Raw genomic sequence first — 115,343 nt, forward strand, 5'->3', positions numbered from 1 at the left:
CGAACTCAGAAGTGAAACGTCTTAGCGCCGATGGTAGTGTGGGAGGTCCCATGTGAGAGTAGGTCATCGCCAAGCTTATATTCCTAAAACCCGCTCAGCTATCGCTAGCGGGTTTTTTTATGTCTGCGGTTTCTAAACTTATGCATCAATGTAGCTTGCTAGAAAAGCAGTTTGTGTCTCTATTACCTGATTTTAGGGTAATTTGTTTGGATGAAGCTGATTCAACCAACCGTGTATTAATGCGAGAATTTCGTGAGGCTCCTGCTCCTGCATTCTGTATCGCAAACACACAGACAGATGGTTATGGTCAGCGCGGCCGCGAATGGATTTCTAATTCTGATTCTCTTACGTTTAGCCTTCTGCTTCATTGTCCCTTGCCCCTTCATAGAATAGATGGTTTGACACAAATTATTGCTCTTTGTCTGATCAATTCATTAAAGGTATTTAGCGATCAATGTTTCACAGTTAAGTGGCCAAATGATGTTTATTTTGATGGAAGCAAAGTTGCTGGAATTCTAGTTGAATCGCTTCAATACTCCGATGAGGATGCATGGCTCATTATTGGAGTGGGATTGAATGTCATGAGTGCTGATCAGGACAAAAAAACTTTTTTATCCGACGATTTCGAGGCAGAATTTGTCCAGTTTACCGATTTTACAATGATTAATGAGTTTTTGGTTTTATTTGCCTCGCATGTAAACAACTTATTAAGACAATTTACTGATAATACGTTTGCAAATTATTTATCCGAGTACGCCTCAATGGACTATTTCTCCTTAGGCGAAAAGGTAATTGTGTATGATAACGGCCAGCCGTTACACGCAATCTACCAAGGTGTGAACAAAGTCGGTGAGCTAATGGTGGATATTGATGGCTCACTCAAATATTACCGAAATGGCTCTGTTTCAATCAGACCTTTAGTATGAAATTATGACTGAATTATTTATTGATGTAGGCAATACCCGCGTTAAATTTGCCATTGTTGAGCAAGGCGAATATGAATATATGGGTGGTTTTACGCTCGCCTTTAAACCGTCAACCGAGAATTTCTTAGAGATATTTTCCCGTATCGAGTGTGACAAGGTAAATCAAGTATACGTCTCTTCAGTTGCATCATTTGAAAGAGAACATATGCTTGTTGAGGCTGTAAATGAATGTTGGGCCGTGTTTCCCATTTTCTTAAAAAGCCAGGCATCGTGCTGTAATCTAACGAACGGTTATGAAAACCCGTTCCAATTGGGCGTTGATCGTTGGATGGCGATGATTGCACTTCATGCAAAAACAACCAAACCCTTTATTGTTGTAGATGCTGGCAGTGCGATTACTCTCGATGTCGTTCACAACTCAAGTCACTTAGGTGGATTCATTGCACCAGGATTGACTATGATGCGGAATTCTCTTGCCCAAAAGTCTGATAAATTAAACATAGAGTGTCAGAAAATGGGAGAATCACTTCTGGCCGACTCGCCTGATAATGAAGAACCTTTATTGGCTAGAAATACAACAGAAGGCGTTTGTGGCGGTACTTTGTATATGGCCGCATCATTCGTTAATTATATGATTTCAGACTTAGAAAATTCGCTGCATTGTCATTTTAAGGTCTATGTAACCGGTGGTGATGGATTGACATTATCACCGCTGTTAAATTCACCAAATGAATACATTGAAGACCTTGTTTTACAGGGTATGGTGAATGTTAAAGAAAATGTAAAAAATAGTTGACATACTTACTGTAGCCCCTATAATACGCCTCATTCGCCGACATAGCACAATTGGTAGTGCAACTGATTTGTAATCAGTAGGTTGGGGGTTCAAGTCCCTCTGTCGGCACCATTATTTGAAAGCTCGTATTTGCCAAAATACGGGCTTTTTTTGTATCCAAAATCACTCAAATTGCTATGAGTTGTAGCCAACTGTTATAATGGCAAGAGTTTTTTCTATTACAATCGGAAACCCGAATGGAACAACAATCTAGTTATACGAAAGAAGAACTGCTGGCCTGTGGGCGTGGCGAATTGTTTGGCCCTGGTAATGCTCAGTTACCACTACCTCCAATGCTGATGTTTGACCGCATTACTCATATTTCAGAAGAGGGCGGTGCTTACGGTAAAGGCCAAATTAAAGCAGAGTTGGATATAACAAAAGATTTGTGGTTCTTTGAATGCCATTTTAATGAAGATCCGGTTATGCCCGGTTGTTTAGGTTTGGATGCCATGTGGCAGTTGATCGGATTCTTTTTGGGCTGGACTGGCGGCCCAGGTCGCGGACGTGCGTTGGGTGCCGGTGAAGTGAAATTCTACGGCCAGGTATTGCCCACTGCAAAGAAAGTCGAATATGTGATTGACATGAAACGCGTCATTAAGCGTAAACTGTACATGGGGCTTGGCGATGCTAAGTTGTATGTTGATGGGCGTGAAATCTACAGTGCTGCCGATCTCAAAGTCGGTCTATTCACCAATACGGATAGTTTTTAAGTTATGAGAAGAGTCGTCATTACCGGGGTGGGAATCGTTTCCAGCTTGGGCAACAACAAAGAAGAAGTTACTAACTCATTGCGTAACGGTCAGTCAGGCATTGTATTTGCGCCTGAGTATGCAGAGAACGGTTTGCGTTCACAAGTTCATGGTGCAGTGAAAAACTTGGATTTTTCTGATCATATTGATCGCAAACAACTGCGTTTTATGGGTGATGCTGCAGCCTACAGCTATATTGCCATGCAGCAAGCCGTGGAAGATTCCGGCTTGACGCCAGAGCAGGTGTCTAATCCAAGAACCGGGTTGATTGCTGGTTCTGGTGGCGGCTCAAATTCCAACTCTACTCAGGCGGTCGAAATCGCGCGTGAGAAGGGCGTGCGTCGTGTAGGCCCTTACATGGTGACTCGTACGATGGGATCGACGGTATCAGCCTGTTTGGCGACACCGTTCAAAATCAAAGGGTTGAACTATTCCATCAGTTCGGCGTGTTCAACATCGGCTCACTGTATTGGTAATGCGGTTGAGCAGATTCAGCTGGGCAAGCAGGATGTGGTGTTTGCCGGTGGTGGTGAAGAGCTACACTGGACCATGTCGGTACTGTTTGATGCAATGGGCGCTTTGTCGACCAAGTACAATGACACGCCAGAAAAAGCGTCGCGCGCTTATGATGCTGACCGCGACGGTTTCGTTATCGCCGGTGGTGGCGGGATGGTTGTGGTTGAAGAGTTAGAGCACGCCCTTGCACGTGGTGCCAAAATTTATGCTGAAATCACCGGCTACGGTGCTAACTCGGATGGTTACGATATGGTGGCTCCGTCTGGAGAAGGGGCGGTGCGCTGTATGCAGATGGCGCTTTCAACTGTGAACGGTGATGTGGATTATATTAACCCGCACGGAACTTCTACACCGGTTGGTGACACCAAAGAAGCGGCGGCGATTCGAGAGGTGTTTGGTGAGAAGGTGCCAAAAATCAGTTCCACCAAATCCATGTCAGGTCACTCTCTGGGTGCGGCAGGGGTTCACGAATTTATTTACAGTCTGTGCATGTTGGAAAACGATTTCATTGCCCCTTCAATCAATATTGACACTCTGGATCCAGAGTGCGAAGGGATGCCGATTGTCACTGATTTGATCGAAAATGCCGGCGTGAATCGCATGATGAGTAACAGTTTTGGTTTTGGTGGTACTAACGCTTCTCTCGTTTTTGAACGTTATAAAGGTTGAGTGAGAGTGTCAGGTGATTGAGTTTTAAACTCAGCAGGCCTGGCCAAAATTGAAACCATAAAAAAACCGCTTAAAAGCGGTTTTTTTATGTCTTATGATTCGTTTTTAGGTGCAGCTTTCAAGCTGACTGCGATAACGTTTGGCTTGATTGGTCACTTTCATTGCCACTTTTTTCAGCCAGGCTTTGTTCTCATAGGTGCGTCGAGCATAGCCACCGCGACCTTCATGATAGGCCAAATACAGGTTGTAAGGGTCATTACGCGGAATGCCTAAACGTTTGTGTGAAACGTAATTGTACCAACCGATGAAATCCAGAGAATCATCAACATTTGAACGTCGCGCTCCCCAACGTCCGGTCGCTTTCTGATAGTCATACCAAGCCGGATCCTGCGCTTGTGCGTAGCCATAAGCGGAGGAACTTCTCGGAAGAGGGATAAAGCCAAGCAGGTAAGGACGCTCGGGTTGTGCGTCATGTTTAAAACGCGACTCCTGGTGAACAAACGCCATCAATATATAAGAGGGGATTCCCCAGCGCTTCTCCGATGATCTAGCGGCATCGTACCAGTCATCGTCATAGTCGTAGATCGAGCAGATGTTGTTATAGGTGTTCTTTGGAGGATTAGAGCTGCAGCCCACTAACAAAATAGCCATTAGGGCTGTTAAAGCAGGTGTGATCAAAGACGGCTTGAACATCTTTATTTTCCGTTTCCGTAGCTAAATTGAGTGCGATAAATTACCTGTTTTTGCCCATCGAGCACCTCAAGGGTCCATCGACCCTGCCAGGCACTGGTTAAGCGTTTACTGGACCAGGTACGATAAAGATTACTGCGAATAGTCAATGGAATCAATGCCATTTGGCGATTATCATAAATCCAGCGGTGATAGATCGTCTGTTTGTCAGCGCCTTCTATTTGGGTAAAGAAGTAGAGTTTGCGGACGTTTTTCGGCACGGTTTGTTCAAAGGACGCCTGTGGCGATTTATCGACGATTGCGGCACTAATGGCAGACTCAATAATGGCGATATCACTCGCAACCACCGGGGTTGACAGCGATACAGGCGGCGTCTTTTCCACTTGCTGTTGCTTGAGCTGCTGCAGATCTTCGCGCTGCTGCGCTGTCAGCAGCGCGAACTTGTCTGTCGTTTCGTTTGATGAAGCGGACATTTTCTCAGATTTAGCTGGCGTTGCCTCTATATGCTTCTCGGCAGGGACTGCTTGGTCGTCTGCCTGAGCAGGTGGCGTGTGGCTAACCGTGTTTGCGTTTGGATGATCACTGCGGTTAGGCGTACTCCCTTTTTCAGGAGGCTGGATTTCAAATTTTTGAGAAACTGTCGATGAAGCCGTCTCTTGGCGGTTGGTGAAAGGCTCCTTCTCTTGATCGGCCTTGTCAATCAGTACCAATCCGGTGCTGATGCCGCCAATGGCCATCATCACAACCCAGGCTATGCGACTGCGCCAAGGTTTGCTTTGTGTGGCTTCGAGGGTTTCCGCCATTTTGGTTTGCGCCTGCTCCCAGCCTTGCTGACAAAAGTCACGTAATTCCCGGTCGTAGCGGATTTTGCTCGGTGCGCTGTTGATGGTCTTGCCTTCCAGTGCCAGTCGGTAACCTTTTTTAAAGGCATGGAGGTGGCTTGCATTATGGGTATCAGGTAACTGCACGGTTAAGAACTTTCTTTTGAGACACGGTCTTAGGAAGCGTTTCGATCAAACAACGCTTCGGTAAACTCTTTGGCATCAAACGGGCGCAGATCGTCAATGGATTCACCCACTCCAATAAAGCGCACCGGAATACCCAGTTGTTCCGCCAAGGCAAAGACAATCCCCCCTTTGGCGGTACCGTCGAGCTTGGTCACGGTAATGCCTGACACCTGCACCGCATCATAGAACTGCTTCGCCTGGTTCAGGGCGTTTTGTCCGGTTCCGGCGTCAATGACCAGCATCACTTCGTGCGGTGCCGTGTCATCGACCTTTGCCATGACGCGTTTGACTTTTTTCAGCTCTTCCATCAAGTTGGATTGGGTATGCAGACGTCCAGCGGTATCGGCAATCAACACATCGATGTTTTTCGCTTTGGCCGATTGAATGGCGTCAAAAATCACTGCGGCTGAATCGGCGCCGGTCTTTTGCGCGATGACAGGAACCTGGTTGCGTTCTCCCCATGTCTGCAGCTGTTCCACGGCCGCAGCACGAAAGGTATCGCCCGCGGCCAGCATGACCGATTTGCCTTCGTTTTGAAGTTTTTTCGCCAGCTTGCCGATGGTCGTGGTTTTTCCTACCCCATTAATGCCGACCATCAGAATCACATATGGACCGTTCTGTTGCTGCAGATGGTTCTCAATCTCCAAAGGTTGGCTGATCGGATCAATGATCTGTTGTAGCTGCTCTTTAAGTGCGGCAAACAGTGCTTCGGCATCATTGAGCTCCTTGCGCGAAACTTGATCGGTCAGGTTTTGAATAATGCGGTCAGTAGCTTCCACCCCCACATCCGCGGTGAGCAAAATCATTTCCAGCTCGTCGAGCAGATCTTCATCAATCTCTTTTCGGCCCAGTAACAGATTGGCGACACTGTCGGTAAAGCTGCGGCGGGTTTTACTTAATCCGCTCTTTAGACGGGCAAAGAGGCCGGCTTTTTTAACTGGAACCGCTTCTGCCAAAGGCGTGTCAATAGCCTCAATAGCCGGTGTTGCAAGGTCTGTTTCCGCTTCAGTCGCTGCGGATTCACTTGCCTTGGCTGCGGTGGCTTCGGCGTCGAGATTTTTGACAGGCCTGGTCTGTGAAGCATCCGCATCCGCCTTGACGGTTGCTTGCTCAGTCGCAGAAGCTTGCAGCTCGCGTTCTTGCTGAACCTGTTCTTCGCTGTTCTGTGGGGTCGATTCCTCGATCGGAGTGTCGCTCTGTTTTTTTCGGCGTAAAAAGCTAAACATGGTGTTTTCCTGAATCCTTATGATCGCCATTTCGCCGGCAGATGGCCTGAAAAATGTCGGGTTTTTATCTGGAGGCCGGCTCGCTAAAATAGCTCAAACTTGCTGCGTCGGAGGGCAATGGCTTCCGGAACGCATTTAAGTGTTCATTTAAGTGTTTGTTAATACTTGGCTTAAAATATTGCGCTATTATAAATCAATCCGTTGCCTAAGGGGCACTACAAAGCCTTAAGTAACGTCTTAAGTTAAAGTGATATACCGCGATTAAAGCGTGATAAAAGAGGTGAAGAGAACAATGAAAAGGATCGCAAAAATCGGCCTGATCGGTTGCATCACTTTGGGCACACTGCTCTCGTTACCGGCCTGGGCGGGTAAGGTGTCGGAATTTCAGCTCGATAACGGCATGAAGGTGTTGGTGAAAGAGGATCACCGAGCGCCGGTGGTGGTGCAGCAGGTCTGGTATCGGGTTGGCTCCACTTATGAACCGGTCGGTCATACCGGTCTGTCACATATGCTGGAACATATGATGTTTAAAGGCACCAAAACTCTGCCGCCAGGGCGCTTTTCTAAAATCGTCTCTCAGCTGGGCGGACAGGAGAATGCGTTTACTTCAGCCAATTACACCGCCTATTACCAGGTGGTGGGTAAACAAAATCTGGAAACGGTGATGAAGCTAGAGGCGGATCGTATGCGTAATCTGGTGATTGACGAGGCTGAATTCAAAAAAGAACGCGAGGTGGTCACCGAAGAGCGTCGCTGGCGCCTGGAAGACAAGCCGCGCTCGAAACTCAACGAGCAATTTAACGCCACCGCGTTTCTGAACAGCCCCGCGCGCAATCCGGTCATCGGTTGGATGACCGACATTCGCAGTTACGAAGTCGAAGATCTGCGTGAATGGTACCGCAAATGGTACGCGCCGAATAACGCCACTTTGGTGGTGGTCGGCGATGTGCAACCGCAGCAGGTTCTAGCTCTGGCGAAAAAATATTACGGCCATTATCAGCCGGAAGCCATTCCCGAACTGAAACCGCAGCGTGAAATCGAACAGGAAGGGCTGCGCCGTATTGAACTCAAGGGCAATACTCAAGTGCCTTCCGTACAGATGGGCTTTCATGTGCCGAGCCTGGTGACCGCTGAAAATCCGCGCGAGGTGTACGCATTAGCGGTGTTAAGCAGCATTTTGGATGGCGGAGAGAGCAGCCGCCTGCCGCAGTCTCTGGTGCGCGATCAGCAGATCGCTGCCGGCGTCAGCTCCGGCTATAACGCGACAGATCGCTTGAATACGCTGTTTGAACTCAGCGGCACGCCGGCCAATGGACAAACCGTCGACGCCTTAGAGAAGGCGTTATTGGCGGAGATTGAGAAGCTCAAAACCACGCCGGTGTCACAAGCTGAACTGGAGCGCGTGTGGGCGATGGACGAAGCCGATCACGTCTATTACCGTGATTCGATTCAGTCGCAGGCCATGATTCTGGGCTCTCTGGTCAGTGTGGGGCTTCCGGCCGACACGCTCGACCACTGGATCGAGAATATCCGTTCGGTCACCCCGGAAGAGATTATGGCGGTGGCGAAAAAATATCTGCATCGCGATAACCTGACCATTGCCACGCTCTATCCGGACGGCAAAGGACCGCGCAAAATCAAACCTTATACCGGGAGACTGTAAATGCGAGTGATCATGCAAACGGTGTGGATGTTATTTTCAGCAGGCCTGTTGAGTGTATGGAGCCTGCAAGCCTGTGCCTCGGTCGAGATTCAAAGCTGGCAGACCTCCCAAGGATCTAAGGTGATGTTTGTCGCCGCGCCGGAACTGCCGATGCTCGACATCGAAGTAGTGTTTGATGCTGGCAGTGCGCGCGACGGCGACCAGTGGGGATTGGCGTCAATGACCGCCTCCTTGTTGGGCACCAAAACGCCAGAACTGAATGAAGAGCAGATATCCCAGCAGATTAACGCCTTGGGTGCCAAAATGGGCGGCGGCGTCGATCGGGATATGGCCAGTTATTCGATGCGTACCCTAACGCGCGAGTCGATTCTCAAACCGGCCCTGAAGCTGTTTAGCGCGACCTTGACCGAGGCGCAATTTGATTCGCAGATTTTTGAACGCGAACGTCAGCGTTTGCTGGTGGGCTTGCGCCAGCAACAGAAGGATCCGGGCGCCTTGGCGCGTAACACCTTCTGGGAAGCGCTTTATGGCGACCATCCTTATGCCCATCCGATTTCCGGTACCCCGCAAAGTGTTGCGGCGTTGAAGCTTGACGACTTGCGCGCCTTTTACCAGCGTTATTTTGTCAGTGCCAATGCGACGATTTCGATTGTCGGTAATGTGGAGCGTAAGCAGGCTGAAGTCATCGCCGAACAGCTGTTGAAAGGGCTGCCTAAAGGAGAGAAGCCGCCGGCGCTGCCGCAACCAAAAGCGTTGCAGAAAGCGGAAAAGCGCGTGATCGAATTCGACTCTTCGCAAACCTATTATCGTCACGGCCAGATCGCTGTCGAGCGGGGCCATCCGGACTATTACGCGCTGTTCTTGGGTAACCATCTTCTGGGCGGAAGCGGTTTCGGTTCGTTGCTGATGGAAGAGGTCCGCGAGAAGCGCGGCCTGGTCTACAGTGTCGGCAGCGGTATGGCGCCTTTGAAAGTGCCGGGACCGTGGTTGGCGTATCTGTCGACCAAAAACGACAGTGCCAATGAAGCGGCACAAGTGGTCAATGAGACGCTTGAAGCCTTTATGAAGCGGATTGACGATACTCATTTTCAGGCGATCAAGGATAACTTAATCGGCGGTTTCCCGTTGCGTATCGACAGTAACGGCAAAATCATCGGCTATCTTTCCATGATCGGTTTTTACGGCCTGCCGCTGGATTATCTGAAGCAATTTCCAAAAATCATTGCGTCGCTGAGCAAGGAACAGGTGCTGCAGGCGTGGAAAAAGCACATTCATCCTGACAAGATGGTGACGGTGATGGTCGGTCAGCCGAAATAAAGGTGACAACGGCACAACCTCCTCTTTTTAAAGCCGGTTTTAAACTGAACAGGCCTGGTCAGAATGTTTTTACCGGGCCTGTTTCTTTTTGCAGCGGATCAATGCGAGGAATCCGGCAACTGTTTTTTCGTTAGCAGAACTTGCAGGTCGACGTTTTTGCCTCCGGCGGAAGCGATCAGCAGACCGGACAAGATGCCGAAGGTAATCGGATAAATATCCGGCAGCCATTTAAAGTAGGAAAAGGTGACAAAGGTGAACAGGCCGGTGAGCACGGTGAGAATGGCGTGATATTGGGTCAAACGCTGTTTGAGACCCAGCCACAAAATCAGCGGACCAAAGGCGGAACCGAGCATGCCCCAGGCATCCAGCACCAGACTGAACACGGTTTGATTATTGGCCAGTGCAATCGCCACCGCCAAACTGAGGACGCCAAAAGTGGCTACTTTGGTGAGCCACAGCGACTGTTGGGGTTCTTTACTCAGGTCGCGTGTCAGGGAGGCGGAGCAGGAGAGAATCAGCGAATCGACGGTGGACATGGTGGCTGCAAACAGGGCGGCGAGCATGAGACCGGTAAACAGGTCGGGCATCAGTTGCGAGGCCAGCGTCGGCAACGCCAGTTCGGCATCAAACTGATCGGTGGCTGGAATCAGCAGACGGCTTAACAGCCCGACGCTGATGGTCAGAGCGTAAAACAGAATGAACCAGCCGTAGTAGTAGAATTGCATCTCTTTGGGTTTGTGCTCTGGATTCAGGGTCATAAAACGGATGACAATATGCGGTTGGCCGATGACGCCCATGCCGCCAAACAGCCAGCCGGCCACAAAGAGCACCGCGGACCAACCGCTCACATCTTGCGGAAACCAGTGCATATAGTGGTCAGACACGCTGGCAAGCGCTTGGTAAAGCGCGCTTAGATCCTGCACACCAGGCAGCGCACTGAAGCCAAATACCAGCATCATCAGCATGCCGCTGAGCATCACCAGCGATTGCGCCACATCGGTCCAGATGGAAGCTCGCAGGCCGCCCACCAGACTGTAAACAAAGATGATGGCCGCAGCGAGCAATATGCCAGTTTCCATCTCCCAGCCGAGCAATACTTCAGTGGCTTTGGTGCCCGCTTTCAGCTGCGCGGCGGCATAGACGGTAAGCAGCACAATGGTGAGACCGCCGATCAGTTGGCGCAGGCGGTGCGGGTCGGGTTCGTCAATCCACTCGGAAATCAGGCCGCCAAACGAGTGCACCAGCGGCGACTGTGCCGATGTCTGAATCGACTTGACCGCCCGGCGCTGGGCGATCCAGTCGCCAAGAATCCAGCCGGTCATCAGCCAGATGGCCGACAGTCCCATGCTGTAAGTGGCACCGATCATGCCGATAAACATAAAGCCGCTGTTATTGGTGGCCACCGCAGAGAGTCCGACCAGGGCAGGGGAGACACGTTTGCCGGCCACCAGATAATCGGAGGTGGTTTTGCGCGAAAAGAAGTAGCTGGCGACGCCGATGAGAAAAAAGAGAAACAGAAATCCCAGAAATGTGGATAAGACCATAAGTGCAAGCACCGTTTGTGAGTGTGAGTTAAGCTAAGTTGTTTGCTGTTATCTTTACCAGGCAGGAAAAACGCCGTTTTTGCCTGTTTTGCCTGTTGAGTGTTTTCGCGTCCGTAGGACGCAAGGCTAACCGGATCCACCAGATCAACGGATAGTGGATGAACATTGAGCAGCGTGGCTGCCGAGACAAAGCGTACATTGAATGCGCTTTGCATCACTTTGCAAAAAACAGAACCCATCTTAAAGGTTCTGCGGCGTGATTGCCAATCGGGTTGCCGAAAACCGGTGTATCGTCGTCGTTCTACGGCTTGGATTTACCTAGAAAATAAGCAGGCCTGTTCACTGTCTATTGACTGTCTATTGAGTAGCCAAAATTCGCTTGTTTAGGAGATCAGCGATTTGTTTGGCGGCAGCGGTTTCGTTTCGATCTCAAGTGTTTCAGGGAAAGGCGACAGGGCGGCAACAAAGGTCTCTGCGCAGGCTTGCCAGCTAAATTGCAGTGCATAGTCGCGGCACGCTGAATGGTCTAGAGTCAGGGCCTGGTGAATGGCTTCTTGCAGATCGTCAGCCATGACACCCGTTTGTGGGGTGAGGATGTCAATCGGCCCGGTGGTGGGATAGGCGGCGATCGGCGTACCCGCTGCCAGCGCTTCAAGCATGACTAATCCATAGGTATCGGTTTTGGAGGGAAAGACAAATACGTCGGCGCTGGCGAACTGCTGCGCAAGCGGGATGCCGCTGAGTTTGCCGACAAAATGTGCATTTGGAAACTGTTTTTCCAGCAGCGCTTTATCAGGACCGTCGCCGACCACCACCTTGCTGCCTGGCAGATCCAGTTTTAGGAATTCCGGCAGGTTTTTTTCCACCGCGACGCGCCCGACGTAGAGGTGGATGGGGTGCGGCCACGGTTGCTCTATTTTATGTTGCGGTGTGAATAACGCAGTATCGACTCCCCGGTTCCATTTGAACAGGTGCTCAAAGCCGCGCTGGCTTAGATCGTCGATTAAAGATTGGGTGCTGACCAGAGTATGCTTTGCCGGAGCATGAAACCAGCGCAGCAACGCATATCCCAGGCCGACGGGGATAAAGGGCAGGCGTTTATTGAGGTACTCGGCAAATTTGGTGTGAAACGACGTGGTAAACGGTCGGTTACGGCGCAGGCACCACGCCCGGGCCCGCAACCCCAAAGGACCTTCGGTCACAATATGAATGGCGTCGGGTTGAAATGCACGGATATGTTTGTCAAAGCCGTTGGCTCGCCAAGTTAATGGGATTTCTTTATAACCGGGCATAGGAATGGTTTGATAAAGACCGGGGTGCAATACCTTGACCGTGTGGCCGAGTTTTTCAAGCTGGCTAATCACTTGAGTCATAGTGGTGACGACGCCGTTGGTTTGTGGAACCCAGGCATCACTGACAATTAAGATCTTCATCGCTCATCCTTCTTTATTGCACTTATTATGCCCTTCAAAAGGCCGAGTTTTTTTTCATAAAGATGAAGGTTTTACGACATTTTTTCATAAAGGCGTTGTGCGTACGCAGGGTTGTCATGAATCTTTAAATAAATAAGTGTTTCCTTGTTTAGGCTGGGTATAATCTTTTATAATCAATGCATAAAAAATGCCCGGGATTTCAATGTCACCCCCTTCCTATCAACCGAACTTTAAACAGCTCGAAGAGCGGCTTGGCGAGAAAAGCTTTTTCTATTCGCATGACCCTCGCGGCGTCTTTACTTACGTGAGTCCCTCCATTGTCAGGGTGCTCGGCTACAGTCGTGAAGACTTTTTGCATCACTATGAAACCTACATGAGCGATCACCCTGAGAATAAAAGGGTGGTGAAATATACTGAAATGTCGCTTTCAGGGCAGCAGCCCCCTTCTTACCCGGTTCAAATATTGCACAAAAACGGTGAGCTTAAATGGCTTCAGGTTGAAGAATTTCCGGTCTTTGACGATAAAGGAAAGGTGGTTTCTGTTGAAGGTATGGCCACAGATATCACCAAATATAAGACGGCGCTTGAAGAACTGGAAAAGCAGACGCAACGATTAGAGCGTGCCCAGCGCATGGCGCATATTGGCAGCTGGGAATCGGATTTTTCAACCGGTAAGCTGTATTGGTCTGCAGAAGCGTTTCGTATTTTTGAATACGACCCGGAAAAACACATTCCTTCCAATGAACTGTTTTTGGCTCGCATCCACCCCGATGATAGAGCGGCCGCCGATAAGGCGTACCAAAACTCACTCGAAGATCAGCGGCCGTACCGGATGGAACACCGCCTGTTAATGGATGACGGGCGCATCAAGTACGTTCTGGAAGAGTGTGAAACGATTTTTGACCCAGATGGTCGTCCTTTGATCTCCAATGGGACGGTTCAGGATATTACCGCTTATCGAATTGCCAAGCAGCAGGTACAGCGTGAGCAGGCGCTGTTGGCTGAAACTGAGAGTATCGCTCATATCGGTTCGTGGGAACTGGATTTGAATACCCAAGATGTATGGTACTCGGCCGGCTGTTTACAGGTTCATGGTTTTGAATCGCATACAGAGGTCAAGCGCGAAGATTTCTTAGCTCAGGTTCCAGAAGGGGAGCGGGAGGCCATCGAATCGGCGATGGAAAGAGCGATTCTCACCGGAAAGGAAACGACAGTCATTCACTCGATCACCTTGGACGATGGCACGCAGCGCTACCTTCGTCACAAGTCATTGGCGCGTTATGACGACCACGGCAGACCGGTTCGTTTAGTGGGCACCTCCCAGGACATCACCGAGCAATACTTGGCTGAAGAGCGTGTCCGTGAACAAAAAATGCTGTTGAAGTCGGTGATGAATGCCTCGCCGGATTTGATCTTTTACAAGGACCCGCATGGAGTTTATAGAGGGTGTAACCAGGCGTTTGAGGCGTTTACCGGCAAAAGGGAAGAAGAAATTCTCGGTAAAACCGATTTTGACCTGTTTGATAAGTCGATCGCGGCCTTTTTCAGGGAGCAAGACTTGGCTATGTTCAAATCAGGCCGTCCCCGTCAGAATGAGGAGTGGGTGACCTACCCGGATGGCAGTCGGGTGCTGCTGGATACCGTTAAAACTCCTTTTTACAGTGAAGAGGGGACCTTATACGGTTTGATGGGGATTAGCCGAGACATTACTTCACGAAAAGAAGCGGAAGCGAAACTCTATCACTTGGCTCACCACGATCAGCTGACAGGGTTAGCGAATCGTCAACTATTCAGTAACTTGTTACTGCAGGCGATTGCGCAAAGTGCACGCGAGTTACAGAAGTTGGCGGTGCTGTTTATCGATCTGGATCACTTTAAACAGATTAATGACTCTTTAGGGCATTTGACCGGAGATAAGATTTTAGAGCAGGTCGGAAACCGCTTGCAGGGTGTTGTGCGTCAATCGGACAGTATGGCCCGTTTGGGGGGCGACGAATTTGCGCTATTGGTGCGTAATCTGAAAGAACCGGAAGATGCGGTTTCAATCGCCGGCAAAGTGTTGGAGGTGTTAGGCCAGCCTTTTGATGAAGGTGGGAATAAACTCTACATTGGAGCGAGTATTGGAATTAGCGTTTATCCCCAGGATGGCGATACTCCGGAAATCCTGTTGCGTAATGCGGATGCCGCTATGTACCATGCCAAAGCCAGCAATCGCAATACCTATGCCTTTTATACGGACCGATTGACGCAGGTTGCCTTTGAACATATTCAGCTCGAATCGGAATTGCGTCGCGCCATTGAGGGTGAAGAGTTTGAAGTCTATTATCAGCCCAAACTGGAATGTCAGAGTGGCCGTATTGTCGGCGCCGAAGCCCTGATTCGTTGGAATCATCCGGAAAAAGGTCTGCTCTTGCCGGGTTCGTTTATCCAAGAGGCGGAAAGAAGTGACCTGATTATTCAGATGGGAGAGTGGGTGCTGGAGCAGGCCTGTGCACAAAACACCCGTTGGCAGCAGTTGGGTCTGAATCCCGGCAAAGTGTCAGTCAATCTGTCTGGAAAACAGATTGCGCAAAGTGATCTGGCGAAAAAAGTCATTCAGGTTCTTGATAAGACGGAGTGTCAGCCAGAGTGGCTCGAGCTGGAAATCATTGAGCGTTTTGTCATGTCGTCACCAGAGCAGACGCTCAAAGTGCTGGAGGAACTCCATAAGCTCGGCGTGCATTTTGCGCTGGATGATTTTGGGATTGAGTACTCGTCGTTGACCTACCTGAAGCAGCTGCCGTTAAACACGCTTAAGATCGATTATTCGTTTGTGCGGGATATTCCAGAAGATGCAAATGATATGGCCATTGTTGAGGCCATTCTTTCTCTGGCACAAACCTTTGGGTTTCATACGGTGGCCGAAGGGGTGGAAAGAGCCGAGCAGCTTGAGGTATTGCATAAAGCCGGTGCGCAATATGTGCAGGGCTTTTTGTTCAGTAGACCCTTGCCGGCAGCTGAATATGAAGTGTTGTTGAGCAAGCAGCAAGCCGGAGAGCTTTTGCAATATAAAACCGTCGAATAGGCCTGTTGAGTTTAGTTTTGAGAGCATTGGCGGACAGAAATCTATCATAAAAAAGCCCGGTCAGAACCGGGCTTTTTATTTGTGTGAGTTTCTATTTAAAACTCTTCCCACTCATCGGGATTGTTGGCCACAGGCTTTGGCGGCGGAGGCGTTTGCTCTACGGGCTTTTTCTCTGGCGGTGACGGTGTCGTAGCCTTTGTCTCGGCCGTTTTGCTGGTCACCGCGGCCTGAACCGGTTTTGCCGGTGCTGGAATGTGTCTTGTGGGTTCTGCGGTCAGACCGCCGGGGATTTTAAACTGACTGACAATTTCCATCAGTGACGAGGCTTGCTCCTCCAGGCTGGTTGAGGCCGCCGCGGTTTCTTCAACCAAGGCGGCATTCTGCTGGGTGGCGGAGTCGATATTGCCGATGGCCTGGTTCACTTGGGAGATGCCTTGAGACTGTTCATCCGCGGCTACCGAGATTTCGGAGACAATATCGGAAACCTGCAGAATGGCTTGATTGATCTCTTTCAGTGACTCCCCGGATTGGGCAACCAGTTCCGATCCCCCCTTAATCTGTTCCGAGGTGTTTTCAATTAAGTTTTTAATGTCTTTGGCCGATTCGGCCGACTTTTGTGCCAAGGTACGAACCTCACCGGCCACCACGGCAAAACCGCGACCGTGCTCACCGGCACGCGCCGCTTCTACCGCCGCGTTCAAGGCCAGAAGGTTGGTCTGGAAGGCAATGCCATCGATGATGGTGACGATGTCAGAAATCTTGGCAGATGCTTCGCTGATATTTTCCATCGAGGTAATGGTTTGATCCATGACTTTAGAGCCTTGTTCCGCCGCCGTTCGCGCATTGGTCGAAAGCTGGTTGGCATGTTGAGCATTGTCGGTGGTTTGGCGAATTGCGGAGGCCATCTCTTCCATCGATGCCGCCGTCTCCTCCAGGGAAGCCGCCTGGTTTTGGGTACGCTCCGACAAATCGTTGGTACCTTGTTCGATCTGTTGCGAGCCTTCTTGAACGCTGCGCGCCGCTTCCATAACACGCGCAACCGCTTGGGCGGTTTTTTCCATACCGCTGTTCAGAGAGTCGGCCAGCTGTTTCAGTTGCCCTTGGTATTGACCATTCACACGTCCGGTCAGGTCACCTTCACCTTGAGCCGCCATAATGGCGGATACTTCATTGATCGCCGCTTCAAGCTTGTCTAGGGATTGGTTAACGTTGTTTTTCAGCTCGTTCAGATCGCCCGGCATTTGCGCATTGACACGGTGATTGAACTCACCGCTAGACATACCGTCCATGACGCTTTGAATCTCTTGAATCGCAGCGTTTAAGCTGTGCATGGTGCTGGCAGACTGTTCTAGTAGGCGGCGATAGGTTCCTTGTACATCGTCATTAATCTGTACCTGATGGCTGAAATCGGCTTCGCTCAGCGAGGTCAGCGCGGCCTGCAACGCATTCATGGCTTCATTAACTTGGCTTTGCGACTGGTTGATGCCATCTTTCAGCCTCAGCAGGTCACCATTGTACTCGCCTTGCATCGGCTGGCTGCAATCGCCCTGCGCCATGCGCGCCATGGTGGCGTTGGCCTCTTGAATCGCCTGTTGCAGACTTTCCAGTAACCCATTTAGGGCCTGTCCGGCCATTGCGACTTCACTGCGGCCTTCGGCATCCACGCGCTGGCCAAAGTCCCCGCTCTGTTCTACTTTCGCCATGATTTGCGCCATCTGGTTGACCGGGCGGGCTATGACGCGCGTAATCACCAAGGCAATGATCACACCGAAAATGACGGCAATGGTTGAAATGGCGATAATCACATTGATTGCCGATTCATTATTCGCCTGAATTTGTGGCCCCAGTGTATCCTGGTCTTTCTTCACCGAAAGCTTGATCTCTTCCGACAGGTTAGCCACCTTTTCACCCAGCGGAATAAAGCCTTCTTTGAATTTGACATTACGCGTTTCAATGGTTTGCACCATTTGATCAAAGGCATTGATATAGCCTTGAAGCAAAGCGCTGGCTTGGGTTGTCAACCGAGACGCTTCATCGCCCAAAGCGCTGGATTGCATCAGTTCAAGCTGCTGAGAGGTAATGTTGAATTCCTGTTTGGCGCGCTTGGCGTCATCGGCACTGTTGGTGTCCATAAATTTTAGAGCGTAAATGCGCCCAAGCAGGAGGTGTTCTTGAGTGTTTGCCGCCAAAGTGCTGAGATTTAGATTGGCTGAATTTTCTGCAATCTCAATCAGGCGACTGACCTGACTGCGCATTTTCGGCCCGTTAACGTTCATGGTATTGTGCAGCAGATCGTCGCGTTTCGCCATCAACTCAAAGCTGTCGGACGCCAGGGTTTTGTATTCCGCGAGACTGGCCAGGATTTGATCGGACATCGCCTTTCTTTCTGGGTTTTGCAGGTTTTGGTTCTGTTCTAGCGCAATCTCTTCAATTGTGGCCAGACGTTTTTCATATTCATCACGGTATTTTTTATCGCGGGTCTGCACGTATTTATTGGCCGCATCGTTAGCGATGAGGATATTGGCTTGAACTCGACCGGCATTAAGGCTGTCAAGGGCGAAGCCACGGTAGTGGGAAAAATCATCTGCGGCTTTTTGGAAGGTCATAAAACTGTTAATGGCGAACAGTACCAGAAGTAATACGACCAGTCCGAAGCCCAGTCCGAGCTGCTGGCCAATTTTCAGATTTTTAAGCATTTGACTACCTCTTTGTAAGTAAAAATACCGCTTTTTTAATGACTTAGCGTGCTTTTAGTATATATGCCCAATACGTTACCATAATTGGGCAATATATCCATTTTTGTGTGGTTATTTTGGATTATTTATATTTATGTTTTGCATAAACAAAGAGGAATCTTGAAGTAAAAAACTCAGCAGGCCTGTGGTTTTGATGTCAGCATTTTGCTGTTAGCATGAGGGCAAAGAGTTCTAGAGAGAGTAATGGGCTTTGCAAAATGATTTTATGAGTTTTGAAGATTCTCTTCCTGTGTATCATCAATTGGAACAAACGTTGCAAGCGGAGGCTTACCAACAATTGCCGTCCGATTGGATCGTCGTCATTGCCGATGTCAGAAACTCCACTAACGCGATTGAACAGGGGCGCTATCGAGAGGTGAATGCGCTGGGAGGCAGTACGATTGCCGCGGTGTTGAATGCGGTAAAGCCCATGGCGGTTCCGTATGTCTTTGGCGGAGATGGCGCCGCATTTTGCATTCCACCTCTGATCTTACCCCAAGTTCAAAAAGCGCTGCGTGGATGTCGGCAATTTGCTAAAGAAACGCTTGCTTTGGATCTCAGGATCGGATTGATTCCTTGCACGGAATTACAGCGACCGGTTGCGGTGTGTAAATTTCAAACCGCGGAGACGCTGGTTCAGTATTTCTTTGCCGGTGGCGGTATGCAGGAAGCGGACGACAAGCTTAAACAGAACGCTCGCTATTATTTGGATGGCAATGGGGAAAGCGAAGCAGATTTCAGTGGCTTTGAATGCCGGTGGAATGAAATCCCAAGCCCTAGACAGGTGACATGCAGTTTGTTGGTCATGGCAAGGTCAGAAGTTGAAACGGAGCGCTTTGAGCTTTACCGCGACCTTATTGAACAGATGGCAAAACGTTTCGGGGATAATCGCCGGGCGCATCCGTTGCATCTCTCCGGACTTTCACTGTCGCTGTCTCCCACCAAGTTGAAAGTGGAACGCATGAGTAAGGTGTGGCGACGAGGGATCTGGCGTCGAGGGAAAGCCTTTTTGTCACTTTGGCTGGAGAATGTGCTCGGTAATTACTTTATGCGCCATGGCATAACGGTCAAAGACGTGCCGTGGGGGCGTTATCGGGAAGATTTAATCGCTAATTCCGATCGCTTAAAGTTGGATGATGCCTATCGAACAGTATTGGCGGCAGATCGGATTCCGTTGCAGGAACTATTGCAATGGCTGGATCAGCAGTATCGTCTGGGGCGGCTCTATTACGGTTGTCATCAAACGCATTCGGCCATTGTCACCTGTTTGATTAATCAAAGAGGGCTTGAGCATATTCACTTCGTGGACAGTGCGGAGGGCGGATATGCCATGGCCGCTAAGCAGCTTAAACAGCAGATGCGCGAGGCGCGCACCGATAGCAGTCAGGAGCGGGGTTAACCGTGGTTTAATGCAGAAAAGTCTACTTTGGGCAAGGATTCAAATCCTGGTTTGGCAAAAAAGTACCCCTGCAATAGTTCCACTCCCAAGTGCTGAAAATAGGCAACCTCTTCCATGCGCTCCAAACCTTCTGCCAATACTTGAATATTCAATTCCTGGCAGGTTTTAACCAGGTTGCGAACGATCACCTGTTTGATACGATCGCGATCAATATTCTGTACCAGTTCCATATCGATTTTAAGAATGTCGGGAATAAAGCTGGCAAGCATGTTGAGTCCGGCATGTCCGGCGCCAAAATCGTCCAATGCAGTCATAAACCCTTGGCTTCGATAATAAGAAAAAATCTCCGTGAGATGCTTTCGATCGACGACATGTTCCGATTCGGTAATTTCAAAAAGGATTTTGCTGATCGGGAAATTGTATTCACGTGCCGCTTTTAAGGTGCTTTGAATACAGTGTTCAGGCTCGTACACGGCATTGGGTAAAAAATTAATACTCAGTTTTTGCTGTAAGTTAAGCCGGCTGGCGAGTCGGATCGCTTTGACCCGGCAGGCCTGGTCAAATGCATAGCGGTTGCGATCGTTGACCTGGCTCAAAACGCTGGCGGCGCTTTCGCCATTGGGGCCGCGCACTAAGGCTTCATATCCCCAAATCGATCGGTTGCTGATATTGATAATGGGTTGAAAAGCAAATGTGAATTCAAAATCCAGAGGTGCTTCACAGTGTTTGCAGCCGATAGGAATGGTTGGATAGTCCAATGTCTCGTCTCCGTATTATTGAGTCTGCTGAATGGCTTGCGTTGACTTCGGCGGGTATTGCGCCAGCATCTTCTGAACCACGGCATTAACCCATTCCGTGGTTTTGGCAGGTGATTCCAGTTCCCTCAGATAGGATGGGCTTTTGCCTCGCCAAATTAGCCGGCCTTCTTGATTGAGAATGTCGATGACAAAAGTGCCTTCTTCCACTTCGTAATATTCAGGAGGTGTGTGAAACATCAGGCCACTGTGACGGCCCCAAAACCCCAACCCATAATAAGGGCCTGGTTCCGCACGCATGACTTTTTTCACCACCATATGATAGCTAATAAAACCGTCCGCTTTGTCTGCAACTAAGCGCAGACCTCTCGCTGGCAGGGCCGATTCAATGGCCTGTTCAATGCGTTGGGCCATCAAAGGGTTGCGACTGGCGTAAACCGATGCCTTAGGTTCAGCTTGGCGTTCCGCAGGGAGCCATTGCAAGGTATGCAGGGTGTCAAAACGGGCGTGAACATCGTAATCTTGGTTGACCGTAATCGAACTGCACCCTCCAAGCGCGAAAAAGGTCAGAAAAATCAATAGAGATGAGGCGAAGCGTAGGTGTTGTGTTTGCATAATTATCCTCCCTTGAGGTCAGCTCGGTGATGAAGGGCGGATCCGCTTGGTGAAAACAGATGTTGGCGCCATAGTCATCTTGCCCACATAAGTTCTATTCTAAAATTTTCAACAGGCCTGTTCAAATTTAGCTTCAAGAGCGTCACGGCATCAAGGGGGATTGGATTCTGGTGGAGCGATAAGATCGGAAGGGTTGCCGTGTGTATTGGACGGCGATAAAAGAACAGTGAGAAAAGTGAGACTGAAATAAATAAAAAAAGGTGCTGAATTGGTGCGGATGGTGAGACTCGAACTCACACAGGTGTTACCCCACAGAGACCTGAACCCTGCGCGTCTACCAATTCCGCCACATCCGCCAAATCAGGAGGTCGAATTATAACTTAACCTTATGCAAAGTCAATTTTTATGGGTTTTGGCAGGGGATAAATCAAATGATAAAAAGAATTCGTGAACCCATAAAAATAACCATTTCATTTACATGGGTTTGGGGGTGGAGGGTTGGCTAGTGGTTTTCTATACTGTTGGTGAATAAGTACGTATATTCATCATGACGGGTGCCGTGCGTTTAAGGACAGGTCCCCCTACGCTTCAAAGGAGAAGTATTGTGAGAAAAATCACCATTTTGATGATCGGTTTAGGCCGTATTGGCGGCAAGTTTTACCAACAGTTCAAAGAGATGAACCCTGAGCAGGTACAGGTCATTGCGATCAGCGAACCTAACATGGATAACCCTTTAGTCGCCGATGCAGAGCAGCGCGGCATTACCAACTTTCCAGCCTTTGAGGATGCGATTGATCAGTTTGGTGAGCAGATCGATATCATTATGGATACCTCAAATCGTCCCGAAATCAAGCAAGCCATTCGTGAAAAACTTCAGCAAACCAACAATCAGCACAGTGTGGTGGTGCCGATGGTCGTGGATTATTTGATGTGGTATCTGTTGCCGGGCTCGGAAGCCATTCCGCAATCGCATCATACCGATATCGGCTATTGATTGGTTTGTTTAATTTGATGCTCCTTGAAACGCCCTGCTTAGGGCGTTTTTTTTATTACCTTAATTCGGTTCCGTTTGTTCGTTAGCTTTTCATCTGGCGGTTCGGCGTCTAAAATACTCCCATCTTGAGGTAAGGCGATTCTATAAAGGTTAGAAACAAGCGATGGCCCGACAGACAAACAAGCGTGGCGGTTCCGGCCGTGGCCGCAGTTTAGCAAAACGCGCCGGCCAGGCACAAATGGGGGAGGTTCGCATTATCGGCGGCGATTGGCGCGGGCGCAAACTGCCTGTTTTGAATGCCGAAGGCTTGCGCCCCACTTCTGACCGTGTGCGTGAAACGGTATTTAACTGGCTGCAGTTTGAAATCCCCGGTGGTGTCTTTCTGGATGCGTTTGCCGGTTCCGGCGCTTTAGGCATGGAAGCCTTGTCCAGAGGCGCTGCCGGGGTGACGTTCCTGGAGCTGGCAGCAGAGAATCAGCGGCAGTTACAAGCGAATTTAACCCAGTTGCAGACGCAGAAAGCCGACGTCATTCACGCCGATACCCTAAACTGGCTGGATCAACCGGCAACGCGCACGTTTGATGGCGTGTTTTTGGATCCGCCGTTTCACCAAGATCTGATGCAGAAAACCGTGGATCTGCTGTTGGCGAACGGTTGGTTGAAAAATGAACAGGCCTGGTTATATATCGAGCAGGAAAAAACGTTGGATTGGCCAGTGCTTCCGCAAGGATGGCAGTGCACTCGCGACAAAACAACCGCTCAGGTGCGTTACGGCTTGTTTCGTTTTGAAGGGGAGTAGTCGCCCCGGTTCGTTGGAATCGAGTCTGATAAGGAAATTTATCCGTGGCGTAGCATGGCGTCCAAATGATCCACCACTTCGGCCCAGTCGGCATCGTCCATAATGGCTTGGGCTAGAAAGTCGGCTTGAGCATCCGTCCAGAAATCGGCTTGGGTTAACGGGATGTCGATGGCCAAGGGTTTGTGGCGGGCGATAAAGTGTTCAATCTCTTGGTTGGAACTGGGCAGACCGAGCTGGTCAAATAAGGCGTTTAGGCTATGATCCGGTGCTTCCATAACAATTCTCCTGGTTAAGATCAAAGGCACGTCTTGAGCATGACGCGTTAACAGCCTATTTGCTTTTCATCTTACGCCTTTTTTTCAACATCGCAATCCCCGTTTATTCCGGTTATGATAGTGGCGTGCGCGTCAGCGTGCCCCTTTTTAAACCGTTAAATTAGAGCCGATATGAGTATTACTGCCGTTTATCCCGGTACCTTTGATCCGATTACCGCCGGACATTTTGATTTGATTGAAAGAGCTGCCCGTTTTTATGATCGTTTGATTATTGCGGTGGCGGACAATCGTAATAAACAGTCACTGTTTTCTTTGGATGAGCGGGTGGCCTTGGCGAAAGCGGTAACCGCCGATTTGCCGAATGTGGAGGTCATGGGGTTCCGCGGTCTGCTGGTGGATTTTGTACAGCAGATAGGCGGCAACGTATTGCTGCGTGGTTTGCGCGCTGTCTCCGACTTTGAATATGAATTTCAATTGGCCTCGATGAACCGTAAATTGGCGCCGGAAGTCGAGACGATGTTTATGACCCCCGCCGAGCAGTTCGCATTTATCTCTTCCTCGCTGGTACGTGAAATTTCCGCGTTGGGTGGGGATGTCAGTGAATTTGTGCATCCTCAGGTGGCCCAAGCGTTGGCAGACAAGCGCAACCGCGGTTAACGGTTAATGGTTTCCAGGTAATAAGGAATTTGTATTTGCGTGCCATCCGGCTGGTGAATCATTAAGGTAATCTGCCACTGCATTTTCTGAGAAGTGCAGAAGGCGAGCATGGAGGTGCCGACATAATAATTGGGTTTGGTCGACATCAAGGTCACGCGATTATAGCCCATATACATATTCAATCCGCTGATATCGAGTTCGACCTTTTGCGCGTTCAGATTGTTTAAAGCGACTTCAATTCCAAGCGGCTTGGCGATAGGGATTGGATGAGGACTGATCTTGAGCGTAGCCGACGCGTCCCCCTGTTGTGCTGTACAGGCTTGTTGATGCAGACTGCACTCTTTGACCAACGGCCATTGGGTGGTGTTTTCCGAAGCCGTTTTATCGCATCCTGTCAGCGTTGCCACACTCAACAGGCCTGCCCAAATTGTCAAAAAAGTACGTCTATTCATACTGCAATCATACTGTCTTTTATGAAGCTTTGCACGGGCTTGAAAGTCGGCATCCCGATTTGTGCCCGGCGCTTGCAATAGTCAGTCCTTGTCCGAGTGCTTTCTCACCCAGGTTCCTTGCTTTAAAACCATCTCATAACGGGCCCATTCGGCAAACTCGCTGCGCGTTACGCAATCGCTCTTTTTGGGCGCACGTCCGGCAATTTGCTTGAAAATTACATAATCTTTGTCGGGGTTGGGGTCATGGCACTCGTCGATGATCTGGCGCATGCTCCAGTTTGGGCCGATTTCGCCATTGCTATAGACCTTGCCCAGCTGAATCTGCTCGGGCTGCAAATGGCTGGGGGTTCTGTGGAGGTTGGCCAATTCAAAGATACGCCGAAGATCGTGTTCATGAATGTCCACAAATGAATCAATTTCTTTGAGTGCGCTGAGAAAATCGGCGTGGGAAAAAGGTGCATCTACTTTGGCGGTCGCTCTTGCAGGAGCGCGCATAAAGGCTGGATAGCGGCGCCATTCAAACAGTGCGTTGAAGAGAATGGCCACGCCCAGAATGACGATGATATTCAGCAGTACCGGGGTTAACAGAAACTGATACCCAAGACCATGCACCTGCTCGCCACCGATGACTGCAGTCAGGGCGGTGGCGCCGCCGGGAGGGTGCAGGCAATGGAAGTAATACATGATTCCGATGCTTAAGCCGACGGCGCTGCTGGCCGCTAGCAGTGGATCATCGATGAGCATGACGCAGCTGATACCGATGAAGGCCGAAAATAGGTGTCCGCCGATGAGTGGCCAGGGTTGAGACAGCGGGCCATGCGGTACAGCGAACAACAGCACCGCCGAAGCTCCCATGGAGGCGACAATTTCCCAGTGCCCGGGGATAAACAGATGGCTGAGGATGATCACAATTAGAATGGCGATGAAGCCGCCGAGTGCCGAGACCAGTTTTTCGGTGTGGCTGACCGGTGAAGGTATGAGCAGCTTGCCGAGCAGGTTTTTGTAAAGGTTGGATGTCCGCTTCATCATGTTAGACCTTCTATCTGGCGTTTGTTCAACGACGTTGTTGAGGTTGCGAACTTATCATTTCTGTCTCCAAGGTGCAATTTTTCGGTTGGTGCCCTGGGGCGCGCGGCTCGACATCTGCAGGGCAAAGGCGGGAGTGGATGTGAATTGACATAAGGCAAAATACGACTATAATCCTTTCGCTATGTACTTTTGGTAATATTGGTGGAAAATCCTTTGACACACTCTCAGCCGGAACAGTTGGTGCAATCGTTTTTAATGGGCAGCAAACAGACGCGCTCCGGACAGCGCCGATTGCTGTTGCTCAGCAAAATCGGTTCACTGGGGTCGCTTTCGGCGGCCGCCAAGGCGTGCGGTATGAGTTATAAGGGGGCCTGGCAGGCGGTTGAAGCGATGAATCTGGCCGCGGGGGAGGAGTTGGTGCATGCCCAAAAAGGAGGTTCTGGCGGCGGCGGTATGGCGTTGACGCCGGCAGGAGAGTCTTTGGTCAGCGCTTACCGTTTGTTTCATGAACAGATGCAGCATTGGATGCGCGAGCTGGAAGCGGCGTCACCGGGCATGCTCGATCAATTGGACGTAATGAGGAAGATTGCAATGCGAACCAGTGCACGAAATTTGTTTCATGGCAGTGTCACCAAGATCACGCCGGGAGTCGTCAATAGCGAAGTGGTGCTGTCGATTGGCGCTGACCATGAAGTCGTCGCGCAAATCACTCCGGAAAGTGTCGAGCGTTTGGGCCTGGAAGTGGGGTCCGATGCTTATGCGTTGGTGAAGGCGAGTTGGGTGATTTTGACCGAGGACATTAACGGCGCTTTCAAGACCAGTGCGCGCAACCAGTTTTGCGGCGAGATCTGTGCCATCGAACACGGTGCGGTGAACAGTGACGTCACCATCGAGGTCGGTAACGGCCAGAAGATTTCGGCGATTGTCACCAATCAAAGTCTACAGGGATTGGAGCTTGAAGAGGGAGGCCGTTGTTGCGCCCTGTTTAAAGCCAGTCATGTGTTATTAGCGGTGGCGGACTGAATGTAAAAAAATTGGGGTAAAAAAAAATTTGCCACCCGATATGTAGTAAAGGTTATATGCATTTTTTAAATTTGTGTTATTCCATTTTGGAGGAGAAAGAGATGAAAAAGACCCTGGGTTTTGCGGTGCTGGTCGGCGCCCTTTTAAGTTCGTCATGGGCCTGTGCGGAAACCGCAAAAATTGCGGTGGCGGCCAACTTTACCAAAACCATTGAAGCCGTTGGCCAGGCCTTTGAAAAAGAGACCGGGCATCAGGTGAAGTTCTCGTTTGGCCCGACCGGTAAACTGTACGCGCAAATCAAGAACGGTGCGCCGTTCGATGCGTTTTTCGGTGCCGACGAACGCCGCCCTAAAAAAACGATTGAAGACGGGATCGGTGTGGCGGACAGCTATTTTGTTTATGCGCAAGGCCAGATCGTGCTTTACAGTGCGAACCTGCCGGTTGCAGAACAACCGATTGAGGTCTTGAAAGCGGCGCAATTTAACCATTTGGCGGTGGCCAATCCGAAAACCGCGCCTTACGGCGAGCGTGCGGTGGCCTATTTGAAAAGCAAAGGTCTGTATGACGGGTTGAAATCCAAATTGGTGAATGGGGAAAGTATCGCCCACGCCTTCCAGTATGTGGCCACGAAAAATGCCGAAATCGGTTTTGTCGCCATGTCCCAAGTAGTCGATCCTCAGAGCCCGGTGTATCAGAAAGGCCAATACTGGGTGGTGCCTCAGGCGGATTATCAGCCGATCAATCAGGGGGCGATTGTCACCCGGCGCGGTGAACAGAATGAAGCGGTCAAAGCCTTTATGAAATTTATTAAATCGCCGCAAGCGATTAAAATTATCAAACAATTCGGGTATAACGTGAGTTAATCCGGGCTGGATAAGCCTAGGTGACGTTTAATCCGCTAAGCTAATAAAACCGACCAGGCCTGGCCGGTTTTTTATGTGGTTGCTTTAGACTTTGACAGGCCTGCTAAGTACGCTTTTAAGGAAAATCGATGTTAGAAATTTTTGGAACGCAGATCAGTTTGGCGCCGATCTGGCTGACGCTGGAAGTGGCGGCGATGACCACGCTGGTTTTGTTGCTGCTCGGTACGCCCTTGGCCTGGTGGATGGCGCAGATGCGATCTTCCAATAAAGTACTGTTGGAAGCACTGGTAGCCTTGCCTTTGGTGTTGCCGCCAACCGTGCTCGGTTTTTACCTGCTGATTGTGTTTAATCCCACCGGGCCGGTGACCGAGTTTTTGCGTTTTTTCGGTTTTGAAGGGCAACTCACCTTCAGTAAAACCGGGTTGGTGATCGGTTCGGTTTTCTATTCGCTGCCGTTTGCGGTGCAGCCGCTGATGCATGCGTTTGAAGCGATTTCGCATCGTTTATTGGATGCGGCCGCCACCATGCGTGCCAGTTTTCTGGATCGCTTTTTCACCATTGTCGTGCCGCTTTCGCAACGCGGCTTTCTGGTGGCCGCCACTTTGGCGTTTGCGCATACCGTCGGGGAGTTCGGCGTAGTGTTGATGGTCGGCGGAAATATTCCCGGCGAAACGCGCATGGTGTCGATTGATATTTTCGATCATGTGGAGAGTCTGGAGTACGACCAGGCGCACATTCTGTCGGCGATGATGCTGATTTTCTCGCTGGCGGTGTTAATGACGGTGTACGGCTTGAACCGCCGTTTTGGCGTAAAGGTGGGGTAATCGGATGAAATTAGGGTCACAATATTCTCATCCCGTGACCATGCAGGGGAATTTGCAGTTGAAACTGGGACCGTTTGAACTCGACAGCGGTGAGTTTACTCTTCCTTTGCAAGGCATTACCGTGCTGTTCGGGCGTTCCGGCAGCGGGAAAAGTACCTTGCTGCGTGCCATCAGCGGTTTGGATAAACGTACCCACGGCCAGCTGCGGGTTGGCGAGCAAATCTGGCAGGACGGACGCCGCGCCCTGCCGACGGAAAGGCGGCATATCGGTTTTGTGTTTCAGGACGCCGCGCTCTTCCCGCACATGAACGTACGCCAGAACTTGAACTATGCCGTTAAACGGTTGCCTAAAGGCGTCGAACCGGCAGACTTTGACGAGATTGTGGAGCGCGTTGGCATTGCCGATAAGCTGGATCGCCGGGTGACGTTTCTCTCCGGTGGCGAACGTCAGCGGGTGGCGATTGCGCGTGCCTTATTGGGACGCCCGGAACTGTTGTGTATGGACGAACCGCTTTCCGCGCTGGACTGGCGTGCCAAAGCCGAGTTGTTGACCTTGATCGAAGAGGTGGTGGAAGCCTACCGGATTCCGGTTTTGTATATTACCCATGCACCGGCCGAGGTGGAGCGTTTGGCCGACCGTATCGTTTTTATGCAGGAGGGAAGGATTGAGTCGATCGAAACGCTTCAGCAAGCTTTGTCTAGAGTCGACTCACCGCTGTTTGACGAGCAGGGGGCGGTGGCCGTTCTCGAAGGCGAGGTGCAGCCGATCGAGTCCGGCTTGCGTCCGGTGAAATTGGGTGAAGATACCCTGTGGCTGTCGGACAGTCACGAGATTCATAAGTCAAAAGTACGAGTTCGGGTGGTCGCGAGGGATGTCAGTTTGGCGCTTTCCGATCCGCAGTCACTGAGTATCATCAATCACCTGCCGGGTAAAATTGTGGAACTGGTTCCCGAGAGTGAGCACCGTATGCTGGTGCGTGTGGCGTTACGCGACGGCCAAAGGCTGTTTGCCGAAGTGACGACTCAATCCGCGCAACGCTTAAACCTGCAAGTTGGTTTGAAGCTGTTTGTATTGATTAAATCGGTGGCGTTGGCGGAGTGAGGATGCGATTTTTTATGACTGTTTTCTTCTCGGTTTTTTGACGTATTGGCATTCGGGGCAGAAATAGCTCGCGCGCTGATTTAGAATGATGCGCTCAATGAGGGTGCCGCAAACTGGGCAGGCCTGGTGATCACGCCCGTACACATTCAGTTTTTGCTCAAAATAGCCGGGTTTGCCGTCCGGGCTGAGAAAATCTTTTAGGGTGGTGCCGCCTTGTTCAATGGCGTCCGCCAGAACGTTTTTAATATTGGCTGCGAGCGTGTCGCACTGTTTTCGGGTTAAGCTGCTGGCCGGTGTCTGCGGATGAATTTGCGACAGAAACAGCGATTCATTTGCATAGATATTGCCGGCGCCAACCACGATCTGACTGTTCATAACCAAGCTTTTAATCGCCACTTTTCGGTTGCGCGATGCCTTGTAAAGATACTCGCCATTAAAGTCGTCCGATAGCGGTTCTGGCCCTAATTTGGCAAGCAGGGGGTGGGCAAGCGCCTGTGCGTTTTCGTGTGCTTGCCATAAAAAGGCGCCAAAACGTCGAGGATCGTTTAGACGCAGAAGAAAGCCGTTTTCAAATTCCATGTCGATGTGATCATGCTTTTGGGGCAGCGTACCGATTGGCAATACCCGTAGGTTTCCGGACATACCTAAGTGGATCAGAATGGTGCCTTGGGGGGTCTCCAGTAGCAGGTATTTACCGCGTCGTCCGACATTCAAAATGGGCAGGCCTGGCAGGGTCTTGGTCAAAGACAGGTCGACCGGCCAGCGTAGATTTGGATTGCGCACGATGAGTTTAACAATCTTTTGGCCTTCAATATTCGGTTGAATTCCTTTGCGGGTGGTTTCGACTTCGGGTAGTTCGGGCATGGGTTCGTGATCTCATCAGACAAAATTGGCGTTGCTTATTGTAATCAAACCCTCAGCGTGATGAGCGTAAAATTGGTTAAGACGATAGTTAAAATTTTTTGTACAACCCTGTGGATAAGTTGTCGATAAGCGAACTGTTTTGTGGATGAGCGAGCCTCTTAAGAGAAGCCGTATCAATTTTAAACCTAGGGGAGTGGTGTTGCTCCGCGAGAGGGGAGGCAGGGCTGATGTATAGCTTACGGCCTCATTTTGGGAGGCTACTTAAAAATTCCCTTTGTTATCGGTGTTTTATCCTATAATGAGGACTTTAGTTTTTTCTTTACAGGTCATATCGTTTGCGTTTTTCGTTTCGGCCCTATCTATTTCAATTGATTCGTTTTTTGTTCTTGTTGTTGCTAACCAGCGGCACGGCCTCAGCTGGCCATCCTGAAAATAGCCTCCGCCCGATAACCGTTCAGATTAACTGGAATCACCAGTTCCAGTTTGCGGGGCTGTATGCTGCCATTCAGCAGGGTTACTATCAAAAAGCGGGCATGGACGTCAAAATCAAAAGTTGGCGGCCAGGCGTGCGGGTCGCCGAAGAAGTGGCCTCCGGCCAGGCGGATTTTGGTGTGGGGTACGGTTCTTTGGTGGCGGATTACGCACAAGGAAAACCTATTTCTTTAGTGATGGCCTCATTTCAATTTTCTCCCATGGTGCTGCTGTCTCATGAGCCCATTGATAGCTTGTCTCAGCTTTCCGGTAAGACCGTCATGCATTTTGGAAACCTGCAAGTTTTTGGACTGTTAAATAAAGCACGACAGTTAGCCTCTGAACCGATCAAAGAAGTTGAATCCAGCGGAGACTTACAGGATTTTATTGATCATAAGGTCGACTATTACGCCGCTTTTCTAACCAATGAACCCTATCGCCTAAAGCGGGCGGGAGTGCCTTACTATGTGCTCGATCCTAAATCCTATGGGGTGCAAAGTTATGGGGATCTGATTATTACCTCTAGCCAAAAGGCCGCGATGCAGCCTGAATTAGTCGAAGCGTTTAAGCAGGCCACTATTCAAGGTTGGGAATACGCCTTGACGAATCCTGAAAAGGTTGTGGATTTTATTTTGCAAAATTATCCGGTGGTGAAATCCCGAGATGCTCTTTTAGCAGAAGCGAAAGCGACCGAAATTTTTGTTAAAACCGGTGAAGTCCCTATTGGTACTGTTGAGGTTCCTAAATTGATGGCAACCGCGGTCAGTGCGAAAGAGGTCGGCCTGATTACTCAAAAAGAGCTTGACCATTTGGACATGGAAAAGTTTGTCTTTGATAAAGACCGTGCGTTGTTTACCGAAGAAGAGCGTGCCTATTTGGCGAGTCATCCTGTGATTAAGTTGGCCAATGATATTGACTGGGAGCCGTTTGAGTTTATTGATGAGCAAAAGCGTTATCGTGGTATTGCGGCTGATTACTTTAGATTGTTCTCGAAGAAGCTCGGTGTTCATTTTGAGCCGGTTCTGGAAGAGCGCTGGCCGGAAGTGGTTGCGATGACTCAATCGGGTAAATTGGATGTTTACTCCTGTGCGGTCGCTACGCCTGAGCGTGCAGAGTACATGAATTTCACCCAGCCTTATCTCTCGTTTCCGATGATGCTGGCGGCGAAAGACGAGGTCAGTTTTATTGATGACTACAGTCAGTTGAAAGGTAAAGTGATTGCCGCAGTGAAAGGGTATTGGAGCGAAGAATACCTTAAAGAGCATTATCCTGAGATTAAGGTGCTTTCGGTCAATTCTGTTCATGAGGGGTTGGACGCGGTTATAGAAGGACGTGCTTTCGGCTATATCGGCAATCTGGCGGCGATCAATTTTGCTATTCGTAAATACGGTGCCGAGGGCGTGCGTATTGTCGGGCAGTTTGGCGAGCGCTTTGAGCTGGCGATCGGGGTGCGTAAAGACGACCAGCTACTGTTTAGCATCATGCAAAAAGTTTTAAACATGGTCACCGAAGAAGAGCGCCAAGCGATTTTTAATCGCTGGATTAAGCTGGAAGTGGTCAATAAGCTGGATACTCGCCAGTTATTACAGATTGTGGTTCCAGCCTTGCTGGTGATTGGTGCCTTGCTGTTTACCTTGCTGTTCTATATTTATCAGAAGCGCCAACAGAAGCGCTATATCAGACAGATTCAGGAGCTTTCTTATGCTACAGAGATTGATCTGAAAAACTTTGAAATTATTTGGAGTAGTCGCGCCTTTGCAAAGTTAAGTGGCTACGCACTAGATGAGCTGGTTGGCATGAATTACCTGCGATTGGCAGGAGGATCGATTTCTGAAGAGCAGTTGAATCAGATTTATCAGCGTGTGAAAAACGGTCGATCCTGGCATGGAGAAGTGGAAGGAAAGACAAAGAGCGGTCAATCTTACTGGGTGGATCTGACCCTTACGCCGAAAAAGAACCTTTTGGGGCAAATTCGCAGCGTATTGGCAACTCGAATTGATGTAACGGATAAGAAGCGCATTCATCTGTTATCCATCACGGATCCGCTGACCGGGCTTTATAACCGGCGTTATTTCAATGAAGTCATCGAGCGCGAATTAAAGCGGGCACAGCGCCAGCACCTCTCCCTATCGTTGGCGATGATTGATATTGATTACTTTAAAAAAGTGAACGACCTCTACGGCCACCCGCATGGCGACATGGTGTTGAAAAGGGTGGCGGCGACTATTCAAGAAGCCTTCAATCGCGCAGATGATTTTGTCTTTAGAGTCGGCGGAGAAGAGTTTATGGTTGTTTCTTCTTTTGAAAATGCCATGAGTTTTCAAGAACATTTAGAAATGCTGCGTAAGCATATTGAAGCACTGGGCATTGAGCATGAAGGAGCTTCTCAAGGTGTGATTACGATTTCTGCAGGAGGGCTTTACATACAGAGTGCAGCCCAGAGCAGTGCGGAAAAAGTTTTGCAGCAGGTGGATCAAATACTGTATCAGGCTAAATCCCAAGGCCGGAACAAAGTGGTGGTGCACTCTTAAGCCGGGGTAGTTTTTTTAGGTATAAAAAAACCCGGTCTTTTGAACCGGGTTTCATCAAACAGCTTGGATAAAGCTTACTTGATTTTTGCTTCTTTGAACAAGACGTGTTTACGAACTACTGGATCGTATTTCTTGATCTCGAATTTGCCAGCCATGTTCTTCTTATTCTTATCTGTCGTGTAGTAATAAGCAGACTCGGTTGACTTCAATTTAATCTTATCGCGCATGGCAGTCTCCTTAGACCTTCTCACCACGTGAACGCATCTCAGCGATCACAGAGTCAATGCCTTTTTTGTCGATGATACGCATACCCGCTGTGGAAACGCGTAGTTTTACAAAACGGCTTTCACCTTCTGACCAAAAACGGTGCGTTTGCAGGTTTGGCAAAAAGCGACGACGTGTTTTACGGTGAGAGTGGGAAACATTGTTACCGACCGCAGGACGCTTTCCTGTGACTTGGCATACTTTAGACATTTCACAATCCCTCTAAAAGTTGGAGTTTTGAAAGATCTTGGTTCCGACTCGTCGGCGTCTTTCAAATTTCCGTTTTTTGTAAATAAAAATATTCGAATATTTCTATACTTAGCGCTGGATCAAGCAGCGAAAAATAAGAAAGCGGAATTATCCATGAATTGATTACAAAATGCAAGTCGCTGCAAATTTAAATTTACAATGACTTACATTGGACGAGTTCCTTGGATCAGTTGCGGATAATTGGCTCTTCAATTCCGGTTGTTTCATCAAGAGGCACGATGTCCCAGCTGCTTCCCACCGGTTTAATATGCGGATCCCGGCCATAGATATAGCTCTGTTCTTCCACAATCACCTTATAGGCTTTATTGAGCATTAAAGCGCGCTCTGCAGAAGGCAGGAGTAGGTGACCGATATCGTTATGCAGGGTTTTGATTTCCGCTTCTTTTATGCTGCCATCGGCATTATAGAACTTGGCGACCACTTCATCGTTGTCTCTAAACTCATTCGCAGAGTGGTTGTTCAATAAATATTCGGTGTATTGATAGGTACCATCTTTGAATTTAGGTTCTTTTAGGCCGGCTAACCCTTTCTGCGTCCAGTGATACCAGCCTTCCTGATAATGAGAGGTGTCTAGTTTACGCGGGAACGCGAAACTGGAATCCGTCGTAATGCCAATACCTGAATGACAGCCAATACAATTGAGCGTTTCTTCATAGTTTTGTGGGCGCAGCTTTCCTTCGGAATTTTCAATGAAACCTTGATAGAGCCAGCCGACCCCATTGGAAAGGCCGAATTCCGCATCGCCTTTAACCCTTCTCAAACGGTCGGGGAAATCATGGGCTTCTTTGATTTCTGATAGGGCGGCATTTTTGAGTTGAAAGTAAGTATTCCAAAACTGCTTTTTGGCATAACGTAACTCCTTTAGCCTAGGAGATAACGTCACTTGTCCGTTTTCATTTAAAGCCAAATAGCGCACTGAGTGTAAAAACTCGGTGCCTTCCGGGTAAAGCCCGGCAGCCAGGTGTAACTTTGCTTCGGCCTGTAATTTTTTGGCCTTGCCAACGTAGTGCATATAGCGCTTGTCCAAAGGAGCCCAGTCATATACAACTTCGGTTGCCATATCCAACTGACCGTTTTTATTTAGGTCGACATCGTAGATTTTTTCATCCGTTTCAGGAATGGCAATGTTTTTACGCTGAATCATTGCCAATACGATGGATAGGTTGAGGTGATAAACCGCTCGGCTGTAGTTGCCTTGCTCGTCTTGACGCATCGCTTCAGGAAGGCGAATTAATACATCATCGGTACTGCCGTTGGTAGGCCAAAAGGTTCCTAAGAATGGTGAATAAGCAAAAGCCCTCCATCCGGTATCGTTTCCGGATGGATCGCGATCATAACCTTCATTGTCAAAATTAAAGTAACAATCTGGCGTGAACCCGTCCCATTTGCCATTGCCATCAAAATCCCACGCTTCCGGTAACTTGTGTAGACGTTCTGCCAACTCAATTTTACCTTCTTTGGTGAAATAGTTCGTTTGATTCACATATTGTGAAATCTCGTCATCAGTCATTTTATCAACCTTGTCAGACCGATCTTTAAATAGGTTTGTCCAAGGGTTTTTACGAGTGGTTGATCTGAAATCTGCAAGTAGCTGAAACTCACTGTCATCAATATAGTTGGGTTCCTGTCCAACGGTATGGCAGCTAAAGCAAGGATTATTTACCTTGTTATCGAACTTGGTCTTTGTATAGCATTGGCTTGGAATGTAAGCATAAGGGTTGTGTTTAATCTCATTCGATTTCAGGCTGACGCCCAAATCATTTTTAGTAGCTGTGCTGCTGGTTGAACCTTCATTGGTCGGAATGTTCTTCGAACTTTTGTTCTCACTTTGGCAGGAGGTTGTCACTAAAACCGTCATCAATGCCAATCCGGAAAATAGATGCATTTTTTTCATTTCAAAACCCTAAATATCCATAATATTTTTAAGTTAATTCACTGCGTCAATGCGTTAACTTAAAAATACGATTTAAAAAAGGCGCACAAGGCGCCTTTTTTAGTTTATAGAACCAGTGATTACTTCAATTTGCTGAAATCAAATGGTCCGATTACACCAACTTCAGACTTAACTTCAACGCCTGCTGGGCGAACATAACTGCCTGAAACTTCACCGAATGGATGCTGAGCTGTGTTTGTCAGATAACCAAAACCATTGATATCTTTGTACCAGTAGGAGTTCGTCATTTCAGCACCATAAGGTCCGGTTGCAATACGCTGCAGCTTGCCTGTGTTTAGGTCATAAGACCAAACCATATCGTTAGGGTGCTTAGAAGTATCTTCACCGATAACAAGTGTGTTAGTTCCTTCCAGGAATGTTGCATTGTCAGGCTCTGCAAGCGAAGATACATCACAAGAGTTGCCTTCTAGAGCGGTTCCCGTGTAATCAGTAGGAATACCGGCAATTAAACCTTTCATGCTGTAAGCAACATAGTCAGAACCGACCGTTTCATTAGACGCGACATCTAATGCATAAACGGCACCGCAAGTGTTTTCAGACAATTGAATGTCATCGTTGCCACCAAGGTCATACGAAGAACCAGCCGTCATACCGCGGTAAATTCTAGACATCACAACATAAAGTTGATTGTCTTTTGCATTGAACGTCACCCCTTCTTTTTTGCTGAACTCAGAGGTTGCACCAAGGATTGCGCCCATACGACGTGATTCTAGACGACCCGCTAATGCAATGTCTGTATTGTCGACGGTTCCATCGCCGTTCACATCGTTCAGTTTCAAACACTCATTACCGTTAGCCGTGTTGATATTAGTGAAGCCGACAGTCGGGCAAGAACCATCAACATTAGGGTCTTCTGAGGAGAAGATGTCAGCAAATGTGATGGCGTCTGTGGCGGTATTCATGTCGCCGTCTGGGTTTAACAAGGCTTCAATGTCAGTATTGCTGGCATGCCCTAGGCTGATCCAGGTTAGCGTCGCTGAACCGGCGTTATCAGCAGAAACCTGGTGCCATTTAGCCGCATATAAAGTACCCGCAGAAAGGTCTTGAGCTGTATCCGCGACAAACATGAACAGCATACCGTTGCTACCATCATCGGTTAGGTAAACGGTTTTTTCGTCAGGCATCACATAAGCTAGCTCGTGAGCAAAACGTCCCATTGAATAATGCTTGGTGAATTCAGGGTTGCCATCTGCGTCTACTTTAACTTCAGGTGTCCAACCATAGTAGTAAGGGCTGTATTTTGTGGCATCTCCCCCCCAGTAAGATTCGATAGTGGATAGAGGATAACCTGAGTCAGTGACATTCGCTCTTGCATCTGGCTCATATTCTTCAGAACCAATATGAGACTGCCAAGGAGAAGTCATACCCGCACAGTGCACCCAGCCACCGAAACCAGATTTTTGGCTAACAAACTGCAAAGTATTAGGCGTAGCAGACAAAGCGCCGGTGGTGGCGTCTTGAGTGACTTCGTTCATATACATAGCACCTGGCGCACACTCAAATTGTGAAACCATGTAGGTTTTACCATTTTTTTGTAGCAATGAAACGTGGTCTAGACCTGATCCAACCCCTTCATCTGTCCCATTACAAAGATAGTCCGAACCATCAGCAGCTTTGGCTACTTGATCTTGGTAGTCTTTCACAATACCGAAAGTTTCGCCGTTATTAACGTCACCGGTTTTCATCAAAGTAGTGTAAGAAATAGTCTGGCTTTCACCTGCAATGGTGACTTCTGTTGCAGTACGGATAGTGTTTTTTTCATCTTCGGTAACAGCAGGCGTTACTTCAGTAAAGTCTAATTCTGTAGAATAGATTTCGCCATCAGCACCCGTGGCACCGTCTTCACCGGCACAACCAGCCAAGTTCAAAGCCATCGCCGCGAGTGCAGCAGACATGGCCATATTCAAAGCTTTCAATTTCATGTTAAGTTCCCTATTTTTTGATTGATTAACCAGAAGTTGGTTGGCGCAATCATAAGAGAACTTTGTTACAGTTCGATTGCATCAAAATGGCGATTTTGTGAAGGATATGTGACACGGCAACAGAGGGTTGCAATGTCGTTAATTTCGCCTGCGAAGAGGTCTGGCAAGTTTTAGGGTGTCAGCTTGAAAGGACCTATATAGCCAGCTTGAGACTGTTTTAATCGGGCATCAGCCGCCTGATTTTTAAGGGGATGTTGAGTGACTAGGGTGAGATAAGCGTAGCCGTTGATATCGCCGTGCCAGAAGGTTGAGGTCGCTTCCGCGCCCTGCGGCGCGCTAAAAATGCGGGTTAAGGTTTGCTGGTAAGGGTCAAAGGACCAGACAAAATTATTCCGGTGTCGATCGGAATCCTCTCCAATGATCAGGCTGTTGGAATCGGCTAAAAAGCTGATATTGTCCGGATTGGCCAAATATTCGGTTTCACAGCGTCCATCTGCAGTCGGTTTGCCGGCGATCAGGCCGGTGGCCTGTTGGACAATATAGTCTGATTTCATGTTCATATCAGAGTGTATCGGCAGGGCATAAACCCCTCCGCAGGGGTTGTAACGCAAATGGATATGGTTTCCACCGCCTTGGTCATATTGGGCGTTCGGTTTTCCTTTTTTAGCGTAGTTTTCCATGCCGCGGGCAATTTCGGAGAGTGACAGGTAGAGTTCGCCGCTGTGCGGGTTGAAAGTGATCCCTTCCCCTTTACGGAATTCGGTAGTGGCTCCCATGTAGGCTGCCATGCGCCGGGTTTCCAGACGGGAAGCGATAATGGCATCGGCCTCGTTAACCGTCTGATCGCCATTGATGTCTTTCAGTTGCAGGCATTCGTGACCGGCCGATGTATTGATGGATACAAAAGCACTTGGGCACAGGCCTGTTGAGTTCGGTTGCGCCGAGGCGAACAGGTCGCTGAAGTGCAGTTTTTTCGCTACCCATTGGCGGATGTACCGGTCTCTGGCGTGTCCGAGTGAAATCCAGTGAATCTGGGCTTCTCCGAGTCCTTTGTCGGAGGTTTGTTGCCAGCGGGCCGCATACAGGGTTCCCGCTGAGAGGTCTTGCGGGCGATCGGCGATAAACAGGTAGAAGCCGCCATTGGTACCATCATCGGAGAGATACACGGTTTTCTGGTCTGGCATTACATACGCCAGTTCGTGGGAAAAACGCCCCATACTGAAATGTTTGCGGTAGTGTGGATCGCCCGTTTCAGTAATCGTGACTTCCGGAATCCAGCCGTAAAAATAGGGGCTGATTGTGTTTAAACTACTATTTAGAGGGCTGTCGGATGACTGCTTGCCAGATTGGTTTTGCCAGTAAAGGGCAAGCTCATCATAGTAGCGATTGCCGCTGCTTTGACGGCTAGCGTCATAGTGTTTTTCAATATAACGAGCATCCGGCTCATACTCTTCCGATCCCAAATGCGATTGCCACGGGGTGGTTTGCCCGGCGCAATGCACATAGCCGCCAAAATCGACCGACTGATCGATATAGCGCAGTGAGTTCGGTTTAACGCTCAAATAGCCCTGGGCATCTTGTTGCAGTTCACTCAGGTACATGGCGCCGATGACACACTCGTACTGCGACACCATGTAGAGCTTGCCATTTTTTTGCAAGATGGAAACGTGATCCAGCCCGGAGCCGATGCCGTCATTGGTGCCGTTGCATACATAGGGTGAGCCGTCTTTGAACAAAATCGGCGCTTCGTTGACATCTTTAACCAGTCCGAAGATTTCCTGGTTATTGCGCTCTCCGGTGGTAAACAGCGTGTGATAGCCGATCGTTTGCTGTTTGCCGTTTACGCTCGCTTTTACGGTGCTGAGTAATTGGTTCTGTTCGGTTGGGGTGTTTGGCGCTTGCAGCGCTTGAAACTGTAAGTTTAAGGAGGCCTGTTCGGTTTGTGCACACGCTTCGCACCCCAGAATACTCCATACCAGGAGCACACTGGAGAAAAGGGAAAAAAGTGGTGTGTGTTGCATGGTGTAATCAGGCCTAGTTGGGGGTATGAGTCATCGATGAGTGCGGTTTGGCTGAGGGTATTTTAGTGTGAAACAGTTTGAGCAGCAGCATAAAAATGAACAGGCCTGCCGCCAAAAGCGCGGCGGCGATATAGGCGAACAGATCCGGTGCCTTCATCATGGTGCTCATCAACGAGTCCTGGTAGTAGAAAAACCAGCGGTGTTCCGCTGGAAAAATCCAGACGTGCAGCTGATAGAAAACAGCTTTTGGGCCGAATAGCGCGAGAACGGCGGCCAGCAGGGTCAAGCCCGCTCCTAGGTTCCAGACAGCCTGCCGCGGTGTGGGAAAAGGGGATTTCGACATGAGCAGATAGGTGGTGAGCAGGCTCCAAAACAGTAGCAGAAACCAGCCCGTGCGCTTCATAAAGTCCAGCAGATTGGCGACATCGGTCAGATGTTCGATCTCCTGGCGGTGCAGCAGCGGAATCGGAGCAGGCCTGTTCGGGATTGAATAGCTTAAGCGGTTTAAGCCTTCGCCGTGGTGATGAATCGCCTCGACAATGCCGGCAAACAGTTCGAGACGAGTGGCTGTGTCGGTCTGTTCAAAGCTGGGGCGAAACCGGTTTTGCGGCGCATAGTGTTCGATATGCTCTTCCATGTTGGCGACTTCATACCAGAGCGGATAGAGAAAATCCGCTTTGGCCAGCAGCATCCAGCTCACATACAGCGAAAGAATAAAGGTGAGCCAGACCCAGAAAAAACTCCTTAGGGTTTGCAGCCAAGACGGTTTCAAACCCAGCAGGCTTGGTGGGGTCGATGTTTGAGTAGAGCGTTGGATTTGCTTCATGACTTCATTTTGATGAAAACAAGCTTGTTAAAAAGTAGTTCTCTAGCATTCTAAACAAAAAATCCCCGACAGGCGGGGATTTTAAATGAAGCGTTATTTTGTTCTAGAGACTTAATTCTTTTCAGGTAAGTCCGCTAGCTTCGAGCGGATATTTTCTGTATTCGAGAGGTTCGATCGAACTTGAGTAGAGTCTGTATCTGTGACAAATGTATTAACTGGGATAATGTTTCCAGCGTTATCTGTTGTAAAGACATGCCAGATGTCGTCGTCGCCATTACCGCCTGTAATTGGAGCGTTAAAGGTATGCGATTGCCCAAATTTGTCTACCACAAAGACTTGGGCTGCCGAGGTCGTTGAAATCGAACCGGTACCTGAGTAATGATGCACATAGAAGTTGTATTCACCAGGGATCATTTGATAAATAGTTGTGGTTTCAGGGCCATAACTTGTCGTATCGTCTCGGTCTAAGTACGCTGTAGCGTTCGGATAGCTCACTTGATAAGTTACCTCATCATATTCGCTTGTGCAGTTTGCATCCGCATTTTCTTCTGAATCTGCCCAGCATTGTTCATAGTAGGCAATGTGGAAACGATCGTTATCATCCAGTGCGTTTACTTTTGGTCCTGTCAGGTGAGAGTCTAAATCACTAGGATTCTGATCCCATGTCAAGATAATGGACATATCAGCAGCAGTATCTAGATTGCCAGTATTTAGTTCCGGTCTTAGGAACAACGTTTGAGTGGCTATCGTTGAAGTAACGGCAATATTTTTATATGACGTGAAGTATCCATCTTTGCTTACTTCAAAGGTATAAACGCCTGGGGCCATTTCAGAAAATGAAACATTACCAGAAGTGTCGGAGGTTGAAGTGGCTAGAACTTCTCCATATTGGTTATTTAAACCGGCACGAACAGATACAGAGGCTTGTTCAATGGCGCTGTCTCCTGTTGTGGCGTCAATTACATTGGCGTTGAATGTGACCGCGACCGTTTCATCGGAACCGATAACCGGAATTAAAGCGACGCTGACATTACTGGAGGCAGAAAATGTACTTAAATTTTCATAGCTAACCGTTTGATAACCATCTGCCGTGATAGTGACGTCATAAACGGCAAAGCGGGGAATCTGGAGAGAGAAGGTTCCCGTTTCATCAGAGGCGGCTGAGTAGACTTCTCCAGTGGAAATATCGGTAGCTTGAATCGTTGCCGTACTCACGCCAGTACCAGTGGCGCCAATGGTCACTAATCCGCTGACTGTTGCGGTTACATTGTTGTCGTTATCGTACATTTGGCTCACATCTGCAGTTGCCACTAGCGGGGTACCATCTGTATCAGGGATCATTACACTGCTATCGATTACGCGAATGTTCAAATTGTCCAAAATGCCGTCATAGCCCGTGCTGTCTGCTGTAAAAACGCCATTAAAATGATTGAAGTCAGTAAATCCTTCTTCCTGAATCGCTGTATTTAAGGTCTGTAGTGCTGTTTCAAGTTGCGTTTGCAGAGTGTTCAGTTGGGTTTGGGTAAATGTTTGATAAAAGGCCTCCAATGAACTGTTACCACTTGGTAGTGCATTAGAAAGCAAAATAGTAGTAATTGGAGTGACATTGGCTCCTGAATCATCATCGGCGTATGAAAAAAGCACAAGAGATGAGTTGGGGTCCTCTGCGCGTACAAAGAAAGGTGCGGTCATGCCGGAAACTGATGCGGAGTAATCTCCGTTTGCGTCAGCTGTTGAGGAGACCTCAGTTCCGTTTGCATCTCGGATGCTTATGGATGCTCCAGCGATTGGAGCACCAATCGCAACGGTTCCATCCAAAATATCATCATTGGTTGAGTAAGTGGAAGATGTTTGAGGTGGGTTTTGGTCGCTGCTGCTGCTTCCTCCGCCACATCCATATAACGCTAGTGAAAGCAACGGAACCGAAAAAAGATGAATTAGGGTGTTTTTGTTCATGAACATTCCTGAGTATTGATTAAAACACCAAGATTCTACTTAAAAAGAATAAAGTAGTGAGAAAAAATACTTAATATTTTCATCAATAAAAATTATATCAACAGAAGTGTTTTGTTCATGAAAACCCTAATGTATTGATTAAAAATACATTAATTAAGATTTTGTGTGAAAGGTATACATGTTAGAAGGGAGGCGGGTATTAATGACCAATTAAGGCATTTGCTGGTGTTGGGCGAGTGAGTGCCAGCGTCCGAAGTCGCCGAGGATAATATGATCCAGGCAACGTATGTCCAACAGGTTCAGTGCCTCGCTGAGGGTTTGGGTAAGTTCGATATCGCTTGGGCTGGGTGTCGGATCACCGGAAGGGTGGTTGTGGGTCAGAATGACCGCTGCGGCATGATGATCCAGCGCGCTTTTGGCCACTTCACGCGGATGGACGCTGGCCTGATTCAACGTGCCGGTAAACAGGACTTCGAATGTAATCAATTGATGCTGTTGGTCAAGCAGGAGCACACCGAACTGCTCGCGCTGCTGAAAACCAAGGGTATGAATCAGGTAGTGGGCGACGGCTTGCGGATCGGTAAAAGCGTCGCCCTTTTTGAGTCCGGATTCAAAGTGGCGGCGCGACATTTCCAGAACCGCTTTGAGCTGCACGTATTTGGCTTGTCCCAAGCCTTTGGCCCGGCAAAATTCGGTTTCATCGGAATTCAACAGGGCGTGTAAACTGCCGAAGTGATCCAGCAGGCTTTGCGCCAGTTCCACCGCGCTTTGTCCTCGAACGCCGACACGCAGAAAGATTGCCAGTAATTCGGCATCAGACAAGCTTCCGGGGCCGAAGTTAAGCAGTTTTTCTCGGGGTCGATCGTGTTCGTGCCAGTCGCGAATGGCCATAAACCGTCACCTTGCCATATGGCGCTTAGGCGGCTTTCATGATGTTTCCATCATTAAGCATCCTGAATTAAGTGCAGATGAATTATGATATTGGCATCATAAAAGTGGCAGGGAGTCAGGTCAATGTTTAAATATCCGATGCGTGTACGTGACTATGAGTGTGACGTGCAAAGAGTCGTGAATAACAGTGTGTATCAAAACTATTTCGAGCATGCCCGGCATGAGTTTTTGCTCTCGAAAGGAGTCGATTTCTCAGCCTTGGCGGAAATGGATGTGAACTTGATGGTCATTCGCGTCGAGATCGATTACAAACGGCCGTTGCGTCCGAAAGACGATTTTTATGTGACCGTGGAGGTTGAAAAGGTCTCGCGCATTCAATATGCGTTCATTCAGCGTATTCATCTGCAAGAGGATGACCAAATCATGGTATCGGCACGAACCATGGGAGTGGCGGTGAACGCCAAAGGCCGACCGACCGCCTCTCCGCATATGGATCAGTTGTTGATCGATTAACTGCGCTAGACGGGGTCAGTCGCTCGCCAGGGTTTTCGCCATTGGCGGGCTGTCGTCGCTGGTTTTTTTGCGCGCCTTGGTCAGTTGAATTTCCAGGGGGCGTGTCGTATCCAAATGCACATCGCGTTGTGGGAAGGCGATGACGATGCCCGCCTGGTTCAATTTGTCGTTAATCAGTGTGTGCAGCTCTGATTTGATCTTCAGGAAGTTATCCAAGTCATCCACGTAGACGCGTAATGACAGCTGCAGGGCGTTGTCGCCAAAACTGTCAAAAATAACGGAAGGTTCCGGATCGTCAAGTACGTCAGGGTGTTCGGTAGCCGCTTCCTGAATCAGTTTTAACGCCTTGGTCACGTCGCTGCCGTAGGCGATGCCCACATCGACTTTCACGCGCATCACTTGGTCCGAAAGCGACCAGTTGATAAACTGTCCGGTAATGATCTGTTTGTTTGGGATCACCAGTTCCTGCCGGTCCCAGTTAACGATGGTGGTGGCGCGAATACGGATTTTGGATACTTTTCCGGAGACGCCGTCAACGGTCACAATATCGCCAACACGCATCGGCTGTTCAAACAGAAGAATGATCCCGCTGACAAAGTTGGCGACAATTTCCTGTAAACCGAATCCAAGCCCAACCCCGAGCGCAGCCACCAGCCATTGAATGTTGGACCATTCGATTCCCAGCGCGCGGAAAATCAACACAAAACCGATAATGGCAATGATGTATTGGGTCAATGACGTAATGGCATAACGTGCCGCATTGCTGATTGGCAGATGTTTGAGCAGGGTGAATTCCAGCAGGCCGGGTAGGTCTTTGGAAAGCAGCAGGGTCATGGCGCCCAGAGCGATCCCTAATACCAGATCCCCGAGGGTTAACGGCACCTGTTGCTGCACACCGTCCACCCATTCGGCTTTGGTGAGCGACAGCGTACTGTCACTGATGAGATTTAAGGCCGGGATCACGTCGCTCCAAACGATCCAAAGGCCGAAGAGGAAGGCCAGAATAAAACCTAGGTTAAGAGCTTGGCGAGCCTGTTTGCTGAGCTTCTCGTAGTCCATCAGTTCCGGTTCTTCGAGAGGAGGGGTGGCTTCACTTTCAGATGCGGAATCTTTGGTCAGCGTTTGTTGCAAGGCTTGGCGTTTTTGCAATAGCTCTTCATAGTGGCGTTTTCTTTCCGATAGATAGATGCCGCGCAGTAACAGTTCTCTAAAGGTGTAAATGACCAAAATAAGCCCCAGGGTCCAGTTAAAGCGCTCGGCAATCACCAGGGCGGAGTAGTAGTAGCCGTACACCGTGGTCCAGATCAAGAACAAAGGGAAGGCGAACAGCAGCGGAAACCACAGAAAGTGCAGCTGTTGCCAGGTCGAATTTTTCTTAGAGGTGGCGAAATCACGCATAATCTCGCTGCGGTTTGACCACAATCGGTAGATGAGCACGGCAAAACCGATCATAAGGCCCACAAAAGCCAAGCGACCGATTAATTGGGTTTCCGCCGGACCATTGGCATCGCTGCTGAGGTCAATCAGCATGATCGAGAGTGCTCCAAGCGGCGCCGCCCATGCCAGCTCTTTCTGGAGAGCGTGACGGACACTAATATGCCAGTGAAAGTGGCGTTCAGCGAGGCCATCAGCGCGGCAGATTTGTTTCAGCCCGGTCAGTACAAAGAGCAGTAAGCCGGCGTCGATTAAGCCTTTGATCAGGTTCTGGCTATAGCCGGAAGGGGTGTCCAGTTGATTGAGAATCGCCGCGGCACCAAACATCAGCCAGGGGATCGGCAGGGTGAGCAGTAAAGTGTAGCCGACTGCCATGAGTGTTAACAGGTAGTTATCGGTGCGAATCGAGGTCATCTGCGACGCCGTCTGTTTTAGACCTCGGGTAAAGTGGCGGCGTGCGCTAATTAATCCAGCGAAGACCAAAAGCCAAAAAAGAAGTAAGAGGTTGTGGCTTTGGATTACGGTCGTTGTATCATGCAATAACAGGGCGAGCCGTTCCGGTGCCAGTAGCCATAGCAGGCTGGCGTTAAAGGCCTCCACAGAGATAAGCGCGATCAAGTTGACGTTAGGCAGCCAAAGCAGGTGATCGTTTAAAAAGCGGCTGTAGTTTTGAGATTGTTCCTGCTGCTGACTGTAGACGGAGTTCAGTTCAGCCAGCTTGCTGATATAGCTGGGATAGAGGTTTTGCAGTTCTTTAGCCGCTTGCAGATATTGCTCGTGCAGTTGCAGGGCTTTTTGCTGCAAAGCGGTTTGGTCCGGTTCACTTTCCGGCGATGCCGTTGATGGTTGCAGTTGGGCAATGATTTCAGTGACGGAAAGTTGAGAAGCCTCTCTCAGTTTTTCGTTTAACAGCAGCTGCTGTAAAACGGCTTCGTTGATTTGGTCTTTGGTTCTGAGCACTTCTCGCGAACTGATTTGCAAGTTAGGCAGCGTCTGCAGTCGTTGATGGAGTACCTGGGCGATGGTTTCTTGTGACCCCTCCAGTTCGACCACCTGTTTATCGCGTGTGAAATGCGATTCGATGGTTGAGATCGCATTTTGGCTCAAGGCGATTTTGTGATCGATCAGTTTTTCCAAATGCACCAGTTCGGTCTTCTGTGTTTGAACGTCGATCAGTTGCTGTTGCAGCGGGTAAAGCACACTGCTGGAGTCAATAGACTCTTCCAAGACCTGTTGCAAGGCGGCTTCCGCTTCGCGCGCTTTTTCACTTTGCAAGCGCGATTGCAGTGTCTGCACGCTTTTCTGTAACAACAGTTTGTCATTCGACCAGTAGTCGCGTTCCGCTTGCGCCAGCTCGGTCAGGGCGGCCAAGTTGTCAAGTTTGAAGTTGAGGGTTTTTACACTGGCTTTGAGCGCCTGCAAACGTGCCTGAATGGCTAGGTTTTGAATGCTCTGAGCAAGGTCCGTGGTGTCTGCAGCGAGTTTGGATTGATTTCCCTGAAGTTGGGCAATGCTTTTTTCATACTGCGTTTTCTGCTCGACCCCTTCCGTGGCCAACGCCAAATATTCGGTCAGCATTTTGTCCCAGTGGGCTAAGTTCTGTTCTGCATTGAGCAGTGCTTGACTGGCATCGTTATACGCTTTGTTAACTTGGGTTTCAGTCAGGGAGTCGATTTTAAGAGCGGATTCTTGTTTAAGGGCTTCCTGCAACACTTTTTGGCTGTTAGCAAGTTTGTTTAAATGGGACTGAGCTGCTTCAATTTGTTGCTTAAGGTGTTGTTGTTCCTGTTCGCTTGTGCTTGCTTCCTGAATCCAGGACGAGGCCTTGTCCAGCTGGGACGCGAGTTCCTGTTTTTGGGCTTCATCAAACTCTTCATTGACTTTTAACTGCTGGTTGAGGCGTTCAACATCCGATTGATGGATAAGGTTCTCATTGAGTGGTTGAACGGTCGGTGCCGCCAAAGATGCAACGAGATAGAAGCAAGAGAACAAGAAGGCGGTTAACAAGGATGCAGGCTTCATAGGCAGTAATCGTCGATGCAAATCATTAGGATGTTCAGGTACATAGAGTACTGTTTCATTTAAGCATAAATCCCCGGTGGCGAATAGCGGTTTGATGAAGATTTATTGCAAACTTCTTTGGTTTGACGTCCAGGCTGAGAGAGGGCGTATTTAAAGGGATGCAGAAATTAGTGAGGGCATAGGACATTTGCCCTGTAAGACACATGTTCGTTGAAACTGGGAAAATTTTACAGTTCAATCAGGCTGTTGCCGCTGGCGTCATACCGCTTTTTTGCTAAGCCGCTTTTTTGTTAAGCATTTGGATCGTGATGATCGACCAGCACAAAAACAGACTAAGGAGTCGCTTATGAAACACCTTGGATTTAAAGCCCCTTTTCTTTTAACGGGCATATCGGCCGCCATTGTGTTGGCATCCTGTGGGGGTGGAGGGTCTTCAACGGCTGATGCAACCTCCAGTACGACAACCTCCAGTGCGGTCGCGATCAGCGGTACCGTGCCGGGAACCAAAATCGAGGCCTTTTGTGCCGATGGTCGCTATTTTTCCGTGAATTCGACGGATAACGGAACCGATCAGCACCCATTTAGTTTAAGCATGCCTGCCGGCGTCGATTGCCGCTTGGTGATGACCACACATGAAGAGGATGAGGTCAATCGAATTGTGTCTCCCATTGCGTTCAGTTCCGCGACGGCAACCAGTGGCCTGATCAATACGCAAGTATCGTTTGATTTGGGTTATGTGCCATTAGCCATGTCGCTGGATGAGATTGTGGATAGCAATGGTGACGGCGTGTTGGATACACCGTTAAGCCTAGCGGTGAGTTTGCCGGAGGAAGTCGTCATTCGCGAATTGGCTGTCGACCCGCTGGACGATGACAATGACGGCATACCGAATGCCTATGAAGACGACGACAACGATGGTTTGTATAACTCGGAAGACGATGATGATGACGGTGACGGTATTCCAGATTCTGAGGATGAAGACCACACGGATAGCGACGAAGACGGCATCGACGATCTTTACGACCGGGATGATGATAATGACGGTTTGACGGACGATGAAGACGACGATGATGATAATGACGGTACGCGTGATGAAGAGGATGACGATTATGATGAGGACAACGAAACATCCGTCACCAATACATATACGCCAGTGACCGCTTATACCGTCTCTGCCGGACGTTTGTTAGCATCGCAGTGTGCCCAATGTCACGGCACCAACGGCTATTCCACTAACAGTTGGGACAGTTTGGCGGGCGAAAACGATCTGGTGGAAGAGATGTTGGAAATTCAGGCCGGAGAAGAAGATCCGATTATGCAGGCGCAAGCTCACGGTTACACTCGCAGTGAAATCGAGGCTTTGGCCGCCTGGCTGGCTACCCAGTCGAGCAGCGAGAGTGAGGAGGACTAAACCATGCAATCATCATTATCACGCAGAACTTTGTTGAAGGCATTAGGTTTGGGAGCGGTCACGGCGGTCGCTCCAAGTTGGCTTCGTGCCGAAGCCTTGCCGCGTGTGGTGGTCGTCGGTGGGGGCTTTGCTGGCGCCACTGCAGCCAAGTATCTGAAACTGTGGGGAGGAACCAGTCTGGAAGTCACCCTGATTGAACCGAACACCACCTATGTGTCGCCGATTCTGAGTAATTTGGTGTTGAACCATCAGAAAACCACGGCGGATTTGAGTTTCGATTATGTCAATCACAGTACGGTTTACGGCATTAATATGATACACGACGCGGTTAACGCAATTGATACCTCTTCACAGCTGATGACGTTGCACAGCGGGGCGACGCTCAGCTACGATCGTTTGATTCTGGCGCCGGGCATGGAGTTTGCAGAGATTAACGGACTTGATTATGAGAAGGTGCCGCACGCCTGGAAAGCCGGGGCGCAGACGAACTTGTTGCAGAGCCAGATTGATGCGATGCAGGATGGCGATCATTTTGTCATGACGGTGCCAGCCTCTCCGTACCGCTGCCCTCCAGGCCCTTACGAGCGTGCCTGTGTGGTGGCCGATTATTTGCACAACACCAGAGGGTTAGCCAACTGTCAGGTGACCGTTTTGGATGCGAATGCTGGCATTACGGTGGAGGCCGAGACCTTTGGCGCGCAGTTCGAGGCCTATGGCATCACCTATCGTGCCAATATTTCGATTGCCAGCGTGGATTCTGATGCACGCAGCATCACCTTTAGTGAAAACGGCGGGGCGTCGGAAACGCTGGAGGCCGATGTATTGAATGTGATTCCCAATCAAAAAGCGGCCAAAGTGGTTGTGGATGCAGGATTGGTGGCAGGGAATTGGGCGCCGGTGAATCCACTTAGCTACGAGTCGACATTGGCGCAGCATGTGCATGTGATCGGCGATTCGCAGGCCACCGCGCAGCCCAAATCCGGCCATATGGGAAATTCACAGGCCAAAATTTGCGCCGATGCGGTATTGCGTTCTTTGAACAATCAAACGCCTTATGAAGCGCCTAAAACCAATACCGCCTGTTACAGTCCGGTGTCGTCCACCCACGCTTCGTGGTTGACGGCGGTGTATGAGTACAATGCCGAAACCGGTGCGATGCAACTGGTGCCGGATGCCGGTTATCCGGCCTCCGGCGCGCCGAGCACGCAAAACTATGAGGATATGTTTAAGTGGTCCGGCAATCTGTTTGCCGACACCTTTGCTTAACGGAGTTGGGTGCCGCTTATTTTGATCAGGCCTGTTGAGTTTATGAAAGGTGTTCTCAATGAATCAGCAGGTCTTCAAAGAAGTAAGCGACCAATTCATGCCGGCCGGATAAGCCGGCTTTTTTATAGAGGTTGGAGGCTTGTTGGCGGACTGTTTTCTCCCGGGTTTCGCGCACACTGGCAATTTCATCCAAAGTCAGTCCTTTCAAGAGCAGCAACCCTACCTCTTTTTCACTTTTCGTTAGCCCCCATTCTGCAAACTGTTCTTGAATCATTTTCGAAAATTCGCCCATGAGTTTGCGGGCCTGATCCTGGGAATGGCTCAGTTTTTTTTGGGTGGTGGCCAGCTTTTCATGCATCTGCTTGATTTGCCGACTCTGTTGATGATGCCAGAAAGTCAGAACAATAAAGGCGCCAAGCGCGATCAGCCCTAGGAGTATTTCAACCAAAATGTGCGGATTGAAACCGCCCATCCCCTCCCAGTCGTGCAGGACGTCAATAAACGAGACCAGAAAAATCAGAGTATAGGTGGTCAAAATGAATTTAAATTGGTTCATGCTCCTGCTCCTAAACTGCGCCAAATGCAGTCAAAAATGGGTATCATGTGCAGAAGTCTAACCTGTCAACATGAAACGAAGATGAAAATACTATTGGGTGTCACCGGCGGAATTGCCGCCTACAAAGCATTGGAACTGACCCGTCTGTTTGTCAAGTCTGGCCATCAGGTTCAGGTGGTGATGACCGAGGGGGCGAAGGCGTTTATTCAGCCGCTGTCGTTTCAGGCGCTGTCGGGCCATCCTGTGCGTGACAGTCTGTTCGATAACAATCAGGAAGCCGGTATGGGACATATTGAATTGGCGCGTTGGCCGGATCAGGTCGTTATCGCACCGGCTTCGGCGGAAACTCTGGCGCGACTGCGTATGGGGCGTGCCGACGATCTGCTCACTACGCTGATTCTGGCGACCGATAAACCGGTTCTGCTGGCGCCGGCGATGAATCGGCTGATGTGGTCGAATGCGGCAACCCAGGAAAACGTAGAGCTTTTGCGGCAGCGCGGATTTGATTTGTTGCAGCCGGCTTCCGGTGAACAGGCGTGCGGCGAAGTGGGGGAGGGGCGTATGCCCGAACCGCAAGCGATTTTTGACGCGGTAATGGAGGCGGAAAACCGACGCAAACAAACTGAACAGGCCTGGTTGGAATTGCAGGCTTTTTGGAAAGGGCGCAGTGTGCTGGTCACCGCCGGTCCGACCTTTGAGGATCTCGACCCGGTGCGCTTTATTGGCAACCGCAGTTCCGGGAAAATGGGGTTTGCTATCGCCGCGGCCGCGGCCAAGGCGGGGGCGAATGTTACCTTGATTGCCGGGCCTGTTGGGTTGAAGACACCAGACGGTGTCAAGCGGATTGATGTCCGTTCCGCGCAGCAAATGTTTACCGCCGTGCAAGAATATTATTCACAAGCAGATTGTTTTATCAGTGCGGCAGCGGTGGCCGATTTCCGTCCACAGGCACAACAGGAGCAAAAGATTAAAAAGCAGGGCGGTCAAGACACGATGACCCTGACATTGGTGAAAAATCCGGATATTGTCGCCTGGGTGGCGGCACAGGCGGATAAGCCCTATGTGGTCGGTTTTGCCGCGGAAACGCAAAACGTCGTCGATTACGCCAGAGATAAATTGCAGCGTAAAAACTTGGATATGATCTGCGCCAATCAAGTCGGTGAGGGGCTTGGATTTGAGCAGAATGACAATGCCTTGACGTTGATCACTGCCGATTCCGAAACCGTATTGGGAGAGAACAGCAAGAGGGTGCTGGCCCAAGCCCTTTTACGAGAAGTTGCTGAAAGATTTTCCTCTTAGTTCGAATTCGACTGATCGTTAATTCGGTGCTTGAATGACCTTTTGAGTCAATTGATTCAATACACTCTGAAGGCGTGACGCCGCCGCACACTCTTCAGTATGGTGGCGTTTTGCAAGATAGAGCGGATCATTGAAACCAATCCACACCCGCTGTGTTTCATCTTCCCAAACCAAGGCCTTCAGCGGGAGATCAATGCCCAAGGTTTGCGCGCACTGCATAAACGGGGTGCCGCCTTTGGGGTGGCCAAAGATCAACAACTCGGTCGGTCTTAAGGTTTGTTCGACCTTGGCCGCTCCGGCAGCATGATTGATGCGGGCAAACACGATCAGGTTTTTTGCCTTCACGGCGGTTTCCAGTCTATCCATGGTCTCTTTGGCAGAGTAAGGGCTCGCCAGGCGGGTTAAACCATCAATATCCTCGGCGTGAGCCGGTATCAACCATGACAGCAATGCCAGTCCGGTAAAGCAAAGAGTGAGCAATTTTTTGTGAAACATAGTGAAACCTGTTGTAACGAGGGCCAGAGCACTTCGGATAATCGGTTGAAGGCTCTGGCGTTGTTTAGGCTAGATGGCGTGAGAGTGGTTGATTAAGGCAGAGGGTAGATCACCACTTCGTCTTTTAAGAACAGCGGGATTAACAAACGGTTGCGTTTGCTGTCGTATCCGAGATCCGCAGGCGATTCCAAACCATCGGTAATCGTATCGACGGTGTAATCGTTATTGATGGCAAAAATCGATTTGGCCGCCCAGCTGGAGGTGATGATGCGGCCGTCTGCCAGTTTAAGCAATCCGTCCAGGCGGTTGAAGGGCAGGGTCATGACCGCCTGGGTCTCCCCTTGTCCGTCAAAGAAGTAGGCCTGTCCGCTTCCCAAAGTCACCATCATGATATTGTCGCCGTCCGCAATCACACCGTTCGGGTGGCCGAGTTGACCGCTTTTCAGCTTTTGTACCTGACCATCTGTGCCGATGCGATAGAGCGCTTCGGTACCGGAGGGTTTGAAACCGGGTGCCATGCCGCTGTCGGTCGCATACAGACTGTTTTCACCCGCGGCGCTCAAGCCATTCATAAAGGTGCTGCCTTGCACCGGAATGTCTTGTAGCTGCTGGCCGTCTGGCAGTGAGAACACGCGAATGCGATCAATATCGGCAATGTACAGACGATTGTTCAAAATCGCCATCCCTTTGGGTGCGTTTAATGCGGTGTGATCAGACTCGCCATCCAGCCATTTCAGTTCCAAAACCTCGCCATCAGGCGAAACTTTACTGATAAAACCGTTATCGTCTTTGGCAAACGGACTGCCGTTGATATTGGCCACTAAATAGACGTCTTCGGCTGCGTAATACTCCATCGATTCCGGGGTGGCGAATCCGGCCTCTTGAATGTGGATCGGGCTGTCGGCCAGAACCAGCTGGTTGGCAAACAGGGTAATGAAAGAAGCCAATGCGATGCTTAACATGGGGTGTTTGGATGTCATCTTATTCTCCTTGTTCAAGTGAGGGCATGGTTTTCATTGTGCCATCTTTTTTGCCGATATGTGCGCTTTGTTGCGGACTCTTTTAGGCTTTGAGGTAGAATACCAAAAAACTAAATAATCGAACTGAATAAACCCAATAAGGAAGACGTTTTCATGACCCTGCAAGTGCAATATAAGATTTTGGATCCCCGTTTAGGAAAAGAGATTGAGATGCCGCATTACGGTACGCGCGGTTCGGCCGGTCTGGACTTGCGGGCGTGTATTGATGAAGACATGACCATTGAACCGGGGCAGACCGTACTGATCCCGACCGGAATGGCGATTCATCTGGACGATCCCGGATTGGCGGCGATGCTGTTGCCGCGTTCCGGTTTGGGGCACAAGCACGGTATCGTGTTAGGCAATTTGGTCGGTTTGATTGATTCCGACTACCAGGGGCCGCTGATGGTGTCCTGCTGGAATCGCAGCGATCAGCCTTATACGGTGGAAGTGGGGGAACGCATTGCGCAGATGGTGATTGTTCCGGTATTGCAGCCGGTATTTACCCGGGTAGAAGAGTTTGGCGATGCCACTGAGCGAGGCCAGGGCGGATTTGGATCAACCGGTACAAAATGATTGAGCAAACTGAGCAGGCCCGGTAACAAGGCGTGATAGAACGAAACAGGACGAGATAAGGAAACAATAATGGCTCAAGTGGTCGAAAGTATTTTTAGAGCCTACGACATCCGTGGCGTGGTGGATGAGGCTTTAACAGAAGAGGCGGTCGAACTGATTGGCCGCGCTTTAGGGGCGGAAGTGATTCAATCCGGGCAAAGCAAAATCGTCATCGGCCGTGACGGGCGGCTTTCCGGGCCGCGTTTTATCGAGCGTCTAGCCAAAGGGCTGCAGGCTTCCGGCGTGGATGTGATCGACATTGGACAAGTGACCACACCGATGGTTTATTTCGCCGCCGCCACTTTGGATGGGGTGAACTCCTGTGCGGCGATTACCGGCTCGCATAATCCGCCGAATTACAACGGTATCAAGATGGTGGTCAACGGCACCACCCTGTCGGGTGAGTGGATTCAGACACTGTTAAAACGCATCCAAAACGATGATTTTACAACGGGCAATGGCCAGTATTCGACCTTGGATATTGCGCCGGCCTATCATGATGAAATTGTTGATAATATTCAGTTAAAACGTCCGCTGAAAATTGTCGTTGACGCCGGTAATGGGGTTGCCGGCGCTTATGCGCCGCAGATTTTGCGTGACCTGGGGTGCGAGGTGACTGAACTGTTTTGTGAGGTCGACGGCACTTTTCCAAATCACCACCCCGATCCGGCCAAACCAAAGAACCTGATGGATTTGATTGCCAAAGTCAAAGAAATCGATGCGGATTTAGGCTTGGCATTTGATGGTGACGGTGACCGTTGCGGCGTGGTGGATAATCAGGGCGAAGTGCTCTATGCCGATCGTCAGATGATGCTGTATGCACGTGATGTGCTAAGCCGCGTTCCCGGCGCTGAAATTCTGTTTGATATTAAGTGTTCCTCTTTGCTGCCTAAAGAGATCGAGGCCGACGGCGGAAAGGCCACCATGTGGAAAACCGGCCATTCATTCATTAAGGCCAAGCTTAAAGAAACCGGGGCGGCTCTGGCGGGGGAGATGTCGGGGCACATTTTTTTCAAGGAGCGCTGGTACGGGTTTGACGACGGCATTTACTCGGCGGCGCGTATGCTGGAGATTGTCGCTGCGCAATCTGCGTCGGCGCATGAACTGTTTGCGGCGTTACCAGATGCCTATAACACCCCAGAGATGGATGTCGCCTTTGCTGAAGGTGAGCATTACCAGTTTATGGAGAAGCTGAAAAAAATCGCCCACTTTCCGGACGCGACGATTTTTGATCTGGACGGAATTCGTGCCGACTTCGCCGATGGCTGGGGCTTGGTAAGACCCTCCAATACCACTCCGGTTTTAGTGATGCGCTTCGAAGGGGAGACCCAAGCCGCCTTAGAGCGCATTCAATCTGAATTTAAGGCTTTGTTGCATCAAATCGATCCAGATTTGGAATTGCCGTTTTAGGCACTTTTTATTGTCGAACCGATAAACTGCGATTATGATAAGAAAATAAGTCGTATTTATAGAGCACTGAGCATATGGAACAAAAGTTAAGAGCCGCACTGCAGGCGATTCAAGGAGTGAGGATTCCCGACCTGCCAAAAGAAATCATGGAGCTGGATGCGGCGCTTTCAAGTAAGTTTCCCAATAACCAAGATATTACCAATATTATTGAGAGCAACACCAAACTCTCCGGAGAGGTATTGCGCCTGGTGAATTCCCCGGTGATGAAATTGAAAAATCCGGTCAAATCAATCCGAGAGGCGGTGGATATTCTCGGCTATATCAATTTAAAAAATTTGGTGGTCGCGTCGGCTTTACAGAATATGTTCAGTACGCGCGAGGTCCAGGAGATCATTGAGCACTCAAAAGATATCGCTTTCTGTTGCTCCGAACTTTCCGATCATTTGGAAGGGGTGACGCGTGATGAGGCCTATTTGCTTGGTTTGTTTCACAATGCCGGTTGCTTGTTATTAGCCTCTAAAGACCCGGAAAATTATCCAAAGCTGTTCAACAAAGTGCATGCAAAACCGCTTACTGGTGTGAATGTCGAGGTGGAAAACTACGGTTCATCGCATGCCGATATTGGTATTCTGATCGGTAAGAAATGGCAGCTTCCCGGCGAGATGTTGAATGTGATTATGTTGCTCCACCGTCCACCTTCGGTGATTCACAATGATCGAATTCGCGGCATGACGTCCATGATTCAAGTGGCGAATGCGATTGTCAGTGAAGTCTCGCTCGGCTCCTATATAACGGATGAGGCCCGTCAGTATCTCGCGGACGCTCAGGACGACATGATGATTGGTGATGATGTCATTGATACGGTGCGCAAGGCACTGATCGTTTTTAGCTGATGGTAGCCGCTTCTAGCGGGCAATAAAATGCCCTAGCCGTTCCACCGCTTCCAGCAGTTTTTCATTATCCGTTGTATAGGCTAAGCGAATGTGGTGTTGTCCGGCTATCGGACTGAAGTCGATGCCGGGCGTAAGCGCGACGCCTTCTTGGCTGAGTAGGTCGGCACAAAATCTTTCTGAATCGGTAGCAAATTCCGCAATATCCCAATAGAGATAAAAGGCGCCTTCCGGCATCAGTTTGGGAGCCATGCCGTTTTGTTGTAGGGCTTGATAGAGTAGGTTGCGGCGCGATTCAAATATTTGCCGGCGCGATTCCAGTTCCGCCAAAGCGTCCTCTTCCAATACGCGCAGAGCGCCATACTGCGCCGGGGTAGGCGCGGCTAAATAGAGGTTTTGTCCTAGACGGTCGAGAATGGGCATCAGAGAATCAGGAGCGACGCACCAGCCGAGCCGCCAGCCGGTCATGCCGAAAAATTTCGAAAATGAATTAATTACAATGACATTCTCGGGCAGATCCTTGTGCGCCAGAATGCTTTCTGCCGGACGATCATAGACCAGGCCTTGGTAAATTTCGTCCACCACCAGCCAGGCATTACGCTCTGCAAGAAAGTGCGCCATTCGATGCAGTTCGTTCTGTTCGATTACCGTACCGGTTGGATTGGCCGGTGTGGCCACCATCACCGCTTTAATACCGCTTTGCCAATGTTTTTCCAGTAGGCTTGTATTCAGCTGATAGCGGCTTTGCTCGCTGACGGGAATGCTAAGCAGTCGCCCTTGTAGAAGGTTGACAAACTGGCGATTGCACGGATAGGTCGGATCGGCCATCATGACCTTGTCTCCCGGGTTGAGCAGGGCGGTGAGAATCAACTGCAAGGCGCTGGAAGAGCCGGGCGTCAGCATGATATTGTCAGCGCTGACATCCGCACGGTAGAAGCTGTGGTAAAAGTCCGCCAGTTTTTGTCTTAATTCGGGCAGTCCCAGGGTTGGGGTGTAGTGGGTCAATCCCTTTTGGCTCGCCGCATAAGCGGCCTCATGCACGCAATTCAAAGAGGGGAAGTCCGGTTCGCCAATTTCCATATGAATGATCTCTTTTTCCTGAGCTTGCAGCGCTTTGGCTTCACCGAGGATTTTCATCACGCGAAACGGTTCGATCATTTGGGCTTGTTTGGAAAATGATGGGCGAAAAAGGGTGGACGACATGGTGGAACACAGGCCTGTTGAGTTTTAATAGTCAAAAGAGCCTTCATTATAGGGCGCTCATCAAGAGAAATAAATTGGATTGCGATCGTTATAACGCTAAGAGAACGGCGGGTTACAATTCCCTTACAGACCTAGTCGGCAACAAGTGATAAAATAAATGGTTTGAATTTGAGCAGGCCTGTCTGCAGTGAGATTTAAGGAGAAAGCATGCCATCATTTGATATTGTGTCCGAAATCGATAAGCACGAATTGACCAATGCAGTGGATCAAGCCAACCGTGAGGTGGGGACGCGTTTTGATTTTAAAGGAACGGAATCCAGCTTCGAGCTGAAAGACAATCTGGTCACGATGAAAACGGAATCTGAATTCCAGCTTCAGCAGATGTATGCCATTCTGGTACAAAAAGCCAATCGTCGCGGAATTGACGTGAAATGTATGGAAGAGAAGGAGCCGGTGCTGCAGCTTAAAAGTGCAACTCAAGTGATCAGTATGCGTGAAGGCCTGGATGCGCCGTTGGCAAAAAAGATCATTAAGGCGATCAAGGATTCTAAAATTAAAGTGCAGGCGGCTAATCAGGGTGACAGCATTCGTGTAACCGGTAAAAAACGCGACGATCTGCAACAAGTGATGCAGATGTTAAGAGGGATGGAAGATCTGGAGTTGCCGCTGCAGTTTACTAATTTCCGCGACTGAGGTTTCATCCCTTTGTACCCATATCATTGATGAAAGAAGAATGACGCCATGAGAGTGCAAAACACCATGAACTTGAATAAACAACAAGCCCAAAACATCGCTTCGGTATTGGCTGAAGCTCTCCCTTATATTCAGCGCTTTGCTGGCAAAACCATTGTGGTGAAATACGGTGGCAATGCCATGATTGACGAGGCGCTAAAGGAAGGCTTTGCCCGAGATATCGTGCTGATGAAACTGGTCGGGATGAACCCGGTGGTGGTGCATGGTGGCGGGCCGCAAATTGGCGACTTGCTCAAACGAGTTGGTAAAGAGTCCGAATTTATTCAAGGGATGCGGGTCACCGATACCGAGACCATGGATATTGTCGAGATGGTACTTGGCGGTCAAGTGAATAAAGAGATCGTGAACTTGATTCATCGCCATGGCGGAAACTCAGTGGGACTGACTGGAAAAGACGGTAATTTGATCTGCGCCAAAAAAATGCATATGGAAGTCAATGCGCCGCAATTGAACGCGCCGGAAATCATTGATTTGGGGCATGTTGGTGAGGTGGAAAAAATCAATACCGAAGTGCTGGATATGTTGATCCAGGGCGACTTTATTCCTGTGATTGCCCCGGTGGGGGTTGGGCGTGATGGCCACTCTTATAACATCAACGCCGATCTGGTTGCCGGTAAGGTGGCCGAAGCCCTGAAAGCCGAAAAGCTGATGCTGTTGACCAATATCCCAGGCCTGTTGGATAAGAATGGGCAATTGCTGACCGGCTTGACCACGCAGAAGGTAGATGAGTTGATTGCCGACGGGACCATTTACGGTGGCATGTTGCCTAAGATTCAATGTGCATTGGATGCGGTGCAAAATGGCGTGCATTCAGCACACATCATCGACGGACGGGTTGAGCATGCGGTGATGCTGGAAGTCTTTACCGATGAGGGAGTCGGTACCTTGATCACCGCAGAATAGGCGATCGTTAAAGGCGGCGAAAACTTTTACTCTCTGCGCTAAAAAGCGCAGTATAATCGAATCGATACTTAACACAACTTCATATCGTCGAGGGGGAGTAATGGATATTGAAATGATGATTCAGGGGTATGCCGTGCCGTGGGGAATTAAGATTGCCTTGGCTCTGGTCATTTTTATCGTCGGTCGCTGGGTCGCGAAAGGCATTGTCAAGCTGTTGAAAAAACTGCTCAGCCGCAGCGATAAAGTGGATCCGATGCTGGTCAACTTTATTGCCTCCATTGCGAATGCGCTGCTGCTTCTGGTCGTTGTTATCGCCGCGTTGGATCAGCTGGGTGTCGATACCACGTCACTGGTGGCTTTGATTGGTGCGGCCGGTTTGGCGATTGGTTTGGCTCTGCAAGGGTCAATGCAAAACTTTGCCGCTGGGGTGATGATTCTGGTATTCAAGCCGTTTAAGAGTGGTGACTTTATTGAAGCGGGTGGCGTCACCGGAATTGTTGAAACGGTGAATATCTTCAGTTCTACCCTGCGTACCGGTGATAACAAGGAAGTAATCGTTCCGAACGGTAATATCTATTCCAGCTCGATTATCAATTATTCCAAGCGCGATACCCGTCGTGTGGACATGGTATTCGGCATCGGTTATGACGATGATATCCGCCAAGCCAAGTCTATTTTAGAGAAGCTGGTGAGTGAGGATGAGCGCATTCTCAAAGAGCCGGCGCCGGTTGTCGCCTTGTCCGAACTGGGTGACAGCAGTGTTAACTTTGTTGTCCGTCCTTGGGTCAATTCGGGTGACTATTGGGCCGTGCTGTGGGCTATGAATGAAAAGGTCAAATTGGCGTTCGATGAAGCCGGAATTTCGATTCCATACCCGCAGATGGACGTGCATCTGCATAATGCCGAGCAGGCAGAGAAGTAAACTCTGTTTTAAGTGCAATGCAAAGCGTTTAAAAGCCCCGTTTAGGGGCTTTTTTATTGAGTGGGCTTTTTAAGCCGATGATTGAGTATGAGTTATGTGGTTTGACCAAATACTGCTTTTTATTGTTTCTTTGGTAGCAAATCTGTTTTCTGCCTTGGCAGGCGGTGGGGCCGGGTTGTTGCAGTTGCCGGCGTTGTTGTTTTTAGGGTTGCCGTTTGGCGTCGCTTTGGCCACGCATAAGGTTGCGAGTGTGTTTTTAGGGTTGGGGGCCACCGTGCGCCACTTGAGATCTTCGACGTTCGATTGGCGTTTTTCCGCTTTTGTTCTCGCCACCGGTCTGCCGGGTGTGGTGATGGGAGCGAGCATTATTCTACAAGTGGATGATCGCATATCGCAGTTTCTATTAGGCTGTCTGACTTTGGGGTTGGGAGTTTATTCGTGGTTGAAGCCGGAACTTGGACAAACCGAGGCGTTTAAAAATCGAGAGTGGTCCGGGCTGCTTATCGGAGGTGCAGTCCTCTTTTTGATTGGTGCTCTGAATGGCTCATTAACCTCAGGAACCGGCCTGTTTGTAACGCTGTGGCTGGTTCGTTGGTTCGGAATGGATTACAAAACGGCTGTTGGCTATACGCTCATTCTGGTGGGTATCTTTTGGAACGGTTCGGGGGCACTGACGTTAGGCCTTTTGGGCGAGATTCAGTGGGATTGGTTGCCGGCACTGATTTTGGGTTCGTTGATTGGCGGTTATTTAGGCGCGCATTTTGCCATAGTCAAAGGAAACCGCTTGGTGAAGCGCAGCTTTGAGATGGTTACCGTTTTGGTAGGTTTCAGTTTGATTGGAAAAGCACTGACTGAATGGGTTTAAAAGCCGTGGAAGTCATTAAAAAAAGGCCGTTCAGAGAACTCTGAACGGCCTTTTGTTGAAATGGTGTTGGTAAAACGAGAAGTGATCGTTTATTTGACCACTTCGATTTCTACGCGACGGTTTTCTGCACGTCCGGCTTTGGTTTTATTGGTTGCTACTGGCGCAGACTCACCCATGCCGACTGTTTCAATGCGGCTGCCGTCAATGCCCTTGCTTTCCAAGTAAGTTTTAACGGCCGCAGCACGGCGTTCAGACAGTCCCTGGTTATAGGCCGCAGTACCCGCTGAATCCGTATGCCCCGTGACCTTGATATTCGTTTCAGGATGACGGCTCATGTAGTCGGCATACACATCCAACTCTTCTTTGGCTTCTGGCTTCAATTCTGCGCTGTCGTTTTCGAAGAAACCGCGGAAGGCAGCAGGTGCATCTTCTTTGACTTTTTCAACGACTGGGGCAGGTGCCGGTTTTGGCGCTGGGGCGGGTGCGATAACCGGAGCCGGTTTTGGTTCTGGTTTCGGTTCTTCCCAACCTTCACATTTTGCAATCGCAGTTTCCTTGCTCCAATCAATGGAACGCACGCATCCGCCGTAGTTGTCACGCACTACCAAACCTCGGTAGTCAACAGCGTAGGCATTGGTTCCTTCACTCGGAATATCTTCAGCTTGAGCTGGAGAAAATGCGGCAACGGAAAGAACGGCGGCAAGTGGAAGTAATTTCATCTTCATGGCTAGTATCCTTATCATGTGTTAACTCTGAAGTTTGGCAGAGCTTTTTAAAAGGCCCTACTTAAAATATAACACGTAAAAGGACGAGTTAATAGGCGTATTTGCCTGACTAAGGTGGTGATATTAGTAGAAAATTGATCCTGGTTAAAAACATCACTCAGGCAGTTTGATGTCCTTGGGGCGAACAAAGCGCAGTAGTTTGCCACAGCCGGATTGCAGGTTTTCCCAGTTTTCAGGAAGGATGAAGTGCGCCAGACTGGCGGTCGGGAAAAGATCGGTCTGGGATTCTTCCGTGCCGCTGTTTAAAAAGTTAAATAGCCGTTCCAGGCCAGGGTTGTGGCCGATAATCATTAAACGCTCTACCTGCGGAGCTTCGGCCAAAATGCTCTTTAACGTTTCCAGATTGGCCAGATATAGGGCATCAACGGTTTGCGTCTGTGAACCGCATTCGCTGCAGATACGCTTGAGGGTTTGTTGAGCACGTTTGGCGGGCGAGGTAAGAATCATGTCTGGGATCAGACTTTCCTGCTTCATCCATTTGCCCATTTTGGCCGCATTTTTTTTGCCGCGTGAGGCTAATGGCCGGTCGATGTCCATTAAGGAGTCGTCTTTCCAATCGGATTTGGCATGCCTTAGCAGCATCAGTTCACGAAGTTGTTGAGTCATGATGAACGCTTCTCAATCAAATGGATCACAGATCCAGGTGTTAATCGATTCCATACTCTTTGCGGTATTCAACCATCGCATCCAGATAAATTTGCATATCAGGCTGTGTTTTCAGGTAGTTGATGATGTCAGTCAAATCAATGATGCTGGCGACAGGAATGCCGTATTCCGCTTCGACCTCTTGAATGGCAGACAGTTCGGTTTGGCCTTTTTCCATGCGGTCCAGCGCAATGAGCACCCCGGCCGGTTCTGCGCCGTTGGCTTTAATGATGTCGATGGCCTCACGGATGGCGGTACCGGCGGTGATGACGTCATCGATAATCAGTACCTTGCCTTCTAATGCATGGCCGACAATATTGCCACCTTCACCGTGATCTTTGGCTTCTTTACGGTTAAACGCATAGGGTTTGTCGATCTGGTGATCCTGGGCCAGAGCGACGCTGGTGGTCGCGGCTAACGGAATACCTTTATAAGCCGGACCGAATAACACATCGAATTCAATGCCGGATTCCGCCAGAGCATCGGCATAACCTTGAGCCAGTGTGGCAAGTTGTCCGCCGGTGTTGAACAGGCCTGCATTGAAAAAGTAAGGGCTTTTACGTCCGGATTTGAGTGTGAATTCGCCCAGTTTAAGAACACCGGCTTGCATGACGAATTCGATAAATTGATTTTTATTCATTGATTGGAAACGGTTGATCAAAAGAGCTTTATCTTACTCCATGCAAATTCCGCCCCGCAAGTTTTTTACATGGCGTTGTCTTTGTTCGACTGATTTGCATGAAGGAGTATGCATTGCTCATTCTGGACAGGCCTGGTGAAAAGAGAGGCCGATCGGACGAATGGTCGTTTTGCGAGATAAGGTGAACGGCGATTGGCGAGTGTTTAGGCCTGTTGAGCAAAGTCTTTAAGTGTTTGAATTTCTTGGTCCCAAATGTCCGGATTAATGGTTTCCAGAATCATTGGAATTTCATCGATACGCGGATCCTGCATCAGTTTTTTAAAGGCCTCCCAACCGATTTCACCTTCTCCGAGGCTATGGTGGCGATCCAGTTTTTGTCCCAATTTGGCTTTGGAGTCGTTAAGATGCACGCCTTTTAAGTATTCAAATCCGACCACTTCGCCAAAATCGCGCATGACCCCTTCGTAATCGCCTTTGAGGTCGTAACCGGCGGCAAAGGCGTGGCAGGTATCAAAGCAAACCCCTACACGGCTTTTATCTTCGACCTTATCGATGAGGTAGGCGAGTTGTTCGTGGCGGTACCCCAGATTTGAGCCCTGGCCAGCGGTGTTTTCAATCACTGCAGTGACGCCCTGGGTTTGTTCAAGGGCAAAGTTAATGGATTCGGCGATGTAATCCAGGCACTGTTCTTCAGGGATTTCCCGCAGGTGGCTGCCGGGGTGGAAGTTCAGCAGGGTGATACCAAGCTGTTCACAACGCTGAAGTTCATCAATAAAGGCATCCAGCGATTTCTGGCGTTTGTCGATTTCCGGATGGCCGAGGTTAATCAGGTAGCTGTCGTGCGGCAGAATCTGCTTGCTGCTGTAGCCGTAGCGTTCACAGTTGGCTTTAAAGGCTTCAATGCTTTTTTGAGTTAAAGGTTTAGCCACCCATTGACGTTGGTTTTTGGTAAATAATGCAAACGCAGTTGCGCCGATTTCATGAGCTCGGAGCGGGGCGTTTTCGACGCCGCCGGCCGCAGAGACATGGGCTCCAATGTATTTCATGAGGCCTTTCCTGAGTGTTTGGTATAGAGGTTGGAGAATGAAAATTTAAAATTGGCACACTCTCTGCATTAGAGTCGCCATACATATAATTATACCGAATTGTGCCGACAAAAAATTGACAGTCCTTTGCATTGTTTCGGGCTGGGATGCATGGTCGGCAAGCACAGGGAGAAGAACATGGCGATTGATTTAAGAAAAGTAGAACCTTTAGGATCCAAAAGCGTTTTGTTGGAGCAGGCGATGCGTCGCCACCTGGGACAACCTGCCAAAAAAGAACAGGCCAGCCGCGCAAATGGCGCCTATGACGATATGGATATGTCGGATATGATCACTCCGGATTTTGAGTGGTTGAATGAAGACAAAACCGCCTTGAAAAATCTGGTGGCGCAAATGGATGCGTCAATCGGCCAGATCGCCCAGCAGATGCGTGTATTGGAAGAAAGATCGACTAAAACCAGTCTTAAGGTTGAAAAAGAACAGCAGTTGCTGTTTAAGCAGATCAAAACCTTGAACGGTTTGTTGAAGCGTCAGGTTGATGTGTTTTCTTCCATGGAGAATCAGATTGCCGAGATTGAGATGAAGCAAAATAATCTGGTGGCGCAGGTTGGAATCGGTGTGATTGCCGGCTTGATGTCTGCGGCAACCATTCTGGTGACGGCGCCATGGATGACAGTGCTGATGGAGTATATTCGCTAAGTTCCTTTTTTTTATCTTTCGGCTTGTTTCGCTGGCCGAATAACCAACGTTGGCAAGCGCCGCCTCCGGCGGACTGTTCCTACCTTTGCTCCCTGTTTTCCCATGTTAAAATGGCCGCTTGGCCATTTTGTGGGAGATTTTCGATGCAGTTTATTGTCCTCAGCAATCGCTGCTTAACTGAACAATGCGCAGACAAAGCGATTTTTCATCTGGTGTTGCAACCCGAACTTGTGGAAACTGAATCAGACGCTGCGTTTGCTTACCAGCCAGGTGATTGGCTTACCCTGCAGGCAAAAAACGAACCGCAATTGGCTGAAGCGATTTTGCAAAAATTACAGCTTAACGGCGATGAAACGATTGAATTAAGACGCTGCGGCGTGGTCGGTGTTGGTGAAGCACTGGTTGAGCATTTGGAAATCGCTGCGTTGAATCCGGCTATCTTGAACAAATTGCAACGCCAGTATGGGTTTGAGGAGTGGGCAGATCGACAAGCAATGATCGATTACGCCTATGGGCGTGATATTCTTGATCTGCTGGACACTTATCCGGGTTTGTGTGATCTGGGTGTCGATTTTTTGTCACTTTTGGCGCCTTTAGGTCCGCGCTACTACTCCATTGCCTCGGCTCCGGTAGCGGTAGGAGATGAAGTGCATTTGCTGATTAGAGAGGTGGTCTATCGCAATGCCGCTTCGGAACGCATTCATTACGGAGTGGTCAGCCATGCCGTGAGTCGACTGCAGGCGGGGGAGGTGGTTCAAGGTGCCTTAAAGGCCAATCCAACCTTTAAACTTCCACAGGATCCTGCAACCCCTATCATTATGTTGGGAGCCGGAACCGGCTTGGCGCCGTTTATCGGGTTTATGCAACAGCGCGTAGCCGAAGGCGCTACCCAGAATCTCCTTATTTTCGGTGAAACCCATCAGGCCTGTGCCTTTTTATTTGAAGAGCAGCTGACTCAGTGGGTTTCGCAGGAACATTTGCAATTAGTCACCGCCTTTTCACGTGACCAGGCGCAAAAAGTATATGTTCAGCACCGTATGCTGGAACTGCGGCAAACCCTCTGGCAATGGATTGAGCAAGGCGCGCACATCTATTTGTGTGGCGATCAAACCGGGTTGGCTAAGGGGGTTGAATCCGCTTGGTTGGAGATCATGCAGTCGGAAGCAGGAATGGACTTGGAGCAAGCCAAACAAACCTGGCAGGCCTGGCGTAAAGCCAGACGCTTGCAGACCGATATCTATTAGGACGGGGTGTTGCCAGTTCTGGGTGATGACTTATTTAAAGTGCAGCTGGTAGCCAGCGGCTTCAAGACGTTTGGCTTCCGTTTCCAAATCCAGGCGGGTCATTGGGTGCTGTTCCAGCCAATGCTCGTCAAACTCCAACAGCAGTTCATTTCCGTTTTCGATGTAAAGGGTCGGCTCCAAGTTCTCAAAATCGCGGCCGCGGTGAATGCGCACTGCCAAACGTAACAACAACGTGAGGCGTATCAAGGTGTCACGATGCATATCGATTTCATCGTAGGCTTTGGAGATAAACTTGCCACGATGGTTCAGTACCAGGGCGCTGAGAATCTGCTTTTCCTGTTGGTTGAATCCGGCCATTTCAGCCTGAGCAATCAGATAGGCACTGTGATGACGGTAGCGTTTGTAACTGATGGCGATGCCGCATTCATGCAGTTGGGCCGCCCAGTTCAACAACTTTTTAAAGTCATATTCGTTGTCACGCAGTTGCCAGAGGTTATGCGTCTGTTTGAACAGAGCTTGAGCGGTAAAAGAAACGTGGTTTGCTTGCTGAGTATCAACGCGCATCCATTTCTGCATGGCAGCGACGCTGATTTCACGTGCGTCTTTGGCGAACAGGCGTCCCAAAGTGTCAAAGATCAAGCCTTCACGCAGGGCATTGGGCGAGACTTGCATCTGCTCAATGTCGAGTTCTTCAAAAGTGGCGATCAAAACCGCTAAGCCGCCGGCAAGGACCGGACGGCGCTCATCTTTCAGTCCTTCTATATCAAGGTCATCGGCATTTCCGGTTTCAATCAGGGCGTCGCGCAGCTTATACAGTGCCGGGAGGGTAATGCCGTGGTCGCTCCACTGGTTCTGTTCCAGAATCTGGCCGATAGACTTGATGGAGCCGGAAGCGCCAATGGCGGTATCCCAGCCAAGACGTTTCAGTTTGACCTGATGCGGACGCAGAGTCAGGCGGCAGGCGGAGATTGCTCGTTCCATTTTTTCGAGGGTGATCATGCCCTTGTCAAAATGTTTTTGTGTGACGCTGACACAGCCCATCTCAGTGCTGGTGAGATGGGTATGCGTAAACTGGCTGCCGATAATGTATTCAGTGCTGCCGCCGCCAATGTCCATGACCAGGCGTTGTTCTTCGCTTGCTGGTAGACCATGGGCAACGCCCAGATAAATCAAACGCGCTTCTTCTTGGCCGGTAATGATCTGAATGCTGTGGCCCAGTGCTTGACGCGCCTGTAAGAGAAATTCACGACTGTTTTTAGCGTTGCGTAGCGTGTTGGTGCCAACAGCGCGTACGTTTTGGGTGGGAATTTGATTAATAAGCTGGCCAAATCGCTGCAAACATTCGATGGCTTTATTGAACGCTTTTTCCGTGAGGTACCCGTTTTTATCTAGTCCGGCACGCAGACGAATCATTTCTTTGTGGCGGTCAACGACCTGCATTTGTCCGTGTACTTCACGGGCAATGATCAGGTGAAAACTGTTGGAACCGAGGTCAATAGCTGCATAGAGCGGACCTTCAGTTTCTGAAGTATGTTCAAGATTGGCTGTGGTATTCATACAATCGATGTCGCAATGGTTCGTTAAAGTGGCCAAATCTGTTTATCAGGGTTGGATCGAGTCAAACTGTCGTAAGAGGCCATTCAAAGAGGGGCCTAGTTTAACCGTTTTTGTCTCTTAGAGACATAAAACAATTTTTTAATGCGAGATGCAATGATGGTGTACCAGGAAGGCTAAAAAATTTAAATGCAAGGCGTGGAGTTGAACGATTTCGTTCATCCCCACGTGCCATTGCTTCGAGGCTGGTCAACCGTTACTGACTATATTTCTCAATCAACGCTTGTTGGGCACAGAAAGCCGGTTTGCCGTCTGGCGTTTTTTGCTGATAGGTTCCATCCGGTTGCAGCACCCAGGCGTTGACATTGTCTTCCAGGTAAATGGCCAAACCTTCCGTATACACTTTTTGGAAACAGTCGGCTTCCAGGATTGGGAAACAGGTTTCAACTCGAGAAAGCAGATTACGGCTCATCCAGTCTGCACTTGAGCAGTAAAGTTCCGGTTCACCACCATAGTTTTCAAAGTAATAAACCCGGTGATGTTCCAGAAAGCGGCCAACGATGCTGGTCACGGTAATGTTTTCCGACTGGCCTGGTATCCCGGGGCGTAACGAGCACATGCCGCGGATGATCAGGTCGATTTTAACGCCGGCTTGAGAAGCGTCATAAAGTGCGTCGATGATGGCTTGTTCCTGCAATCCGTTCATTTTGGCGATAATCCGCGCCGGTTTGCCTTGGCGGGCGTGTTCGGCTTCACGATGAATGCGCTCGATCATGCCACTGTGTAGCGAGAACGGGGACTGTAAAAGTACTTCTAATCCTTTGGTTTCACCGAGGCTGGTGAGCTGTTGGAAAATTTTGGAAGCGTCTCGCCCAATCGCAGGATTGGCGGTGAATAGTCCGAAATCCGTATAGAAGCGCGTGGTGATGTGATGATAGTTCCCGGTTCCCAAGTGGGTGTAATGGCGCAGTTTATCGCCTTCGCGGCGCACCACCAGAATCATTTTGGCGTGCGTCTTATATCCAACCACACCATACACCACATGCACACCGGCATCCTGCAGGCGAGTGGCTTGGATGATATTGGTGTCTTCATCAAAGCGTGCGCGCAGTTCCACCACAGCGGTGACCTCCTTGCCGTTGCGTGCCGCTTTTTCTAGAGCGTCGATAATGGCTGAGTTTTCCCCGGTTCGGTAGAGGGTCATGCGGATGGCTAATACACCAGGGTCTACCGCCGCTTGCTGTAAAAATTCGATGACTGGGGTAAAGGAATCATAAGGGTGGTGTAGCAGCAAATCTTTACGTTGAATGCGTTCAAACAGGGTTTCTGGTTGTTTTTTACGTTGGAATAAGCGGAACCCTTTATCGGTTTTGCGCTGTTTAAGCTGTTTTTGTGAATAGGGGGTGAACAGCAAGTCGGGACGATTCGCCATATCCGGCACGGCATTCAGTCGGTGCAGGTTCACCGGGCCGTTGACCTGATATAGGGCTTCTTCTTCAAGCTGGAATTGATCAAGTAAAAACTCAACCATATTGCGCGGACAGTTATCCGCCACTTCCAGGCGAATAGCGCCGCCGTATTGTCGGCCGGAAAGTTCCCCTTTTAGCGCGCCCATAATGTCTTCGACCTCTTCTTCATCGATAAAGAGGTTGGTGTTGCGGGTCACGCGGAACTGGTAGCAGCCGGTCACCGTCATGCCCGGGAAGAGGGTGGCGACATTGGCATGCAGTACCGACGAGAGGAAGACAAAGTCGTTTTCACCATCAGTCGCTTCCGGCGGCAGTTTGATAATACGTGGCAAAGAGCGGGGTACCTGAACCACCGCCAGTCCATTGGAACGACCGAAGGCATCCTTGCCTTCCAGAGAAACAATAAAGTTCAAACTCTTATTGAGAATTCTCGGGAACGGGTGTGACGGATCCAATCCCATTGGGCTTAATACCGGTTGTAAGGATTCCAAAAAGTAGTTACGAATCCATTCTTTATGTTGTTCGCTCCAGTGGTTGCGGCGTAAGAAGCGAATGTTCTCTTTTTGTAAATCCGGAATGAGTACATTGTTTAGGGTGTGGTACTGGTCTTCGACAATGTCGTGTGCCGTCTGTTGCAGCATGTCAATGGCCTCTTGGGGCAGCAGACCGTCCGGTTTGGTGAGTGCGCCCGGATCGTTTTTCAACTCATACAGACTGGCCAGGCGGACTTCAAAAAATTCGTCCATATTGCTGCTGGAAATGCACAGGTACTTCAGGCGCTCCAATAACGGAATATCCGGTTTTTTCGCCTGGGCCAAGACACGGCGGTTGAACTCCAGCAAACTGCGCTCGCGATTTATGTACTTAGGGTAGTTTTCAGCATTCAGCGGGGCGTGTTCTTGTTCTGTCATGATGTGATCTGAAGTGGACTCAGTGTGCATTTCTGTTTGACCTGTATTGATTATGCGCATTCTTCATATTGCATTAAAGGGGTGCTTTTCGATTTTGATTTTCGGCCGGTTAAATTAAATGGGTACCCAAGCAAAATCGATTACTTATTATCCTCTAAAAATATGACAGCGCGGTGAATTTGTAAAGTGGCCAGATTAGCTTCTACTTTTTATGAGAGTGTTTTGGCGGATTGGTCTTGAGACTGGATGACGGGCATTCCGCATCAGCTTGATCGTTGTCGTATCCGTCTTTATGAGCTCGACAGCCACAGCTTGGTACGGGGTCGACACCGCCGGGATTCCCGGGATGGCAGCGTCCAATGCGCTTAATGGCAAGCCAGCTCCCGCAGAGTACACCGTGTTGTTTGATGGCATCAATGGTGTAATTCGAGCAGCTTGGATAAAAGCGGCAGCGTGGACCGAGTAATGGGCTTATAAGCAGCTGATAGATGCGAACGAGGCCAATCAGTAGCCATTTAATTGGGTTCATGAAAATACCCTGATCTGTTTGGATTTAAGTCTTGGTGATAGAACGTTGCGAACGATTCAGTAAAACCGTTTCAGATCGTTGCTTTCAGCCGAATTCAATCTATTTATTCTACTCTTCTTGGTCTTAATATGCATGTGCATAAAATCAGTAGGCCTGTTGGGAAAAACCCTCAAAATTCAGACAATTCGGGCTAAAATAGCCATAAACTTTTAACCGCTAAAGTCCAGCCCCAAGTGAGAGAGGAAGTAAGTCATGAGCGAATCGCCCCAAACTCTGCCAACGATTTTGATTACACAAGCGACCATTGTTAACGAAGGCCAGCAAAAAGTTGCAGATGTGCTGATTAAAAACGGTCGGATTGAGAAGATTGCCGATGGGATTGATGCGGCGGCGGATCGTGTGATTGATGCTCAGGGGTTGCTTCTGCTACCGGGAATTATTGATGACCAGGTGCATTTCCGTGAACCGGGCTTGACCCAAAAAGGGGACATTGCCACTGAATCCAAGGCGGCGTTGGCCGGAGGGACGACCTCGTTTATGGAAATGCCCAATGTGAACCCTCCCACCACCAGTATTGAGAATCTCGAAGCAAAATACCGCTTAGGGGCGGAAAAGTCTTGGGTTAACTATTCATTCTATTTTGGTGGTACCAACGACAACATTGAAGAGTTAAAAAAGGTCAATCCACGCAATGTGTGTGGAGTAAAAGTGTTTATGGGCTCGTCTACCGGAAATATGTTGGTAGACCAAGAGCAGGCGCTACGCGAAATTTTTACTCACAGCCCGATGTTGATCGCCACGCATTGTGAAGACACCCCGATGATTAAGGCACAAGAGGCGAAGTACCGCGAACAATACGGAGAAGAGGTCCCCATGTCAGCGCATCCGGACATCCGTTGTCGAGAGGCCTGCTACAAATCGTCGTCTTTTGCGGTAGATTTGGCCAAGGAAACGGGGGCGGATCTGCATGTGTTGCACATCACTACGGCCGAGGAGTTGGCGCTGTTTGAACCCGGTCCGATAGAAGGTAAAAAGATTACGGCGGAAGCGTGTGTCCACCACCTGTGGTTTAGCGATTCCGACTATGAAACCAAAGGATCGTTGATCAAGTGTAACCCGGCGATAAAAAAACAGTCGGATCGCGATGCGGTTCGTCAGGCGGTTAAAGAAGGGCGTATTGATATCATTGCCACGGACCACGCGCCGCATACCCTGGAAGAGAAGGATAATAGTTACTTCAAGGCTCCGGCCGGTTTGCCTCAAGTTCAACAATCGTTGTCTGCCCTGTTGGATATGGTGCATGAGGGCGTTTTTGATTTGGAAACGATCGTGCAGAAAACGGCGCACAATGTCGCCATTCGCTATCAGATCGAAGATCGTGGTTTCATCCGCGAAGGGTATTGGGCCGATTTAGTGCTGGTGGATATGCATAAGCCACACACGGATGATAAGGCGCATAACCTGTACAAATGTCAGTGGTCTCCATGGGAGGGGCATACCTTTAAATCCAGCGTCATCAGCACCATTGTGAGCGGTGAATTGAAGTATCATCAGGGTGAATTTGCTGACTTTACGCCCGGACAGCGCTTATTGTTTAACCGTTAATTATTTTGGCAATATTTTTAAAAGGCCCAAGGACGCGGTTTTAATATTGCCAGCAGGCTACTGTCGGAGCAGGATGCGCGCAGACCTGATTTTAGTTGAATGTACCTGGAAAAGAGCGTACAGTTTGAGTAAATTCGCCATAAATAATAAGGTGGTGCAATGCAAAAATCGGAAGTCTATATTGGTCGGCAACCCCTGCTGGACGGGCAAAAAAGGTTATTCGCATACGAGCTTAAATTTCATATCGGTATGAATCCGAATGGACATACCGAACCCGCCACTGAAGCGCTGATTGATAAGATTGAAAATGACATTGGCTTTGCCGCCATTGTGGGGAGTTACCCTTGTGTTTTAAAGTTGCCCGCCGGTTTGCTCAGGCCTGAAAGGATTCCCAACTTCAGCTCAGATCATTTAGTCGTATTGGCCATCGGACGAGAGGTTTTGCAAAGTGCGGATGTGTTGCGTAATTTGAAAGCGTTGAAACAGAAAGGCTATCAGTTTCTGCTTGAAGATTACATGGGCGATGAGCAGAGCGATAAACTGTCGACCATTGTCAACTATGCCAAGATTCGGGTAGACAATTTCAACGAACCGCAGCTTAAAGAGATGGTGGAATCGTTGCATCAGCGTGATATCAAGGTGATTGCCGATTCAGTGGAAACCGAAGAAAGCTATCAGCATCTGCTTCAGTTGGACTTTGATTATTATCTCGGCTATTTCTTTACCAATCCAACCGTCCTTAACAACCGAAAACTGTCCGGTAACAAACTCAACTTGTTGCAGTTAATGGCAAAGGTCAATGCGCCGCAAACCAGTTTTGATGAGCTGACCGAGATTATCTCTCAAGATGTCGGTCTTAGCCATAAGCTTCTGGTCGCGATTAACCATCCGGCGAACGAATTGCCGGTACACGTCGAAACCATTGCGGACGGACTCAAATACATGGGGCTTAAGCGTCTCAAGTTTTGGGTAAACTTATTGATGCTCTCCAATATGGAGGATGTCCCTCAGGAGTTGCTGACGACCTCCCTGCTGAATGCAAAGTTCTGCGAGATGATGGCGATGCAAACCGGGCGAGGCCAAGAAAAAGACAGCTATTTCTTGGTTGGTTTGCTGTCGCATTTGGACGCTTTTTTCCAAACCACCATGGAGGAAGTTGTCGACGCCTTGCCTCTCGAAGAGTCTCTGACCAAGGCATTGGTGTTACATGAAGGCAAGATGGGGGAGATATTGACGGTGTTGAACGCCATGCAAAAGGGTGATGAGGACAACGAACATCTGACTTTCGACTCTCTGGGTATTGTTCAAATCAGCAACAACTATGTCGCCTCTGCCGCTTGGGCGCAACAGGCCGTGATGGCTTAAACTCAACGCATCACAAGAGGGCATTGATCGCCCTCTTTTTATATAATCAAGCCTATTTTAAACAGAGATAATTTGGAGAACCCTAATGGCAATGCAGTCAGTCAATCCGGCTAACGGTGAACTCTTAGCCACCTTTGAAACCTGGGATCAGGACACCCTGGATGAAGTGGTGACGCAAGCGGGGTATGCCTTTTCGGATTGGTCTAAATTGACGCCGATCGAAGATCGTTGCGCTTTGGTACGCCGTGTGGCTCAAGTGTTGCGTGACGACAGTGATCTGCTTGCCGAATTGATTACTTTGGAAATGGGCAAAACGCTGGCGGAAGCGGAAGCGGAAATAGAAAAGTCTGCTTGGGTGTGTGAATTCTATGCAGACAAGGGCCCGGAATTTTTAGCGGATGAGTTGATTGAGACAGATGCCAGCAAGAGCTATGTGGCTTACCTGCCATTAGGGCCGGTATTGGCGGTGATGCCATGGAATTTCCCGTTCTGGCAGGTATTCCGCTTTGCCGCTCCTGCGCTGGTGGCGGGAAACATTGCCCTGTTGAAGCACGCCTCCAATGTGCCGCAATGTGCGTTGGCGATTGAAGAAGTCTTCCGCAAAGCCGGTTTTCCAGAATATATCTTCACCACTTTGATGATTTCCGCTTCTCAGGTAGAAAGCGTGATCCGCCACCCTGCGGTGCGCGCGGTGACTTTAACCGGCAGTGAGCCGGCGGGACGTAAGGTCGCGGCGATTGCCGGCTCTGAATTGAAAAAGACGGTGTTGGAGCTGGGCGGGTCGGATGCCTTTATTGTTCTGGATGACGCCAAAATGGATGAGGTCATTCAGGGGGCGGTCAAAGGTCGATTCATCAATATGGGGCAGAGCTGTATTGCAGCCAAACGCTTTATTGTCGATCAGTTTATCGCTGAAACCTTTGTTGAACGCTTTAAAGAGGCGATTGAATCGCATTTTGTCGCTGGTGATCCTTTGGATGAAAAAACCACTTTAGCGCCAATGGCGCGTCAAGATTTGCTGGACGAACTGCACGATCAAGTCATGCGCTCCGTGGAGATGGGTGCCAAAATCGTCACCGGTGGTTATCAGCTCGATCGTCCGGGATGCTACTACGCACCGACGATTTTGACTGATGTCACCAGTAACATGCCCGCTTACAAGGAAGAGTTGTTTGGCCCGGTTGCGGTGGTGCTGAAAGCGACAGAACCAGCACATGCGCTGGGTATCGCCAATTCAGTCGATTTCGGTTTGGGTGGTTCCATCTGGACCGGTGATCTGGCGACCGCTGAAGCCATGGCGCGTGGTATGGAATCGGGTGCCACCTATGTGAACAGCACCACTTTTTCCGATCCGCGTATGCCGTTTGGCGGGGTAAAAAACTCAGGATACGGGCGAGAGCTTTCCTCACAGGGCATTCGTGAATTTACCAATATCAAATCCATCTGGATTAAGTAACCGAGGGCAAAGCGCACATGCTTGATCTGTACTGGAAAACGTTATCCGACCTGAAAGAACCGGCCATTTTGTGGCGGCTGTTTGTTCCGTTTGTGGCGGCGATCATTTTGGTTTCTTTAATGGGCTACGGCATTTTCGGACTGTTTCTGGTCAGCGACTTCTTTACCCAGAATCCTATGGTTCAGGAGTTTCATGCCTGGTCGGAAGCCGCCGAGCAGAGTATTGGTTCCATTCCATTGATCGGCGGAGTGTTATTGTGGGTGATCGGCCTGTTTGTCTCCTTGGTGGCCGGTGTCCTTGGACTGCTGCTTGGCAGTTATCTGGTATTGTTGTTTGCGATGGTGATTACCGGCTTCATGACCGATTCACTGGTTAAGGCCGTGCATGACAAGCACTATCCGCACACGCCTTATTACGGTCATGGCAGCATGACGGGCATGTTGTGGAAGTTGCTTAAGTTCGGCCTGTTGCTGTTTTTGCTGTTCCTGGTCACCATTCCCATGCTGTTCATTCCGTTGATTAACCTGGTGTGGTTTTGGGCGCTGGGTTTCCTGTTCTTCCGCTATTCCGTCGTGTTGGATGTGGGGCAGGTGATTTTGCCGGAACCGTTATTTAATCAGGTGAAAAGTCTCGATAACTGGACACCGACGCTGACCTTGGGCGGTTTTTTTGCCTTGAGTTTTCTGCCGGTTCTTAGCCTGTTTGCCCCAGTCTTTGCAGTGATTGCGATGGCGCACTACTATTTCGATTTGCTCTCGTCACAACCTCAGGCCAATCGAGATGTGCCGGAGAATATCCCGGTTGACTGATTACAAACCCACGATTTAAAACTGAACAGGCCTGGTGAGCATCATTCCCACCAGGCCTGTTCAGTCTTAAAGGCAGGTTAAGCGGTTTATTTGGCGGTTTTTTTCTTGCCGGGCTTGGCCTTTTTGCTGCTTTTGCTTTTTTTAGTCGAGTCTTTCTTTTTAGATTTCTTTTTCGTCGGCTTTTTCAATACATCTTTGAGCTTGAAGTTGGCTTCCAGGCCTTCGATTTTTGCAATCGGCAGGGCTTGGCCAAGATGGTATTGAATGCGCAGCAGATTATCGATGTCGTGGCGTTCCACCAGGTTCACCGCTAAACCGACCTGTTGGGCGCGACCGGTACGGCCAATGCGGTGAATGTAGATATCACCGCGAAACGGCATGTCGTAGTTGATCACGTGGGTCACATTCAACAGATCCAAACCGCGTGCCGCGACATCGGTGGCGACGAGGATTTTGATTTTGCCGCTTTTGAATTTTTTCATCTTTTCCAGGCGTACCGCCTGGATAAAGTCGCCGTGTAATACCTGGGCAGACAGGTTGCGCGATTGCAGCCATTCGGTCACTTCAATGGCGCGCTCTTTCTTGTTGCAGAACACGATGGCGCTTTCGCAGCTGGCGTCACTGAGAATGTTCTCCAGTAACGCCTGTTTGTGCGCTTTGTCGTTCGCCAGATAGACCAGTTGCTGAATCTGCTCGGATTTCTGATTAGGGGCGTCAATCTGAATGGTGACCGGTTCGTCCAGAATCTCTTCGGCAAATTTGGTCACCCCGGAACCCGCCAGGGTGGCTGAGAACAGGCCTGCCTGAAAATCGCCCGGAATGGCTTCCAATAAAGCCAAAACATCCTTGCCCTGCCCCATATCGAGCATGCGGTCCGCTTCGTCGATAATGACCATCTCGATTTCGGACAAATTGACGACGCCTTCCGCCATCAGATAGGTCAGACGGCCAGGGGTGGCGACCAGAATATCAAACGCTTCCTGCAGGGTTTTGCTCTGGTTGGATTTATCAAAACCACCGGTAATGATGGCGGTTTTGAAGTTGCAGAAAGTGCCGAGTTGCTTGATGACTTTGTGAATCTGAAACGCCAGTTCACGCGTAGGGGCCAATAGCAGTACGCGTGGATGGCGTGCATGTCTGGGTTCGTCCAACAGATACTGCAGCATCGGCAGGACAAACGCTGCGGTTTTTCCGGTACCGGTGGCGGCGCCGGCGAGCACGTCGTTGCGTTCCAGCATCGCTGGAATCGCTTCCTGCTGAATGGGCGTGGGTTTATTAAAGGCCTGTTTTTTAATGGCGCTTAACAGTACGTCGTCGAGATCAAAATCTTCAAAAGTCATGCGTCTTCCGCTCAAATGGATCGGTCAATTTGTTATCGGATAATTTTGTAGCACGGATTATACGTGCTTGCGTCGATCTTCATGCGTTTTTGTTCGATAAACTGCTCAAGGAGCTCATCCAAAGCATGCATGATCTCCGGGTCTCCGTGGATTTCAAAGGGGCCATGGAATTCGATTTCACGAATGCCATCGGCCTTAACATTACCGGCGACAATTCCGGAAAAGGCCTTGCGCAGCTGACTGGCCAGCTGGTGTGCCGGCTGATTACGGTGCAGATTAAGTTCCGCCATGTTGGCGTGCGACGGCATAAACGGTTGCTGCAGATCGAATTCGATGTGCAGGCGCCAGTTGTAATAGTAGGCGTCGCTGCTTTCCTTGCGATCCTGACGAACGATTTCCATCGATTCACGCATCTGCCGTGCCACTTCGGCCGGATTGTCGATAATCACATGCATCCGTTGCGCGGCCTCTGCTCCCAAGGTAGTTTCAATAAAACGGATGATGCTGTCAAAGTAGTTCTGGCTGCTGGCCGGGCCGGTGAAAATCAGCGGAAACGGCATCGATTGATTGTTCGGGTGTAACAGGATGCTCAACAGATAAAGGATTTCTTCCATCGTGCCGACGCCGCCGGGGAAGACGACGATGCCGTGTCCGATGCGGACAAACGCTTCAAGGCGCTTTTCAATGTCGGGCAAAATGCACAGCTCGTTGACGATCGCATTCGGGGCTTCGGCGGCGATAATCCCCGGTTCACTGATACCGATGTAGCGTCCGTTCCGGTAGCGCTGTTTGCCGTGGCCAAGTACGGCCCCTTTCATCGGACCTTTCATGGCGCCAGGGCCGCAGCCGGTGCACACGTCCAAATGACGCAGACCAAATTCATAGCCCTGGTGTTTGCTGTAGTCGTACTCTTCGCGAGTGATGGAGTGGCCCCCCCAGCACACCACCACATTCGGCAGGGCGCCAGGTACCAGGAGACGCGCATTGCGTGCCATATGAAATACCGCATTGGTAATGCCGCTGCTGTCATTCAGATCGTATTGGCCCGACTCGAGAATTTCATTGCGGGCATAAACCAGATCGCGCAGCACCGCATACAGGTGTTCTTTAAGCCCGACGATCATTTCGCCATCGACAAAGGCATGTTTCGGTGGGTGTTTGAGGATGAGCTGAACGCCGCGTCCTTTGACGTTTACTTGAATGTCAAAATCCGGGTAGGCCTCCAGTAGCGCCAAACCGCTGTCATTTGGGGAGCCGGTGTTTAAAACGGCGAGCGCACACTGACGGAGCAGGTCGTTAAGACCGCCGGCGCTCATGTCGCTGAGCTGAGAGGCTTCCTGTGATGACAGAATTTGCAGTGAGCCTTGAGGGCGAATTATCACTTTGTCGATATTCGGGTTCATGATAGGGTACCTTTTATTTTCAGTACGATTTTCTCAATACGATTCGCTTATCTTCTTGAGGTTTTATTATGCGCGCGAATGCTCCCTATGAGGAAGGCTTTTTACTTATTTTACTCTTATTGGCTCTGTTTGGCCTGTTATGGCTATTTTCTCCGTTTTTGGAAGCCTTGTTCTTTGCCATGATTCTCGCTACCGCCAGTTATGGCTTTTATGACCGCCTTTTACAGCGAGTGAATGGGTCACAGACAATGGCGGCTTCAGGTATGAGTTTACTGGTATTTGTCGGCGTAATTGCACCGGTGACGTATTTGTTGGTGGAGGTGAGTTTACAGGTCGGACAGCTTTATGCCAGTGCGCAGGCCTGGTTTGGTCAGCAAAATGCGGAAAGCCTGATGGAATTGAATCAAGCGGTATTCAGTTATTTGCCATTGAGTGAGGAGACGCAGTTAAGCCTTCTGGAACAGCTTAAAAACAATTCCGAAAAGATCATCGGTTTTGCGCAAAAAGTAACGCTGTTTCTGCTTGAAGGCATCGTTGGCAGCACCTCGTCGTTTCTGACCTTTTTGGGGCTTTCCGTGTTCGCCTTGTTTTTCTTTTACCGCGACGGGCATCGCATTGCGCATCACATCAAAATTCTGTCGCCTCTGGAAAACTATTATGACCAGATGATTATGAACCGTTTTGCCAGCCTGTCTACCGTACTGACTCTGTCGGTACTCGGCATTGCGTTGATGCAGGGGGTCTCCTTTGCGATTGTCGCCTGGTTGCTGGGATTGCCCGGATTGTTTATTGGTATGGCGGTGGCGGTGGCGTCGTTTATCCCTGTCGTCGGCGCCGCCCTGGTATGGATTCCGGTCGCGGTTTTTGCTTTGGTGCAAGGCGACTATGTGACGGCGGCGGTGATTGCGTTTTGGGGAGTGGTGGTCACCGGCTTTATTATCGATAACATTATGCGCCCGGTGATGATTAATCGCATTACCCGTTCGTTAGGCGAAACGGCTCAGGATTTAGCGGTGGCCAACCATACCTTGATGACGGTACTCTCCACCTTTGCCGGACTGATTCACTTCGGTGTTATCGGCTTGTTTTTCGGTCCGGTGATTGCCGCCATGGCGATTACCATCTTTGATGTTTACGAGCATAAAAATTCCAACTTGCTTGATAGAACTTAGTAATAATCCCCCTTGAATTTAAATGTTAAGATGGCGGTGCACTGATTTTCTTTTAGGGGGAGAGATCATGAAAAAAAGCCTGTTAATGCTCGCTTTGTCATCTGTTTTTGCAGCGTCCGCTGTATCGGCTTCGACGGCCAATGAGGATCCTTATGTTGCCGGTTTTGAGGCTTATGCCAAAGAACTCGGCAGTTACAGCGTGACGCTGGAAGAGTCTGTAGAAACCTACGCTAAAGATGTTAGCCAGACGGAGAAGAAAGCCGGATATATCGGTAAGGTGTTGCCAATCCCGCAAGCCCAAGAGGTCACCGACGGTGTCTACACCGTGGTCGGAAGCATGATTTGGCACAATCCTGCCAATTTCGGCCTCAACAATAATCTGTCGTTTATTGTTTTTGAAAACGGCGTCTTTGTGTTTAATGCGGGAGCCAATCCGGCTCTGGCATACAGCTTGCATCAGCAAATTAAACAGGTTACCAACAAGCCGGTTAAGTGGGTCGCAGTGGAAAATAATCAGGGGCACGCCTATTTAGGCGCGAGCTACTGGGTGGATGTGGGGGTTAGAAACCTTTATTCCAGTTCGATGGCCAACCAGCAGTTTAATGACGCCTTTGACTTCATTAAGGATGAGTGGGGAACCCGGGTCAGTAAGGCTTTGACCAATTCAGCTCGCAATGTGTCTGACAAATTCACCACCTTCGATGGTGAAATGCAGGTTGATGTCGGTGGTGGCGAAGTGGTGATTCTCAAGGATTTCGGTCCGGGGCATACTCCGGCGTCCACCAGTATGTACATTCCATCGCGCAAAGTGCTGTTGACCGGTGATCTCGGGTTTAATGAGCGTATGCCGGTGTTCTTTAACTATACCGATTCGTTTGCCTGGGAAGGTTCCTATAAAAATATGATGGAGAACATTCCGGCCGATACCTTCGTGATTCCAGGGCACGGCACGCCGGCGGATATGGCGACGATTAAGCGTCAGACGTATGATTATCTGGTGTATCTGCATCAGGCGGTACAGAAAGTGGTGGATGCTGGCGGCAATGGTGAGGAGGCTGAGCAGGTGGATCAATCGATGTATAAAGATCGTCCGGTGTTTGATCAGGCGGCGAAGAATAACGCACGGCATGTCTACAACGAAATCACCGGCGGTGATTTTTAATTTGCGGTAAATTTTGAGCATTTCTGTGTTGGAGCCGAACTTATTGAGTGTTACTCAACTTCGTTCGTCTCCGCCTTGAACTGCACTAAAAATTTCCACGCAAATTAGATCGTGTCTGATTTCGTTGTTAAACAGACGCTCATTTAGTGTTACTAAACTTCGCGTCTGTTTGCCTAGAAATCCCCCAAAATCATCTCCCAAATCGTTCATACATTTTGAGCGGCTTCTTTGTTGAAAAACGGCTCATTTGGTTTTACCAAACTTCGCTGCCTTTCGCCTTGAAGAGCCTCAAAATAATCTCTCAAATCTGTTTTCAAACAGGAGTCGCTTATTTCATCGGATCCATCAGGTTGGGATCGTCGATATAGCCGTTCTCCACGCCTTTGGTGACGATGGCGACGGCATCGTGCGGGTGTAGGCTTTCCAGGTGGTTAACGCGTACCCAGTAGTCCAGATATTCCGGGTTCTGTTCCAGTTTGTTCTGCAGGCGACGCCCGGCGTCTTCACAGAACATCAGGTTGGAGGCGTTCAAACGCGCAAATTCCTGTTCGTCTTCACGCTTAACAGTCGCCTGCACCGGTGTTTGCAGCGCGTCTTCAATCTGGTTGATCAGATCGGAAATTTGCAGATGATCGCTCTCTTGAACTTTGACTTTGACCTGAGCGTAAGAGCGCTGGCTGTGCGGTGTGGCATTAATCCCTTCCGGCGTGCCCAACCAGTCTACCACCGTTTGGTAGTCCAGTTCCTTCCCGGCAAATTGGGCTTCAAACGCTTCCTGAATCAGTTGGCGCGACAGGGCCGCCGAACATGGACAGGTAGAGGAGTAAGGGACTTCAATCGACAGCTCGCATTCAAATGTACCATTGAGCAGTTCACCTCGTAACGTAGCAGGATAGTGCTTCCAGCCACTGTTATCGCTTTTAAGCGATTTACGGCGCTCATAGTAATCGAACTTGAATTCAACAAAAGCGTGGGTGCTTAACCCCTGATGCGATTCAATGAATTTCTCCAGAATCGCGCGTACGCTTTTTGGTGTCAAAGCCTTTTCAGTCGCCATCTGGTCCAGTAACAGGTAAAGGCGGGACATGTGAATCCCTTTGCTCTGCGGGTCAATCAGATTGACATACGCCTGAGCTTGAGAGGAGACGCGAATGTCGATGGCTTTCGAACCATCGGATTGAGCTTGTTTAACTAAAATGGGGAGTTCGATTCCACTCATTCCAACCCAGTTCAGTTTTCCGCTAGGGCCAAAATGCGGTTGGCATGCGATATCGGGCATGTGCTTGGTCATGCAATTTCCTTCGACTTTTTAAATGAGTGAGCGTCAAGGCCGTTTGATTTGAAATGGCGCTCTGAATTGGATTTCAAGCGGGCTCCGTCGCTTTATTTTCAATGTTAAAGAACGGCAATTGGGCCTGTTGAAAAATCCAAAATGAAAATGAAACGCAATTCTAGCAAATTTTTACACGTCGCAGAAATTTTAATGACAGTTTTACGACAAATTAAGGCAGCTAAGTAATTGAATTTCAATATTGTTGATAGGGTTTTGCGTTTTGTTGGATAGAGAGACAACGGGGCCGGTTTTGAAAATCAGTTCCAAGCGACTGTCTGCTCGCCAGGCGATCTCTTCAAAGGTGAGTTGGTCGTCACTCCAGTTAATCAACTGCCACTCTTTTCCTGTTTTAAGCAGACCTTTTGCGCGTTGCAACTGTGGCGCGAGTTGTTGGAAAAACGTTTTCAGTTGCACGCGATTGAATGGTATCTCTGAACTAAAGCGCCAGCCTAATGCGTTAAGGTTGGCAACTGCCGCATTCTGATTTGAGCCTGAATAAGTAGCCTGGCAGCTTTCTATTCCGGGCAGCGTGCTCGGGTAAGTTACGGTACGGGTTTGCAGCTGGTTTAAATGGGTGTCCAGGCCGTGCAGTAAAATAAATGGTGCCGGTTGGTGTGCTTGCTGCACGTCTGTGAGTGAAACCTGACCGAAATTGAGGGGGAGTATGGCTTTTTTAGGCGGATAGAGCGTCTGCAGGAATCGGCAGGCCTGTTCGGTTTGTGCTGGCGAGGCCTGATCGGTTTTGTTGACCAAAATGATCTCCGCCAGATGCATCAGGTCGCGCATCACCGCCGATTTTTGCCAACGTTCCGGGGTGAGTTGCATCGGGGTGATGACACCGATCACGGCTTGTACGGCCAAAGTTCGGGAAAAGGATTTCTGTTTGAGTACGTCGAGCACTTTGGCGGGATGGCCCAAGCCGGTCGGCTCAATCCATAGACGGTCAAGTTCCGGCGACAGGCTGGCGAGTCGTTCAATGGCCTGTTGCAGGGTGAACTGGGCGGTGCAGCATAGACAGCCGCCGCTGACTTCGACCACTTCCATGTCCGGGTGTTGGCTTTTCACAGTGGCGGCATCAATGTCAATGTCGCCAAATTCGTTGATTAGCAGGCCCCAGCGTTCGTCCGCCGGTTTTTGTTTGATCAGGTGTTGCAGGGTGGTGGTTTTGCCGCTGCCGAGCAGGCCGGTAATCAGGTGAACGGGCAGCGGACCAGGCATGGTAAGGGCTATTTAAAGAACAGTAGGTCTTCGCCGTCTAACAGGTCGTCAACCAATTGTTCTTTATTGAGGTTGGCGCCCAGACGCTCGGCAATGATCTGGGCATCGCGATAGGCGTTGCCTAGACAGGTGGTGGCTCCCGGAGACGGCGTCATATTGAAGATCAGATTTTCGTCTTCTGGAACAATGCTGGCTTCCCCCAATTTTAGTTTCATTTCGGTCTTGTCGATGACTTGAGGGCGTAAGCCGCCAATGCCTTCGGCATACTCCAAATCTTGGGCTTTGACATCAGGAATGATTTTTTGTGCGTCCTTAGCAAACAGGCGGGTACGCAGCCATGGAATTTCAAAGGCGAAATTGCGGAAGATGTAGTTGCGGATGGTGCTGTCTTTCATCAGATCCCAGAAAACTTTCAGCACCTTGAAGTCCAGCTTCAAACTCTTCCAGAAATCCCAGTAGGTTCCACCGGTATAGCGTTCCAGTTTCGGCAGTACCAGCGCGGTTGGCCCTAGGCGGGTTTTGTCCATTTCAACCAGGTCCGGATCACCGTGCAAGGCGGCAAACGGCAGTTTGTCGTTTTGCATGGTGTAGACCTTGCCGTTGAGCATTTTAGGCACATAGTAGAAACTGCCGGCCATTGGCAGAATAGACATGTCCAGTCCGTGACCAAGCTGGTTGGCCAGGAGCAGGCTGTGTGCACCGGCGGAGACCACGACAAAATGCGCCAGGAAGGTACCTTGCGGCGTGGTCAGTTCGTAGTGGTCTTCGTATTTGGCAATTTTTTCAACCTGAGTGCCCAGAGAGACATTAATCTCTTTGCCATACTGGCGCGCGCTGTTGATAAATGACTTTGACAGGTTGCCATAGTTCACGGCGGAATATTCGTCGGTGCAGCCGGAGGCGAGGATTTTTTCCGGGCGCGGTTTGCCGTCTTTTAGGGCGACGCTCGGTTCCACTTCGGCAATGCGTTCCGCATCCCACAGTTCCATATAGGGGAAAGCCTCGGCAAATTCGTGGTGGCGCTTTTCCAGACGCTCACACTCTTCTTCACCGACGGCAAGAATCATTTTTGGGAACTTGTAGAGGAAATCGTTTTTGTCGGTCTGTTCCGCATACTTCACCAGCATGTTCGCCTGGCGTTTAACGATGATCGCCTTTTCGAGAGTGTAATTGGTTTCGATGTCACCACAGTGCAAGGTTTGGCTGTTGCTGCGCGCATTGGAGTTCAGTGGCGCCAGCGAACCGTATTTTTCCAGGACGGCAATGGATTTAACATCACTGTATTTTGATAATACATAGGTTAGGGCGCAGCCGGAAATGCCGCCGCCCACGATGACCACATCAAACACGCGATTCTTCATTTACGAAACTCTACTCAAAATTTATGAAAACCGAGCCGGGTATTATATTAAAGTTTGATGATATTTATCGGGTTTTTATTGAAAAAAGAGTGGCTTGCGGCGAGTAGGAGTTAAATTGAGGATAGGAAAAAATGAACAGTCTGCTTAGCGCGGACAACTTCTGGGGGATTTCTCGTAGTCGATCAAACGCGCCAAGTCCTGTTTGCACTCCGGCGTGCGGTGCAGATAGTCTGTGAATGGTTGCAGATGAATCTGCGACAGTGCGGATTTTTCCAAGCGGTAATGCATCCAATTGCCTTCGCGCCAAGCGCTGACCAGGCCGGCGTGCTTTAAATAAGCCAAATGACGAGAAATCGTGCTTTGGCCCTGTTCTAAAACCGACACCAGATCACAGACGCATAAAGAGTCTCTTTGCAGGAGTAGATACACAATGCGTAACCGTAAAGGTTCTGAAAGTGCTTTGAAAATATGTGCTAGAGAATCCATATGGGTTGTGTTTTGGCAGAAGATTAATTTGCGGTGTCTTTTGGGTGGTCTGTTCAATCTTGCCGATACTATAGCATAGCTGCGTACGATATTTACACGAGTGGTGTTGTGTAATTATTGCTACATTTTTCTGATGAATCAACCGTTACGTTTAAGGTAATATAAGTAGACTTTAAGTGCATCGCCGCAAGGTTAAGGTGGCGAAAAAAGGAAGCAGAGGATGCGACGAGTTTGGAAAGCAATGGTGAGTGTGGTGAGTGCAGGTGTTGTGATGAGCAGCGTCTGCTCACCCGTTTGGGCCTCTAAGGTTGGTGCTGATGCGGAGAGTCCTGATGCCGCTTTGCACGACATTTTGCCAATCAGAGTCACCTATATTGAAGCGGCACCAGCACAGCCTTGGTTCTTGAGTGGACGGGTGCAGCGTCGCTATCAGATTCCGTTAAGTTTTCGAGTCGGCGGTATTGTTGAACAGCGTTTCGCCGAAGTAGGTCAATCGGTTGCTCAGGGGCAGGTATTGGCACGTTTGGAATTGCATGATTTAGCGCTGGCGGTGACGCGTGCAGAAGCCGATCGGGATGCCGCGCAGGCCAATGCGTTGAATGCGATGCGCGAGCGCGAGCGCTTGCAGAATTTGTTTGCCAAAAAACTGGTCAGTGAGCAAGATTTGCAGCGTGCGCAGACGGCTGAAGTCTCAGCGAAGAAGTCTGCGCTGTCAGCAGAATCCGCTCTGCAATTGGCTCAGCGCCAATTACAGTATGCACAATTGCAAGTGCCGCAAGACGGCGTGTTGACTGAAGTCTCGGCTGAGCCGGGGCAGGTGATCACAGCAGGACAGCCGCTGATGCAGTTGGCCGCCGGCGATCTGGAAGTTCAGGTCGGCGTGCCGGCCTCGCGACTGCACAGCCTTCAGCAGGCGGTGCAGGCTGTCGGTGTGGATCAGCCCTTTGTCTGTGAAGTGTCATTGCGCGCTTATCAGCCGTTGAATCAAGAGTCAACACTGCTGTATCCCGCCTATTTTACCTTGAGCAACTGTTCAGGCGTTGTTCCTCTGGGGGCCGTGGCCGAAGTGCGCTTTTCTGTTACGGACGGGGCGGTCTCGAGCCTGCAACGCGTGCCGCTGAGCGCGGTCTGGCAGGATGGGAAAACAGCGAAAATCTGGCAGTTGGTATCGCAAGAAAATGGCGATTCTCCAGTGTACCAGGTACGGGCGCAGAGCGTGAGGGTGGTGCGTTTGGATGCTCACTATGCCTATATAGAGAGTGCTTTACCGCTGGGTGAAGCGGTGGTGGCTCAAGGTGCACACCGGCTGACCGAAGGCCAATTGGTGAGCGCATTGAAAGCCGTAGATCAAGTCAAGGCGGCTAAGCCATGATGCAGCGCTTTAACCTCTCTGAATGGGCGGTGCGTCATCGTGCGCTGACACTTTACTTTATTTTGCTGTCGATGCTGGTGGGGACCGTTTCCTTTATCCAGCTTGGGCGTGCTGAAGATCCAAGCTTTACGATTAAAGTTCTGTTGGTTTCCGCCAAGTGGCCGGGGGCAACGCCGCAACAGATGCAGGAATTGGTTGCCGATCCGATCGAAAGGCGTCTGCAGGAAGTGGAATATTTCGACCGCGTGGAAACCACCTCGCGTCCCGGACAGCTGACGATGCTGGTGCAATTGCTTGAGCATACGCCGCCGGACGAGGTTCAGAACCAATTCTATGAGGTGCGAAAACGCATGCTGGATCTGTCCGCACAGCTGCCTAAGGGCGTGCAGGGGCCGATTGTCAAAGATGATTTTTCCGATGTTTACTTCACCCTGTATGCGTTGACGCGTGGCAGCCAGGATTATGCGCAGTGGCTGTCTGAAGCCGAGCGTACCCGTGACGCCTTGCTGCGAGTGGAGGGGGTGCAGAAAGTCAATCTGCTCGGCGAGCAGACGCAGCAAATTCAGATTGAATTCGATGATCGTAAATTGAACGAATTAGGATTGGCGCGCGATCAGCTTCTACAAACGTTGGAAGCGTATCAGCAGGTCGTGCCGAGCGGGTTTATGGAAACTGACGGCCCACGCGTCTATCTGCGCAATCCGGCGGAAAGGCGTTCTCTGGAGGAGCTTAAGCAGCTGCCGATTGCGGCCAACGGCCAGGTGTTCCAATTGCAAGATGTGGCCACGCTGAAGCGCGGGTTTGCCGAACCGAGCGAGTATCTGATCCGTAATCAGGGAGAGGATGCCTTGCTGCTGGGGGTGATTATGCGTAAGGACGTCAATGGTCTGGCGCTGTCTGATCGACTCACCCAATTTCAACAGGCCTGGTCCAATGAGCTGCCGGCGGATATGACGCTGCAAAAAGTGACCAACCAGGGGGATGCGATCGCCCTGGCGGTCAATACCTTTCAGTTGAAGTTCCTGATGGCGGTGCTGGTGGTGATGGCGGTGAGTTTTGTCGCGTTGGGTTGGCGGGCCGGCGTGGTGGTGGCCTTGGCGATTCCGCTGACACTGGCCTTGACCTTTTTGCTGATGGAGTTGACCGGGCGCAATCTGGATCGCATTACCCTCGGGGCCTTGATCTTGGCGTTGGGATTGTTGGTGGACGATGCCATCATCGCCATCGAGATGATGCTGGTCAAAATGGAAGAGGGGCTGGATCGCATGAAAGCGGCGGCCTATGCCTGGACAGTGACCGCGTCACCGATGCTGTTCGGTACCCTGGTCACCGTGACCGGTTTTGTGCCGATCGGCTTTGCCGCCTCCAATGTCGGCGAATACGCCGGCAATATTTTCTGGATTCTGGCGTTTGCACTGACGCTGTCATGGATTGTGGCGGTGGTGTTTACCCCCTATCTGGGCTACAAAATGCTGCCGCAGCCGAAAGTTCTTCGTTCCGAGACGCATCAAGGCGTGCCGCACAATATCTTTACCCGAAGTCTGTCCGGCGTGGTGCATGGGTGTGTGGCGCACCGAAAAACCGTCGTCGCGATGACGATAGGCCTGTTTGTTCTGGCGGTCATCGGCATGGTGCAGAAGGTGGAAAAGCAGTTTTTTCCGAGTTCGGATCGTCCCGAGCTGATGGTGGATATTTATCTGCCGGAAGGCAGCAGTCAGAAGGTGACCGATCAGTTGACGCGACAGGTGGAAGCCTATCTGAAAACCCAGCCGGAGGTGAAGAGCCTGACCGCCTATGTGGGGCAGGGGGCACCGCGCTTCTTTCTGGCATTGAATCCGGAGTTGCCGAATGCCGCCTTTGCCAAAATCATTGTGGTCACGCAAGATGCCCAAGCGAGAGAGCGATTGAAGGCGCGTTTTCAATCCCATCTGGATCAGGGCGCGTTTAACGCGGCACGGGTTCGGGTGCATGCCTTGCTGTACGGCCCGCCGGTGGTATGGCCGGTCACCTTCCGCGTGATGGGGGACGATGTGGCCGTTTTGCGCGAGTGGGGCGAAAAAGTACGTCAGCAGATGGCGCGCAATCCGCATATTGATGATGCCCATTTGGAGTGGGGCGCACGCACCCCGGCGATAGAGCTTAAGTACGACGACGCGCGTTTGGCGCGGTTGGGGCTGACGCCTTTAGCGGTGTCACAGCAGTTGCAGGCCGCGTTGCAAGGCGAAACCCGGGCCGAATTGCGTGAGCAGACGCGGCGTATTCTGCTGACGGAATTCAGTCGTTTGGGACGCGAGGCGCAACTGGATCGTTTGGGCGAATTGACCGTTGAAAACGCCCAGGGCCAGAAGGTGCCGTTGGAACAGGTCGCGCAGTGGAAAGTGGTGTTTGAAGATCCGGTTCTGAAACGCCGCAATCGTACGCCATACATCAATGTCAACGCCGAGGTCAGCGGTGCGCAGCCTCCGGATGTGACCAATGCCATCTGGAAAGCGATGCAGCCGATGCTGGCGCAATTGCCGCACGGCTACCGGGTTGAAATCGGCGGTTCGATCGAAGAGTCGGGGCGGGCGGAGGCGTCGATTCAAAGGCTGATGCCGGTGATGGTGCTGCTGATGGTGACCTTGATCATGCTCAATATGCAGAGTTTTTCCGGTACCTTTATGGTGTTGATGACCGCGCCTTTGGGTCTGATCGGTGCGGTGGCTGCGATGTTGCTGTTCTCGCAGCCGTTCGGCTTTGTCGCCAATCTGGGGTTGATCGGTTTGGCGGGGATTTTGATGCGCAACACGCTCATTTTGGTGGGGCAGATCAACGACAACCTGCGTCACGGCATGGACGCGGAAACGGCGCTGATAGATGCCACCTTGCGTCGCGCCCGCCCGGTGCTGTTGACCGCACTGGCGGCGATGCTGGCGTTTATTCCGTTGACCACCAATACCTTCTGGGGGCCTTTAGCGTTTGTTCTGATCGGCGGCGTCAGCGTCGGCACCTTGCTGACCCTGCTGTTTCTGCCGGCACTCTATGCGCTGTGGTTCCGCATCGGGCGGAGCGACAAAGCCAGCATCGCCAATCCTTAACGCATTTTGAAAAATTCGCATTGGAAAACTGAACAGGCCTGTTCGGTTTTCAGTGTTTTGTGGTGGGGTTTAAATTGACTATATCTGTTTATGCAGATATAGTGTTTTTGTTAAATGGCATAACTAAGTGAAGAGTGGTTCTGTGGGGTTTGATGTATTAGGCAATTGGATCGCGTTTACATTACTGGGGTTGGATGCAACCGGTCGATTGGGTGCCGCCGTGCAGTTTTTTGTCATGGATACCGCCAAGATTTTCTTTCTGTTGGCGGTGATTATCTATGTCATGGGGCTGCTGCGTGCGTTTGTTTCCACCGAAAAGGTGCGGACTCTGGTGATGAACCGTCCGCTGTGGATGGGGCGTTCTCTGGCGATTACGCTGGGCTCGGTGACACCGTTCTGTTCCTGCTCGTCGGTGCCGCTGTTTATCGGCTTTGTCGAGGCGCGTATTCCGGTAAGCATTACCTTTGCCTTTCTGATTGCCAGTCCGATGATCAATGAGGTGGCGGTGGTGCTGTTGGTGACGCTGCTGGGTTGGGAAGTAGCCCTTTGGTATGTGTTGGCCGGGCTGGCAGTGGCCTATGTCGGTTCGGTGATCATCGGTTGGTTCAAGCCGGAACGCTGGGTGGAAAGTTACGTTTGGGACATCCAGAGCCGTCACCGTCAGGAAAGTCAGGCGCAATACGGTGGGCTGCAAGCGCGGCACGCCTTTGCCTGGAACGAGGTCAAGGTCATCGTCAAACGCATCTGGCATTGGGTGGTGATCGGTATCGCTGTGGGCGCGCTGTTTCACGGTTATGTGCCGGAGGCGTGGGTGAGTGAAACCTTGGCGGATGCCTCCAACTGGTGGAGTGTACCGGCAGCAGTGTTGTTGGGGGTGCCGTTGTACTCCAATGCCACCGGGGTGATTCCGGTCGTCGAGGCGATGCTGGGCAAAGGGGTGCCTTTGGGAACCAGTCTGGCGCTGATGATGAGCATTGCCGCCTTGTCGTTGCCGGAGTTGCTGATTTTAAGGAAGGTGATTCGCTGGCCGGCTTTGGCGCTGTTTGTTGCTGTATTGGCCGTTGCGTTTATGCTGGTTGGGTACGGGTTTAACTATTTTTATGGATAAATGTATGAATCAAGGCCATTTCAAACAGGCCTGTTCAGTTTAGGAGAAAAATGATGAATTCAATTAAGGGAAATCGCCCGTTGCGATTCTTTGCCATGATGATGATTGTTCTGTTAATCGTGGCGCATTTTATGGGACAGGTCGATCTGACCGAGGTGTCGTTTTTATGGCTGATGATTGCGATGGCTCTGAATGCGATTCAGGCGTCGTTCAGCGGTTTCTGCCCGATGTTCAAAAACGCCCGCGGTGAATGCGTGGCGTGCGGCGTGGTGTGTGATCCGTCTCAGTCCAAAGCCGAGCCCACTTCTTGCTGCGATTCGGACGCGTCGTCGTCTTGTTGTGGATCGAATGATGAAAGTAAAACCCAACAGGCCTGTTGTTCGCAAGAGACAAGCCCAAAGCAATCTGGTTGCTGTGGAGGAGAAAAATCAACCTCAAGCTGCTGCGGCGAGGCGTCTGCAACAAACTGCTGTGGCGAATCCTCCGGCATTCAAGTCAAGGTGTTGGGAACGGGATGTGCCAATTGCAACAATACCGCCAAACTGATCGAGGAAGTCGGCGCACAGCTTGGCATTAATGTGCAGGTGGTTAAGGTTGAAGAGGTGGCGGAGATCGCGGCTTACGGCGTGATGTCGACGCCGGGCGTGGTGATTGATGAGCAGGTGGTGCATGCCGGTGGCGTGCCGAGCCGTTCGGATATTGAAGCTTGGCTTAAACAGGCTGGACAAGTTCAGCAAGCTTCATCATCTTGTCATGAAAAATAGGTTAAATGGACTCGGGTAATGATTAAGAGGAACTTGCCATGACGGTGAAAGTGGCGATCAACGGATTTGGGCGCATGGGGCGTCTGGCCCTGCGTGTGGCCTATGACTGGCCGGAAGTGGAGTTTGTTCACATCAATGAGACCGCGACCGATGCCTACGGTTCGGCGCATCTTCTGAACTTCGATTCGGCACACGGCCGCTGGCAGCATGAAGCGCGTGAGGACGCCGATCAGATTGTGATTGGCGAGCACGCCATCAGCTATTCGCAGAACGCGGACATTGCCGCCACCGATTGGGCGGCGCTGGAGGTGGATGTGGTGCTGGAATGTACCGGTAAGTTCCGCACTCGTGGCAGTCTGCAGCCTTATCTGGATCAGGGCGTGAAGCAGGTGATCGTCGCCGCGCCGATGAAAGAAGGCATTAAGAACATCGTCATGGGCATCAATGACGATATTTTTATAGCCGGTGAAGACCGGATTATTACTTCGGCGTCCTGCACCACCAATTGCATTGCGCCGGTGATTAAGGTGTTGCATGAACAGATCGGTATCAAGCACGGCATGATCACCACCATGCACGACCGCACCAATACCCAGAAGGTCGTCGATCACGGCCATAAGGACCTGCGCCGAGCGCGCGCCGGGTTTGAATCGTTGATTCCGACCACGACCGGTTCGGCGCAGGCGATCGGCACCATTTTTCCAGAGCTCAACGGCCGGCTGAACGGTTTGGCGGTGCGCGTGCCGTTGATGAACGCCTCCTTGACCGATCTGGTGCTGGAGATGCAGCGCGACACCACGGTGGAAGAGGTTAACGGCCTGTTCAAAACCGCATCGGAAACCTATCTGAAAGACATTTTGGGCTACGAAGAGCGTCCGCTGGTGTCGGTGGATTACGAGGGCGAGTTGTGCTCGTCGGTGATCGATGCGCCCTCGACCATGGTGGTGGACGGCACTCAACTGAAAGTGCTGGCCTGGTACGATAACGAAATCGGCTATGTGGCGAGAATGATGGAGCTGGCGGTGAAAACCGCCAGGTTGAATGCCGGTCAAGAGTGATTTTCATCCGTTTTCAACAGGCCTGGTTTGACCAGGCCTGTTCAATTTTACAAGGTTGAACGAGGTTTTAGATGAGTACGCTGCAAGCCAACGCCCTACAGCAATATGCGATTGTCACCGCCAATTATTGGGCGTTTACCCTGACCGACGGTGCTTTGCGCATGTTGGTGCTGCTGTTCTTCTATCAACAGGGCTATTCGCCGTTTGAACTGGCGTTGCTGTTTGTGCTCTATGAGTTTTTCGGTATTGTCACCAATTTGGTCGGCGGCTGGATCGGCGCGCGCATGGGGCTCAAGCTCACCATGGATGTGGGCTTGGCGTTGCAGGTCGGCGCATTGTTGATGCTGACGCTCAATCCTGAGTGGCTCACGGTGCTGTATGTGATGGTAGCGCAGGCGGTTTCCGGTATTGCCAAAGACTTGAACAAGATGAGCGCCAAAAGCAGTATCAAGAGCCTGGCGAGCGAAGCCAGCGGCGCGCTGTATCGTTGGGTGGCGTTGCTGACGGGTTCAAAAAACGCCCTGAAAGGGGTCGGTTTTTTCCTAGGCGGCTTTTTGCTGACCGCGGTCGGTTTTGAAAATGCGCTGTATATTCTAGCAGGCCTGTTGGGTTTGGCGCTGCTGGTCTCCTTGCTGTTCTTGGACAACCGGTTGGGCAAAGCCAAAAACAAACCGAAATTCAGCGAATTGTTTTCCAAGAGCCCGGCGGTGAACCGGCTGTCGGCGGCGCGCTTTTTTCTGTTCGGCGCGCGCGACATCTGGTTTGTGGTGGCGCTGCCGGTGTATTTGGCGAGTGTGCTGGAATGGAGCCATGCCGAGATCGGCGCCTATCTGGCGTTGTGGATCATAGGTTACGGGTTTATCCAGGCGAGCGCGCCGAAACTGACCGGGATAAAAGGCTCAAGTACACGGCATCGCCCCACGGCGCGTACCGCGATGAAACTGGCTTTTGCGCTGGCTGCGATTCCTCTGGTGATGGGGTTGCTGCTCGGCTTTGATCCCAAGTGGATTCTGCTGATTGGGCTGATGGTATTTGCCGTGGCGTTTGCTCTGAACTCGGCGGTGCACTCGTATCTGATTGTCTCGTTTGCCGATGCCGACGGCACCTCCAAAGACGTTGGTTTTTACTATATGGCCAATGCGGGCGGGCGCTTGGCTGGCACTTTGCTCTCCGGCTATGTCTATCAGGTGGGCGGCATGGAGGCCTGTCTGTTTTTGGCCGCGGCGTTTGTGGTGATTGCCGGCGCAGTGGCAGGCCGCATCGCTGAACCGGCTTAATCTTTCTTTTTAGGCGACATAGCGGCGCAGATAGACGCCGATCCCATTCCCCAGCAAGGCAAACACAAACCACACCCAGCCGTGCAGGCTGCCCGAGGCGATGCCGCTGAAAAATGCGCCGATATTGCAGCCTGACGCCATGACGGCACCGAATCCCATAATGGTGCCGCCGATAACACTGCCCATTACCCCTTTCAAATTCACCGGAACTTTGCTTCTGGGTTTGAATAGAGAGACGGCAAAGGCGCCAGCAATCACGCCCATCGTAGTTAAGCTCACTGTATTTTCAAAAGGTCCCAACGCCAGATGGGTGCTGTTCTCCATCGCATAATCCCAGAATCCCCAGTCGATTGGCAGATGTAGAGCGTCGATTAAGCGGGTTCCCCAGTAAGGGAAAATCGAGCTGATCGACCAAGGTGAGCCGGAAATCCAGAGGAGTAGCGTATTAAAGGTCGCCAGGCCGAAAGCGGCCAATAGAAAAGGGTGCCATCTGCGCTGTGGGTGAATGAGCGGTTTCACTGTCGTATGGCGTTTGCGTTCAATCTTGTTTAACCATTGGTACAACAGAAACAGTATCGATAGTTGAATAACCACGCCCATGACCCAGCCAAACTGGTTTTGAAAAGCAAACGGTTCCAGTTCGGGCAGGTGTTGCCAACCGCTGTAGGTGTAAGCGGCGACGCTGCCGCCGATCACCATAAAAAACAGCGTGGTAAACGAAAGCGGCTGCAGTTGGCCAACGCGGTTCAAGGTGCCGGAAGTACAGCCACAGCCGATCTGCATGCCGATGCCGAACAGAAAGGCACCGATTGGAATTGCGAGGCTTAAGGTGCGGATAAAACCGGTTGGCTGAGTGCTGATGGCCTCACTGAAAGCGAGCAGTGGCGCAAACAGAATAATCGCCAGTGCCAGCATCCAGATAATCGCACGCATGCCTGCCGTTTTACGATCTGTGAGCAGGCTGCGAAAGCTGCTGCTGAAACCAAATTGGAAATAGTTGAGGGTCGCACCTAATAGGCCTCCCAGGGTAATGAGAGTGGCTATCACCAGTGTCTGCTCTTTGAGCAGGTTGTTTGCAGCGATTAGAGTTGCAAACAGTAGGCTGGTGGAGATGAGGAAGATAGAGGGTTTTGAAGTCGGCATATCAATCGCATTCGTGTTTTGATTTCGCCTTATTTTAATAAATTGTATTTATTAAAAATAATAAAATAATCTTATCTATATATTGGGCTTTGCCAAGGAATCTGCTAAAGATAAATTTATGAAAAATAATAGAAAAAACTAATCCATAGCAAAGTTATCTGAAATCAAGTTTATATACGTAATTCACCCCAATGGGTGATGGTTGATGCGGTTTGATTGATTATACTGACAGATAACGTTTGGATTAGAAAGGGCGGTTGAAGTTCTTTCTATTTTTGTATGAAAGGGTTTTAACCGGAGGTAAGAAATGGCTTTTCAAAAGAAAACGTTAATTTTGGCGATGGCGGCGACTTTTGTTGCCCCTCTAGCGCAAGCGGCTGATGAAACGCAGACGCAGGAACAGGCGGCAACTCAGCTGCAGTTTTCTAATCAACTTAATTTGTCAGGGGCCGCGACTCCTGATGTTGGTGATGATGCCTTTAAAACCAAGCTGGTACGTTTAGGAAACGGTGTCTTGATAACGGTATTCGGGGATTCAGTCGATTCGACCAAGTTGGTGTATGACGTCAAGGGAGATGTAGATCGTCCGGCCCGTGATATTTTCATTCGTACCTGTGCCAGTTCGGCCGCAGATTGTAGTCTTGAAGAAAGCTGGAGTGAACCTGAAAACGTATCAGGAACGGCATTATTAAGCAGTATGAATGCCGATTGGGATGGCCCGGAAACCGATGGTGCGACCCGCAAGCCTTATTACGGAGATTCGGATAAGCCTAACATTTCCAATGGCGGCTCCAATATTATGGTCACGTGGACGGATAAATATTGTGATGCGCTGGCTGAAGGTTCAACTGCAGCCATCGATACGGATCCAACGGGAACGTCCCAGCGCTCAGTCGCCTATTTGACCCGTGATAATCGTGAAGTGCCATTTAGCTGTGCGATGGCACGTTATGCGACTGTCGCCGCAGACGGTTCTTTGACATGGGGGACAGCTACACCGGTTCAGTTGAGTACGGGTGCTCGTGATGCGAAGCAGGATGTCAGCAAGGTCAATTCTTTGGGTAAAGCGGTGGTGACTTGGCAAGAGGATCCATTGGGACTGCAACTCGGTTCCGCAGATGGCCCCGGTGACGGTGCTTCAGGTGCGACCGCATCGCATGGTACGGATATTTGGTATACCACAACCACAAACACGGTTACTAAAACCGATCCTGATACAGGAAAAGCGATCGCGGGTAAAACCGCGGCCTTTACCAATGTCGCGCGTTTAACGGATAACGCGACTTCGACAGCGTCAGGGAACCATAATGTGATTAGAAATGCTGCCGGTGTGGAAGTGGCGGATGATGCGATTGAAGGGGGGCAAGCTTCTGCAACACGCGCCAATACGGCGCTGGTGGGGTCTACCGTTGTTGTCGCTTATGAAGAGACCAAAGGGTCGGAAGGTTTGGCGATCGGTAAGTTTGTTCGCTATCACACTTATTCATACAACACGGATCCTCAAACCCAGTCGGCAGATGCTGCATTTGATAAAGCCGGGTGCATTATTTCCAATCCATTGGAAAATGCGCGTCGCGTGCGTTTTGTAGCGCAAACGGATGACATGATGGCTCAAGTCAACGCTGTTCAAGGAGATGTCGATTCTGGGCTGCGTATGGGGATTTTCTGGAAAGAAGGTCAGTATGACCAAGGCGGGCCGTCAGATATTATGGCGCGTGTCGCCATTGGCGGTGTAGACGCTACCGATATGGTGCCAGCGGTTGATGCAAACTGCGCAACTTCAGATTACCTGACTGCAGAAGATTTGAGCAATACGCCAGCGTATAACTTGAGTAGTAACACCAAAGCCGGTACCAACAACCTGACGGATACCACGGAAACCAATAACATCGAAAATGCCCTGGCGCATCGCGGTGCGATTGTTGGGAACGATCTCTATGTGGGTTACAGCTACACTACGGATTGGGCACTGGCTACCTACACGAATTTGGTGAACTACGACTTCTGGCTGCGTCGTTATGACGGTACTACGGGAGAGTGGACAGCGCCTAAAAATCTGTCGAATCTGCCGACGACGGATATCAATGTCCGTGAACCGCGTTTTGTGAAAACACCATACTCTGCAACAGCCGAGGATGCTTATAACCCGAGTGCGTTCGTCATTGCTTGGGGGACGCAAACCAACGTGGCTTCCCATATCGAAGATGCGGAAGATTTGGATATTTACTATACGCGTAGCTTCGACAAAGGGGTGACGATGGAACCGGTCGTGCGTGTCGATAATCCAAATGGTAATGCTCGCTATGAATCGCAGTTGCGTCCAACTCCGAATGGGGAGACCGTGTATGCGGTTTGGAATGAGACGGATGGTACAAACACGGAAGCGGCCTTTTCTGTCGCGACGACAACCGATGCTGTTGATGGATATGATCCGTATGATGACGGTTCTTCCGGTTCATCCGGTTCTGGTGGAGGATGTACCCTGTCCGACAACGCCAAGTTTGATCCGGTATTGCCTGCGATCCTAGCTTCCGCGCTGGCTTTCTTGGGCTTCCGTCGCTATCGAAACCAGGCGTAATCGCGCAATAACGTTTAAGTAAACGTTTTAGAGAAGGCGCCATTTGAGGATTCAAATGGCGCCTTTTTTATTGTGCGGCTTATAATGTCTTCTTAGATGATAGGTTGAGAAAAAGTATGTCGTTTTGGCAAATAGAACTGGGATTGCGATGGACGCCACAGTGTTTTAAAGAGTTTTGGTTTTATCTTGCCTTGCTGGCCGCGCCCGTGTCTTTGTGGGTCGGTTACACGCTTTATCCAGATTGGTTTTCGGCGATTGATGTCGGCTGGAAGGTGGTGGTGTTGATGGTGGTTTGGCAGCCATTGATTGAAGAGCTGTTTTTTCGCGGTATGCTGCAAGGCAAACTTTTTCAACAGGCCTGGTTCTCGGTCAGCAGGCTGGGAATAAGTCGCGCCAACTGGTTGGTCAGCCTGCTGTTTATGCTGACGCATTTGCTTTACCATCCTCCTGTTTGGGCCTTGGCGGTAATCTTTCCGTCACTGGTGTTTGGCTGGTTTCGTGACCGTTATCAATCCACTGTCCCCTCTATATTGCTGCATGCTTTCTATAACGTGATGTTGTTGCTGTTTTCCGCTTTCTTTTTACGCGCCTAAGTGTCGCACAATGCGCTAGTCTTTATGGCTTAAATGGTTAATAAGGATTTGCTTATATTTGTGGATAAAAAACTCTTTCTTTAAAATGTAAAAAATTCCCATAAAATAGAAGCCGTCAAAGAGAGAGCTTTTCTCGAAACTCAAAAAAGGAAGTGACTTATGAAACCTACCCTTCAAAACCTATTTACAGCAAGTGTATTCACTGCAGCGATGATGGCGGGTGCTGGAAATGTTGGTGCAAGCGACGCGGTGGAAGAGACAACCTTGGAATCGGTGGTAGAGAGTACCGCGATTGAAGCGTTGTCGGTGGAAGAAGAGCATGGTTTGCTTTTCATGCGTGAAGAAGAGAAGTTGGCGCGCGATGTGTATCTGACCTTGTACGATATTTGGGGGTTAAGTATTTTCCAAAATATCGCCGAATCTGAACAGAAGCATACGGATGCGATTAAACTGTTGATTGAGAAATATCAGTTGGCAGATCCGGTGGTAGACGACACGGTAGGTGTGTTTACCGACTATCATTTTGTAGAAACCTATGAAGCGTTGGTGACTAAAGGGTCACAAAGCCTTGAAGATGCGCTTCAAGTAGGAAATATGATTGAAGAGCTGGATATCAAAGACATTGCTGAGTCCATTGCCGTAGTTGAGGGGAATGATGATATTGTCGCCGTATATGAAGAGCTCATGAAAGGGTCCAGAAACCACTTGCGCTCTTTCTGGGATGTGCTGACCAAAAACGGTTTTACCTATGAACCGCAGTTTATTTCGCAAGAAGAGTTTGATGCGATCATCAACTCGCCAATGGAAGCGACCAATTTGAAATAAGTTGAATTGGAAATGATATTGAAGGGGCTTTTAAGCCCCTTTTTGCGTTTATTGCTTGGGGTTTTCGTTAATCGAGTTACAATGAAAATATTCTGTTATTGGATGAGAAGGTGAGAATGGCGACGTTAAAGCTCAGAAGCATTGCAATTGATACCTACAAGGAAAACGTGGCCTATTTGCACCGTAATTGCGAAATCTATCAGAGTGAAGGCTTTCAGGCGCTTAATAAGATCGAGGTGCATTCTCAAGAGAATGGCGAATCGGTGGTGGCGGTGCTCAATGTGGTCGACGATGACTCTATTGTGGAACCGGGACAATTGGGGTTGAGTGAACAGGTGTTTGATCAGTTCGGTCTGCCCGAGGGGGCCTCAGTGCGTATCTGTCCGGCGACGCAGCCGCACTCATTCTCATACGTGCACCGCAAGATCTCAGGTTACTCTTTGAATCACGATGAATACTTGGAAATCATTCGCGATATCGAGGCCAATCGTTACTCCAAAATTGAGATCACTGCCTATTTGGTGGCCTGTGCCGAGAGCGGAATGGACCGTGATGAAGTGCTGTATTTGACTCAGGCGATGGTCAAAACCGGGGAAACTCTCGATTGGGGCGAAGGACTGGTGGTGGATAAGCACTGTATTGGCGGCATTCCCGGCAATCGGACCAGCATGCTGGTGGTGCCGATTGTGGCCGAGCACGGTTTGTTGATGCCTAAAACCTCGAGCCGGGCCATCACTTCTCCGGCAGGTACAGCCGATACCATGGAGGTGTTCAGTAAAGTAGAGCTGAGCATTAAGCAGTTGCAAAAGATTGTCCGCCAGCTGCGCGGTTGTCTGGCGTGGGGCGGAACGGCCAAATTAGCGCCGGTGGATGATGTGTTAATTTCAGTGGAACGCCCTTTATCGATGGATTCGCCTGGACAGATGGTGGCGTCGATTTTGTCTAAAAAAGTGGCTGCAGGGGCCTCTCATCTGATTGTAGACATTCCGGTTGGACCGACGGCTAAAATTCGCAGTCAATCGAATGCCATGCAGTTGCGTAAGCTGTTTGAGTATGTCGGTGATCATATGGGGTTGGAATTGGAAGTGGTGATTACCGATGGCCGTCAGCCGATTGGCCGGGGAGTGGGACCGGTTTTGGAAGCCCGCGATGTTCTGCAGGTGCTGGAAAATGATCCGATGGCTCCGCAGGATTTGCGGGAAAAAGCCCTGCAATTAGCCGGGCGTATTATTGAGTTTGATCGTGATGTCCGTGGCGGTCAAGGTTATGCGATTGCGCGGAATATTTTGGATTCGGGACGCGCTTTAGAAAAATTTAATTCCATTGTGCTTGCTCAGGGAAAACGGCCCCAATCACTTCAGTTGGGAAATTTGAGTTATGACGTTGTAGCCGAAATGGATGGTCAGGTGACGGCGATTAACAACTTTCAGATTGCACGTATTGCCAGTGTGGCCGGTGCTCCTATGGACAAAGGAGCCGGAGTAGACCTGTATAAAAAGCTAGGTCAGAGCGTTAAAAAGGGCGAGCCGCTGTATAAAGTCTATGCCGAATTCCAATCGGATTTGAATTTTGCCAAAGAGCTGATCGCTAAAAATACCGGGTTTACTTTGGAAAAAAGTTAGGAGGAAGGTCGGCTGAAAACCGTGAACCAAGGCTTGAAAGAGAGTAATGGCGCGCCCGAGAAGATTCGAACTCCCGACACCAGCCTCCGGAGGGCTGTGCTCTATCCAGCTGAGCTACGGGCGCTTGGTTGAAACGCCCATATTATAAGGGGTTCGCTAGGCCATTAACAGGAAATTTTTCAGACGGCAAGCTCATTCCTTATTTTATTCATCTCGTGTGATTGGCTCCTTAAGCAGCAATATGGCTAATGTATAAAAGAGTTGTTTCTTTTGTATAACCAGGTGTATAGTTATTGTATAAATTATAGTTACCTGGTTGTATCGCTTTATGACTGCACAGTTCAATATTGTCATTCTCGGTGGAACAGGCTTTGTCGGGCGTCATCTTTCTCAACGCTTGCAATCGCTTGGTTATTTGGTGAACGGTTACGGTCGTGAAGTATTTCTTTCCGAAAGCGCCTTACGGACGGCTGTTGATGGCTGTGATCTGCTGATTATGCTCGCCGGAGCCAATATCGGTAAACGTTGGACTAAAGCCTACAAGAAAGCGTTGTGGGACAGTCGTATTGGCACCAATATTCAACTGGCTGAAGTACTTAAACGTTGTCAAACCCCTCCCAAACGAATCGTTTCTGCCTCTGCGGTTGGCATCTATCCTCAAGCCTCTTGCGATGCCCCGGTCGACGAAAGTTGTCACGAGCATGATCCCGGTTTTTTGGGTCGGCTCGGTGCGGCTTGGGAGGCTGCGAGTCTGGCGTTGCAACCGCAACCGGTTATTTTTCGTTTCGGTGTTGTCCTGGGAAGGGGCGGTGCGCTGTCAAAAATGTTACCTGCTTTTAAATTGGGGCTAGGGGGGCCGGTCGCCGGCGGAGAGCAGTGTTTTTCGTGGGTTCACATAGACGATCTGGTTGAGGCATTTTTGTTTGTGATCAAGCACCCGGATATGCTGGGAGTATACAACGTGACGTCTCCCGTTCCGGTCACGAATGCCGAATTTGGCCGGGCTCTGGCCGAAACATTAAACCGCCCGTTTTGGCTTCCGCTGCCCGGGTGGCAGTTGAAGCTGATGTTTGGTGAAGGTGCACAAGTGTTGATGCATTCCTCTGCCGTTGTCCCCTCCCGGCTACAGGAGGCGGGATTTGAGTTTACGTATTCTGATGTGCGTTTCGCGCTGCAAAATTTGATAGGCCCCTCTGAGTGATTTTGATCTATGGGAAGGAAATTGAATGACCCTTGGTGTTGAAAATCATCTCACGTCACGCCCTGTGACTACGCTGGTTTGGTTGCAGCGTGAGTTGCGCTTGGAGTCACTTCCGGCGTTGCAGGCGGCGTTGCAACAAGCTGACCGGGTGATTGTGGCCTATTTTCACGATCCTGACCAAGTCATAGGGGAGGCTAATCAGGCGTGGTTGGCAGATTCTTTGTGTATTTTACAGACGGCATTGCGCGCACAAGGCGGTGAGTTATGGATGGTAGAAGGGGGTTTTAGGGACTGTTTGCGTGAAGTGGTCACGACCTACGATGTGAAAAAGGTGTTCTATTCTCATCAGCCAGGAGTCCCTTTTGCCAATATGCAGCAGCAAGCACTTGAGGTATGCCAGTCACTCGAAGTGGAATTGCGCCCGTTTTTCTCGGAATATTGGATGTCTCCTGACGGCTTGATGAACAAGCAAGGCAAGCCCTATGCGGTGTTTACACCGTTTTATCGGACGCTTATGGCGAAATCGGTGGAGATGGAGCCGTTTGAAAATGCGATAGGCGATCTGGATAAAGCGGCTTTGGTTCCCCATAATCCAGCATGGCTGGAACTGCCGCCAACTCTGAAAGCACTTTCTGAACAGGCCTGGTCAAAAAAAGTGATGCGGCATTGGCGCGTCGGTGCAGAATCGGCGTGGGAACAGTTGGAGCGCTTTGTGGCAGAAGACTTGGCGCATTACCAAGAGGAACGCGACTTCCCCGCTAGAGAGGCGACCAGCAAACTGTCGCCGTATTTGCATTTTGGCGAGCTCTCAAGCCGGGCCGTCTGGTTCTGGTTTCAATCGCAGATTGAAGCGGGAGCGATTGGTGCCAACCAGGCCGCCCCTTGGTTGCGACAGTTAGCGTGGCGGGAGTTTGCCCGCTATCTTTTATGGCATTTTCCCTATACGCAACGGGAACCGTTTCAAGCCAAATTTTCCGCCATGGACTGGGCGCAGAACGAAGACACATTGGCTGCGTGGCGTCACGGGCGCACAGGTATCCCTATCGTGGACGCCGGCATGCGCGAGCTTTGGGAGACCGGCAGCATGCATAACCGGGTGCGCATGCTGGTGGCGTCTCTATTGACTAAAAACTTAAATCAATCCTGGCAAACCGGACAGGCCTGGTTTGCGGATACTTTGGTGGATGCGGATCCGGCAAACAATGCCATGGGCTGGCAGTGGGTGGCAGGCTGTGGGGTCGATGCATCCCCTTATTATCGCTTGTTCAATCCGCTGGTTCAGAGCCGAAAATTCGATGTGCAGGGCGATTACCTGCGGCGTTGGTTGCCGGAATTATCCGCGCTTCCCGCAAAGGCGATTCATGCGCCCTGGGAATGCGCCGAGATCTGCCGTCAGTATGGCGTTGAATTGGGGAGAGATTATCCGCACCCATTAATCGACTTAGCCGTCAGTAGAGAACAGCACATGCAGCGGTTGGAAGTGCTTAAAACAATGTCATTTTAGTCAGCAGGGATTGGGATAAGAAACTTATACGTTTGTGTGCGTATTCGTTGCGCCCGTATAAGTTTTTGTCTAAGATATGCGCAAACCTTACAGAATCACTCTATGAAAGCCGACGAACCTCTTTATCCTATTCGTGAAGTCTCCCGTCTCACCGGGGTGAATGCGATCACACTGCGTGCCTGGGAACGTCGGTATGGCCTTGTGGAGCCTGTGCGTACCCCAAGCGGACACCGTCTTTATACCTATAAGCACATCCTAAGGCTGAAAGAAGCCTTGAAGTTAACCGAGCAAGGCGTTCCGATCAGTCGTGTTAAACGTCTGTTGGATAAGGCGGCCAAGCAACAGAGCGACGAAAAATTATCCCCTGAGAAAAAGGTGGTGCATGGCTTAGAAATGCAGTCTGAAGCTTTCTTGGAGCAGTTGCATCAAAGCAATTGGCACGATTTGCAAAAAGCGTTAGACCGTTTGTTGAGTGATTTCCCTGAAGAGCAGGCCTGTCAGGTTCTATTGAACGTTACCCAGGGGTTGACGCAATTGTGTAGTGCTCAAAACGAAGAGCCGGTTTCTGAATCCGAGCAAACGTTCGATCCACATAATTTGTTTTCTATCTGGCATGGACTGGTTGCTCCACGCCTGTATACCTGGCTGCATATGCGTATCAGGCAAACCACGCTTAAGCATGAGGGAGCACCTTGCTTGTGGGTTCAGCCGGTGGCCGGAAAACACCCCGCTATTCAGGCTTTAAATTCGATTTATGCGTTACTGGTCGCGGTCGATTTTAGTCGTCAGGGCGTCTGTCCGGTTGTTGCGGATCCTCAAGAGGAGGCGTTGGACGGCATTCCATTGAAACAGCTCGGTTGTAAGGCGTTGGTTGTGGTAGATGGTTGTGGCGTCATGGAGGAGGCGGCTTGGCTGGAGTGGACGAAACGCCATGCAACCGTTTCTTTTACTTATGTAACCGAACAACCCGTTTCAGGGGAGCTGGATCGCCAGGTGCAAGTAGAACACCGTTCATTCACTGAGCTGTTTCTCTAGTTCTGCGATGCGTTGCTGCGCCGCTTCGAGCGCCTGTCTGAGTTTGACCTCTTCGGTCACGTCTTTTTGGATGCCAATAAAATAGGTCAGTTGATCGTGCTCATCGTAAAACGGGGTGATGCTGAGCTCATTCCAAAAAGGGGTACCGTCTTTGCGGTAATTTTTAAGTACGGTACGGACAGGGCGACTTTCAGTAATGGCTTGACGTATTTGATGAACGGCCTCTTTGTCTGTATCACTTCCTTGTAAAAAACGGCAGTCCTGATAGAGAGCCTCATCAAGGTGATAGCCGGTTAAACGTTCAAAAGCCGGATTGGCATAGATTAAAATCGTGTCCGGCCCTTCTTTTTCTGCAATTGTAATGCCGTCTTGGGCCTGTTCAACCAATTGCAGTAACAGCGTGTTGCGAAGCTTTAAGTCTTTCATTGTTTACCAGTACGTCCAGTTTAGAGCTCATCTTAGCTTTTCACTGTTTTGCTCACAAGCTTTTAAATAGCCAAGAGTGATAAAAGAAACTTATTGCAGAAGAAAAGAACCATTAATTGGTTAGCTGTTATTAACCAGATTGTTCACGTATAATGGCCCGCAAATTCCTGATTAAGAGTGGCTTAAATATCATTTAGTTAAAAGCCGTTCTGGCATTTACTTTAATGGGGCGTTTAAGCTATTCTCTACATGGCGCGGTGAACAGAGGCTGTATGTTTTGATCGATACGTGGAAAAAAATCCAGAATTATGTCTTTTTTTACCTGATTTTTTCCATTAGCGTAGTGGTTGTTTTCGATCATATTTTCAAAAACCGCCATAAAGATCTGCGAGATTCTCAAAGCCATTTGGTTGAGGTGACTTATCAATCCTTAATCAAAGGGCTGCAGAACAACGCCAACCTGTTCTTTTATAACATCATCAATAAGCCCGAAAATACCGAGATATTGAAAGCGGTGTACGGCGCTTCAAAAGCAGAACGTGAAGCGCTGCGTTCCCGGCTTTACTATAATTTGGTCGATAATTACCGGACGATGCCGGAATTTATGATCAAGCAGTTTCACTTCCATTTAAAAAACAATGACAGTTTTTTACGCTTTCATCGGCCGGAATTGTACGGTGATAACCTGACGGATGTCAGAGCCACTGTCGCCTATGTAAATGAACATCAAAAGCCGGTTTCAGGATTTGAAGAAGGGCGTATTTTTAACGGCTACCGCTTTGTTTTTCCGATCTTTGTCAATGGACACGAGCATGTCGGTTCGGTTGAAACCTCCGTGTCGATGAAAGTGATTATGGAGCAGATGCAGGCTGAATTGCACGAAAAAGGCAGTTTCATCATCCGCAAGCAGGTCGTGGATCAGAAGGTGTTTACCGCCGAACATTCCAATTATGTGCCCACCCCGTTTTCTGACCAATTCCTCTATGAAAAGTCGATCATGTCATCGCAAACGGACCCTTTAAGCGAAGCATTAATCGCCAAGCTCATCGGCAACCGGCCGATTGAGCCGTTTCTGGATAAACATCAAGCAATTACCTACGATGTGCACCATAGCGGCCAGGATTATTTCTTAACCTTTTTGCCGATTCCCAATGCCATTTCTAAAGAAACGGTGGCGTATTTCATTTTTGTGGAAGAGGATTTGAAGCACCGAGAGCTGATGTTTCAGTTCTTTCTGTTTTCCGTTTCCAGTTTATTGATTGGCCTGTTGATCACCTGGTTGTTCTACAAAGCCAAAAGCAATGAGCGGCGTATGCGAGAAGCGGAACGTAAAACCAAAGAACAGAATTTCTTATTGAATAAAGCGCAGGAAGTGGCGCATTTAGGGCACTGGGTATTTGATCTGAGATGGAATGAGCTGTATTGGAGTGACGAGGTGTATCGTATTTTTGGCGCGGAGCCCGGGAAGTTTGCCGCGACCTATGAAGCATTCATGCAATTTATTCATCCTGATGACCGGGATCGCCTTAATCAGGTGTATCAAGCATCGGTGCAAAACAAAGATCATTACAAATTGCAGCATCGCATCATCCGTTCTGATGACGAAGTGCGTTATGTCGAAGAAGAGGGGCGTCATGAATTTGATGCGCAGGGTAATGTGATTCGTTCGATCGGCACGGTGCTTGACATTACCGAGCGCGTGCTGAGCGAGCAACACGTGCAACATCTGAAAGAACAGTATGAGTCGTTGGTGCAAAGCATTCCGGAAATTGTGTTCCGCTGTAAAGTCGATGAGCATTGGACCATGCTTTATTTGAACGATGCGGTTGAAAAGGTCACGGGCTATCCTGCCAATGACTTCCTTTATAACAAAGTGCGTCCGTTTGATTCGATTATTCACCCTGAGGATCGGGTTCGGGTCGAACAGGATTCCACCGAAAGCTATACCGAAGATCGAAGTTATGAGCTGGAGTACCGCCTGATCAAAAAAAATGGCGAGGTGGTCTATGTCAAAGAACTCGGGCATTTAGTGACCTTAGAGGAGGGGGTTAAGGTGCTTGAGGGGATCATTACGGATGTCACTGCTGAGAAGCACGCCTTGCACAAGTTGCAGCAGTTTATTGATACCCAAAGTCAGATCGTTGTCGTGCGCAGTGCAGACCAGCTGACGTTTGCCAACCAAAGCTTTTTTAACTTTTTTGGTTATGCCGATCTGCAAAGTTTTATGCAGGAACACAGCTGCGTGTGCGATTACTTTATTAAGCAGGATGAGTTTTTTGATCTGAGTCAGGTCAAACCGGAACATGCAAGTTGGGTTGAGGCGATGGAGCGCTTGCCCGGAAACCGTCAGGTGGTGTTGATGCAAGGCGTTAATGGGCCGCGCAGAGCGTTCTCCGTGTCATTCAGTGATTTTGATGCCGACTCCAAAATCATCACCTTTAATGATATCAGTGACACCATGCGCGAACAGATTGACTGGAAGCACCGCGCTTACCATGACCCTCTGACGGGCTGTTTGAATCGCCACTTCTTAGAGAAGCATTATGATGAGTTGATGCGAGAACTTCAGCAGCTCGGTAAACAGACCGGTTTGATTTTGTTTGATATCGATCATTTCAAACGCATTAATGACGAGTATGGTCATAACCGCGGCGATGAGGTGCTTAAAAAAATCGCCAGTCTGGTCCATGCGCGTATTCGTGATACCGACCGCTTTGTGCGTTGGGGGGGGGAAGAGTTTTTAATTTTATTCCCGATCGATTCGCTTGAGGATCTGGAGCGTTTTGCGGAACACCTCAGGGCGTTGATTGAAGAGCATGATTTGGCCGGTATTCATGTGACCAGCAGTTTTGGCGCTACCCTGGTTGCGAAGGATGAAGGGTTGAGATCGGCTATTTCGCGTGCCGATAAGGCACTGTATTCTGTCAAAGAAAACGGCCGTAATGGCGTACGGATTTGTTCAAACTAAGTCGTCTTGACTAAGACGGTAGATCGATCATCGGTAGCTAGAAAAAGGGTGGCTATGCTCGACAAGATACCTTATATTCAGATTGGTATCAGTCTTCTGATTCCTTTTGCCATACTGTTGACACAGTGGGGGGTCAAGAAACTGATTTTGAATCTAGGGCAGGTTAAAGGCGTTCCGTCTGACCGGGCCTATCAGGTTTATCGCTACTTTAAATCCTTGATTGTGATTAGCTGGCTGGTGCTGCTTCTGGTCATTTGGGGGATCGATTATCAAGCCCTTCTGGTGGTGGCGTCGTCAGTGCTGGCGGTCATTGGTGTGGCGCTGGTGGCACAATGGTCAATTCTGAGTAATGTCACCGCCAGTATTATTGTGTTTTTCACCTTGCCTGCCAAAATTGGTGATGAAATTGAGGTGATTGACGGCAACAACACGGTCAAGGGCGTGATTAAAGAGATTAATTTTTTCAATGTCTTGTTGTGTGACGCTGACGGCCACGAAGTGGCCTATCCCAACAACCTGATTTTGCAAAAACCGGTGCGTAAGCATGCGGTGGACAATTCCGCTGTTGCGGTATCGACCGAGGCGCATCCGAGCACCTTGCAAAAACGCCTTAAACAGCGGCGCGAGACGTTTTGAAAAAAGGCCCTGAGCAAATTACAACGGGCATTGTGGCGAGGTGATTTGGGTTTGATGCACGTCAATCAGTTCGCCGGGCAATAGAGCGGAACGTCCGATAAGCAGGGGCTCTTTGAAGCCGCTACGATCGGCCAGGTTGACTTGAATGTGACGCCATGACCGGTTGAGACAGATTTTGAGGCCCACCACAGGTCGAATGTGTGCCGCACTGTGCTTCTGTTTGATGTGGCTGGTGCGCAGCAGCGGTAGGGTCAGTATGGTATTTTCCAGGGTTTGAAAACGCACCTGATCCAAGCCGCGTTTATCCTTAAAGATCGTTATATTGGTTGCATGCAGGGAGCTGTGATCGGCCCCTGAATCGATTTTGGCTGGCCGGGTCAATCCCGTTTTGTTGAGCGTGGGCAGGAAAACCGGTTCTATCCACCCCAGTATTGATGTGTTTGCGCTGGCAGAGTGTGTCATTAGGCAGGTCAGCAGCATGCCAATCAAATATGGGGCAGGCCTGTTTAAAAGCGGCAATCTTGTTTTAAACATAAAGAGAAGTCCCTCTGGTTAAGTGAGGAAAATATGGATTTTGAACCGATTGTGGCTTGGTGGCAACATTTTTTAAGTGTGGCCGGCCAAGAGGTTGGCGGCGTCAATTTTTATTTGCAGATAGCGGCAGTGTTGGCCGCAGTCACGCTCGCTTGGTTTGGAACCATGCGTTTGAGAACGTGGCTCGCTGGGGCCGGGGCGGCTGTGTCAACGAAATGGTGGATGCCACCGTTGCTGGCATTGAGTTCGGTGGTGTGGCCTCTGTTATCTCTGCTGTTGCTGGGCGTGGTGCAATCGGTATTTCGTGACAGCGGCATCGACTTTGGCGTCATTAAGGTGAGTTTCAGCTTAGTGCTGATCGCGACGCTTTATTTGCTGATCCATCGTTTCGTCAACCATTTATTTGTGGGCACCTTGCTCAAATGGGTGGCCCTGCCGATGGCCGGGCTTTATCTTTTTGGTTGGCTAGAACCAACGGTTGCCTATCTGCAGGGAATAGGCTTTGCCATCGGCGGCCTGAATCTTTCGGTCTATGCGTTGTTGCGCTTGCTGGTTTTCGGCTCGATTCTCTTTTGGCTGGGACGTATCTCCAACCAGTATGGTCAGCAGCTGATCCGCAGTAAACAGACTCTCGATGTACGCACCCGAGAGGTGTTTGCCAAGCTGTTTGAAATCGGCCTTTATTTCACCATCTTTTTGTTGCTGCTTAATGCGGTCGGCATTAATCTGACCGCGCTGGCCGTGTTTGGAGGGGCGCTTGGCGTAGGGATTGGTTTCGGCCTGCAACAGATTGCCTCCAATTTTATTTCAGGTCTGATTATCTTGATGGACAAGTCGATGGCGATTGGGAATTACATCGAGCTGGAAGACGGTAAATCGGGCATTCTCAAGAAAATGGGGATGCGTTCGTCCACTCTGCAGACCTATGACGGTAAGGTCATTGTGGTGCCCAATGAGCGTTTTATTACCACCGCCTTTACCAACTGGACCCATGAAGATCCTCGACAGCGCTATACGCTGACCTTTTCGGTGGCTTACGACTCGGATATCCCGGCCATTCCCGAATTGATTCTGAATGCGGTTAAGCAACATCCTCAGGTATTGCTTGAACCGGAGCTGCCGGATTGTGAAATCATTGAATTTGCCGATTCCGGAGTGGTATTTCAACTGGAATACTGGATTGAAGGCATTGACGATGGCAAGAACCGCGTGGGTTCCGATCTGCTGATGATCATCTGGAAAACGCTCAAAGACAATCATATCGCCATTCCGTTTCCGCAGCGTGAAGTGCGGATTTTAAATAGGTCCGTTGATAAGGCCCCTGTTGGTGAGACCATTGGATCGCAGAGCTAAAGAGCATTTCCTTGGCCGCAACAACCCAACAGGCCTGTTGGGTTGATGTGAGCTGTTTCGTACGGTTGCGCTGGGTTTACTTAACCTCTTCATCGGGGACGAATTTCAGCACATTGCCGTTAATGCAATAGCGTTTATAGGTCGGCGGTGGGCCGTCATTAAACACATGTCCCAGATGAATGCCCGAACTGGCGCTGCGCACCTCGATACGACGCATGCCGTGACTGTTATCTTCGTGCTCGGTGATCGCTCCTGCCACGGGATTAAAAAAACTCGGCCAGCCGGTACCGCTGTCGAATTTGGTGTCGCTTCTGAAGAGCGGTGCGCCGGTAATCGGGTCGACAAAAGTCCCCGGGCGTTTCTCATCCAGATGCGAGCCGGTAAAGGCATATTCCGTTCCTTGCTCAAAGGCAATGCGCTGTTGTTCCGGAGTCAGCAGTTGAAAGCCCAGCCACTTCCAGAAGCGCGGTTTGTCACCGTTGTAGCCGGTAAAGCGTGAAACCTCGTGGCCTTTTTCAAACAGGACGATGGTCGGCGTTGCAAACAGGCTCTTTTCCAGTGTCCAGTTTTCCGGAGGGTTTGGGTTGAGAGTGGTGGCAATGGGCACTTCAGATTGCCAGTGTTCGAGAATTTCGCGTTTAAACAGCTTGCAGAACTCACACTCTTCGGCTTCAAAGACGATCAACTGGCGGTCGAAGTTGAGGTCGGCGGCTTGCAAACGAGGGGGAGTCGGCTGCGAGGCCTGTTCTGATCCAGGATAGGCTACGCCGGTGCCGCCCAACCCGCAATAACCGTCGGGGTTTTTTTTCAGGTAATCCTGGTGGTATTCCTCGGCGCTGTTGTAGTTGCGGAGCGGCGCAATTTCTGTGGTGATTTGAGGGTAGCCAGCCCGGCTTAAAGCTTGCTGGTAGATATCACGGGTGGCTTCGGCCACCGCCTTTTGTGCATCAGAGTGGTAATAAATCGCGCTACGGTAATTTGACCCGATGTCGTTGCCTTGGCGATCGCCTTGAGTTGGGTCATGATTTTCCCAAAATTGAATGAGCACGGTTTCCAGGTTCACTAATTTGGGATTAAAGGTGACTTTGACTACTTCCGCGTGGTTCCGGGCGTCGCTTTTGCCCATTTTTAAGGCGCGCTCTTCACCCAATACGTCGTAGTAACCGACTTTTTTTGCATCCCCGCCGGCGTAACCGCTTTCCACGTCAACGACGCCCGGGAGTTCCGACATGCGCTTTTCAGCCCCCCAAAAACATCCCATTCCGAGTACGATTGAATCGGTTTCCATCTGTGCGGTTACTTGATCGTTATGCGCGTTCATGTCCGGCTCCTTGGCGCAGCTTTGAAGAGAAAAGGCCAGAATAAGAATGGTGCTGGCCAACCATGCCGTGCCATATCGGCGTTTAAGCAGAAAGTGTGTCATGGTTCGACCTCCTTTCAGTGTCCATCCTAATCGGGATTGAGTTAGGTTTAGGGTTTATTTTAACAAAACCAACTGCTTTACTGGGTTTTTAACCATGAAAAGAGTAGTGAGAAAGGCTAAAGTTATTTACAATAAAATAATTGTTCAAAACTTATACAATGTGGCTTGATCTTTAAACGGTGTGCATTGCAAGCTTTAACCGGGTTGGGTAAAGTGGAGTAATCTATCCGTCGGGATCCTGTCTTACATTGCGGTTAAAGCTAGCGGCTAAAACGAAAAGAGGTGATTATGTCCTCCACCCATCAAACGATGACTGAAAATGCACGGTTTCCGCGTCTGAAAATTGCCGTTTCGGATTGTCTGAAAGGCGTAGAGTGCCGTTATAATGGCGGCCATGCCCAAGACGAGTTTGTAAAGCATCAGCTTTCGCAGTATGCGGATTTTGTTCCCTTCTGTCCGGAGGCAGCGGTAATCGGTACCCCGAGAGAGACCATTCGACTGGTCGATGTGAAGGGGCAGGTACGGGTACTTGGCAGTAAAACGGCTACGGATTATACCGACGGCTTGCAGGAGTATGCCGAAAAACGGGTGGCGTTGATTGCCGAACGCCAGGTAGACGGGGCGGTGGTGAAATCGCGCTCGCCGAGCTGTGGTTTGGAGCGGATCAAGGTTTACCGCGAAAGCGGTGAATGGTATGGTTCCAGCGATCCCATGCGCCAAGGGGTGTTTACTGAGCAGCTGCAGAAAAGTATGCCGTATCTGGCGATTGAGGAGGAGGGGCGTTTGCAGGACGCCTGGTTGCGTGAAAATTATGTCCTTCAAGTCTTTTCGGCCGCGCGCTGGCGCGAGTTTATGCAACAGTCGCCTGACGTGAAAGCCTTTCAGGACTTTCATCGTGATCATAAGTTTTTGCTGCTCTCTAAAAGTGAGGCGTTGTATCGCCGCATGGGGCCGATTGTGGCGGAAACCACAGCGCAAAATCTGACAGAAAAGCTGCAGGAATACGGTGCTTTATTCCACGAGGCGATAGCGGAAAAAGGCGCGCGCGGCAAAATGATCAATGTCCTGGAGCATTTGTACGGCTATTTCAAGAAGCAGGTGACTGAGCGTGAAAAAGCTTTCTTCCGTGAGACGTTGGAAGAATTCCGGGAAGGTACGGTGCCGCTGATTGCGGTGATTAAAATTATTCAGCAGTTTATTCATCATTACGGTTCGGAGTATTTGAGCACGCAGATTATTTTGCACCCCTATCCGCCGGAATTGGCGTTGCGTTCGAGCATTCAGGCGTATCGATAGGTGAAGGCGAGCAGGCCTGTTGAGTTTAGGGGTTAGACCCTAAGAGTGAAGGAAAACCATGTTAAAAGAAGCCATTTTAATCACCGGCGGCGGGCGGCGTATCGGGCGCCATCTGGTTGAGCAGTTTCTAGAGCAGGCAACGCATCCGGTGGTGTTTACCTACCGCACGCCGCGTCCGGAAGTTGAGACGTTGCAGGCACGCGGGGCGGTGGGTATTCAGGTGGATTTTAATCAAGTTGATGCGGTGGAAAGGGTGGTGTCCGCGGTGCAGTCACAGGTGAGCAGTCTGCGTGCGCTGATTCATAACGCTTCGGTGTGGTCGGACGATCAAACTGTTGCCCGGAATCCGCATTGTTTGACTGACATGACCCGTTTGCATATTGAGGTGCCGTATCGCCTTAATGTGGCGCTGCATGAACTGCTGTTGGCTTCGCAAAGCCCGATGAAGGACGTGATTGCTCTGACCGATGCTTCGGTGGACGGGGCTAATGGCGATTATGCGGCGTATTTGGCGAGCAAGGCAGGCTTGCAGAATTTAAGTAAGAATTTCGCCAAAAAATGGGCGCCGCAGATTAAGGTTAACAATATTGCGCCGGGGTTGATCCTGTTTCACCCTGAAGATGACGAGGCCTATCGAAAACGGCGCTTGCAGCAGTCGGCTCTCGCCATCGAACCGGGGGAAGCGGTTATTTGGCAGGCGGTGCAATACTTGATGGAAAGTTCCTATACCACGGGGATCACCTTGCCGGTAGAGGGTGGACGTCACCTGATGTAACGTTTGCTTTGCGCAATAACGGTATGCCTGAACTATCAACGAGCAAAACTTAACTATTGCCTTCACTCGTAGTGGTATCGGCAAGCGATTATCGTTATCTGGTTATCATCAACCGCATAAACAAGTCGATTTGACTCGTCTATGCGTCTTGACCAAAATCCTGAAAGGTTTTCTTTTAATGGTTCAGGCTTGCCGATTCCTTCAAATGGCGAAGGCATTGCGTCCGTAATGAGTTTGTTAATTCGTTTAAGCTTTTTTTGTCTTGAGTTTGCCAGTAAGGATAATCACTCCAAGCACGTTCAGTCCAAGAGAGTATATCAATCTTCATCAATCAAACCTTTTTGGACGGTTTTACCTGAATGATACTGTGCGATGGACTCTTTCAGGTGCGCCACATTAGCGGGAGAGTTCAATAAGTGCCCCGTTTCCATTAGGCTATTAAAATAGTCTTGAGACATCACAACCGCGTTATCAGCATTCCTGCGTGTAATGATTGTGAAATCAGCATTATCGACAACAGAATCCAACACGCTTTTTAGACTGTTTCTTGCGTCTGTATAGCTTACAATTTGCATAAAACACCTCTTTTTAATTATTTTGTCACAACATGGACAATATGCTGTACATGTTTATGTTTGTAGCGGTTTGTCGCAACCTAAACTAATCTCAGCTAAACTAATCTCAGGATGAATCGTGCAAATTTTGCACGAAAATAATCTTTAAAAAACATTGGAACTCATAGGTGTGAAGAAAAACGAGGTGAACGTGCAATATATGCACGACAATAGTTAGGATAGTGCATAGTTAGGATAGTGCATAGTTAGGATAGTGCAGATAAAAAAGCCGGTACAAAACCGGCCTTTTTATTGCGTCAATCTATGAGGCTGGATACAGTTTGTCTAAGCGATGGTGTCGATATTAGAATGGACAGCCCATTGCTTTGGCGTTGGCTTTGACGGTGTCGCGTTCCTTCTGATCCGTTTCCGCATCGAAGCCATCGCGCTCATACCACCCCTGAGTGTGCTGTAGTATCAGCTCGGCTAGGGCGTCGGTGTGGTCGTCGCGGTCGTTCAGGCAAGGAATGTAACCGAATTTTTCACCGCCGGCTTCTTCGAAATATTCGCGGTTCTCTTCACCGATCTCCTCAATGGTTTCCAGACAGTCAGCTGAGAAGCCGGGGCAGATGACCTGAATATTCTTAATCCCTTGTTTCGGCAGAGCCATCATGGTTTCATCCGTATAAGGTTTAATCCACTCTTCTTTTCCGAAGCGCGATTGGAAAGTGACCTTGTACTGCTCTTTGCTCAGCCCCAGTTCTTCGGCGACCAGGCGCGAGGTGACATGACACTCGCAGTGATAAGGGTCGCCGTTATCCAGATACCGCTGCGGAATACCATGATAAGACATTACCAACAGTTCCGGCTGCCCATGTTCCGCCTGGTATTCACGGATCGAATTCGCCAAGGCTTTGATGTAGCCCGGATGACGGTGATACTTGTTCACAAAACGCAGTTCCGGAATCCAGCGCCAGGTTTGCAGTTCAGCGGTCACAGCGTCAAACGTGGAGGCGGTGGTGGCTGCGGCATACTGTGGATACAACGGCACGACCACAAGGCGTTGGCATCCTTTGTCTCGCAGTTCTTTCAGTGCGCTGGCAATCGATGGATTGCCGTAGCGCATACCGAGGGCAAACTCCACGCGCCCACCAAAGTGCGGGCGCACTTTATCGGCAACGGCGTTGAGTTGGCGTAGGCTGATATTCAGTAAAGGGGCCCCCGGGCCTTCGGAATCCCACACGGTCGCATAGGCTTCTGCCGATTTGGCCGGGCGTGTTCT

The 115,343-nt window shown here is 49.9% G+C and carries 97 protein-coding genes, 3 tRNA genes and 1 pseudogene (1 of these 101 running past the window's edge); 54 read left to right on the forward strand and 47 right to left on the reverse strand.

The annotated features are described in order from the left end of the window. The first annotated feature begins 119 nt into the window (after window positions 1–119). The 5 genes from QCB44_RS00005 (at window position 120) to fabB (ending at window position 3,698) form a co-directional block, all read left to right on the forward strand. On the forward strand, window positions 120–926 hold the full coding sequence (locus tag QCB44_RS00005; protein ID WP_279407139.1) for a biotin--[acetyl-CoA-carboxylase] ligase: 807 nt from the start codon (window positions 120–122) through the stop codon (window positions 924–926). Window positions 927–930: 4 nt separating this feature from the next. After that, entirely contained in the window at window positions 931–1,722 is a 792-nt protein-coding gene (locus tag QCB44_RS00010) for a type III pantothenate kinase (protein WP_279407141.1), read from the forward strand. 35 nt (window positions 1,723–1,757) lie between these two features. Next, window positions 1,758–1,833: transfer RNA gene (locus tag QCB44_RS00015), tRNA-Thr, on the forward strand. A 125-nt stretch (window positions 1,834–1,958) separates the two neighbouring features. After that, entirely contained in the window at window positions 1,959–2,474 is a 516-nt protein-coding gene (gene fabA, locus QCB44_RS00020; protein WP_279407142.1) for a 3-hydroxyacyl-[acyl-carrier-protein] dehydratase FabA, read from the forward strand. A 3-nt stretch (window positions 2,475–2,477) separates the two neighbouring features. Beyond that, a complete protein-coding gene (gene fabB / locus QCB44_RS00025) occupies window positions 2,478–3,698 on the forward strand; it encodes a beta-ketoacyl-ACP synthase I (protein ID WP_279407144.1) in 1,221 nt (406 codons plus the stop codon). Window positions 3,699–3,803: 105 nt separating this feature from the next. Here the strand turns inward: fabB and QCB44_RS00030 are convergent, their stop codons facing one another. The 3 genes from QCB44_RS00030 to ftsY are packed head-to-tail and all read right to left on the reverse strand — an operon-like array spanning window position 3,804 to window position 6,621. Then, a complete protein-coding gene (locus QCB44_RS00030; protein WP_279407145.1) occupies window positions 3,804–4,391 on the reverse strand; it encodes a hypothetical protein in 588 nt (195 codons plus the stop codon). A gap of 2 nt (window positions 4,392–4,393) precedes the next feature. Further along, complete coding sequence (locus QCB44_RS00035) at window positions 4,394–5,356, reverse strand: DUF2914 domain-containing protein (protein WP_279407146.1); 963 nt, start codon at window positions 5,354–5,356, stop codon at window positions 4,394–4,396. A gap of 29 nt (window positions 5,357–5,385) precedes the next feature. Further along, entirely contained in the window at window positions 5,386–6,621 is a 1,236-nt protein-coding gene (gene ftsY / locus QCB44_RS00040; protein WP_279407147.1) for a signal recognition particle-docking protein FtsY, read from the reverse strand. A gap of 292 nt (window positions 6,622–6,913) precedes the next feature. Between ftsY and QCB44_RS00045 the strand changes: the two genes are divergently transcribed. After that, window positions 6,914–8,284 carry a pitrilysin family protein gene (locus QCB44_RS00045; RefSeq protein WP_279407149.1) on the forward strand — a complete coding sequence of 457 codons (1,371 nt, stop codon included), beginning with the start codon at window positions 6,914–6,916 and terminating at the stop codon, window positions 8,282–8,284. Beyond that, window positions 8,285–9,601 (forward strand): pitrilysin family protein, encoded by a 1,317-nt coding sequence (locus QCB44_RS00050; RefSeq protein ID WP_279407151.1) that lies wholly within the window; start codon window positions 8,285–8,287, stop codon window positions 9,599–9,601. It abuts the gene before it with no gap. 98 nt (window positions 9,602–9,699) lie between these two features. On the opposite strand, the gene QCB44_RS00055 is transcribed toward QCB44_RS00050, so the two are convergent. Both QCB44_RS00055 and QCB44_RS00060 read right to left on the reverse strand, forming a co-directional pair. After that, on the reverse strand, window positions 9,700–11,145 hold the full coding sequence (locus QCB44_RS00055; protein WP_279407152.1) for a sodium/proline symporter: 1,446 nt from the start codon (window positions 11,143–11,145) through the stop codon (window positions 9,700–9,702). Between the two features lie 383 nt (window positions 11,146–11,528). Further along, complete coding sequence (locus QCB44_RS00060; protein ID WP_279407153.1) at window positions 11,529–12,578, reverse strand: glycosyltransferase family 1 protein; 1,050 nt, start codon at window positions 12,576–12,578, stop codon at window positions 11,529–11,531. A 202-nt stretch (window positions 12,579–12,780) separates the two neighbouring features. On the opposite strand from QCB44_RS00060, the gene QCB44_RS00065 reads away from it, so the two are divergent. Further along, a complete protein-coding gene (locus tag QCB44_RS00065) occupies window positions 12,781–15,642 on the forward strand; it encodes a bifunctional diguanylate cyclase/phosphodiesterase (RefSeq protein WP_279407154.1) in 2,862 nt (953 codons plus the stop codon). Window positions 15,643–15,737: 95 nt separating this feature from the next. On the opposite strand, the gene QCB44_RS00070 is transcribed toward QCB44_RS00065, so the two are convergent. Further along, window positions 15,738–18,338 carry a methyl-accepting chemotaxis protein gene (locus QCB44_RS00070; RefSeq protein WP_279407156.1) on the reverse strand — a complete coding sequence of 867 codons (2,601 nt, stop codon included), beginning with the start codon at window positions 18,336–18,338 and terminating at the stop codon, window positions 15,738–15,740. 265 nt (window positions 18,339–18,603) lie between these two features. On the opposite strand from QCB44_RS00070, the gene QCB44_RS00075 reads away from it, so the two are divergent. Next, window positions 18,604–19,776 carry a DUF3095 family protein gene (locus QCB44_RS00075; RefSeq protein WP_279407157.1) on the forward strand — a complete coding sequence of 391 codons (1,173 nt, stop codon included), beginning with the start codon at window positions 18,604–18,606 and terminating at the stop codon, window positions 19,774–19,776. On the opposite strand, the gene QCB44_RS00080 is transcribed toward QCB44_RS00075, so the two are convergent. From QCB44_RS00080 to QCB44_RS00090, 3 genes are all read right to left on the reverse strand, one after another. After that, window positions 19,773–20,534, reverse strand: coding sequence for an EAL domain-containing protein (locus QCB44_RS00080; RefSeq protein ID WP_279407158.1), 762 nt, complete (start codon window positions 20,532–20,534; stop codon window positions 19,773–19,775). The two genes, QCB44_RS00075 and QCB44_RS00080, sit on opposite strands and share 4 nt — an antisense overlap. 15 nt (window positions 20,535–20,549) lie before the next feature. Continuing rightward, the gene (locus tag QCB44_RS00085) at window positions 20,550–21,146 is read right to left on the reverse strand and encodes a DUF4136 domain-containing protein (protein ID WP_279407159.1); all 597 of its coding nucleotides are present in this window, start codon (window positions 21,144–21,146) and stop codon (window positions 20,550–20,552) included. A gap of 269 nt (window positions 21,147–21,415) precedes the next feature. After that, window positions 21,416–21,502, reverse strand: a tRNA-Leu gene (locus tag QCB44_RS00090). 248 nt (window positions 21,503–21,750) lie between these two features. Between QCB44_RS00090 and QCB44_RS00095 the strand changes: the two genes are divergently transcribed. Both QCB44_RS00095 and rsmD read left to right on the forward strand, forming a co-directional pair. Next, a complete protein-coding gene (locus tag QCB44_RS00095; protein ID WP_279407160.1) occupies window positions 21,751–22,140 on the forward strand; it encodes a homoserine dehydrogenase in 390 nt (129 codons plus the stop codon). 163 nt (window positions 22,141–22,303) lie between these two features. Next, window positions 22,304–22,939: a 16S rRNA (guanine(966)-N(2))-methyltransferase RsmD gene (gene rsmD / locus QCB44_RS00100; RefSeq protein ID WP_347710077.1), complete on the forward strand. Its 636-nt coding sequence runs from the start codon at window positions 22,304–22,306 to the stop codon at window positions 22,937–22,939. Window positions 22,940–22,977: 38 nt separating this feature from the next. Here rsmD and QCB44_RS00105 read toward each other — a convergent pair whose 3' ends face one another. Further along, window positions 22,978–23,214 (reverse strand): DUF2789 domain-containing protein, encoded by a 237-nt coding sequence (locus QCB44_RS00105; RefSeq protein WP_279407162.1) that lies wholly within the window; start codon window positions 23,212–23,214, stop codon window positions 22,978–22,980. A 171-nt stretch (window positions 23,215–23,385) separates the two neighbouring features. On the opposite strand from QCB44_RS00105, the gene coaD reads away from it, so the two are divergent. Next, complete coding sequence (gene coaD / locus QCB44_RS00110) at window positions 23,386–23,871, forward strand: pantetheine-phosphate adenylyltransferase (RefSeq protein WP_279407163.1); 486 nt, start codon at window positions 23,386–23,388, stop codon at window positions 23,869–23,871. On the opposite strand, the gene QCB44_RS00115 is transcribed toward coaD, so the two are convergent. Further along, window positions 23,868–24,323, reverse strand: a complete 456-nt coding sequence (locus QCB44_RS00115; RefSeq protein ID WP_279407164.1) for a hypothetical protein — start codon at window positions 24,321–24,323, stop codon at window positions 23,868–23,870. The two genes, coaD and QCB44_RS00115, sit on opposite strands and share 4 nt — an antisense overlap. A gap of 81 nt (window positions 24,324–24,404) precedes the next feature. Next, entirely contained in the window at window positions 24,405–25,352 is a 948-nt protein-coding gene (locus tag QCB44_RS00120) for an HPP family protein (protein WP_279407165.1), read from the reverse strand. A gap of 213 nt (window positions 25,353–25,565) precedes the next feature. On the opposite strand from QCB44_RS00120, the gene QCB44_RS00125 reads away from it, so the two are divergent. From QCB44_RS00125 to modC, 4 genes are all read left to right on the forward strand, one after another. Further along, window positions 25,566–26,375 (forward strand): TOBE domain-containing protein, encoded by an 810-nt coding sequence (locus QCB44_RS00125; RefSeq protein WP_279407166.1) that lies wholly within the window; start codon window positions 25,566–25,568, stop codon window positions 26,373–26,375. Window positions 26,376–26,476: 101 nt separating this feature from the next. After that, window positions 26,477–27,238 (forward strand): molybdate ABC transporter substrate-binding protein, encoded by a 762-nt coding sequence (gene modA, locus QCB44_RS00130; protein ID WP_279407168.1) that lies wholly within the window; start codon window positions 26,477–26,479, stop codon window positions 27,236–27,238. A gap of 128 nt (window positions 27,239–27,366) precedes the next feature. Further along, a complete protein-coding gene (gene modB / locus QCB44_RS00135; protein WP_279407169.1) occupies window positions 27,367–28,062 on the forward strand; it encodes a molybdate ABC transporter permease subunit in 696 nt (231 codons plus the stop codon). 4 nt (window positions 28,063–28,066) lie between these two features. Next, window positions 28,067–29,164, forward strand: coding sequence for a molybdenum ABC transporter ATP-binding protein (gene modC / locus QCB44_RS00140; protein WP_279407170.1), 1,098 nt, complete (start codon window positions 28,067–28,069; stop codon window positions 29,162–29,164). Window positions 29,165–29,176: 12 nt separating this feature from the next. Here modC and mutM read toward each other — a convergent pair whose 3' ends face one another. Next, window positions 29,177–30,028, reverse strand: a complete 852-nt coding sequence (mutM, locus tag QCB44_RS00145) for a bifunctional DNA-formamidopyrimidine glycosylase/DNA-(apurinic or apyrimidinic site) lyase (RefSeq protein WP_279407171.1) — start codon at window positions 30,026–30,028, stop codon at window positions 29,177–29,179. A gap of 335 nt (window positions 30,029–30,363) precedes the next feature. Between mutM and QCB44_RS00150 the strand changes: the two genes are divergently transcribed. Then, window positions 30,364–33,030: a diguanylate cyclase gene (locus QCB44_RS00150; RefSeq protein WP_279407173.1), complete on the forward strand. Its 2,667-nt coding sequence runs from the start codon at window positions 30,364–30,366 to the stop codon at window positions 33,028–33,030. Window positions 33,031–33,104: 74 nt separating this feature from the next. Here QCB44_RS00150 and rpmG read toward each other — a convergent pair whose 3' ends face one another. From rpmG to radC, 8 genes are all read right to left on the reverse strand, one after another. After that, the gene (gene rpmG, locus QCB44_RS00155; RefSeq protein ID WP_130538181.1) at window positions 33,105–33,257 is read right to left on the reverse strand and encodes a 50S ribosomal protein L33; all 153 of its coding nucleotides are present in this window, start codon (window positions 33,255–33,257) and stop codon (window positions 33,105–33,107) included. Between the two features lie 10 nt (window positions 33,258–33,267). After that, window positions 33,268–33,504, reverse strand: a complete 237-nt coding sequence (gene rpmB / locus QCB44_RS00160; RefSeq protein WP_279407174.1) for a 50S ribosomal protein L28 — start codon at window positions 33,502–33,504, stop codon at window positions 33,268–33,270. Window positions 33,505–33,730: 226 nt separating this feature from the next. Next, the gene (locus QCB44_RS00165) at window positions 33,731–35,458 is read right to left on the reverse strand and encodes a hypothetical protein (RefSeq protein WP_279407175.1); all 1,728 of its coding nucleotides are present in this window, start codon (window positions 35,456–35,458) and stop codon (window positions 33,731–33,733) included. A 119-nt stretch (window positions 35,459–35,577) separates the two neighbouring features. Continuing rightward, a complete protein-coding gene (locus QCB44_RS00170; protein ID WP_279407176.1) occupies window positions 35,578–37,440 on the reverse strand; it encodes an alkaline phosphatase PhoX in 1,863 nt (620 codons plus the stop codon). A gap of 170 nt (window positions 37,441–37,610) precedes the next feature. Beyond that, complete coding sequence (locus tag QCB44_RS00175) at window positions 37,611–39,461, reverse strand: alkaline phosphatase PhoX (RefSeq protein WP_279407177.1); 1,851 nt, start codon at window positions 39,459–39,461, stop codon at window positions 37,611–37,613. A 13-nt stretch (window positions 39,462–39,474) separates the two neighbouring features. Then, a complete protein-coding gene (locus tag QCB44_RS00180) occupies window positions 39,475–40,287 on the reverse strand; it encodes a DUF1461 domain-containing protein (protein WP_279407178.1) in 813 nt (270 codons plus the stop codon). Between the two features lie 111 nt (window positions 40,288–40,398). Then, complete coding sequence (locus QCB44_RS00185) at window positions 40,399–42,243, reverse strand: carboxypeptidase-like regulatory domain-containing protein (protein WP_279407179.1); 1,845 nt, start codon at window positions 42,241–42,243, stop codon at window positions 40,399–40,401. 210 nt (window positions 42,244–42,453) lie between these two features. Next, window positions 42,454–43,134 carry a DNA repair protein RadC gene (gene radC / locus QCB44_RS00190; RefSeq protein ID WP_279407180.1) on the reverse strand — a complete coding sequence of 227 codons (681 nt, stop codon included), beginning with the start codon at window positions 43,132–43,134 and terminating at the stop codon, window positions 42,454–42,456. Window positions 43,135–43,257: 123 nt separating this feature from the next. Between radC and QCB44_RS00195 the strand changes: the two genes are divergently transcribed. After that, on the forward strand, window positions 43,258–43,647 hold the full coding sequence (locus QCB44_RS00195; protein ID WP_279407181.1) for an acyl-CoA thioesterase: 390 nt from the start codon (window positions 43,258–43,260) through the stop codon (window positions 43,645–43,647). Between the two features lie 15 nt (window positions 43,648–43,662). Here QCB44_RS00195 and QCB44_RS00200 read toward each other — a convergent pair whose 3' ends face one another. Continuing rightward, complete coding sequence (locus tag QCB44_RS00200; RefSeq protein ID WP_279407182.1) at window positions 43,663–47,103, reverse strand: mechanosensitive ion channel domain-containing protein; 3,441 nt, start codon at window positions 47,101–47,103, stop codon at window positions 43,663–43,665. A 346-nt stretch (window positions 47,104–47,449) separates the two neighbouring features. On the opposite strand from QCB44_RS00200, the gene QCB44_RS00205 reads away from it, so the two are divergent. Further along, window positions 47,450–48,514: a hypothetical protein gene (locus QCB44_RS00205; RefSeq protein ID WP_279407184.1), complete on the forward strand. Its 1,065-nt coding sequence runs from the start codon at window positions 47,450–47,452 to the stop codon at window positions 48,512–48,514. 3 nt (window positions 48,515–48,517) lie between these two features. After that, complete coding sequence (locus tag QCB44_RS00210; protein ID WP_279407185.1) at window positions 48,518–49,780, forward strand: FAD-dependent oxidoreductase; 1,263 nt, start codon at window positions 48,518–48,520, stop codon at window positions 49,778–49,780. Between the two features lie 55 nt (window positions 49,781–49,835). On the opposite strand, the gene QCB44_RS00215 is transcribed toward QCB44_RS00210, so the two are convergent. Beyond that, complete coding sequence (locus QCB44_RS00215; protein ID WP_279407186.1) at window positions 49,836–50,336, reverse strand: LuxR C-terminal-related transcriptional regulator; 501 nt, start codon at window positions 50,334–50,336, stop codon at window positions 49,836–49,838. 81 nt (window positions 50,337–50,417) lie between these two features. Here QCB44_RS00215 and coaBC point away from each other — a divergent pair, with 81 nt between their 5' ends. Further along, window positions 50,418–51,635 (forward strand): bifunctional phosphopantothenoylcysteine decarboxylase/phosphopantothenate--cysteine ligase CoaBC, encoded by a 1,218-nt coding sequence (gene coaBC / locus QCB44_RS00220; protein WP_279407187.1) that lies wholly within the window; start codon window positions 50,418–50,420, stop codon window positions 51,633–51,635. An 18-nt stretch (window positions 51,636–51,653) separates the two neighbouring features. Here the strand turns inward: coaBC and QCB44_RS00225 are convergent, their stop codons facing one another. Together QCB44_RS00225 and QCB44_RS00230 are read right to left on the reverse strand one after the other, a co-directional pair. After that, window positions 51,654–52,130: a DUF302 domain-containing protein gene (locus QCB44_RS00225; RefSeq protein ID WP_279407188.1), complete on the reverse strand. Its 477-nt coding sequence runs from the start codon at window positions 52,128–52,130 to the stop codon at window positions 51,654–51,656. Between the two features lie 92 nt (window positions 52,131–52,222). After that, window positions 52,223–53,110 carry a hypothetical protein gene (locus QCB44_RS00230; protein WP_279407189.1) on the reverse strand — a complete coding sequence of 296 codons (888 nt, stop codon included), beginning with the start codon at window positions 53,108–53,110 and terminating at the stop codon, window positions 52,223–52,225. Window positions 53,111–53,263: 153 nt separating this feature from the next. On the opposite strand from QCB44_RS00230, the gene dut reads away from it, so the two are divergent. The 3 genes from dut (at window position 53,264) to QCB44_RS00245 (ending at window position 56,067) form a co-directional block, all read left to right on the forward strand. Next, window positions 53,264–53,725, forward strand: coding sequence for a dUTP diphosphatase (gene dut / locus QCB44_RS00235; protein ID WP_279407190.1), 462 nt, complete (start codon window positions 53,264–53,266; stop codon window positions 53,723–53,725). 69 nt (window positions 53,726–53,794) lie between these two features. Then, on the forward strand, window positions 53,795–55,174 hold the full coding sequence (locus tag QCB44_RS00240; protein ID WP_279407192.1) for a phosphomannomutase/phosphoglucomutase: 1,380 nt from the start codon (window positions 53,795–53,797) through the stop codon (window positions 55,172–55,174). Window positions 55,175–55,248: 74 nt separating this feature from the next. Next, the gene (locus QCB44_RS00245) at window positions 55,249–56,067 is read left to right on the forward strand and encodes an HDOD domain-containing protein (RefSeq protein WP_279407194.1); all 819 of its coding nucleotides are present in this window, start codon (window positions 55,249–55,251) and stop codon (window positions 56,065–56,067) included. 12 nt (window positions 56,068–56,079) lie between these two features. Here the strand turns inward: QCB44_RS00245 and QCB44_RS00250 are convergent, their stop codons facing one another. Continuing rightward, entirely contained in the window at window positions 56,080–57,222 is a 1,143-nt protein-coding gene (locus QCB44_RS00250; protein WP_279407196.1) for an aminotransferase class I/II-fold pyridoxal phosphate-dependent enzyme, read from the reverse strand. A 252-nt stretch (window positions 57,223–57,474) separates the two neighbouring features. Between QCB44_RS00250 and QCB44_RS00255 the strand changes: the two genes are divergently transcribed. The 4 genes from QCB44_RS00255 to QCB44_RS00270 all read left to right on the forward strand — a co-directional run bounded on the left by QCB44_RS00255 (window position 57,475) and on the right by QCB44_RS00270 (window position 60,710). Then, window positions 57,475–57,960: a YajQ family cyclic di-GMP-binding protein gene (locus QCB44_RS00255; protein WP_279407198.1), complete on the forward strand. Its 486-nt coding sequence runs from the start codon at window positions 57,475–57,477 to the stop codon at window positions 57,958–57,960. Window positions 57,961–58,026: 66 nt separating this feature from the next. Then, window positions 58,027–58,923 (forward strand): acetylglutamate kinase, encoded by an 897-nt coding sequence (gene argB, locus QCB44_RS00260; RefSeq protein ID WP_347710088.1) that lies wholly within the window; start codon window positions 58,027–58,029, stop codon window positions 58,921–58,923. Window positions 58,924–59,023: 100 nt separating this feature from the next. Then, window positions 59,024–59,845, forward strand: a complete 822-nt coding sequence (locus tag QCB44_RS00265; protein WP_279407201.1) for a mechanosensitive ion channel domain-containing protein — start codon at window positions 59,024–59,026, stop codon at window positions 59,843–59,845. Between the two features lie 94 nt (window positions 59,846–59,939). Further along, window positions 59,940–60,710: a sulfite exporter TauE/SafE family protein gene (locus QCB44_RS00270; protein ID WP_279407202.1), complete on the forward strand. Its 771-nt coding sequence runs from the start codon at window positions 59,940–59,942 to the stop codon at window positions 60,708–60,710. Window positions 60,711–60,799: 89 nt separating this feature from the next. Here the strand turns inward: QCB44_RS00270 and QCB44_RS00275 are convergent, their stop codons facing one another. The 4 genes from QCB44_RS00275 to nfo all read right to left on the reverse strand — a co-directional run bounded on the left by QCB44_RS00275 (window position 60,800) and on the right by nfo (window position 63,826). Further along, window positions 60,800–61,435 (reverse strand): OmpA family protein, encoded by a 636-nt coding sequence (locus QCB44_RS00275; RefSeq protein WP_279407203.1) that lies wholly within the window; start codon window positions 61,433–61,435, stop codon window positions 60,800–60,802. A 153-nt stretch (window positions 61,436–61,588) separates the two neighbouring features. Beyond that, window positions 61,589–62,101, reverse strand: coding sequence for a histidine phosphatase family protein (locus tag QCB44_RS00280; protein ID WP_279407205.1), 513 nt, complete (start codon window positions 62,099–62,101; stop codon window positions 61,589–61,591). Window positions 62,102–62,141: 40 nt separating this feature from the next. Beyond that, a complete protein-coding gene (gene pyrE, locus QCB44_RS00285; protein ID WP_279407206.1) occupies window positions 62,142–62,780 on the reverse strand; it encodes an orotate phosphoribosyltransferase in 639 nt (212 codons plus the stop codon). Between the two features lie 203 nt (window positions 62,781–62,983). Continuing rightward, complete coding sequence (gene nfo, locus QCB44_RS00290) at window positions 62,984–63,826, reverse strand: deoxyribonuclease IV (protein ID WP_279407207.1); 843 nt, start codon at window positions 63,824–63,826, stop codon at window positions 62,984–62,986. A 177-nt stretch (window positions 63,827–64,003) separates the two neighbouring features. On the opposite strand from nfo, the gene QCB44_RS00295 reads away from it, so the two are divergent. Together QCB44_RS00295 and QCB44_RS00300 are read left to right on the forward strand one after the other, a co-directional pair. Then, on the forward strand, window positions 64,004–64,522 hold the full coding sequence (locus QCB44_RS00295; RefSeq protein ID WP_279407208.1) for a hypothetical protein: 519 nt from the start codon (window positions 64,004–64,006) through the stop codon (window positions 64,520–64,522). 143 nt (window positions 64,523–64,665) lie between these two features. Next, complete coding sequence (locus QCB44_RS00300; protein WP_279407209.1) at window positions 64,666–65,766, forward strand: NADP oxidoreductase; 1,101 nt, start codon at window positions 64,666–64,668, stop codon at window positions 65,764–65,766. A 30-nt stretch (window positions 65,767–65,796) separates the two neighbouring features. On the opposite strand, the gene ppx is transcribed toward QCB44_RS00300, so the two are convergent. The 3 genes from ppx to yidD all read right to left on the reverse strand — a co-directional run bounded on the left by ppx (window position 65,797) and on the right by yidD (window position 70,229). Beyond that, window positions 65,797–67,323: an exopolyphosphatase gene (gene ppx / locus QCB44_RS00305; RefSeq protein WP_279407210.1), complete on the reverse strand. Its 1,527-nt coding sequence runs from the start codon at window positions 67,321–67,323 to the stop codon at window positions 65,797–65,799. A gap of 253 nt (window positions 67,324–67,576) precedes the next feature. Then, window positions 67,577–69,700, reverse strand: a complete 2,124-nt coding sequence (gene ppk1 / locus QCB44_RS00310; protein WP_279407212.1) for a polyphosphate kinase 1 — start codon at window positions 69,698–69,700, stop codon at window positions 67,577–67,579. A gap of 202 nt (window positions 69,701–69,902) precedes the next feature. After that, window positions 69,903–70,229 (reverse strand): membrane protein insertion efficiency factor YidD, encoded by a 327-nt coding sequence (yidD, locus tag QCB44_RS00315; RefSeq protein WP_279407213.1) that lies wholly within the window; start codon window positions 70,227–70,229, stop codon window positions 69,903–69,905. Window positions 70,230–70,481: 252 nt separating this feature from the next. Here yidD and QCB44_RS00320 point away from each other — a divergent pair, with 252 nt between their 5' ends. The 4 genes from QCB44_RS00320 to QCB44_RS00335 all read left to right on the forward strand — a co-directional run bounded on the left by QCB44_RS00320 (window position 70,482) and on the right by QCB44_RS00335 (window position 75,464). Continuing rightward, window positions 70,482–71,834, forward strand: a complete 1,353-nt coding sequence (locus QCB44_RS00320) for a dihydroorotase (RefSeq protein WP_279407215.1) — start codon at window positions 70,482–70,484, stop codon at window positions 71,832–71,834. Between the two features lie 159 nt (window positions 71,835–71,993). After that, window positions 71,994–73,199, forward strand: a complete 1,206-nt coding sequence (locus QCB44_RS00325) for an HDOD domain-containing protein (RefSeq protein ID WP_279407217.1) — start codon at window positions 71,994–71,996, stop codon at window positions 73,197–73,199. A gap of 85 nt (window positions 73,200–73,284) precedes the next feature. Next, window positions 73,285–74,655, forward strand: a complete 1,371-nt coding sequence (locus tag QCB44_RS00330; protein WP_279407219.1) for an NAD-dependent succinate-semialdehyde dehydrogenase — start codon at window positions 73,285–73,287, stop codon at window positions 74,653–74,655. 17 nt (window positions 74,656–74,672) lie between these two features. After that, window positions 74,673–75,464: an EI24 domain-containing protein gene (locus QCB44_RS00335; RefSeq protein WP_279407220.1), complete on the forward strand. Its 792-nt coding sequence runs from the start codon at window positions 74,673–74,675 to the stop codon at window positions 75,462–75,464. Window positions 75,465–75,550: 86 nt separating this feature from the next. On the opposite strand, the gene QCB44_RS00340 is transcribed toward QCB44_RS00335, so the two are convergent. Both QCB44_RS00340 and ppnN read right to left on the reverse strand, forming a co-directional pair. Continuing rightward, a complete protein-coding gene (locus tag QCB44_RS00340) occupies window positions 75,551–76,804 on the reverse strand; it encodes a DEAD/DEAH box helicase (RefSeq protein ID WP_279407221.1) in 1,254 nt (417 codons plus the stop codon). Between the two features lie 32 nt (window positions 76,805–76,836). Continuing rightward, entirely contained in the window at window positions 76,837–78,207 is a 1,371-nt protein-coding gene (gene ppnN / locus QCB44_RS00345) for a nucleotide 5'-monophosphate nucleosidase PpnN (RefSeq protein WP_279407222.1), read from the reverse strand. Window positions 78,208–78,275: 68 nt separating this feature from the next. Between ppnN and QCB44_RS00350 the strand changes: the two genes are divergently transcribed. After that, complete coding sequence (locus QCB44_RS00350) at window positions 78,276–79,379, forward strand: AI-2E family transporter (RefSeq protein WP_279407223.1); 1,104 nt, start codon at window positions 78,276–78,278, stop codon at window positions 79,377–79,379. Window positions 79,380–79,446: 67 nt separating this feature from the next. Then, the gene (locus tag QCB44_RS00355; RefSeq protein WP_279407224.1) at window positions 79,447–80,541 is read left to right on the forward strand and encodes an MBL fold metallo-hydrolase; all 1,095 of its coding nucleotides are present in this window, start codon (window positions 79,447–79,449) and stop codon (window positions 80,539–80,541) included. A 328-nt stretch (window positions 80,542–80,869) separates the two neighbouring features. Here the strand turns inward: QCB44_RS00355 and folE2 are convergent, their stop codons facing one another. The 4 genes from folE2 to QCB44_RS00375 form a co-directional block, all read right to left on the reverse strand. Next, entirely contained in the window at window positions 80,870–81,832 is a 963-nt protein-coding gene (gene folE2 / locus QCB44_RS00360) for a GTP cyclohydrolase FolE2 (RefSeq protein ID WP_279407225.1), read from the reverse strand. A 201-nt stretch (window positions 81,833–82,033) separates the two neighbouring features. Then, window positions 82,034–83,092, reverse strand: coding sequence for a GTP-binding protein (locus QCB44_RS00365; RefSeq protein WP_279407226.1), 1,059 nt, complete (start codon window positions 83,090–83,092; stop codon window positions 82,034–82,036). 8 nt (window positions 83,093–83,100) lie between these two features. After that, window positions 83,101–84,453, reverse strand: coding sequence for an FAD-dependent oxidoreductase (locus tag QCB44_RS00370; RefSeq protein WP_279407228.1), 1,353 nt, complete (start codon window positions 84,451–84,453; stop codon window positions 83,101–83,103). Window positions 84,454–84,597: 144 nt separating this feature from the next. Next, window positions 84,598–84,939 (reverse strand): metalloregulator ArsR/SmtB family transcription factor, encoded by a 342-nt coding sequence (locus QCB44_RS00375; RefSeq protein ID WP_279407230.1) that lies wholly within the window; start codon window positions 84,937–84,939, stop codon window positions 84,598–84,600. Window positions 84,940–85,159: 220 nt separating this feature from the next. Between QCB44_RS00375 and QCB44_RS00380 the strand changes: the two genes are divergently transcribed. The 6 genes from QCB44_RS00380 (at window position 85,160) to arsJ (ending at window position 93,595) form a co-directional block, all read left to right on the forward strand. Then, window positions 85,160–86,311, forward strand: a complete 1,152-nt coding sequence (locus tag QCB44_RS00380) for an efflux RND transporter periplasmic adaptor subunit (protein WP_279407232.1) — start codon at window positions 85,160–85,162, stop codon at window positions 86,309–86,311. After that, the gene (locus QCB44_RS00385) at window positions 86,308–89,388 is read left to right on the forward strand and encodes an efflux RND transporter permease subunit (protein WP_279407233.1); all 3,081 of its coding nucleotides are present in this window, start codon (window positions 86,308–86,310) and stop codon (window positions 89,386–89,388) included. Before QCB44_RS00380 ends, QCB44_RS00385 begins: the two co-directional genes overlap by 4 nt. Window positions 89,389–89,515: 127 nt before the next feature. Then, complete coding sequence (locus tag QCB44_RS00390) at window positions 89,516–90,496, forward strand: permease (protein WP_279407234.1); 981 nt, start codon at window positions 89,516–89,518, stop codon at window positions 90,494–90,496. Window positions 90,497–90,549: 53 nt separating this feature from the next. Beyond that, the gene (locus QCB44_RS00395; RefSeq protein WP_279407236.1) at window positions 90,550–91,260 is read left to right on the forward strand and encodes a thioredoxin family protein; all 711 of its coding nucleotides are present in this window, start codon (window positions 90,550–90,552) and stop codon (window positions 91,258–91,260) included. A gap of 38 nt (window positions 91,261–91,298) precedes the next feature. Next, window positions 91,299–92,318, forward strand: coding sequence for an ArsJ-associated glyceraldehyde-3-phosphate dehydrogenase (locus tag QCB44_RS00400; RefSeq protein ID WP_279407237.1), 1,020 nt, complete (start codon window positions 91,299–91,301; stop codon window positions 92,316–92,318). A gap of 71 nt (window positions 92,319–92,389) precedes the next feature. Further along, window positions 92,390–93,595 carry an organoarsenical effux MFS transporter ArsJ gene (gene arsJ, locus QCB44_RS00405; RefSeq protein ID WP_279407238.1) on the forward strand — a complete coding sequence of 402 codons (1,206 nt, stop codon included), beginning with the start codon at window positions 92,390–92,392 and terminating at the stop codon, window positions 93,593–93,595. A 9-nt stretch (window positions 93,596–93,604) separates the two neighbouring features. On the opposite strand, the gene QCB44_RS00410 is transcribed toward arsJ, so the two are convergent. Further along, entirely contained in the window at window positions 93,605–94,738 is a 1,134-nt protein-coding gene (locus QCB44_RS00410) for a YeeE/YedE family protein (RefSeq protein ID WP_279407239.1), read from the reverse strand. 307 nt (window positions 94,739–95,045) lie between these two features. Between QCB44_RS00410 and QCB44_RS00415 the strand changes: the two genes are divergently transcribed. The 4 genes from QCB44_RS00415 to QCB44_RS00430 all read left to right on the forward strand — a co-directional run bounded on the left by QCB44_RS00415 (window position 95,046) and on the right by QCB44_RS00430 (window position 100,356). Then, window positions 95,046–97,316: a choice-of-anchor O protein gene (locus tag QCB44_RS00415; RefSeq protein ID WP_279407240.1), complete on the forward strand. Its 2,271-nt coding sequence runs from the start codon at window positions 95,046–95,048 to the stop codon at window positions 97,314–97,316. Window positions 97,317–97,432: 116 nt separating this feature from the next. Next, on the forward strand, window positions 97,433–97,909 hold the full coding sequence (gene mrtJ, locus QCB44_RS00420) for a JDVT-CTERM system glutamic-type intramembrane protease (protein WP_279407241.1): 477 nt from the start codon (window positions 97,433–97,435) through the stop codon (window positions 97,907–97,909). Between the two features lie 159 nt (window positions 97,910–98,068). Continuing rightward, a complete protein-coding gene (locus tag QCB44_RS00425; protein WP_279407243.1) occupies window positions 98,069–98,734 on the forward strand; it encodes a DUF2202 domain-containing protein in 666 nt (221 codons plus the stop codon). A 116-nt stretch (window positions 98,735–98,850) separates the two neighbouring features. After that, a complete protein-coding gene (locus QCB44_RS00430) occupies window positions 98,851–100,356 on the forward strand; it encodes a thymidine phosphorylase family protein (protein ID WP_279407244.1) in 1,506 nt (501 codons plus the stop codon). A gap of 47 nt (window positions 100,357–100,403) precedes the next feature. On the opposite strand, the gene QCB44_RS00435 is transcribed toward QCB44_RS00430, so the two are convergent. Further along, a tRNA-Arg gene (locus QCB44_RS00435) sits at window positions 100,404–100,480 on the reverse strand. A gap of 204 nt (window positions 100,481–100,684) precedes the next feature. Between QCB44_RS00435 and QCB44_RS00440 the strand changes: the two genes are divergently transcribed. The 3 genes from QCB44_RS00440 (at window position 100,685) to QCB44_RS00450 (ending at window position 104,096) form a co-directional block, all read left to right on the forward strand. Continuing rightward, window positions 100,685–101,557, forward strand: coding sequence for a TIGR01777 family oxidoreductase (locus tag QCB44_RS00440; protein WP_279407245.1), 873 nt, complete (start codon window positions 100,685–100,687; stop codon window positions 101,555–101,557). Window positions 101,558–101,582: 25 nt separating this feature from the next. Then, the gene (locus tag QCB44_RS00445; protein WP_279407246.1) at window positions 101,583–103,061 is read left to right on the forward strand and encodes a deoxyribodipyrimidine photo-lyase; all 1,479 of its coding nucleotides are present in this window, start codon (window positions 101,583–101,585) and stop codon (window positions 103,059–103,061) included. A gap of 102 nt (window positions 103,062–103,163) precedes the next feature. After that, window positions 103,164–104,096, forward strand: coding sequence for a MerR family transcriptional regulator (locus QCB44_RS00450; RefSeq protein WP_279407247.1), 933 nt, complete (start codon window positions 103,164–103,166; stop codon window positions 104,094–104,096). Here the strand turns inward: QCB44_RS00450 and QCB44_RS00455 are convergent. Then, window positions 104,073–104,522 (reverse strand): PAS domain-containing protein, encoded by a 450-nt coding sequence (locus tag QCB44_RS00455; protein ID WP_279407248.1) that lies wholly within the window; start codon window positions 104,520–104,522, stop codon window positions 104,073–104,075. The genes QCB44_RS00450 and QCB44_RS00455 overlap by 24 nt on opposite strands. A 277-nt stretch (window positions 104,523–104,799) precedes the next feature. Between QCB44_RS00455 and QCB44_RS00460 the strand changes: the two genes are divergently transcribed. Further along, window positions 104,800–107,490, forward strand: a complete 2,691-nt coding sequence (locus QCB44_RS00460) for a diguanylate cyclase (protein ID WP_279407249.1) — start codon at window positions 104,800–104,802, stop codon at window positions 107,488–107,490. Between the two features lie 54 nt (window positions 107,491–107,544). After that, entirely contained in the window at window positions 107,545–108,126 is a 582-nt protein-coding gene (locus QCB44_RS00465) for a mechanosensitive ion channel domain-containing protein (RefSeq protein ID WP_279407250.1), read from the forward strand. A gap of 18 nt (window positions 108,127–108,144) precedes the next feature. Here the strand turns inward: QCB44_RS00465 and QCB44_RS00470 are convergent, their stop codons facing one another. After that, complete coding sequence (locus QCB44_RS00470; protein ID WP_279407251.1) at window positions 108,145–108,660, reverse strand: RimK/LysX family protein; 516 nt, start codon at window positions 108,658–108,660, stop codon at window positions 108,145–108,147. A gap of 33 nt (window positions 108,661–108,693) precedes the next feature. Between QCB44_RS00470 and QCB44_RS00475 the strand changes: the two genes are divergently transcribed. After that, on the forward strand, window positions 108,694–110,013 hold the full coding sequence (locus QCB44_RS00475) for a mechanosensitive ion channel domain-containing protein (protein ID WP_279407252.1): 1,320 nt from the start codon (window positions 108,694–108,696) through the stop codon (window positions 110,011–110,013). A 76-nt stretch (window positions 110,014–110,089) separates the two neighbouring features. On the opposite strand, the gene msrA is transcribed toward QCB44_RS00475, so the two are convergent. Further along, window positions 110,090–111,436 (reverse strand): peptide-methionine (S)-S-oxide reductase MsrA, encoded by a 1,347-nt coding sequence (gene msrA, locus QCB44_RS00480; protein WP_279407253.1) that lies wholly within the window; start codon window positions 111,434–111,436, stop codon window positions 110,090–110,092. A gap of 288 nt (window positions 111,437–111,724) precedes the next feature. Between msrA and QCB44_RS00485 the strand changes: the two genes are divergently transcribed. Together QCB44_RS00485 and folM are read left to right on the forward strand one after the other, a co-directional pair. Beyond that, window positions 111,725–112,732 (forward strand): DUF1722 domain-containing protein, encoded by a 1,008-nt coding sequence (locus QCB44_RS00485; RefSeq protein ID WP_279407254.1) that lies wholly within the window; start codon window positions 111,725–111,727, stop codon window positions 112,730–112,732. A 58-nt stretch (window positions 112,733–112,790) separates the two neighbouring features. After that, complete coding sequence (gene folM / locus QCB44_RS00490; RefSeq protein ID WP_279407255.1) at window positions 112,791–113,507, forward strand: dihydromonapterin reductase; 717 nt, start codon at window positions 112,791–112,793, stop codon at window positions 113,505–113,507. 62 nt (window positions 113,508–113,569) lie between these two features. On the opposite strand, the pseudogene QCB44_RS00495 reads toward folM, so the two are convergent. From QCB44_RS00495 to hemH, 3 genes and pseudogenes are all read right to left on the reverse strand, one after another. Then, window positions 113,570–113,835, reverse strand: a pseudogene (locus QCB44_RS00495) (Txe/YoeB family addiction module toxin). Then, window positions 113,825–114,082 carry a type II toxin-antitoxin system prevent-host-death family antitoxin gene (locus QCB44_RS00500; RefSeq protein WP_279407256.1) on the reverse strand — a complete coding sequence of 86 codons (258 nt, stop codon included), beginning with the start codon at window positions 114,080–114,082 and terminating at the stop codon, window positions 113,825–113,827. The pseudogene QCB44_RS00495 and the gene QCB44_RS00500 overlap by 11 nt, the downstream one beginning before the upstream one ends. 343 nt (window positions 114,083–114,425) lie before the next feature. Further along, on the reverse strand, window positions 114,426–115,343 hold the 3' portion of the coding sequence (gene hemH, locus QCB44_RS00505) for a ferrochelatase (RefSeq protein ID WP_279407257.1). 201 nt of this gene lie beyond the right edge of the window; only the last 918 of its 1,119 coding nucleotides appear in the window; the start codon falls outside the window, past its right edge — the gene reads right to left on this strand; its stop codon occupies window positions 114,426–114,428.

This window comes from Thiomicrorhabdus sp. zzn3, assembly GCF_029767755.1.
In the GTDB taxonomy this organism is placed as follows: Bacteria; Pseudomonadota; Gammaproteobacteria; order Thiomicrospirales; family Thiomicrospiraceae; genus Thiomicrorhabdus.

Coding starts and splice junctions, on each gene's coding strand:
- QCB44_RS00240 (WP_279407192.1), top strand. CDS start 53,795: ATGGCTCAAGTGGTCGAAAGTATTTTTAGAGCCTACGACATCCGTGGC.
- coaD (WP_279407163.1), top strand. CDS start 23,386: ATGAGTATTACTGCCGTTTATCCCGGTACCTTTGATCCGATTACCGCC.
- QCB44_RS00055 (WP_279407152.1), bottom strand. CDS start 11,145: ATGGTCTTATCCACATTTCTGGGATTTCTGTTTCTCTTTTTTCTCATC.
- QCB44_RS00335 (WP_279407220.1), top strand. CDS start 74,673: ATGCTTGATCTGTACTGGAAAACGTTATCCGACCTGAAAGAACCGGCC.
- QCB44_RS00200 (WP_279407182.1), bottom strand. CDS start 47,103: ATGAAGCCTGCATCCTTGTTAACCGCCTTCTTGTTCTCTTGCTTCTAT.
- arsJ (WP_279407238.1), top strand. CDS start 92,390: ATGAGTACGCTGCAAGCCAACGCCCTACAGCAATATGCGATTGTCACC.
- QCB44_RS00325 (WP_279407217.1), top strand. CDS start 71,994: ATGCAAAAATCGGAAGTCTATATTGGTCGGCAACCCCTGCTGGACGGG.
- QCB44_RS00195 (WP_279407181.1), top strand. CDS start 43,258: ATGTTTAAATATCCGATGCGTGTACGTGACTATGAGTGTGACGTGCAA.
- QCB44_RS00010 (WP_279407141.1), top strand. CDS start 931: ATGACTGAATTATTTATTGATGTAGGCAATACCCGCGTTAAATTTGCC.
- QCB44_RS00400 (WP_279407237.1), top strand. CDS start 91,299: ATGACGGTGAAAGTGGCGATCAACGGATTTGGGCGCATGGGGCGTCTG.
- QCB44_RS00250 (WP_279407196.1), bottom strand. CDS start 57,222: ATGATCGAACCGTTTCGCGTGATGAAAATCCTCGGTGAAGCCAAAGCG.
- QCB44_RS00070 (WP_279407156.1), bottom strand. CDS start 18,338: ATGCTTAAAAATCTGAAAATTGGCCAGCAGCTCGGACTGGGCTTCGGA.
- QCB44_RS00450 (WP_279407247.1), top strand. CDS start 103,164: ATGAAAGCCGACGAACCTCTTTATCCTATTCGTGAAGTCTCCCGTCTC.
- modC (WP_279407170.1), top strand. CDS start 28,067: ATGAAATTAGGGTCACAATATTCTCATCCCGTGACCATGCAGGGGAAT.
- argB (WP_347710088.1), top strand. CDS start 58,027: ATGAACTTGAATAAACAACAAGCCCAAAACATCGCTTCGGTATTGGCT.
- QCB44_RS00340 (WP_279407221.1), bottom strand. CDS start 76,804: ATGACTTTTGAAGATTTTGATCTCGACGACGTACTGTTAAGCGCCATT.
- QCB44_RS00060 (WP_279407153.1), bottom strand. CDS start 12,578: ATGAAGATCTTAATTGTCAGTGATGCCTGGGTTCCACAAACCAACGGC.
- QCB44_RS00085 (WP_279407159.1), bottom strand. CDS start 21,146: ATGCAAACACAACACCTACGCTTCGCCTCATCTCTATTGATTTTTCTG.
- QCB44_RS00370 (WP_279407228.1), bottom strand. CDS start 84,453: ATGAAGAATCGCGTGTTTGATGTGGTCATCGTGGGCGGCGGCATTTCC.
- QCB44_RS00205 (WP_279407184.1), top strand. CDS start 47,450: ATGAAACACCTTGGATTTAAAGCCCCTTTTCTTTTAACGGGCATATCG.
- QCB44_RS00215 (WP_279407186.1), bottom strand. CDS start 50,336: ATGAACCAATTTAAATTCATTTTGACCACCTATACTCTGATTTTTCTG.
- QCB44_RS00485 (WP_279407254.1), top strand. CDS start 111,725: ATGTCCTCCACCCATCAAACGATGACTGAAAATGCACGGTTTCCGCGT.
- QCB44_RS00225 (WP_279407188.1), bottom strand. CDS start 52,130: ATGTTTCACAAAAAATTGCTCACTCTTTGCTTTACCGGACTGGCATTG.
- fabA (WP_279407142.1), top strand. CDS start 1,959: ATGGAACAACAATCTAGTTATACGAAAGAAGAACTGCTGGCCTGTGGG.
- rpmG (WP_130538181.1), bottom strand. CDS start 33,257: ATGCGCGATAAGATTAAATTGAAGTCAACCGAGTCTGCTTATTACTAC.
- QCB44_RS00170 (WP_279407176.1), bottom strand. CDS start 37,440: ATGAAATTGAAAGCTTTGAATATGGCCATGTCTGCTGCACTCGCGGCG.
- QCB44_RS00005 (WP_279407139.1), top strand. CDS start 120: ATGTCTGCGGTTTCTAAACTTATGCATCAATGTAGCTTGCTAGAAAAG.
- ppk1 (WP_279407212.1), bottom strand. CDS start 69,700: ATGACAGAACAAGAACACGCCCCGCTGAATGCTGAAAACTACCCTAAG.
- QCB44_RS00115 (WP_279407164.1), bottom strand. CDS start 24,323: ATGAATAGACGTACTTTTTTGACAATTTGGGCAGGCCTGTTGAGTGTG.
- QCB44_RS00440 (WP_279407245.1), top strand. CDS start 100,685: ATGACTGCACAGTTCAATATTGTCATTCTCGGTGGAACAGGCTTTGTC.
- ppx (WP_279407210.1), bottom strand. CDS start 67,323: ATGAATACCACAGCCAATCTTGAACATACTTCAGAAACTGAAGGTCCG.
- QCB44_RS00300 (WP_279407209.1), top strand. CDS start 64,666: ATGCAGTTTATTGTCCTCAGCAATCGCTGCTTAACTGAACAATGCGCA.
- QCB44_RS00045 (WP_279407149.1), top strand. CDS start 6,914: ATGAAAAGGATCGCAAAAATCGGCCTGATCGGTTGCATCACTTTGGGC.
- folE2 (WP_279407225.1), bottom strand. CDS start 81,832: ATGACCAAGCACATGCCCGATATCGCATGCCAACCGCATTTTGGCCCT.
- QCB44_RS00380 (WP_279407232.1), top strand. CDS start 85,160: ATGCGACGAGTTTGGAAAGCAATGGTGAGTGTGGTGAGTGCAGGTGTT.
- QCB44_RS00065 (WP_279407154.1), top strand. CDS start 12,781: ATGTCACCCCCTTCCTATCAACCGAACTTTAAACAGCTCGAAGAGCGG.
- rsmD (WP_347710077.1), top strand. CDS start 22,304: ATGGCCCGACAGACAAACAAGCGTGGCGGTTCCGGCCGTGGCCGCAGT.
- QCB44_RS00230 (WP_279407189.1), bottom strand. CDS start 53,110: ATGACATCCAAACACCCCATGTTAAGCATCGCATTGGCTTCTTTCATT.
- QCB44_RS00475 (WP_279407252.1), top strand. CDS start 108,694: ATGGATTTTGAACCGATTGTGGCTTGGTGGCAACATTTTTTAAGTGTG.
- QCB44_RS00270 (WP_279407202.1), top strand. CDS start 59,940: ATGTGGTTTGACCAAATACTGCTTTTTATTGTTTCTTTGGTAGCAAAT.
- msrA (WP_279407253.1), bottom strand. CDS start 111,436: ATGACACACTTTCTGCTTAAACGCCGATATGGCACGGCATGGTTGGCC.
- nfo (WP_279407207.1), bottom strand. CDS start 63,826: ATGAAATACATTGGAGCCCATGTCTCTGCGGCCGGCGGCGTCGAAAAC.
- radC (WP_279407180.1), bottom strand. CDS start 43,134: ATGGCCATTCGCGACTGGCACGAACACGATCGACCCCGAGAAAAACTG.
- QCB44_RS00295 (WP_279407208.1), top strand. CDS start 64,004: ATGGCGATTGATTTAAGAAAAGTAGAACCTTTAGGATCCAAAAGCGTT.
- QCB44_RS00350 (WP_279407223.1), top strand. CDS start 78,276: ATGCGCGCGAATGCTCCCTATGAGGAAGGCTTTTTACTTATTTTACTC.
- QCB44_RS00320 (WP_279407215.1), top strand. CDS start 70,482: ATGAGCGAATCGCCCCAAACTCTGCCAACGATTTTGATTACACAAGCG.
- QCB44_RS00330 (WP_279407219.1), top strand. CDS start 73,285: ATGGCAATGCAGTCAGTCAATCCGGCTAACGGTGAACTCTTAGCCACC.
- rpmB (WP_279407174.1), bottom strand. CDS start 33,504: ATGTCTAAAGTATGCCAAGTCACAGGAAAGCGTCCTGCGGTCGGTAAC.
- modA (WP_279407168.1), top strand. CDS start 26,477: ATGAAAAAGACCCTGGGTTTTGCGGTGCTGGTCGGCGCCCTTTTAAGT.
- QCB44_RS00180 (WP_279407178.1), bottom strand. CDS start 40,287: ATGAAGCAAATCCAACGCTCTACTCAAACATCGACCCCACCAAGCCTG.
- QCB44_RS00355 (WP_279407224.1), top strand. CDS start 79,447: ATGAAAAAAAGCCTGTTAATGCTCGCTTTGTCATCTGTTTTTGCAGCG.
- QCB44_RS00445 (WP_279407246.1), top strand. CDS start 101,583: ATGACCCTTGGTGTTGAAAATCATCTCACGTCACGCCCTGTGACTACG.
- mrtJ (WP_279407241.1), top strand. CDS start 97,433: ATGTCGTTTTGGCAAATAGAACTGGGATTGCGATGGACGCCACAGTGT.
- ftsY (WP_279407147.1), bottom strand. CDS start 6,621: ATGTTTAGCTTTTTACGCCGAAAAAAACAGAGCGACACTCCGATCGAG.
- modB (WP_279407169.1), top strand. CDS start 27,367: ATGTTAGAAATTTTTGGAACGCAGATCAGTTTGGCGCCGATCTGGCTG.
- mutM (WP_279407171.1), bottom strand. CDS start 30,028: ATGCCCGAACTACCCGAAGTCGAAACCACCCGCAAAGGAATTCAACCG.
- QCB44_RS00425 (WP_279407243.1), top strand. CDS start 98,069: ATGAAACCTACCCTTCAAAACCTATTTACAGCAAGTGTATTCACTGCA.
- QCB44_RS00185 (WP_279407179.1), bottom strand. CDS start 42,243: ATGAACAAAAACACCCTAATTCATCTTTTTTCGGTTCCGTTGCTTTCA.
- QCB44_RS00415 (WP_279407240.1), top strand. CDS start 95,046: ATGGCTTTTCAAAAGAAAACGTTAATTTTGGCGATGGCGGCGACTTTT.
- folM (WP_279407255.1), top strand. CDS start 112,791: ATGTTAAAAGAAGCCATTTTAATCACCGGCGGCGGGCGGCGTATCGGG.
- QCB44_RS00105 (WP_279407162.1), bottom strand. CDS start 23,214: ATGGAAGCACCGGATCATAGCCTAAACGCCTTATTTGACCAGCTCGGT.
- QCB44_RS00265 (WP_279407201.1), top strand. CDS start 59,024: ATGGATATTGAAATGATGATTCAGGGGTATGCCGTGCCGTGGGGAATT.
- dut (WP_279407190.1), top strand. CDS start 53,264: ATGACCCTGCAAGTGCAATATAAGATTTTGGATCCCCGTTTAGGAAAA.
- QCB44_RS00365 (WP_279407226.1), bottom strand. CDS start 83,092: ATGCCTGGTCCGCTGCCCGTTCACCTGATTACCGGCCTGCTCGGCAGC.
- QCB44_RS00275 (WP_279407203.1), bottom strand. CDS start 61,435: ATGAAGATGAAATTACTTCCACTTGCCGCCGTTCTTTCCGTTGCCGCA.
- QCB44_RS00210 (WP_279407185.1), top strand. CDS start 48,518: ATGCAATCATCATTATCACGCAGAACTTTGTTGAAGGCATTAGGTTTG.
- QCB44_RS00395 (WP_279407236.1), top strand. CDS start 90,550: ATGAATTCAATTAAGGGAAATCGCCCGTTGCGATTCTTTGCCATGATG.
- QCB44_RS00175 (WP_279407177.1), bottom strand. CDS start 39,461: ATGCAACACACACCACTTTTTTCCCTTTTCTCCAGTGTGCTCCTGGTA.
- QCB44_RS00430 (WP_279407244.1), top strand. CDS start 98,851: ATGGCGACGTTAAAGCTCAGAAGCATTGCAATTGATACCTACAAGGAA.
- coaBC (WP_279407187.1), top strand. CDS start 50,418: ATGAAAATACTATTGGGTGTCACCGGCGGAATTGCCGCCTACAAAGCA.
- QCB44_RS00375 (WP_279407230.1), bottom strand. CDS start 84,939: ATGGATTCTCTAGCACATATTTTCAAAGCACTTTCAGAACCTTTACGG.
- QCB44_RS00280 (WP_279407205.1), bottom strand. CDS start 62,101: ATGACTCAACAACTTCGTGAACTGATGCTGCTAAGGCATGCCAAATCC.
- QCB44_RS00120 (WP_279407165.1), bottom strand. CDS start 25,352: ATGATGAAGCGGACATCCAACCTTTACAAAAACCTGCTCGGCAAGCTG.
- QCB44_RS00050 (WP_279407151.1), top strand. CDS start 8,285: ATGCGAGTGATCATGCAAACGGTGTGGATGTTATTTTCAGCAGGCCTG.
- fabB (WP_279407144.1), top strand. CDS start 2,478: ATGAGAAGAGTCGTCATTACCGGGGTGGGAATCGTTTCCAGCTTGGGC.
- QCB44_RS00030 (WP_279407145.1), bottom strand. CDS start 4,391: ATGTTCAAGCCGTCTTTGATCACACCTGCTTTAACAGCCCTAATGGCT.
- QCB44_RS00500 (WP_279407256.1), bottom strand. CDS start 114,082: ATGCAAATTGTAAGCTATACAGACGCAAGAAACAGTCTAAAAAGCGTG.
- ppnN (WP_279407222.1), bottom strand. CDS start 78,207: ATGAACCCGAATATCGACAAAGTGATAATTCGCCCTCAAGGCTCACTG.
- yidD (WP_279407213.1), bottom strand. CDS start 70,229: ATGAACCCAATTAAATGGCTACTGATTGGCCTCGTTCGCATCTATCAG.
- QCB44_RS00165 (WP_279407175.1), bottom strand. CDS start 35,458: ATGAAAAAAATGCATCTATTTTCCGGATTGGCATTGATGACGGTTTTA.
- QCB44_RS00455 (WP_279407248.1), bottom strand. CDS start 104,522: ATGAAAGACTTAAAGCTTCGCAACACGCTGTTACTGCAATTGGTTGAA.
- QCB44_RS00245 (WP_279407194.1), top strand. CDS start 55,249: ATGGAACAAAAGTTAAGAGCCGCACTGCAGGCGATTCAAGGAGTGAGG.
- QCB44_RS00410 (WP_279407239.1), bottom strand. CDS start 94,738: ATGCCGACTTCAAAACCCTCTATCTTCCTCATCTCCACCAGCCTACTG.
- QCB44_RS00465 (WP_279407250.1), top strand. CDS start 107,545: ATGCTCGACAAGATACCTTATATTCAGATTGGTATCAGTCTTCTGATT.
- QCB44_RS00255 (WP_279407198.1), top strand. CDS start 57,475: ATGCCATCATTTGATATTGTGTCCGAAATCGATAAGCACGAATTGACC.
- QCB44_RS00470 (WP_279407251.1), bottom strand. CDS start 108,660: ATGTTTAAAACAAGATTGCCGCTTTTAAACAGGCCTGCCCCATATTTG.
- pyrE (WP_279407206.1), bottom strand. CDS start 62,780: ATGAATAAAAATCAATTTATCGAATTCGTCATGCAAGCCGGTGTTCTT.
- QCB44_RS00385 (WP_279407233.1), top strand. CDS start 86,308: ATGATGCAGCGCTTTAACCTCTCTGAATGGGCGGTGCGTCATCGTGCG.
- QCB44_RS00075 (WP_279407157.1), top strand. CDS start 18,604: ATGAGTTTTGAAGATTCTCTTCCTGTGTATCATCAATTGGAACAAACG.